The organism is Streptomyces sp. NPDC056503, assembly GCF_042794995.1.
Taxonomy (GTDB): Bacteria; Actinomycetota; Actinomycetes; order Streptomycetales; family Streptomycetaceae; genus Streptomyces.
In genome coordinates, this window is record NZ_JBHTST010000016.1 from 1 (window position 1) to 83886 (window position 83886).

Genomic DNA, 83886 nt, shown 5'->3' on the forward strand with positions numbered 1-83886 from the left:
CCATCAGGTCCACTCACGCCAACTAATCAACGTTCCACCCATGAGCTGACCGTGCAGGACGTCTGCCTGCAATCGGTGCTGTGCTCCTTAGAAAGGAGGTGATCCAGCCGCACCTTCCGGTACGGCTACCTTGTTACGACTTCACCCCAATCATCTGCCCCACCTTCGGCGGCGCCGTGCGTGGCGATGTGCAGGGCACCGCGCGGCTCCGCCTCGTTGAGCCCCATCTCGACGACCACGGTGTCCGGGCGGGAGGCCACCAGGCCGTCCAGCGCCGCGGTCATCCACGGGTGCCGGTGGAGGTCGCGGACGACCGCGACGATCCGCCGCTCCCCCGCCGCCGCGAGCACGGAGTCGACCGTGTCCTCGGCGCCGAAGGAGCCGGCCCCGGTGCCCGGCAGCAGCCGGTCCAGCTCGGCGGCGACGCCCCACGGGGTCTCGTCGCCGACCGCGAAGTTGGCGACCGGGGTGAAGGAGGCGACGAAGGGAGCGCTCGACACCGGGGTGTAGAGGCCGCCGCCCTTGGTGATCCGCAGGGCCCGGCGGGCCGCCACGAGTCCGATGTCGGCACCGGGCGCGGTCCCCTCCTGCACTGCCGCGCCCGGCACCGACCCAGCCCCCCTCGCCCGGTGCGCCTGGGTCCAGGCCGCCAGGGCGCGCACGCGCGCCGCGGCGTCGGCCAGCCGCTCCTCGGGCAGTTCACCGGTCCGCACCGCGGAGACCAGCGCGTCGCGCAGCCGCAGTACGGTGTCCTCGTCGCACAGCCCGCCGCCGACGCAGATGGCGTCGGCGCCCGCGGCGATGGCGAGGACGGATCCGCGCTCGATGCCGTACGTCGCCGCGACGGCCTGCATCTCCATGCCGTCGGTGACGATCAGACCGTCGAAGCCCAGCTCCTGGCGGAGCAGACCGGTGAGGATCTGCGGGCTCAGGGTGGCCGGACGTTCGGTGTCGAGCGCGGAGAGCAGGATATGCGCGCTCATGACTGCTTTGGTACCCGCGGCGATGGCCGCGCGGAAAGGCACCAGCTCACGGGCGTGCAGTGTGGCGAGGTCCACATCGATCCGGGGCAGCGCGTCGTGCGAGTCGACGTTGGTGTCGCCGTGTCCGGGGAAGTGCTTGGTGCAGGCCGCGACCCCGACGGCCTGGAGGCCGTCGACGTACGCCACGGTGTGCCGGGCGACCAGGTCCGGGTCCGGTCCGAAGGAGCGGACGCCGATGACCGGGTTCTCGGCGTTGGAGTTCACGTCGGCCGAGGGGGCCCAGTTGAGGTCGATGCCGCAGGCGATGAGCCGGCGGCCGAGCTCGCGGGCGACGGCCCGGGTCAGCTCGACGTCGTCGACCCGGCCCAGGGCGTAGTTGCCCGGGAAGGACGAGCCCTCGTTGACCTCCAGGCGGGTGACGTCGCCGCCCTCCTCGTCGATGGCGACGAGGACGTCCTCCCGCTCGGCACGGAGCTGGGCGGTGAGGCGGGCGAGCTGTTCGGGGCTCGCGACGTTCCGGCCGAAGAGGCCGACGGACGAGAGGCCCTCCCCGATCCGGCGGAGCAGCCAGTCGGGGGCGGTGGTGCCGACGAAGCCGGGCTGGAGCACCGTGAGCGCGTCACGGGTCAGGGTGTCCGAGCCGTGTACGAGTGTGGTCATGGGGCGCCGTTATCCCTTCACCGCGCCGGCGGTCATGCCGCCGACGGCCTTGCGCTGGAGGAAGAGGAACACGATGAGCACGGGCAGGGCGAAGAGCGTGGAGGCGGCCATGGTGGCGCCCCAGTCGTCGCCGAACGCGGTCTGGAACTGGGTGAGCCAGAGCGTCAGGGTCTGGTTCGTCTTGTCCTTGTTGAGCACGAGGACCATGGCGAACTCGTTCCAGGCCGTGATGAAGCCGAAGAGCGAGGTGGACATCAGGCCCGGGGCGAGCAGCGGGAAGATGACCTTGCGGAAGGCCTGGCCGCGGGTGCAGCCGTCGATCTGGGCGGCCTCCTCCAGCTCGACCGGGACGGCGGCGATGAAGCCGCGCAGGGTCCAGATGGTGAAGGGCAGGACCATCACGAAGTAGATCGCGGTGAGCAGCGGGATGCTGTTCAGCATGTCGTTGTCGCGGGCGATCATGTACATCGCGATGACCATGACCTCCCAGGGGGCCATCTGGGCCATCATCACGATGAGGACGATGCCCTTGCGGCCCTTGAACTTCATGCGGGCGATCGCGAAGCTCGCGGCGAGGGCCACGAGCAGGGCCAGGAGGACGGCACCCACCGTGACGATGAGGCTGTTGGTGACGTACGTCCAGAAGAGGTCGACGCCGGTGGCCGTCGAGTAGTTCTCGAAGGTCGGCGTGAAGAAGAAGACCGGGTCCTTGGAGAGGATCTCGCTCTGCGGCTTCAGCGAGGACGAGAACATCCAGTAGACCGGGAAGACGAAGATCACGGCCAGGACGACGGCGGCGGCGTTCTTCGCCACGGCGCCGACGGTCAGCGGCTTGCGGGTGCGCAGCTTCTGCGGAGCCGGCGCCTGGGGGGTCTGTGCGGTGGTGCTCACTGCTCGTCCTCCTGCTTCAGGATCAGGCGGAAGTAGAAGGACATGGCCACGAGGAGCATCACGATGGTGAGGATCGAGATGGCCGCCGCGACGCCGTAGTGCTGCTGGCTCATGCCTTCGATGTACGCGAAGACGGGGAGGGTCTCGGTGGCGCGGTCGGGGCCGCCCTGGTTCATGGCGTAGACCTGGGTGAACGCCTTGAAGACCCAGATGATCTCCAGGAAGGTGGTGATCATGAAGAAGGGCTTGAGGTTCGGGAAGACGACGGACCAGAAGGTCCGCCAGCCGTTCGCGCCGTCCATGCGGGCCGCCTCGTAGAGCTCGGTGCCCACGGTGGTGAGGCCGGCGTACATGTTGAGGGCGACGAAGGGGACGGAGCCCCAGACGACCAGGGCCGTGATGATCACGAAGGTGGAGAAGCCGGTCTCGAACCAGTTGTGCTGGTCGTAGCCGGAGAAGCCGAGCGTGCGCATCAGCCAGTTGGCGACGCCGAACTGCTCGTCGAAGAGCCACTGGAAGACCGTGACGGAGGCGACGATCGGCATGGCCCAGGCGAAGGCGAGCGCCAGGGAGAGCACGAGGCGCATCTTCTTGCCGAGGCGGTTGAGGAGCAGGCCGATGCCGGTGCCGATCGCCATGATCAGTGCCACGTTGGCGGCGGTGAAGGCGACCGAGCGGAGGACGACGGTCCAGAACTCCGAGTTGCCCAGCAGCTCCGTGTAGTTGTCGAAGCCGATCCAGGGCGTCTCGCGGCGGATGAGCTCACGCCGGTTGACCGACTGGAAGGAGAGGATCAGGTTGCTGATCAGGGGGTAGAGCAGCAACACCGCCATGGACAGCAGGGCGGGTGTGACGAGCAGGTACGGCAGTAGCCCACCAGGCAGCGAACGTCTGCCGCGCGAGGGCTGAGGGGCTTCCTTCGCACCGGAAGGGGGTGGCGGAGTCTGCGACTTCCCTGCCGCCCTCCCGGGCGCGTCCTGGGAACCGGCGGTCGCCGTCCCCTGGGAGTCCACGGTCATGGTCTTCTTCCTCGCGGTTCTGGGGCTCCCGCGCCCACCGGGGCGCGGCCCGGGGGAGCGGGCCGCAATCACTGCAACGCCCAGGTGGCGTGGCCGGGGGGGAAGCCGGCCACGCCACCGGGGTGGGATTACTGCTGGTTGATGCGCTCGGCGATGACCTTGTCGGCCTCTTCGCCGGCCTTCTGCGGGTCCTCGCCCTTCAGGACCTTGGTCATGTAGCCCTTGATCGGGTTGGGCTCGGTCTCGACGTTCGCCCAGCCACCGGTGATCGGGGTGATGCGACCGACCTCGGCGACCTTGACCATGGCCTCGGCGAAGGAGCCGGCCTCAGGGGTGACCTGCGCGGAGGTGTCGACGGGGATGATGCCGCCCTTGTTGGCGGTGCCGTACGACTGGAGCTGCTTCTTGTTGGTGACGAAGGCCAGCCACTCCTTCGCGAGCTCCTGGTTCTTGGAGCGCTCGGAGACGGCGAGGTTCGAGCCGCCGAAGAAGACGGAGCCCGGCTTGTCGGCCGTCTTGCCCGGGATCGGGAAGTAGCCGAAGTCGGCCTTCGCGCCGGCCTTCTCGATGGCCGCGATCGCGCCGCCGGCCTCCCAGCCGAGACCGATCCAGGAAGCGACGCCCCCCTTGGGGACGACGTCCACGGACTGCTGCGGGGTGGCCTCGTCCTTGTCCTTCGGAGCGGTCGAGAAGGACTGCAGCTCCTTGTAGAAGTTCATGGCGGCGGCGGCCTGCGGGGTGGCCAGGCCACCCTTCCACTTGTCGCCGTCCTTGACCGCGAGCTCGCCGCCCTCGTCCCACAGGAAGCCGGCGAGGACGTACCAGCTCTGGCCCGGGAGGTAGATGGGCTGCGACTTGGCGTCGGCGGCCTTGAGCTTCTTCAGGCCGTCGATCCACTCGTCGCGGGTCTTCGGCGGGGTGACGCCGGCCTTCTTGTAGGCGGCCTTGTCGTAGATCACGACGCGGCTGGCGGCCCACCACGGAGCGGCGTAGAGCTTGCCGTCCAGCTCGGCCGAGGGCAGCATGCCCTTGCTCCAGTTGTTGTAGCCGAGCTTCTCCTTGTCGCCGGAGAGGTCGGCGAGACCGCCGGTGACGGCGTAACCCGTGGTCTGGGTGTTGCCGAGCTCCAGAACGTCCGGCGGGGTGTCCTCGGAGAGCGCCGTGGTGACCTTGGTCTGGATGTCGGTCCACTGCTGGACCTCGACGTTGACCTTGACGCCGGGGTGAGCGGTCTCGAACTCCTTGTTGACGCCGTCGATCCACTCCTTGGGAGCGGAACCGTCCATGACCCAGACGGTGAGCGACTTGTTGCCGCCCTCGGCCTTGTCCTTCTTGTCACCGCTGTCGGAACCACCACACGCAGCGATAGAGACCATCATGCCCGCGACGCCGATCGCCGCGATGAGCTTGCGCTTCACGCCACCCTCCTCAGGGATGCCTGCAACCCCTGCCCACCGCGCGAAGACATACGTCAGGTAGTGCTCGTGGGGCTGGGACCTGGTCTTTAATGGTTTAGACCAGTACCCGGAGCTTGGCCTAGACCTTTGGGGGTGTCAAGGGTGTATAAGAAGGGCAGTCGCGTCCGTTATCGGACCGACACCTGAGGGAGGCCGACGACCCGTGACCGGTCCGTGCCACCATGTGAGCCGCGACAGACGGAGGAGCCGGTGACGGCAGCAGCACAGTCGGGAAGGCAGGCCATGGCCACGGAGGCGGGCAGCACGGAGACAGAGGGCGGGGCGGCGACCCGCACCGCGCGCGTGCCCAAGTACTACCGGCTGAAAAGGCACCTCCTCGACATGACGGAGACCCTTCCGCCCGGCACCCCGGTGCCGCCCGAGCGGACGCTCGCGGCCGAATTCGACACCTCGCGCACCACCGTGCGCCAGGCCCTCCAGGAGCTGGTGGTCGAGGGCCGGCTGGAGCGCATCCAGGGCAAGGGCACCTTCGTGGCGAAGCCGAAGGTCTCCCAGTCCCTGCAACTCACCTCGTACACCGAGGACATGCGCGCCCAGGGCCTCGAACCCACCTCGCAGCTCCTCGACATCGGATACGTCACGGCCGACGACACCCTCGCCGGGCTGCTCGACATCTCCGCCGGCGGCCGGGTGCTCCGGATCGAGCGCCTCCGCCTGGCGAACGGCGAGCCGATGGCGATCGAGACCACTCATCTTTCGGCCAAGCGCTTCCCCGCGCTGCGCCGTTCGCTCGTCAAGTACACCTCTCTCTACACCGCCCTGGCCGAGGTGTACGACGTGCACCTCGCCGAGGCCGAGGAGACCATCGAGACCTCGCTCGCGACCCCGCGCGAGGCGGGCCTGCTCGGCACCGACGTCGGCCTGCCGATGCTGATGCTCTCCCGTCACTCGCTGGACGCCCAGGGCGAGCCGGTCGAATGGGTGCGCTCGGTCTACCGCGGCGACCGCTACAAATTCGTCGCGAGGCTCCAGCGGCCCAACGGCTGAAAATCGATCTGAACCTTTACCCCGGCACATCCGTGTGATGTGTCGGGGTACCTCTTTTTCAGCCAGTTCCCGGCGGCCGTCGGGATCCACCCGATACAGGTCCGTTATTCGGACCAGGGTTCCCAAGGGCTGGACGGTCCCTTAGATTTCCACGGCACACGCCGGTGATCAGCGAGGGGACTTCTTCACCATGTCAGAATCCGGAACCGGGAAACAACCGGTCGTCACACCGGTCAGGATCGTCATCGCGATCTGCCTCATCGCCCCGTTCGTGGCGATGCTCTGGGTCGGGTCCTACGCGAAGGTCGATCCCCTTCTCGCCGGCATCCCGTTCTTCTACTGGTACCAGATGCTGTGGGTGCTGGTCTCGACCGCGCTCACCGTCATCGCGTACATGCTCTGGCAGCGCGACCAGCGCGCCCGCCGCGTCCGTGAGGGTGGTGAGGAGCGATGAAGGACGTCAACGTCGTCGCGCTCTGCGTGTTCGTGTTCTTCTTCCTGGCCGTCACGGTCATGGGCTTCCTCGCCGCGAACTGGCGGAAGGCCGAGAATGAGAACAGCCTCGACGAATGGGGCCTGGGCGGCCGCTCGTTCGGCACCTGGGTCACCTGGTTCCTGCTCGGCGGAGACCTCTACACCGCGTACACCTTCGTCGCCGTCCCGGCGGCCATCTACGCGGCGGGCGCGGCCGGCTTCTTCGCCGTCCCGTACACCATCCTGGTCTACCCGCTGATCTTCACCTTCCTGCCGCGCCTCTGGTCGGTCTCGCACAAGCACGGCTACGTCACCACCTCCGACTTCGTCCGCGGCCGCTTCGGCTCCAAGGGCCTGTCGCTCGCGGTGGCGGTCACCGGCATCCTCGCCACCATGCCGTACATCGCGCTCCAGCTCGTCGGCATCCAGGCCGTCCTGGACGTGCTGGGCGTCGGCGGCGGCGAGACCACCCACTGGTTCATCAAGGACCTGCCGCTCCTCATCGCCTTCGGTGTGCTCGCCGCGTACACCTACTCCTCGGGGCTGCGCGCGCCCGCGCTCATCGCCTTCGTCAAGGACACCCTGATCTACATCGTCATCGCGGTGGCGATCATCTACATCCCGATCAAGCTGGGCGGCTTCGGCGAGATCTTCGCCGCGGCCGACGAGAAGTTCACCGCCGCCAAGGCCGGCGGGCTCGTGCCGGGCGAGGCCGGGCAGTGGACGTACGCGACGCTCGCCCTCGGCTCGGCGCTCGCGCTCTTCATGTACCCGCACTCCATCACGGCGACCCTGTCGTCCAGGAGCCGTGAGGTCATCCGCCGCAACACCACGATCCTGCCGCTGTACTCGCTGATGCTGGGCCTGCTCGCGCTCCTCGGCTTCATGGCGATCGCCGCCGGAATCAAGGTCCAGAACGGCCAGCTCGCCATCCCGCAGCTCTTCGAGGACATGTTCCCCGCCTGGTTCGCGGGCGTGGCCTTCGCCGCCATCGGCATCGGCGCGCTCGTCCCGGCCGCGATCATGTCGATCGCCGCGGCCAACCTCTTCACCCGGAACATCTACAAGGACTTCATCAAGCCCACGGCGACCCCCGAGCAGGAGACCAAGGTCTCCAAGCTGGTCTCCCTCCTGGTGAAGGTCGGCGCCCTCGTCTTCGTCCTCACCATGGACAAGACGGTCGCCATCAACTTCCAGCTCCTCGGCGGCATCTGGATCCTCCAGACCTTCCCGGCCCTGGTCGGCGGTCTCTTCACCCGCTGGTTCCACCGCTGGGCGCTGCTCGCCGGCTGGGCCGTCGGCATGGTGTACGGCACGATCGCCGCGTACAACGTGTCGACGCCGAAGCAGAAGCACTTCGGCGGCTCGTCCGCCGAGATCCCCGGCATCGGCGAGATCGGCTACATCGGTCTCACCGCCTTCGTGCTCAACGTCGTGGTCACGGTGGTCCTCACCTTCGTCCTCAAGGCCCTCAAGGCCCCCGAGGGCGTCGACGAGACCTCGCCGTCGGACTACACCGCCGACGCCGGTGACAAGGGCGTCCGCACCGACCTCCCGAAGGTCGGCGCCGGCCACTGAGCCGTCCCGCACCAGCCCGCAGGCCGCCCGCCGCTCCAGGCCGGGCGGCCTGCCGCGTCCCCGCCACCGAAAGGCCCCCATGCGCCCCCGGACCGCTCCCCTGCCGCCGCTCCTGCTCGCCGCCGGCCTGTCCGTGCTCGCCGGCTGCGGCACCGTGACGGCGTCCGACCCGCCGGCGCCCGACCACGCCGCCCTGGAGGCCCGCGCCCGGCACGCCCAGACGCGCGTCGAGCACGTCTACGTCACCGAGGCCGAGGGGTACGAGCCGGCGCTCCAGTCCGCCGGCGTCATCGGCGAGGACGGCTTCCGGATCGTGTACGTGGGCAAGGACGGCGACAGCGTCACGCTCAGCGCCGAACGCCGGCCGTTCCGCGCCGAGGAGTGCGTCGCCGGGCCCGCCGGCGGCGACGGCTGCGAGGCCGAGGGCGACGGCTGGTACCGCCGCGAGGGCGACCGGCACGCGTACCTGCGCAACGAGGGCGGGCTGCGCGTCGAGGTCGCCGCCCCGCTCACCGTCCCCCGCGGCCTGCTGAAGGAGGCCGCCGCCGGGGCCCACCGCGCCGACGACGCCGAACTCGACGCCGTTCTGCCGGAGTCCACCGGCCCGGGCGGGGCCGTCGAGCGCGGCGACCTGCCGCCGGTCGGCGACGGGGCGCCCGACAACTCGGTGGGCGCGAGCGGCTGAGGACGGCAGACTGCCGGACATGGACTTCACGATCAGGGCCGTACGGCCGGAGGAGTACGAGGAGGTGGGCGAGCTCACCGCCCGCGCCTACCTCGACGACGGGCACCTCACCTTCGGGGAGGACGACGACTACCTGCCGGTGATGAAGGACGTCGCCCGGCGGGCCGTCGAGGCGGAGGTGCTGGTCGCCGTGGACGCCGGCGGGGCGCTGCTCGGCGCGGTCACCTTCACGGCCGGCGGCGGGGAGTGGGCGGACATCGCCGGCCCCGGCGAGGCCGAGTTCCGGCTCCTCGCGGTCGCGCACACGGCGCGCGGCCGGGGCGTCGGAGAGGCGCTCGTACGGGCCTGTGTCGACCGGGCGCGGGCCCTCGACGGCTGCGCGCGACTGGTGCTGTCCACCCAGGACCGGATGACGACCGCCCACCGGATCTACGAACGCCTCGGCTTCGTCCGGATCCCCGAGCGGGACTGGAGCCCGGTGCCGGGGCTGTCGCCGCTGCTGGCGTTCTCCCTGGCCACCTGAGCGACGGGACACAACATGTGGGGGGTGCCGTGATCGGCGCCCCCCACATGTATGCTCGTCCTCGCTGTCGCCGCAGGGGAATCCGGTGCGAATCCGGAACTGTCCCGCAACGGTGTACTTCGTGCGCTTTCGCACGAGGGGAGTCCGAGGACCTGCCGACGGTGCGCCCGGTCCGTCCGTTCCGGGTGCCGACGACGTCCGGGCCTCGCGGAATGGGCCGGTGGACGCGGGCGCCTCCGCGCGTACGGATGCCTCGCCCGCCCCTCCCCCCGCCGTGGCCCCGGGCCGAGCGAGGGAGAGCCCCCACGTGACCATCGCGCCTGCGGGTCCGTCAGCCACCGAGGCCGCCGCGATCGAGAGCGACGGCCCCGGGACCGTACTGCTGCGGACCCTGACCGACCTCACCGCCGACCTCACCGACACCGACCCCGGCCGGGTCGCCGCCGCCGCCCTGCGCGGCCGGCACGCCGGTTCGGACGAGGCGGAGCTGCGCGAACTGGCCACCGAGGCCGCGGCCGGACTCATCTCCGAGGACCCCGCCTACTCCCGGCTCGCCGCCCGGCTCCTCACCCGCACCATCGCCGACGAGGCGGTCTCGCAGGGCGCGGTCGCCTTCTCCGCCTCCGTCGCCACCGGCCACCGCGAGGGCCTGATCGCCGACCGCACCGCCGCCTTCGTGGCCCTGCACGCGGACCGCCTGGACGCGCTGGTCGACCCGGACGCCGACGACCGCTTCGGCTACTTCGGCCTGCGGACCCTCTACTCCCGCTACCTGCTGCGCCACCCGATCACCCGCAAGGTGATCGAGACCCCGCAGCACTTCATGCTCCGGGTCGCCGCCGGTCTCGCCGAGGACGACAGCACCCGCGCCCTGGACGAGGTGGCGGCGCTGTACGGGCTGATGAGCCGGCTCGACTACCTGCCCTCCTCCCCCACGCTCTTCAACTCCGGCACCCGCCACCCGCAGATGTCCTCCTGCTACCTCCTGGACTCCCCGCAGGACGAGCTGGACTCGATCTACGACCGCTACCACCAGGTCGCGCGCCTGTCGAAGCACGCGGGCGGCATCGGCCTGTCGTACTCCCGGATCCGCTCGCGCGGTTCGCTGATCCGCGGCACCAACGGCCACTCCAACGGCATCGTGCCCTTCCTGAAGACGCTGGACGCCTCGGTCGCCGCCGTGAACCAGGGCGGCCGCCGCAAGGGCGCCGCGGCCGTCTACCTGGAGACCTGGCACGCGGACATCGAGGAGTTCCTGGAGCTCCGCGACAACACCGGCGAGGACGCCCGCCGCACCCACAACCTGAACCTCGCCCACTGGATCCCGGACGAGTTCATGCGCCGGGTGAACGCGGACGCCGAGTGGTCCCTCTTCTCCCCCGCCGACGTGCCCGAGCTGGTCGACCTGTGGGGCGAGGAGTTCGACGCCGCCTACCGCGCCGCCGAGGCGAAGGGCCTGGCCCGCCGGACGATGCCGGCCCGCGACCTGTACGGCCGGATGATGCGGACCCTGGCGCAGACCGGCAACGGCTGGATGACCTTCAAGGACGCCTCGAACCGTACGGCCAACCAGACCGCCGAGCCCGGCGCGGTCGTCCACTCCTCCAACCTCTGCACCGAGATCATCGAGGTCACGAACGACGGCGAGACGGCCGTCTGCAACCTCGGCTCGGTGAACCTCGGCGCCTTCGTGGCCGACGGGGACATCGACTGGGAGCGGCTCGACGCGACCGTCCGCACCGCCGTCACCTTCCTCGACCGGGTCGTCGACATCAACTTCTACCCGACCGAGCAGGCCGGCCGCTCCAACGCCGAGTGGCGCCCGGTGGGCCTGGGCGCGATGGGCCTCCAGGACGTCTTCTTCAAGCTGCGGCTGCCCTTCGACTCCGCCGGGGCGCGCGCGCTGTCCACCCGGATCGCCGAGCGGATCATGCTCGCCGCGTACGAGGCCTCCGCCGACCTCGCCGAGCGGAACGGCCCGCTGCCGGCCTGGGAGCGGACCCGTACCGCCCGGGGCGTGCTCCACCCCGACCACTACGGCGTCGAGCCGAACTGGCCGGAGCGCTGGGCGGCGCTGCGCGAGCGGATCGCCACCACCGGCCTGCGCAACTCCCTCCTCCTCGCCATCGCGCCGACGGCGACGATCGCCTCGATCGCGGGCGTCTACGAGTGCATCGAGCCGCAGGTCTCCAACCTCTTCAAGCGCGAGACGCTCTCCGGCGAGTTCCTCCAGGTCAACTCGTACCTCGTCGACGAGCTGAAGCAGCTGGGCGTCTGGGACGCGCAGACCCGTGAGGCGCTGCGCGAGTCCAACGGCTCGGTGCAGGGCTTCTCCTGGGTGCCGGCCGAGGTCCGCGAGCTGTACCGGACGGCGTGGGAGATCCCGCAGCGCGGTCTCATCGACATGGCGGCGGACCGCACCCCCTTCCTCGACCAGTCGCAGTCCCTGAACCTGTTCCTGGAGACGCCGACCATCGGCAAGCTGTCGTCGATGTACGCGTACGCCTGGAAGCGGGGCCTGAAGACGACGTACTACCTGCGTTCGCGCCCGGCGACGCGGATCGCCCGCGCGGCCCAGGCGGCCGCCCCGATCCCCGTCCAGCAGGTCGCCGACCCCGACGCGGTCGCCTGCTCCCTCGAAAACCCCGAGTCCTGCGAGGCCTGCCAGTAATGACCGCCCAGAACAAGAACCTGCTCGACCCGGGCTTCGAACTGACCCTGCGTCCGATGCGCTACCCGGACTTCTACGAGCGCTACCGGGACGCCATCAAGAACACCTGGACGGTGGAGGAGGTCGACCTCCACTCGGACGTCGCCGACCTGGCCAAGCTCACCCCCGGCGAGCAGCACATGATCGGCCGGCTGGTCGCGTTCTTCGCGACGGGCGACTCGATCGTCGCGAACAACCTGGTCCTGACGCTCTACAAGCACATCAACTCCCCCGAGGCGCGGCTCTACCTGAGCCGGCAGCTCTTCGAGGAGGCGGTGCACGTCCAGTTCTACCTGACCCTCCTGGACACGTACCTGCCCGACCCGGACGACCGCGCCGCCGCCTTCGCGGCGGTCGAGAACATCCCCTCGATCCGCGAGAAGGCGCAGTTCTGCTTCCGCTGGATGGACTCGGTCGAGAAGATCGAGCGGCTGGAGACGGCGGCCGACCGCCGCCGCTTCCTGCTGAACCTGATCTGCTTCGCCGCCTGCATCGAGGGCCTGTTCTTCTACGGCGCCTTCGCCTACGTGTACTGGTTCCGCTCCCGCGGCCTGCTGCACGGCCTGGCGACCGGCACCAACTGGGTCTTCCGCGACGAGACCATGCACATGAACTTCGCCTTCGAGGTCGTGGACACGGTCCGCAAGGAGGAGCCGGAGCTCTTCGACGACGAGCTGCGGCAGCAGGTCACGGACATGCTGAAGGAGGCCGTCGAGGCGGAGCTCCAGTTCGGCCGCGACCTGTGCGGCGAGGGCCTGCCCGGCATGAACACCGAGTCGATGCGCGAGTACCTCCAGTGCGTCGCCGACCAGCGCCTGGGCCGCCTCGGCTTCCCCCCGGTCTTCGGCTCCGAGAACCCCTTCTCCTTCATGGAGCTCCAGGGCGTCCAGGAACTCACCAACTTCTTCGAGCGCCGCCCCTCCGCCTACCAGGTGGCGGTCGAGGGCACGGTCGACCTGGACGAGGACTTCTAGGCCGTACGGATACGCCGGAGGGCCCCGCACTCGGTGAGTGCGGGGCCCTCCGGCGTACCGGCGCGCGGTCAGTCGTTCGGGACGACCGGGTAGCGCGGGGTGCCCTCCTCCATCTGGCGCAGCGCGTCCTTGCGGTCGCGCTTGGAGAGCTTGTCGATGTAGAGGAAGCCGTAGAGGTGGTCCGTCTCGTGCTGGAGGCAGCGGGCGAAGTAGCCGGTGCCGCGGACCTTGACGGGGTTGCCCAGGAGGTCCTGGCCGTGGACCTCGGCGAAGTCGGGGCGGGCCAGCTCCGCGTAGGCGGTGGGGACCGAGAGGCAGCCCTCGTTGGAGTCGTCGAGGTGGCGGCGGTCGGCCGGCAGCTCCTGGAGCACCGGGTTGATCACGTGGCCGGTGTGGCGGACGCCCTCGTCGTCGGGGCAGTCGTAGACGAAGACCTTGAGGCCGACGCCGATCTGGTTGGCGGCGAGGCCGACGCCCTCGGCCGTCTTCTGGCTGGCGAACATGTCGTCGACCAGGGCGGCCAGTTCGGGACCGAACTCGGTGACGTCCTCGCACTCGTGGTGCAGCACCGGGTTGCCGACGACCGTGATGGGACGGGAGGTGCCCCGCTCGCGGTGGGCGAGCTCGCGCGCCTCGCACTCCTCCGTGTCCACGATGTAGCCGTCGTCGTCCAGGGCGTAGCCCGTGAAGATCTGCTCGCCCGACTCCTGCTGCGCCATGTGCCGCCGCGCCTTCCTGAAAACCCGATTCCGTCGGGGGACAGCCTACGGGGCCCGGACGGAAGCCTCAGCAGACCTCTTCGAGATCGCGCCACTCGCGGCTGTCCGGGCTGTCGGCGACCCAGCCGTCGAGGAGTCCGCGCACCAGGTCCGCCGGGGCGGCGATCCCGCACTCGCGCTCGGGCACCCACAGCTCGCCGGGCGAGCGGTGGCCGAGCGGTCCGGGGTGGCCGGGCTCGCTGTGGTCGTGCGGGTCGACGTGGTCGCCCTCGCCCTCGGCGCTGGGCATGGTCGACTCCGAGCAGGCGCGGCAGAGCAGCCGTACCGACGAGGACCAGTCCTCGGCGGCGAAGCCCGCCTCCGCGGCGAGCTGCTCCAGCGCGTCCCGGTCGGCCTCGGTGGCGGCCTCCAGGAGGACGACCCAGGTGGGGACGGGCGACGGGGCCCACAGCTCGATCTCGTCGAAGACGGGGTACGACGGTCCCGCCGTGGTGGTCCGCTCGCCGTTCGGGACGCCGTCGTGGAGGACCACCTCGCCCCAGCGCCGCCCGGAGGACGGCAGCGGGATGGAGAGGACCTCGATGCGGGCCGGGTCGAGCCTGCGGCCCCACACGACCTCGGCCTCGCCCTCCGGCGAGAGCCGCACGGCGGCGCTGCCGAGCTCCATCCCGGCGGGCTCGCCGGTGGCGGAGGAGGCGCCGGGGACCTTCAGTCCGTATGCCTGCCAGGCGCGACGGGCCAGCGGCCAGTCCTGGAGGGCGGTGGCGGCGATGCCGACGTTCCACCAGTCCGGGGCGCCGGTCTCCTTGTCGAGCAGGGCCACGGCCCGCAGTCCGGCGGCACGGGCCTGCTCCCAGTCGTGCCGGAACTTGTGGAGCAGCGCCAGGTTGAACCAGGACTCGGAGAGCCAGGGCTCCAGATCGGCCGCCCGGGTGAGCAGCGCGCCCGCGTCCTCGTACCGTCCGTCACCGATCAGCGTGAACGCGCGGTCGGTGGCCTGCCGCCACGAGGCGGAGGGCCGATGCCGTACCTTCCCGAAGATCCTCACGATTCCCGCCTGCCGGTCGCTTCACCCTCTTGTTCGCATCCAACCATGCCGGGTCGGACGCGCGCTCATTACCCATGGGTTACCCCGTCGGGACCGAGGTCACCCCAGGGGTTCCGCCCCGGGCGAGGACCCTGGCCAGGCAGGCCACGACCTCGGGATGGTGGTCCCGGGCGGTGCCGAGCCTGAGCGTCTCCAGGGCCTCCAGGGCGGCGCCCGCGTCCTGGCCGGCGAGGTCGTCGTAGGCGTTCACGGTGCGGACGATCCGGGCCGGCAGCGGCTGCTCGCGGTACGGGTCGGCCTGTCGCTCGACCACGTGGGCGACGGCCGCCGGGACGCCGGTCATCCGCACCACCTCGCCGCCGAGGAGGGCGATCCGGCGCTGCTGCTCCGCGGGCAGCGACGCGGTGGCACCGCCGGCGACGGGGTCGACGAGGGAGAGCTGTCCGATGTCGTGCATGAGGGCGGCGTACTCCAGGACGGTCAGCTCGGCGCCGCCGAGGCCCAGCTCGCGGCCGACGGCGGTGGCGAGGGCGGCGACCCGGCGGGCGTGGCCCGGCGGTGTGCACCCGGCGATCTCGGTCGCCCGGGCGAGGGAGGCGATGGTCTGCCGGTTGACGGTGCGGACGGCCGCGTACCGCCGGGAGGAGACCTGGGTGAGCAGCAGCGGCACGGCGAGGACGGGCAGCGCCCAGAGTCCGGCGGCGGCGACCCCGAGGGCCATGACGACGCCGGTGGCGCAGACGGCGGAGCCGATGCCGAGGAGGGCGCGCAGCTCGTCGCGGAGGAGGGGACCGTACGGGTACGCGGTGCGGGCGCGCAGCAGCAGGGCGGCGAGGACGGCGTCGCAGAGGCCGGTCAGGCCGAGGACGAGGAGGAGGAAGAGGACGTAGGGGGTGCCGGCGCCGAGGTGGCCGGTGAGGGCGCCCGCGTTGTAGAGCGGCTGGAAACAGAGGGCGGCGAAGCCGACGGTGAGGACCCTGCGGGCGAGGTGGTCGCGGCCCGGGCCCCGGTCGCGGCTCCCGGCCCGGCCCCGGGCGATGTGGGGCACGATCCCGGCGAGGCCGCCGGCGCAGACGACGGCGACGATCTGGAGGACGCCGTGGGTGGTGGCGGTGCCGGCGGCGTGGCCGAGCAGGGCGTAGGCGAGGGCGGCGGCCGCGCCGAGCGGGGCGGGCTCGCGCTCCCCCGGGTGGGCGCCCCAGCGGGCCAGTTCGCCGAGCGCGATGAGGGCGCCGAAGGCGAGGGCGTTGCCGGGTTCGGCGATCCCGTGCCAGAGGGTGGAGGCGAGACCGGCCGCGCCGAGGAGGAGGGCGGCGGCGTGGACGGCGCCGACGGTGACCGCGCCCGGTCTCACGCGGGCTCCTTCGGCTGGGGTGCGAGCGGCCCCGGGGCGCGGGGGACGGGGACCTGCGTACCGGGTTCGTCGGCGGTGACGGCGGTCTGCCATCCGCGTCGGGCGAGCGCGCGGGCGAGCGCGGCGACCATCCGGGGGTCGAAGTGGCTGCCGGCGCACCGCTCCAGTTCGGCGAGGGCGGCGGCGACGGGCCGGGCCCGGCTGTAGGAGCGGGTGGAGGTCATGGCGTCGAAGGCGTCGGCGACGGCGACAACCCGGGCGCATTCGGGGATCTCCTCGCCGCGCAGCCCGTAGGGGTAGCCGGTGCCGTCGATCCGCTCGTGGTGGTGGAGGACGGCGTCGCGGGCCTCGCCGAGGAAGCCGATGCCGCGGATCATCTCGTGGCCGTACTCGGGGTGGAGTTCGATGATCCGGCGCTCCTCGGGGGTGAGCGGGCCGTCCTTGCGCAGGACGCGGGTGGGGACGCCGAGCTTGCCGACGTCGTGGAGGATGCCGGCGAAGCGGACGGTGTCGAGCCGCTCGCCGTCCATGCCGAGCTCACGGGCGATCAGGACGGAGGCGCGGCCGACGCGTTCGCTGTGGCCCCGGGTGTAGCTGTCCTTGATGTCGACGGCCTGGACGAGGGCCCGGATGGTGGCCTGGTGGGCGGCGCGCTCGTGGTGGTACTGGGCGAAGACCCAGCAGGAGATGTACATGGGCAGCAGGACGAGGAGGGCGGCGGCGGGGCCGTGGGGGCTGCGCCAGAGGACGGCCATCATGAGTCCGGCCAGGCCGTGGACGAGGTGGGGGGCGAGGGCGCGGCCGAGGAGTCCGCGCCAGGCGGCGCGCGGCGGGAGGCCGTCGGCGGTGGCGCGGATGCCCCCGTCGAGGGCGGTGAGCGCGAGGCAGAAGGCGAGGGCGGCGCCGAGGGCGGGGAGCAGCGCGTGGGGGAACTCCGCGGTGGCGTGGGCGGCGGGTCCGTCGAGGGCGCCCGCGGCGTGGGCGGCGGCCCAGACGGCGAGGGCGGTGGCGGCGGCACGCCAGGTGCGGCGCCAGCGGGCGGGGGGTTCCCCGACGCGGGCCAGGAGGCCGCCGGGGAGGGCGGTGAGCACGGCGGCGGCCGGGGGCAGCAGCAGGGCGGCGGCGAGCAGCACCGGGGAGAAGGAGCCGGTGCCGATGGCGACGGAGCCGCCGAGGGAGCGGCCGAGGAGGCGGCAGCGGGCGGGCAGCTCGCAGAGCGCGTACAGGGCGGCGAGGAGGCCGGCGGTCGCCCAGGGGGTGGGCGACGGGGGGAGGAGCGCGGGCAGGGCGCACGCTCCGGCGCCGAGGGCGGCGCAGACGATGTACGCGCGGGCCGTTCGCGGGAGGGGCTTCACGACCGTCACGCGGTGCACGCTAGCGAGGACGGCGGCCGCTCAAGGCGGACCGCCGTCGATTCCTACCATCGGGTGATACAAGCTGACGGGCGCGCGGGGGAGGACCCGCACACGCGTCCGGTCATTCCTGGGTGGCGGGGGCCTGCGGCGCGGTAGCCTCGGGGGCGACGGCGTCCTGTTCGGGCACCAGGTGCCCGGCGCGGATCAGGTCGATCCGGCCCATGACCTTGGCGCGCAGGTCGGTGGGGACCTCGTCGCTGCCGCAGCAGCGCTTCACGAGCTTCTTCACCGCCTGCTCCAGGCCGTACTTCTCCAGGCACGGCGAGCACTCCTCGAAGTGCACCTCGAACTTGGTGCACTCACCGTCGGGCATCTCCCGGTCGAGGAACTCGTAGAGATGGTCCAGGACTTCCGAGCAGTCCGTCTCGTGCGGGTCTCCGCAGCTCATGAGTCCGCGCCTTTCAGATCCTTGGACGACTCTCCGGCGCCGGCGGGGACGAGGCCGCGCTCGCGGGCGTAGTCCTCGAGCATGCCGCGGAGCTGGCGGCGGCCCCGGTGCAGGCGGGACATCACCGTACCGATGGGGGTCCCCATGATGTCGGCGATCTCCTTGTAGGCAAAGCCCTCGACATCGGCGAGGTAGACCGCGATGCGGAACTCCTCGGGGATCGCCTGGAGCGCTTCCTTCACGTCCGAGTCGGGGAGGTGGTCGAGCGCCTGCGACTCGGCGGAGCGCAGACCGGTCGACATGTGCGACTCGGCGCGGGCGAGCTGCCAGTCCTCGATCTCCTCGGCGGCGCTGCGCTGGGGCTCACGCTGCTTCTTGCGGTACGAGTTGATGAAGGTGTTGGTGAGGATGCGGTACATCCACGCCTTCAGGTTGGTGCCCTCGCGGAACTGGTGGAAGGAGCCGTACGCCTTCGCGTAGGTCTCCTGCACCAGGTCCTCGGCGTCCGCGGGGTTGCGCGTCATCCGCAGCGCGGCCGAGTACATCTGGTCGAGGAAGCCGAGGGCGTCCCGCTCGAAGCGCGCGTTGCGCTCCTCGGTCGTCTCCTCGGGGCCGTCGTCGGTCCCTGTGTCGGTCCCAGTGACCGGACCCACCTCCTCCAGCGCGGTGACGGGGCCGGTGCCGGACCCGCTCGTTTCGGAGGATAGACGAGGAACGGCTCCGCCCGCCGCCCGAATCGGGGCGGCCTTGGGGGCGGGCAGCACGGTCCAGTCGAGCTCCGCGGACCTGGCCCGCTCCGGGCAGATGGTCGAACCCATGCGACGGACTCCCTCTCTCGCTTCTCACACCGACGCTCTCCACAACAGCAGGCCGGGCCCCGGCATTCCCGGGCCTCCGGTGGGGTTCAGCGCAGTGCGGCGAGCCAGTCGGCGACGGCTCCGACGATCCGTGCGACCGCCTCGTCCTGGTCGATCGGGGCACGTTTGGGGACGGCGAAGCCGTGGTCGCCGTGGTCGATCCCGACGAGCCGGTACGTGCCTCCGGACGGGAACTCGGCCGGCTTCCCGAAGGGGTCGCCGCCGCCCTGGACGACCAGGGTGGGGAGGCCGGTCCCGAGGATCTCGGCGGCCCGGGAGCTCTCCGGCCGGCCCGGCGGGTGGAGCGGGAAGCTCAGGGCGAGGACGGCGACGGCGCCGAGTTCCGCGCCGGTGCGGCAGGCGACCCGGGCGCCGGCGCTGCGGCCACCCGCGACCACCGGAAGGCCGGGCTTCGCGAGGGCGGGCCAGAGGCCGCGCCAGCCGGTGTCGAGGGTCTTCGGCGCGGGCGCGACCTTCTTGCCCGCCACCCGCCAGGGCTGCTCGACCAGGGCGACGGTGACGCCGCGGGCGGGCAGGGCGGCGGCGAGGGCGGCCAGGTCACGGGCCTCGATGCCGCCGCCGGCGCCGTGGCCGAGGGCGAGGACGCGGCGCGCCCCGGGGGCGGGGTGCCAGGTGATGCGCGCCTCACCGGCGTCGGTGGACACGGTCTCGATCTTCGTCACCTTCCCATCCTGCCGTCCCGGGGGCGCCCCCGGCGTCCGTCAGAACAGCGTGCCGAGCTCCGGTCCCGCCAGCTCGGCGAGCAGCTCGGGCCCGTTGTTGCGGACGTTGCTGACGGCGGTGGCGACCGGGAAGGCCCGCATCAGGCCCGGCGGCGGCGGGGCGAGCAGGGCGCGCAGCTCGTCGAGGCCGGTGGTGGCCGGGTCCAGCCAGGCGTCCCAGCGGTCCTCGGTGAGCATCAGCGGCATCCGGGGGTGGATCTCGGCGAGCGAGCCGGGGCCCTCGGCGGGCGCCACGCCGAGCGGGCCGGTCTCCGCCTCGGTGGTGACCACCGAGCAGGTGGCCCACCAGGCGTGCGGGTGCTCGGGCGGCAGCGCGGGGTCGCGCCAGAACTCGTACAGGCCCGCCATGGCCATGACCGAGCCGTCGGCGGGGGTCACGAAGTAGGGCTGCTTCCGGGGCCGCTTCCTCTTCCCCTCGACCTCCAGGTCGCGCTCGTCCGCGCCGGTCACCCACTCGTAGTAGCCGTCGGCGGGAAGGATGCAGCGGCGGGACCGGAAGGCCTGTTTGAAGGAGGGCTTCTCGTGCAGGGTCTCGGCCCTGGCGTTGATCATCCGGGCCGCGCCCTCGGACGACTTCGACCAGGACGGGACCAGTCCCCACCTCAGGGCGCGCAGCTGGCGAACCGGGCGCCGGCTCTCCGCGTCTTTCAGAGGGCGTTCGAGCACCACGTGGACCGCCTTGGTGGGGGCCACGTTCCAGTCCTGGTCCAGGGTCTCCGTCGGCTCCCACGTCTCGATCCCGAAGAGGTCGACGAGGTCCTCGGGCCGCCGCCCGGCCGCAAAACGTCCGCACATACGTGCCACACTGCCACGATCCCCGAGCCCGAGAGGAGCGGACCGAAGGATGGACCTCTTCAGCCCGCAGGCCGCCCCGGCCGAGTGGCTGGTGATCGCCACCGGCGTCGCCGCGCTCGCCGTCACCGTGCCCCGCCGTCTCTGGCTGCTCGCGCGGAACGCGATCACCATCGCCCACGAGGGCGGCCACGGCCTGGTGGCGCTCGCCGCCGGCCGCCGTCTGGAGGCCATCCGGCTCCACTCGGACACCAGCGGCCTCACCGTCACCCGGGGCCGGCCCACCGGCCTCGGCGTCGTCCTCACCCTGGCCGCCGGCTACACGGCGGCCCCCCTGCTGGGCCTCGGCGGGGCGGCGCTGCTCGGCGCGGGCCTGGTCGCCGTGCTGCTGTGGGTGGCGACCGGACTGCTCCTCGCGATGCTGGTGATGGTCCGCAACGCGTACGGCGTCCTCACCGTCGTCCTCACCGGCGCGCTCTTCGTCCTGGTGTCGTGGCTGGCCGCGCCGGAGGTCCAGGCCGTCTTCGCGTACGCGGTGGTGTGGTTCCTGCTCCTGGGCGGGGTGCGACCGGCCTTCGAGCTCCAGGCGAAGCGGCGGCACGGCGGCGCTCCCGACTCGGACGCCGACCAGCTCTCCCGGCTCACCCACGTGCCCGCCGGGGTGTGGCTGGCCTTCTTCCACACGGTGTCCCTCTGCTGCCTGATCGGCGGCGCCACCTGGCTTCTGGGCCTGTGACACCCCCGTACAGTGAGGGCATGACCGCAGCTTCCCCCGCGCACCCCGATCCGTCGCACTCCGCAGCCCCCGCCGGCCAGGACCTGTGGCCCGCCCCGTACGCGAGCGGCCCCGTCGACGCGACCGTGACCGTGCCGGGCTCGAAGTCGGTCACCAACCGCGCCCTGGTGCTCGCCGCGCTCGCCGCCGAGCCCGGCTGGGTGCGCCGTCCGCTCCGCTCCCGCGACACCCTCCTGATGGCCGAGGGCCTGCGCACCCTGGGCGTGCGGATCGAGGAGACGGTGTCGTCCAGCTCCTCCGCCGCGGGCGGCCCGGGCGGCGAGGCCTGGCGGGTCATCCCCGCCGCGCCGCGCGGCCCCGCGGCGGTCGACGTCGGCAACGCGGGCACGGTCATGCGCTTCCTGCCGCCGGTCGCCGCGCTCGCCGACGGCCCGGTCCGCTTCGACGGCGACCCCCGCTCCCACGAGCGCCCGCTGCACGGGGTGATCGACGCGCTGCGCGCGCTCGGCGCCCGGATCGACGACGAGGGCCGCGGCGCCCTTCCGATGACGGTGCACGGCGCCGGCGGCCTGGAGGGCGGGGTCGTGGAGATCGACGCCTCCTCCTCCTCCCAGTTCGTCAGCGCCCTGCTGCTCTCCGGCGCCCGCTTCAACCAGGGCGTCGAGGTCCGGCACGTCGGCGGCCGGCTGCCGTCGATGCCGCACATCCGGATGACCGTCGACATGCTCCGCGCGGTGGGCGCGAAGGTCGACGAGCCGGAGCACGGCGGCGAGCCGGACGTGTGGCGGGTGGCCCCCTCGGCGCTGCGCGGCCGCGACCTGGTCGTCGAGCCGGACCTGTCGAACGCGCAGCCGTTCCTGGCGGCGGCGCTGATCACCGGCGGCCGGGTGACCGTCCCCGACTGGCCGGCCCGCACCACGCAGCCCGGCGACGAGCTGCGCCGGATCTTCACCGAGATGGGCGGCGCCTGCGAGCTCACCGACGCCGGTCTCACCTTCACCGGCACCGGCCGGATCCACGGCATCGACGTCGACCTGGGCGAGGTCGGCGAGCTGACCCCCGGCATCGCGGCCGTCGCCGCCCTCGCCGACTCCCCCTCCACCCTGCGCGGGGTGGCGCACCTGCGGCTCCACGAGACCGACCGGCTGGCGGCGCTCACCCGGGAGATCAACGGCCTCGGCGGCGACGTCACCGAGACCGAGGACGGCCTCCACATCCGCCCGCGCCCGCTCCACGGCGGCGTCTTCCACACGTACCACGACCACCGGATGGCGACCGCGGGCGCGATCATCGGCCTCGCCGTGAAGGGCGTGGAGATCGAGGACGTGGCGACGACGGCCAAGACCTTGCCGGACTTCCCGGGGATGTGGACCGAAATGCTCGGAGTCTGAACCATGCGGCGCTACGGCAAGCACACCGACGAGGACGACATCCGCCAGCGGCCCAACCGCAAGGGCACCCGGCCGCGGACCTCCATCCGCCCCAAGCACGAGGACGCCGTCGAGGGCATGGTCCTCACCGTGGACCGCGGCCGGCTCACCTGCCTGGTCGAGGACCGGGCCGTGATCGCGATGAAGGCGCGCGAACTGGGTCGCAAGGCGGCCGTCGTCGGCGACCGGGTCTCCCTGGTGGGCGACCTGTCGGGCGAGAAGGACACCCTGGCGCGGATCGTGCGGATCAGCGAGCGGGACTCGGTGCTGCGCCGCACGGCCGACGACGACGACCCGTACGAGCGGGTGGTCGTCGCCAACGCCGACCAGCTCGCGATCGTCACCGCGCTCGCCGACCCGGAGCCGCGGCCCCGGCTGATCGACCGCTGCCTGGTGGCCGCGTACGACGGTGGCCTGGAGCCCTTCCTGGTGATGACGAAGTCGGACCTCGCGCCCCCGGAGCAGCTCCTGGACCTCTACGGCGCCCTCGACATCCCGCACGTGGTGGTGAACCGCGAGGAGCTGTACGACGGCGGGGCCGCGGACCGGGTGCGCGCGTACCTGGACGGGCGGGTCACCGCCTTCGTCGGTCACTCCGGCGTCGGGAAGACGACGCTGGTGAACGCGCTGGTGCCGATGGAGAAGCGACGGATCACCGGTCATGTGAACGCGGTGACCGGCCGCGGCCGGCACACCACCACCTCGGCGCTGGCGCTGCCGCTGGACGCGGCCGACGGCTGGGTCATCGACACCCCGGGCGTGCGCTCCTTCGGCCTGCACCACGTCGATCCGGCGCGGGTCATCCTCGCCTTCCCGGACCTGGAGCCGGGCACGGAGAAGTGTCCGCGCGCGTGCAGCCACGACGAGCCCGAGTGCGCCCTGGACGCCTGGGTGGCGGAGGGGCACGCGGATCCGGCGCGGCTCTTCTCGCTGCGCCGGCTGCTCGCCACCCGGGAGCGCCGCGAGGGCGACTGACCGCCTCCTCAGGGGTGTTTACGCCCGCTCCCAGGCCGGTATGGACATAACCGCACAAGTGCGAGGAATCCGACCGGTCGGGAGGCGGGAACGATGGCGTGGCTGCTGGTTGTGGTCGCGGGGATCCTGGAGACGGGCTTCGCGGTCTGCCTGAAGCTCTCCCACGGGTTCACCCGACTCTGGCCGACGATCGCCTTCGCCTGTTTCGCCCTGGGCAGCTTCGGGCTGCTGACGCTCGCCCTGCGGAAGCTCGACGTGGGCCCCGCGTACGCGGTGTGGACGGGGATCGGGGCGGCCGGCACCGCGATCTACGGCATGGTCTTCCTCGGGGACGTGGTCTCCACGCTCAAGATCGTCTCGATCAGCCTCGTCATCGCGGGGGTCATCGGCCTCCAGCTGTCCGGCTCCGCCCACTGACCCTCCGGCGGCAGCGCCGGGGCCACCACGTGGCTGACGGCCAGCCGCAGGGCCACCTCGCAGCCGGCCGCCCACCGCTCCCCCGCGCAGAGCGCCGTCGTGGCGAGCAGCTCCCCGGGCGCCGGCGGTCCGGCGTCCGCCCTCCGCTGTGCCGGTACGGGCGCGGGGCGGGCGCCCGGCCGGGGCGGGCGGGGCCGGGGCAGGCCCTCGGTCCAGGCGCCGGTGAGCAGCGAGCGCAGTATCGGCCGGTCGCCGGCCCGGGCGACGGTCCACTCGGCGACGGCCGCGAGGGCGCGCGCGGACGGTCCGGAGGCGGGCGGCTCGGGAACGTCCGGTCCGGAGGCGGGCGGTCCGGAGGCGGCGAGGAGTCGGCGGACCCCGTCGAGGTAGGCGTCGGCCTCGCGCCGGACGAGGGCGCGGGCCATCCCCTCCTTGCTGCCGAACTCGTTGTAGAGGGTCTGCCGGGAGACCCGGGCGGCGACGGCGAGGTCGGCCATCCGCACGGCGGACCAGGGGTGCCGCGCCAGGGCGGCGAGAGCGGCGTCGAGGAGGGCCTCGCGGGCGGTCGGCATGGGCGCCTCCGGGCCGGATGATGGTCCCCCAGCGTCGGCAGGCCGGCGGGCGCTGTCAAGGGAGCGGAGGGTTCACCGGGCCGGGCGAGACGGTTCACCGGGCGGCGTCCGGGCGGCGCTAGAGTGCCGGGCATGGCCGATTACCACGATGACCTGCGTCTTGCCCACACCCTCGCGGATGCCGCCGACGCGGCCACCATGGCCCGCTTCCGGGCCCTCGACCTCAAGGTCGAGACCAAGCCGGACATGACCCCGGTGAGCGAGGCGGACCGGGCCGCCGAGGAGCTGATCCGCGCGGGCCTCCAGACGGAGCGGCCCGGGGACGCGATCCTGGGCGAGGAGTACGGCGTCGAGGGCACCGGCCCGCGCCGCTGGGTGATCGACCCGATCGACGGCACCAAGAACTACGTGCGCGGGGTGCCGGTGTGGGCGACCCTGATCGCGCTGATGGAGGAGGGCGAGACCGGCTTCCAGCCCGTGGTCGGGGTGGTGTCGGCGCCCGCGCTCGGCCGCCGCTGGTGGGCGGCGAAGGGCCAGGGGGCCTTCACGGGCACCGGCCCGGAGGCGGGGACCCGGATCGGGGTGTCCCAGGTGGCCTCGCTGGCCGACGCCTCGTTCGCGTACTCCTCGCTGAGCGGCTGGGAGGAGCGGGGGAGACTCGACGCGTTCCTGGACCTCACGCGCGCGTGCTGGCGGACCCGGGCGTACGGCGACTTCTGGCCGTACATGATGGTCGCCGAGGGCACGGTCGACCTGTGCGCGGAGCCGGAGCTGTCGCTGTGGGACATGGCGGCGGTGGCGATCGTGGTGCAGGAGGCCGGCGGCTCGTACACCGGCCTGGACGGGCGGCCCGGCCCGCACAGCGGGAACGCGGCGGCCTCCAACGGCCTGCTGCACAAGGCGCTCCTGGGCCGCCTGGGGTCCGAGGGGACGCCCGGCGCCTGAACGCGCCCCCGCCCGCCCCCCGGGGGCGCCTCGCGCGCCCCCTTGTCGGCCCCCTCCCCCGGTGCAACTCTGAGAGCCCCACTTGTGCATTTGTGAACCGCCTCATGGGCGGTTCGCCGAGGAGGTGGCTCCATCCATGCTCGTCCGTGACGCCATGAGCACGGTGGTCCTCACCATCGGACCCGCCCACACCCTCCGACAGGCCGCCCGGCTGATGTCGGCACGCCGCGTCGGCGCCGCCGTCGTCCTCGACGGCGACGCCGGGCTCGGCATCATCACCGAGCGCGACGTCCTGAACTCACTCGGCCGGGGCGAGGACCCCGACCGCGAGACGGCCGGTTCCCACACCACCCACGAGGTGGTCTTCGCCGCCCCCGGCTGGACCCTGGAGGAGGCGGCCGAGGCGATGACCCGCGGCGGCTTCCGCCATCTCGTCGTCCTCGACGACCTGGGACCGGTCGGCATGGTCTCGGTCCGCGACATCATCCGCTGTTGGCTCCCGGCCCACAGCGTGGCCGATTGAATTCCCCCCGCTGTTACCCTGACCCTCATGAGCGACCTGTTGGAACGACTGCGCGGACGTGGCTGGCGGATGACCGCGCAGCGCCGTGTCGTCGCCGAGGTCCTCGACGGCGACCACGTGCATCTCACCGCCGACGAGGTGCACGCCCGCGCCGTCGAGCGCCTGCCCGAGATCTCCCGCGCGACCGTCTACAACACGCTGGGCGAGATGGTCACGCTCGGCGAGGTCATCGAGGTCGCCACCGACGGCCGCGCCAAGCGGTACGACCCCAACGCCCACCGGCCGCACCAGCACCTGGTCTGCGCCGGCTGCGGCGCGATCCGCGACGTCCACCCGGCGGGCGACCCGCTGCGGGACCTGCCGGACGCCGAGCGCTTCGGCTTCACGATCTCGAACGTCGAGGTCACCTACCGCGGCCTCTGCCCGAACTGCGCGGCGAAGGCGTAGCCGGGCCGGACCACGGGCGCCCCCTCGGGGGCGCCTTCTTCGTGCCCGCGCACCCGTGTCCGGGAACGCCGAAGGCCCGGATCGTACGGATACGATCCGGGCCTTCGTGCTACTGAGTAGCGGGGACAGGATTTGAACCTGCGACCTCTGGGTTATGAGCCCAGCGAGCTACCGAGCTGCTCCACCCCGCGTCGGTGAACCCAACCTTACGGGACCCCTGGGTCAGGAGCAAATCGGTTCTACGCGGTGAGCTCCTGGTGCAGCGCCTCGCTGAGCCGCGCCGCCCGCTCGGCGACCTCGGCCGGACCGAGCTCCACGGCATGGGCGCACCACTTGCGCCCCTCGGACAGCTCGCCCCGGCGGGCGGCGAGCAGCGCGAGCCGGAGCGCGGCGCGGCCGTGCCCGGCCCGGGCCGCCCGGGTCCACCAGAGGGCGGCCTCGCGCTCGCTGCCCTCGCGGGCGAGGAGCAGTCCCAGGTTGAAGGCGCCGTTGCGGCTGCCGGCCTCGGCGGCCTCCCGGTACCAGCGGGCGGCCCCGGCGAGGTCGCCCCGGCCGGCGGCGAGCATGCCGACCCGCACCTGGGCGCGGCGGTGGCCCTGCTGGGCGGCCCGCTCGTACCACTCCTCGCACTCGGTCTTCTGGTCCACGGGGGCGCCGAGGACCACCGGGCCGGGGTCGGGGCGACGCGCGTCGAGGAGCGTGGCGAGACGGAAGGCGGCCTCGGCGCTGCCGCCGCCCGCCGCGCAGCGCAGGTGCCGCTCGGCGGTCTGCTCGTCGCCGTCCCGCAGGGCGGCGATGCCGACCTGGAGGGCGGCCTCGGTGTGTCCGGCGGCGGCGGCCCGCTCGTACCAGGCGAGCGCGGAGCGGTCCTCGTCGCGGCCCGCGTGGATGATGCCCAGGTTGAAGGCGGCGTCCACGGAGCCGGCCTCGGCGGCCTTGGAGAACCACGGCTCGGCGCCGCCCGCGTCGCCGGCCTGGAGAAGCAGCACGGCGAGCGCGTTGGCGGCCTCGCGGTGGCCCGCGTAGGCGGCGCGGCGGTACCACTGCTCGGCCTGCGGGAGGCGGTCCTGGGCGGCGCAGAGCAGGCCGAGGTTGTAGGCGCCGTTGACGTCCCCTGCGTCCATGGCGGCGCGGTACCAGCGCTCGGCGGTCTGCTGCTCGCCGCGGGCCGCGTGCAGGGCGCCCAGCGCGTTGGCGGCGTTGCCGTCGCCGTCCTGGGCGGCGCGCAGCCACCAGACGGCGGCGCTCTCCTCGTCGCCGGCGTCGCGCAGCAGGAAGCCGAGGGCGCAGGCGGCCTTGGCCTCGCCCTCCTTGGCGGAGCTGAGGTACCAGCGCCCGGCCTCCTTCAGCTCGCCGCGCTGTTCCAGGAGGGCTCCGAGGTGCAGCGCGGCCCGCCGGTGTCCCCGGGCGGCCGCCTGCCGGAACCACTGCTCGGCCTCGCCGAGCGGCCCGGCGGCGGCGCCGTCCCCGGTCCGGGGCGGGGCGGCCTCGGGGCGCTCGGCCGCCCGCGGGGGCTCGACCGTCCGGAGGGGGTCGGCCGCGCGGAGGCGGCCGGCCGTGTCGTACGCGTGGCCGACGCGGCCCGCGGAGGCGGCGGGGCCGTAGGCGTGCGGACCGCGGAGGGTCTCGGTGGCGCGCCGCTCCAGGGCGAGGGCGAGGCGGTACGCGGCCTCGCGGTGGCCCTGCTCGGCGGCGGCGCGCAGCCAGCGCTCGGCGCCGACGTCGCTGCGGTGCTCCAGCAGGTCGGCGAGGGCGTAGGCGCCCAGGGCGTGGCCCTGCTCGGCGGCCTGGCGCAGCCAGTACTCGGCGGCGGGCTCGTCGCCGCGCTCGCGGTGGTGGCGGCCCAGGGCGTGCGCGGCCGGCGCGGAGCCGGCGACGGCGGCGACCCGCCACCAGCCGGCGGCCTCGTCGGGGTAGCCGCGCTGGTGCAGGAGGACGCCGAGGTTGTTGGCGGCGGCACGGTCGCCCTCGGCGGTGGCGGCGCGCAGGAAGGACTCGGCGGCGTCGAGGTCGCCGCGGCGCAGCAGGAGGGCGCCGAGGGCGCTCATGGCGTCGGTGTCACCGCGCTCGGCGGCCCTGCGGTGCCGGCCCTCGGCCTCGGCCTCGGCCTCGGTCTCGGCCTCGGTCTCCGGCCCGGCGTCCGGGACGGTCCCGCTCAGGGAGGTGGTGTCGACGACCGCATCGACGGCCGGCACGGCCTCGATGATCTCGTCCGCGGCATTTCTGGCGTGCCGCTGCACAAACCGCCCTGTCTCCAACAGAGTTGCCCTGTCCCCCATAAATACCATCGTCGCACCACCCGCAACCCGCGCACACCCGGTATACCGCAGCCCTTGAGGTCACCTCAGCGTTTTGTCGACATGCCCACAGAGAGACAAGTCAAACACGTAGCGCCTCAACTCGCCCCTTCCGTACCGCTCTTCGGTGCCCCCCGTCACCCCGACACGCGACGAGGGCCCGGATCCTTATGGATCCGAGCCCTCGTGTCAGTAGCGGGGACAGGATTTGAACCTGCGACCTCTGGGTTATGAGCCCAGCGAGCTACCGAGCTGCTCCACCCCGCGTCGATGAAGTAACACTATCACGACATGGGGTGAAGCCTCGCAGGTCAGCTGCCGGACGCCCCCTGCGGCTGGATCTTGGCGCCCGCCTCGGCCGCCCGCTCCAGGGCGGCCTGGAGGTCGTCCTGGGCCTTGCCGTAGGCCGTCCAGTCGCCCTTGGCGAGGGCCGCCTCGCCCTCGTCGTACGCCTTCTGGGCGTCGGCGATGGCCGCCTTCAGCGCCGCGTCCGCCGAGGCCGGCGGCTGCGGGGTGGTCGGCGGCTGCTCGGTGCCCGGCGGGGTCGTCGGCGGGGTCGTGCCCTCCACCCCGAAGACCGCGTTGAGGGCGTCCGTGAGGTTGTTCTCGAACACCGTGGTGTCCTTGGTGGTGTCCCCGTCCGGCTGGTCGGCGTCCACGTACGACACCGCCACCTTCTTCAGGAGCGGGTAGAGCGCGTTCCGTCCCTGGGCGTAGACCGGCTCGACGTAGAGGAAGCCGCCGTCGAGCGGCACGGTGAGCAGGTTGCCGTACTGGATGTCCGAGTCGGCGCCCTTCATGTCGCGGACGAAGGTGGCGACGTCGGGCAGACCGTTGAGCTTGCTCTGGACCTGGGCCGGTCCGGGCACGTCCTCGGTGACCCGCAGCAGTCTCAGCCGGCCGTACTCCTTGCTGGTGGCGTCGGCGTCGACCGCCATGAAGCCGCCCAGGTTGGGCCGCCCGTTGGGGGTGAAGGTCGTGGTCAGCGAGAAGCGCTGCTCCGAGTCCCCGGGCATCTTCATGCTCAGGTAGTACGGCGGCACGGCCACGTTGTCCTTGTTGGTCGGGTCGTCCGGCACCTGCCAGGCGTCCGAGCCGCTGTAGAACTGGGCCGGGTCGGTGACGTGGTAGCGGGTCAGCAGCTCGCGCTGGACCTTGAACATGTCCTGCGGGTAGCGCAGGTGCTCCAGGAGGTCGCCCTTGACCTCGGACTTGGGCTTCACCGTGTCGGGGAAGGCCTTCATCCAGGTCTTCAGGACCGGGTCCTCGGTGTCCCACTGGTAGAGGGTGACCGTGCCGTCGTAGGCGTCGACGGTGGCCTTCACCGAGTTGCGGATGTAGTTGACCTGGTTCTGCTGGGCGACGACCGCGCGCTGCTGGTTGCCGACGGTCAGCGAGTCGGCGGTGGTGTCGCCGAGCGTGGTCCGCGAGGCGTACGGGTAGCCGTTGGTGGTCGTGTAGGCGTCGACGATCCACTGGATCTTGCCGTCGACGACCGCCGGGTAGGCGTCGCCGTCGATGGTCAGCCAGGGGGCGACGGCCTCGACGCGCTGCTTGGGCGTGCGGTTGTACAGGATCCGCGAGCCGTCGCCGATGGCTCCGGAGTAGAGGATCTGCGGCTCGCTGAAGGCCACCGCGTAGGCCGCGCGGTTGAAGGCGTTCTCCAGGCTGACGCCGCTCTTGCCCTCGTAGCTGGTGGTCTTCTCGCCGTTCTCCTCGTAGTCCAGCTCCTTCTGGGGGCCGCCCACGATCGAGTACTGGTCGGTCTTCTCGCCGTAGTAGATCTTCTGCTGGTACTTCCCGAGGTCACCGGTGGTCGGCAGGCCCGACTCGGTGAAGACCGGGGAGCCGTTGGCGTCGGTCTGGGTGCCGCGGGCCATGATGGCGCCGTAGCCGTGGGTGTAGGTGAAGTGGTCGTTGATCCAGTTCCGCTTCGGGATGCCGCGGATGTTGAGCTCGCGCAGACCGATGACGACGTCCTGGCCCTGGTAGCGGTCCACGTCGAGCGTCGTCGGGAACTGGTAGTACTTCCGCTTCTGCTCCAGCTGCTGGAAGGTCGGCGAGACGATGTTCGGGTCGAGGACGCGGTAGGCGGCCGCCGTGTCGGCGTCCGAGCGCAGCTTGTCCTTGGCCTTGACCGTCGACTTGCCCGAGTAGTTCTCCAGCTTGGTGTCGTCGATCGCGTACGCCTTGCGGGTCGCGTCGATGTTGTTCTGGATGTACGGGGCTTCCTTGGCCTGCTCGTTCGGCTGGACCTGGAACTTCTGCACGATCGCCGGGTACAGGCCGCCGATGAGGACGGCGGAGAGCACCATCAGGCCGAAGCCGATGACCGGCAGCTGCCAGGTGCGGCGCCACAGCGTGGCGAAGAAGAGCACGGCGCAGATGACGGCGATGCAGAAGAGGATCGTCTTCGCCGGCAGATAGGCGTTGGCGTCGACGTACCGCAGGCCCGTCCAGTTGCCGGTGGCCTTGAAGTCGCTGGACTTCACCGCGAGGCCGTACCGGTCGAGCCAGTACGCCACGGCCTTCAGCGCCACGAAGACGCCGAGCAGCACCGAGAGGTGGCCGGTGGCGGCGGCGGTGGCGCGGGCACCGGGGCTGGTGATCCGCAGCCCGCCGTACAGGTAGTGGGTGATCGCCGCGGCGATCAGCGAGAGCACCACGGCGGCGAAGCCGAAGGCCAGCAGGAAGCGGTACCAGGGCAGGTCGAAGGCGTAGAAGGAGACGTCCTTGCCGAACTGGACGTCCTTCTCACCGAAGTCCACGCCGTTGACCCACATGAGCCAGGTGCGCCACTGGCCGGACGCGGAGGCGCCGGCGATCAGGCCCACCAGGGCGGTGATCGCGAGCAGCACCCACTTCTTGAAGGGGGCGACGCCCATCCGGTACCGGTCGAGGCTCTGCTGCTCCAGCGACATCGCGCTCAGCGGCGGCCGCAGCCGGTACGCCAGCCAGATGTTGAGGCCGACGGCGAGCCCCATCAGCAGCCCGAAGACGGCGAACAGGCCGATCTTGGTCCACAGGGTGGTGGTGAACACGGACGAGTAGTGGACCGAGCGGTACCAGAGCCAGTCCGTCCAGAACCCGGCGAACATCACGAACGCCATGGCCAGGACGGCCAGCACGCCCAGTGTCATCAGCAGGGTGCGGGCCCGCCGGGACGGCCGGCCGACTCTGATCCTTGGCCCGGACGGGCTTCCGCCACGGTCCGGCATCTGGAAAGCCAACGTGCGCCCCTCGGTGTTGATGCGTCGGAAAGCGGGCCCCGCGATCGTAGGGCCCACTGGTGCAACTTACTGACGCTTTACCTAGTTCCCGTCTCCGGGGGAAGAGGAGGCAGGATATTGGTCATGTCCAACCTTTCCCCCTCGGGCCCGCCGATGGCCTCCAGTCCCCTCACCCGCGCGGTGCTCGAGATCGACGAGTACGCCTCGGGTCTCGGCTGGGACCGGCCCGCCCGCCTCTTCGCCCTGGTCGACACCGCCCGGCTGCGCGCCCAGGCGCCCTCGCTGAAGCTCGGCGAGGACGCCACCGCCTACACCCCGATCGAGCAGGAGGAGATCCCCTCCGGCAAGCCGCTGGACGAGTTCCTCGGCACCATCGCCTGGCCGGACTCGGTCGCCGGCTGCGCCCTGACGGTGGAGCGGCTGATGCTGCCGCCGTCGGCCGAGGCCCAGGTCCCGAAGGACCTGAGCGGCGCCCGGCTGAACAAGTGGGTCGCCGCCCACCCGGACCGCCAGGAGGTCCGGATGACGGTGGCCGTGCTGCGGACCGGCGCCCGGGAGGCGGCGATCCGGCTGCGCGAGAAGGACTCGCCGAACGAGGTGCTGACCGGACCCGACCTGGTGCCGGGACTCGCCGACGCGCTCGCGGCGACCTTCGAGGGCTGAGCGGTACGGAGCGCTGAGCCGGTCGCGTCGCCGTACCGGCTCAGCCCTTCGAGCAGCTCGGGAGGCCCGCCGTGTCGCCCTTGCGGAGCTTCTCCAGCGACTTCGTGGCGTCGTCGATGGTGTCGACCCTGACGAGGGTGAGCCCGTCGGGCGTGTCCTCGGCCGCGCCGGCGCAGTTGTCGGCCGGGGTGAGGAAGTACTCGGCGCCCGCGTTCCGCGCGCCGACCAGCTTCATCTGGATGCCGCCGATCGGGCCGACCTTGCCGTCGTCGTCGATGGTGCCCGTGCCCGCGACGAACCTGCCGCCGGTGAGGCTCTCCGGGGTCAGCTTGTCGACGATGCCGAGCGCGAACATCAGACCGGCGCTGGGGCCGCCGACGTCGGCCAGCTTGATGTCGATGGTGAACGGGAAGACGTGGTCGGTGCCGGCCTGGATGCCGACGATCGCCCGGTCGCCCTCCTCGGACTTCACGGTGGTGATGGCCACCTTCCGGGTGACGGTGGCCTCCTTGTGCGCCTTCTCGGCGGCGGCCGCCTCCTTCGCCGGGACGATGGTGAACTCGACCTTCTCGCCCGGCTTCCGCCGGGTCACCTGCGCGGCGACGTCGGCGGGCTTGGTGACCTTCACGCCGTCGACGGCCTTGATGACGTCACCGGCGTGGAGGGTGCCCTCGGCCGGGGAGTCCTTGACCACGGAGGCGACGACGACCCGGGTGGTGAAGGGGATGCCCAGTTCGTCGAGGGCGGCGACCTTGGCGCTCTCCTGCGACTGGGAGAACTCCTCCGCGTTCTCCTGGCTCGACTCCTCCTCCGTCTTCCCGTCCGGGTAGAGGGTGTCGTGCGGCACCACCACGTTGTCGTGGGTCAGCCAGCCGTAGACCGCCTCGACGGCGTTCATCTTGTAGTCCGCGCTGGTGACCCTGACCGTGGTCATGTTGAGGTGGCCGTCGGTCGGGTAGGTCTTGCGACCGGTGATCTGGAGGACCGGCTCGCCGCGAGCCTCGCCGAGCGTGTTGACCGTGGGGCCGGGGCTCATCTCCGCGTAGGGCACCGGGATCAGGACGCCGGCGATCAGCAGGCAGATCAGGACCAGGGTGGAGGCGAGCATCGTCGCGGTGCGGCGTGGCATGGAACGACAGTACGGGACTCGCCTGTGCGCGCACCCCTGGGGCGGTCCGTACGGGACGCCGCCGAGGGCTTGTCAGGACTCCGCGGGAGCCGCCTCGGGCACCGGCCGGAACGGAGCGGAATCGGGTGCGGTGGGGTGGGCACGCTCCATGGCGTCCCTGAAGCGGGCGTAGCCGGCGAGCTCGGCCACGTCACCTATGGTCTTGTTCCTCTGGACCCAGCTTCCCCATATCGCCGCTCCGACGACTGCGAAAAGCGGAATCAGCAACCAGGCCAGCGCTGCCATCCCGACCTCCCATCCCCAGTGAGTTGATCAGCAGATTATTCATCTGTGCCACCAACGCTCGGGCCTGGGGGCCGGTTACGCAAATCGGGCGTTCGGCTACACCGTGTCGGCGCGCCGCCTTGCGCCCTCGGGACGGAGGCTCGGCAAGCCCCCGGCCTCGGGACGGAGGCTCAGGAAGCCCCCGCCCTCCCCCGGAATCCGTCCGGGGGACCCTCGGGCTCAGCAAGCCCCCACCCACTCCTCGGTGCCGTCCGAGAAGGTCTGGTGCTTCCAGATGGGGACCTCGTGCTTGAGGTCGTCGATCAGCTTGCGGCAGGCCTCGAAGGCCTCGCCGCGGTGGGGGCAGGAGACGGCGACGACGACCGCCAGGTCGCCCACCACGAGGTCGCCGACCCGGTGCACGGCCGCCAGGGCGCGGACCGGGTAGTTCGCCACGACCTTCTCGGCGACCCGGCGCAGCTCGGCCTCCGCGCTCGGGTGGCAGGAGTAGCCCAGCGCGTCCACGTCGGCGCCGCCGTCGTGGTTGCGCACGGTGCCGACGAAGAGGGTCGTGCCACCCGCCGCGTCCTCGCCGACGGCCCGGAAGACCTCGTCGACCGAGAGCGGGGTGTCGCGGATCGCGAGCAGCTTGATCGGGTCGTCCGCGGCCTGCTCACCGGGGTGGTCGTGCGTGGTCGTCATGCGGTCCATGGTGCCGCACGCCTCCGACATCCCGGAATAGCGTTTTCGACCGGTGGACCGGGACCCTCCGTAGGAGGGTCCTACAGGCCGCGCCGCTTCCTCATCTGCCGCACCAGGGCCGCGGTGCCCAGCAGGGCCACCGTGGCGCCCGCGGCGCCCGCCGCCGTGGCGTCCTTGCGGCCCAGCCGGCGGCCCGCGACCGTGTGCCGGCCCTGGACCTCCTCCAGGAGCGCCGCGAGGACCTCCTCGTTGGTCCACTTCGGCCGCCAGCCCGCGTCGTGGAGCCGGCCGACGCTCACCACCCAGGGGTGCATGGTGTAGGCGAGGTCCCCGGCCGGGGACGGGGTGAGGCCGATCCGGTGCAGCCGGGCCGCGGCGCCCAGGGCGACCGCGGAGGGCAGCTCCATGCGGCGGATCCCCGACAGCTCCTCGACCTCCTCCTGCTCCAGCCAGCCCTCGCAGCCGACCGCGAACTCGCCTTCGACCTTCTCCAGGGCCGCGTACTCCAGGGCGCTGACCAGGTCGTCCACGTGGCAGAACTGCCAGGTGGGGCGGGAGCCGGCCACGACGAGCAGCCGGGGCGACTCGAAGTAGCGGGTCAGCGCCGTGTCCGTACCGCCGACGAGGACGGCCGGGCGGACCACGGTCACGTTGAGGCCGGGGTGGGCGCGGGAGCCCCGGCGGCCGAGCCGTTCGATCTCCAGGAGGTCGCCGACGCCGGTGGCCTCGGCGGTGGCCCGCAGCTCGGCGTCCTCGGAGAGCGGGATGTCGTTGTCGGGCAGCGCGCCGTAGACCATCGTCGAGGTGCACAGGACGACCCGGTGGACGCCGGCCGCGGCGGCGGCCGTGAGGACGGTCTGCGTGCCGCGCACGTTGTAGGCCGTCCGGGCGGCGGGGTCGGTCTCCAGGTCGAGGTCGACGGCGAGGTGCACGACGACGTCGGCGCCGCGCAGCTTCTCCGCGATGGCCGGATCCCGCACGTCGAGGACATGCCAGGTCGCCTCCGTGACCTCGCCGCGCCGCTCGTCGATGCCGATCACCTGCCGGACCTCGTCCGAATCGGCGAGACGCCTGGTCAGCAGGGCGCCGACACCGGTGGCGGCGCCGGTGACCGCGACGACGGGACCGCGCGCGGCGGACCGGGTTGAGTGGTTTCGCGCTCCGCGAACCTGCGGATCTGGGGAACTCACCGACCGACTCCAGTGGTTGTCTTCAGTACGTACGGGGATGACGCGTACGTACCAGGTGGCGTCCATCCTGCCGCAGGGCACGGCCCGGCGGAGACTTGAGCCCATATCCGACCCGGATGTCTACGCTGGTGTTGTGCAGCGGGCAGTCGCCGCCGGCAGAAGCCGGCGGCCCTAGGAGCCGAGGAAACCTGTGAGTGACACCCCATTCGGATTCGGCCTTCCGCCGGAGGAGCCGGAGGACGGCGACGAAGGCAAGAAGAAGGACCCCGCCGGAGGTGGCCAGGGGTCCGGCGGTCAGGGCGGCGGCAATCCGTTCGGGGCCAACCCGTTCGGATTCGGCGGTCTCCCCGGCATGGGCGGCGGCCAGGGCGGCGCGGACAATCCGTTCGCCGCGATGTTCGGGTCGATGAACCCGACGGACCTGGGCGCGGCCTTCCAGCAGCTCGGACAGATGCTGAGCTACGAGGGCGGTCCCGTGAACTGGGACATGGCCAAGCAGATCGCCCGCCAGGTGGTCGCCCAGGGCACCTCCGACGGCGTCAAGGACGCCAGCGTGGGCCCGGCCGAGAAGTCCGCGGTCGAGGAGGCGGTCCGCCTCGCCGACCTCTGGCTCGACCAGGTCACCTCGCTGCCCTCCGGGGCGAACACGGCGGTGGCGTGGAGCCGCGCCGAGTGGGTCGAGGCGACCCTCCCGGCGTGGAAGGAGCTGGTGGACCCCGTCGCCGAGCGCGTCGGCACCGCCATGGGCGACGTGCTGCCGCAGGAGATGCAGGCCATGGCCGGCCCGCTGATCGGCATGATGCGGTCGATGGGCGGCGCCATGTTCGGCCAGCAGATCGGGCAGGCCATCGGCGCGCTCGCGGGCGAGGTCGTCGGCTCGACCGACGTCGGCCTGCCGCTCGGCCCGGCCGGCCGGGCCGCGCTGCTCCCGCTGAACGTGGAGGCCTTCGGCAAGGACCTGAGCGTCCCCTTCGACGAGGTGCGGCTCTACCTGGCCCTGCGCGAGGCCGCCCACCAGCGTCTCTTCGCCCACGTGCCGTGGCTGCGGGCGCACCTCTTCGGTGCCGTCGAGTCGTACGCGCGGGGGATCAAGGTCGACACCTCGAAGCTGGAGGAGGCCGTCTCCCAGCTCGACCCGACCCACCCGGAGCAGCTTCAGGAGGCGCTCCAGTCCGGCATGTTCCAGCCGCAGGACACGCCCGAGCAGAAGGCGGCCCTGGCCCGGCTGGAGACGGCGCTCGCGCTGGTCGAGGGCTGGGTGGACGCGGTGGTCCACGAGGCCGCCAGGACCCGGCTGACCTCGGCGGACGCGCTCCGCGAGACGCTGCGCCGGCGCCGGGCCACCGGTGGTCCCGCCGAGCAGACCTTCGCCACCCTGATCGGTCTGGAGCTGCGGCCGCGCCGACTGCGGGACGCCTCCCGGCTGTGGGCCTCGCTCACCGACGCGCGGGGAGTCGACGGCCGCGACGGGCTGTGGGAGCACCCCGACATGCTGCCGACGGCGACCGACCTCGACGACCCGGACGGCTTCGTCCACCGCGAGCACCTGGACTTCTCCGAGCTGGACAAGCTGCTCGGCGAGGCGGCCGAGGGCAGGAAGGACCAGGGCGAGGACGAGCCGGGCAAGGACGGTTCCGGGGAGTGAGCCTGCACGACGACGCGGTCCTCGTCCTGAAGGGGTACGAGGGCCAGCCGGAGCTCCGCGAGCTCTACCTGGAGCATCTGGCGGCGCATCCCGACGGGATGTACAAGCCGTGCGGGGCGGGTCACCTCACCGGCAGCGCGCTGGTGATCGACCCGTCGCGCGGGCGGGTGCTGCTCACCCTGCACAAGAAGCTCGGCATGTGGCTCCAGATGGGCGGCCACTGCGAGGAGGGCGATCCGACGCTCGGGGCGGCGGCGCTGCGCGAGGCCACCGAGGAGTCGGGGATCGAGGGGCTGACGCTGCTGCCCGGCGGTCCGGTGCGGCTCGACCGGCATCCGATCCCGGCGCCCTGCCACTGGCACCTCGACGTGCAGTACGCGGCGCTGGCCCCGGCGGACGGGGTGGCGCGGATCAGCGAGGAGTCGCTGGACCTGAGGTGGTTCGCGTACGACGAGGTGGCCGCCGTCGCGGACACCTCGGTGGCGCGGCTCGTGGAGGGCACGCTGGCCCGGCTGTGAGGTGACGGCGAAGGGCCCCCGGTCTCCCGGGGGCCCTTCGCCGTCCGCCCGCTCAGTTCCAGGCGTTGTTCTGGTTCTGGGCGTGGGCGCCGTGCTGGCCGACGCCGAACTGGGCGGCGGCGCCCTGCCCGATCACCGCGTTCTGCGGGGGCATGACCTCGCTGGGCTGGACGAGGGCGAAGCCCTGGCCGAGGAAGCTGAGCTCCCAGCCCTCGCCGGTGGAGCCGCGGCGGCTGCGGACGCTGCTGTTGTGCGTCTGGGCCTGCATCTGGACCCGCAGCGAGGTGGACCAGGCGACGATCGCGTCCGCGTCGGCGCTCACGTACTTGTCCGGGGTGACCTGGAGCATCAGCGGCTGGCCGGAGGTCATGAGGGCGACCTTGCCGCGGCCGGTGATGTTGAGCTGGTACTTCCCGGTGCCGGAGACCCCGTACTGGCTGTCGACGGCGATGACCTCGGTGTGGAGGGTCGTGTCGAGAGCGAGCACGTAGGAGCTGTCCACGGTGAGGCCCTCCTGCTCGACCTCGACGATGTGGACGTACTGGGCGAGGTTGGCGAAGTAGACCGTGCCCTGGCCGGAGCAGCGCATCAGGTCGAGGCCCTCGCCGGTGCGGGCGCGGGCCTGCCGCTGGCTGCTGCTCTGGTACTCGCCGTCGAAGTCGACGAGGCCCTGGTAGGCGACCATGGCGCCCTTGCGGGCCAGGACGTCGTCGTGGCCGGTGAGGCTGACCCGCAGGAGCTGCGGGTTCTGGACGACGTACCGCTCCTGGCTCTGCTGCTCGGCGTGGTTGAAAAGCGGGCTCTGCATGATGTGTTCTCGCTCCCCCTCAGCCCCGGACCCGAAGCCGGTCGCTGCTGTCCTCGCTGGGCTGTACGACGACGATGCCCTGGCCCGAGAAGGCCATCTGGTATGCCTCGCCGCTGCCCCGCCCGATGAGGGAGGACGCCTTGAAGCTGCGCTTGCCCTTGACCTTGAGCGCCGGCGACCAGGCGACGAGCGCGTCGGGGTCGACGTAGGTCTCGTCCTCGCCGCGTCCGCAGTCGACGACGATCGGGGTGCCGCGCGAGGTGAGCGCGACCCAGCCGGTGCCGGCGATCTCCACGTTGAACAAGCCCTGGCCGGCGAACTTGGCGAGGCCCTTGACCCGCTCGACGCCCCACGTCAGGTGGGTGTCGAAGGCGAGGAGGTTGCTGCCGTTGACCGAGATCGAGTCGTTCTGGAGGTTGATCACGACCACGTCGGCGCCGTAGTCGGCGAGGTAGAGCAGGCCGTCGCCGGCGCACTTCATGATCGGCGCGCCCTCGCCGGTGGCCCACTCCTTGGCGACCTGGCGGACGGCCGGCGGGTTGGGCTCGTAGCTGATGAAGCCCTCGTAGGCGACCATCGCGCCGGCCCGGGCGTAGAGGTCCTGGCCGGTGGCCATGGCGACCTTGAGCATGGTGCGGCCGTGGTTCTCCATGCGGGCCGCGATGGGGGTCGGGGCATAGCCCGCGAGCTGCTGGTTCATGGTGTCGGGCTCCCTCAGACCTCGTACGGCTGGACGACGATGAAGTTGCCGGGGGCGCCCCGGAACTGGAGGTTCACGGTCTCCCCGCTGTGGCCGGGGTAGGCGTTGCGCCGGAGCCGGACCTGGCTGGAGAGGATGACCTGCGAGGCGGCCGACCAGGCGACGACCGCGTTGCAGTCGGCGAAGGTCGTCGGCGTGACGGGCAGGACCACGGGGACGCCGTGGGTCTTGACGATCACGGTGCCGGTCCCCTGGAACTGCATGGTGAACAGGGCCCCGCCGGGGATGCCGTGGCCCTCGATGCGACGGACCTCGTACTGGAGGGACTCGTCGAAGGCCAGCACGTTCTCCGCGGAGACGCAGATGGCGTCGCCCTGGAGCTCGATCGGGTGCAGGTGCGCGCCGTTCTCGGCGAGGAAGACCTGGCCGCGGCCGGTGCAGCGCATCAGCTGCATCTCCTGACCGGTGGCGTTGCCCACGATCCGGCCGGCGAAGCCGGCGCCCTTGTAGGAGAAGTCGACCTTCCCCTGGTACATGACCATGGAGCCCTGGCGGGCGAGGACGGGAGTGCCGCCCATGCTGAGGTCGACCCGCATGAGCTGCTGGTTCTGCGGGGTCCAGCGGGCGCCGGTCGCGGTCTCCTTGAACGGGGCGAGCGCGGCGGCGAGCCCGGCGCCGGTCGCGGGCGCGCCCTGCGGGACGCCCTGGGGCGGCATCCCCGGGGGCATGCCGGGCTGCTGGCCGTAGGGGGCGGGCTGGCCGTAGCCGGGCTGCTGGCCGTACGGGGCCTGCGGCGGCTGCCCGTAGGGGGCGCCGTGCGGCGGGGTCTGGCCCGGGATCTGCCCGTAGGGGGCCTGCGGCGGCTGCCCGTACGGGCCGGGGGCCGGAGCCGGCGGCGGCACGGGAGCGGGGGCGAGCGGCGCGACCATGGTGGGCTGGGTGTGCACCGGCTGCGGGGCGGGGGGCGGGGTGGGCGGCTGCGCGCCGTATCCGGGCTGCGGGGTGCCGTAGCCGGGGGCAGGGGCGGCCGGGGCCGGGGCAGCGGGGGCGCCGAAGGCCGGCGGGGCCGCGGCCTGGGCGGGGGCGCCGAAGGCGGGGGCGGCCTGCTGGGGGGCGGCCGGCTGCTGGGCGGCCGGCTCCTCCTCCATGACCTCTCCGCCGAAGTTCCGCAGCAGCGCTTCCAGGCCGCCGTCGAAGCCCTGTCCGACGGCGGCGAAGCGCCACACGTCCTTCAGGTAGAAGTCGCCGAGCATGACCGCGCGCTCGGTGGAGAACTCCGCTCCGGTGAAGGCGTAGCGGGCGACCTCCTCGCCGCCGGCGACGATCCGGATCCAGCCGGGGCCGACCTGCGACATCTGGCCGTTGCCGTCGATGGTGGCGGTGAAGGCGAGCTTGTGGATCTGCGGGGGGATCCGGTCGAGGGTGACACGGAAGGACTCGGTGTCCCCGGCCTGCGCCCCGAGCTGCTGGATGGACTCCTCGGGCGACTTCGGCTGGTTGAAGAAGACGAAGTACCGGTCGTCCGACAGCCGCTCGTCGGCGTCGAGCCCGAAGCAGCTGATGTCGAAGGTGAGCCCGGGAGCCGAGATCTGCACGCCCACGTACAGATCGGTGCCCGCGGTCAGATCACTGATCTTGGCCTTGTGGCCGCGTTGGAATTCCCTGGCCATGCGTAACGACCGTCCCCCATCCCGATGGCGAATGACTCGCGCCAGGCTAACCGCTGGGGCCGACATTGAGACAGGGGAGGTCGGATCCGGTACCGAATCGGGAAAAAGGACGTCAGGGCCCGGGCTCCCCGCCCGGCGGGTGCGGGAGGCGGTCGGCGGCGACCACTCCTTCGAGGTATCCCCGGGCCCGCTCGGTGCGGGGGTACGCCTCCAGGAGCCGCCAGAAACCGGGGCCGTGGCCGGGGACGAGGAGGTGGGCGAGCTCGTGCAGGAGGACGTAGTCGACGACGTACTCGGGCATCCCCTGGAGGCGGTGGGAGAGCCGGATGGTTCCCTCGGCGGGGGTGCAGGAGCCCCAGCGGCTGTTCTGGTTGGTGACCCAGCGGACCGAGTCGGGCCGGGCCCCGCCGTCGAGGTAGCGCTCGGAGAGACGGGCGGCCCGCTCGGCGAGTTCGGCGTCGCCGCGGGTGGCGCGGCGCTCCTTGTCCCGGTCCTTGGCGTCGAGCTTCTCCAGCATCATCCCGACCCAGCGGCGCTCCTCGGCCTCCGACATCCGGGCCGGGATGAGGACGATCGTGCGGTCCCCCTCGCGGTAGGCGGAGACGGAACGGGTGCGGCGGGCGCTCCTGCGGATCTCGACTGGCACGTCCTCGACCGTACCCGGCGGGCCCGACGGAATCCCCTTCGTATGACCTATATGACTTTCAAGTGGGCCTGTGGACAACTCCGGGCACCGTTCCGGGCCGGTGGGCACTCTGGTCGTGGAGAGAACACGGAGCGCGACGGGGGTGGGGATGCATCCGATGGTGAAGCCGGCACTGCGCCGGGCGTGGCGGAGTCTGACCTGTGTGCAGTACGGGGTGGCACCGGCGCACGCGGTGGTGCTGGATCCGGTGGACGCGGCGACGGGCCGGCTGCTCGGACTGATGGACGGGACGCGCGGGACGGCGCTGCTGCGGGCGGAGGCGGCGGCGCTGGGGCTGCCGGAGGGGCGGCTCGACGCCCTGCTGGGACGGCTCGCGGCGGTGGGGCTGCTCGTGGAGGCCGCCGCCGGTCGGCCGGGGCGGGCGGGTCCCGCGGCCGGGGCGGTGGACACGGCGCTCGACCCGCTGCGGGCGGACCTGGCCGCGCTGTCGGTGGTGTGCCCGGAGCCGGAGCGGGCGCTGGCGGCGCTCGCGGCCCGGCGGGAGCGGCGGGTGCGGGTGCGGGGTGCCGGGCGGGTGGGAGCGATGGTGGCGGCGCTGCTCGCGGCGGCGGGCGTCGGCGGGGTGGAGGTGGTGGACGGGGGCCGGGTCGAAGCGTGGGAGACGGCGCCGGGCGGGCTGCCGGCCGAGGCGGTCGGCGAGCGGCGGGTGGCGGCGGCACGGCGGCTGGTGGGGCGCTGGTCGCGCGGTCCGGTGGCGGCGCGGCGGGCGGGCCGGCGGACGGCCACGGGTGACGGGGACGGCGGGGCCGCGGTGTCACTCGTGGTGGTGACGGATCGGGACGGGATCGGGGTGCGGGTGCCGGACCCGGTGGCGGCGGAGCCGTGGATGGCGGCCGGGGTGCCCCATCTGTACGCGGGGGTGCTGGAGGCGACGGGGGTGGTGGGGCCGCTGGTGCTCCCCGGCGGGACCGCGTGCGCCCGGTGCCTCCAGGAGACGGCGACGGACCGGGACCCGGCCTGGCCGCGGCTGCTCGCGCAGTGGCGTTCGGGGGCGCCGCATCCGCTGCCGGCCTGTGACGTGGCGCTGGCGACGGCGGTGGCGGGGCTGGCCGCCGCGCACGCGCTGGCCTTCCTGGACGGGGAGTTGCCGGCGAGCACCGGGACCCGGTGGGAGGCTGCCATGCCGTCGCTGGGGTGGCGGTCCGAGCGGCTGGTCCCGCACCCGGCCTGTCCCTGTGGGGCCGCTCGGGGCAGGGTGGGGGTGGGCGCCCCGGCCGCCGGGGAGGCTCGGTCCACAATGGCGGGGCGCAGCCCTGCGCGGCACGGCAGTCTGGGAATTGGAGGGGCGCATGTCTGATCTTCCCCGGAAGGCGGTCACCCGGACCGCCAAGTTGGCCGCGTTGCCGCTGGGCTTCGCGGGCCGGGCCACCTGGGGTCTGGGCAAACGGATCGGGGGCAAGTCGGCGGAGTTCGTCGCCCGCGAGCTCCAGGAGCGGACGGCCGAGCAGTTGTTCAAGGTGCTCGGCGAACTCAAGGGCGGGGCCATGAAGTTCGGCCAGGCGCTCTCGGTCTTCGAGTCGGCCCTGCCGGAGGAGATCGCCGGCCCCTACCGGGTGGCGCTGACGAAGCTTCAGGAGGCGGCGCCGCCGATGCCGGTGCGGACGGTGCACGGGGTCCTGGAGGAGCGGCTCGGGGCCCAGTGGCGGGAGCTGTTCCTGGAGTTCGAGGACAAGCCGGCGGCGGCCGCGTCGATCGGGCAGGTGCACCGGGCCGTCTGGCACGACGGGCGCGAGGTCGCGGTCAAGGTGCAGTACCCGGGCGCCGGGGAGGCGCTGTTGTCGGACCTGGCGCAGCTGGGCCGGTTCGCCCGGCTGCTCGGGCCGCTGGTGCCGGGCATCGAGGTGAAGCCGCTCATCGCGGAGCTGCGCGAGCGGGTGTCCGAGGAGCTGGACTACGCCCTGGAGGCGCGGGCCCAGCGGGAGCACGCCGAGGTCTTCGCGGACGATCCGGACGTGGTGGTGCCGGAGGTGGTGCACCAGGCGGAGCAGGTGCTGGTGACCGAGTGGATGGACGGGATCCCGCTCGCGGAGGTGATCGCGGAAGGCGGTCAGGAGCAGCGGGACCGGGCGGGGCAGCTGCTCGCCCGGTTCCTCTTCTCGGGTCCGGCGCGGACCGGACTGCTGCACGCCGATCCGCACCCGGGGAACTTCCGGCTGCTGCCGGCCGCCGACGGATCGGACGATCCGGCCGGGTGGCGGCTCGGGGTCCTCGACTTCGGCACGGTGGACCGTCTGCCGGGCGGGCTTCCGGAGACGATCGGGACCTGTCTGCGGATGACCCTGGCCGGCGAGGCCGAGCCGGTGTACGCGCTGCTGCGGTCGGAGGGCTTCGTGAAGGAGTCGGTGGCCCTCGACCCGGAGGAGGTGCTGGAGTACCTGCTGCCGATCATCGAACCGGCGGAGGCGGAGTCCTTCGTCTTCACCCGGGGCTGGATGCGGACGCAGGCGGCCCGGATCGCCGACCCCCGCTCCCCCGCGCACCAGCTGGGGCGGCAGCTGAACCTGCCGCCCTCGTACCTGCTGATCCACCGGGTGACGCTGTCGACGATCGGCGTGCTGTGCCAGCTGAACGCGACGGTGCGGCTGCGGGACGAGCTGACCGCCTGGCTGCCCGGCTTCGAGGCGGCGTCCTAGCGGGCGGCGGGCGCTCACCACCAGGAGGAGTCGAGGCGGCCCTCGATGGCCCGGATGTTGGCACGGGCGCAGTCCTCGCAGAAGTACTGGCGGCGGCCGTTCTCGACGGAGCAGGTCCAGGTGATCGGGAGGGTGTCGGCGGTCCTGCCGCAGCGTGCGCAGGCCACGGGCTCCTCCGCGGCGCGGGGCTCGTTCATTCTCGGACGATAGCCCGGCGGGACGGTCGCGGCCGGGCAACGCACCGCGGGGGCGCCTCGTGGGCGCTCAGTTCATGACGGCCATGGCGAGGGCGCGGCGGGCGCGCAGCGAGACGCGCTCGGCGCGGCGCTGCATGCGCCGGGCGGCGATCAGGCGCGCGGCCTGACGTTCCGCGTCGGCCTCACGCCGGCGCTCGTGCATATGGGCACGGGCCAGGGCTTCTGGGATGAGTTGCATGTCACGGGTCCTGTTCTGACGCGACGCGGGGGCGCCGGCGGTGGAGAAGTCGGGGGTAGCGGAGCGGATGGGCTCGGTGGCGGGCGTGGTCATCGGGGCCTGCTTCTGGGGATCGTGCGTGAGGGGATGGTCGATCGTTCCGGTGCGCCTGGGGGCCTTGTGGGGTGCCTCCCAGGTCAGGGCGGTCATGCCGCGACCGGGTTCTTGCGCGGACGGCCGCGGGGCCGCTTGCGGGCGACGACCACGCCCTGGACGAAGAGCTCGCCGCCCCAGACACCCCAGGGCTCACGGCGCTCCTTGGCGCCGGCGAGACAGGCCGCGACCAGCGGGCAGGTCTTGCAGAGGGACTTGGCGTACTCGACGTCGGCCGGGGACTCGGCGAAGAAGACCTCCGGGTCGTAGGCCCGGCAGGGGACCGGGACGCCGAGGTTCTCGATGGCGTCGTCGAGCGCGGTGAGCGATGTCAGGGGGGTCAAGGCGTGGTCCTCCGTGAGGCCGGACGGGGGGATCGTTTCGGAAGGCGGTACGGACGGGGCGTGCGCTTCGAGTTGCACGGGTGTCTTTCCTCGTCTGGTCGTTCCGGCCGGTCGGCCGGGTCTTCGGCTGGTACCGGGTTTCTTGTCCCGAGGCCCCTTCGCTCCGTCGTCCCCGTTCGGGGACAAACAGAAGGGCCGCGGATCCCGGGTGGGGTTCCGCGGCCCTGAAGGCGCCGGCCTGATCAGGTCAGGCTGGATCACTCCAGGGTTCGAGCCCACGGAAGGCCCACATCGTGTGGTGCTGCGTCGTCTGCTGCTTGCCGGCACCGGCTGCCGCAAAGCCATAGGCCGTGATTCCGGCCTTGGTCTCTTCAGCCACCCGTGCCTTGGTCGGTCGCTCATCGCGCTCGATGACGGACATGCCGCGGCCGGACAGACCGGTGACGGGCAGACCGCTGCCAAGAAGCGCAAAGGCGGAGAAGCCGAGCGAGCAGGCGGAGACGACCGAGCGATCGGTCATTTTGGCGGTGCTGACGACGGTGTTGCTCTTGATGTTGCTGATCACTGGAATCGCCTCCTCTCGGCGTCTCGGAGAGCTCGGGGGTGAGCCGGGCTCTCGATGTTCATTTGGACAAGTACAGCACGAGGCAGTGCTTCTTTTGAAGCCGCTGCTGCGTGGTTAAGAACCTATGGGGCTTGACGGGGCGGGCGCAAACTATTTTTCCCACGAGTTTCGATCAGTCGTCCCCGGCCTCCGCCGCACCTTCCTCACCCCTGTCCTCACCTGCGCAGATGGCCAGGACGTCGGCTCCGAAGCGGTCCAGCTTGCGGGCGCCGACCCCGGCGATCACGGCGAGCTCCCCGCCGGAGGCGGGGACCCGCTCGGCGATCGCCATGAGCGTCTTGTCGGTGAAGACGCAATAGGCGGGCTGGCCGAGCTCGCCGGCCCGGACGGCACGCCAGTCGCGCAGCCGCTCGTACAGGCCCTCGTCCATGTCGGAGGGGCAGTCCTCGCAGCGGAGCAGCTTCATCGCGCCGGCCTCGGTGAGGGTGGTGCCGCAGACCCGGCAGCGGACGGGGCCGCGCGGGCGGCGGCGGACGCCCTCGCCGAGCGGGCCGCCCGAGGCGCCCCGCTCGATGCCGCCGGCCGCGCCGTATCCGCCGGCCCGGCTGCCGGAGCCGGGGCGCAGTCCCTTGAGGAAGCGGCTCGGGACGCGGGAGGCGCGGCCGCCCGGGGAGCGGGAGAGCGCCCAGGAGAGCGTCAGGTGGACGCGGGCGCGGGTGACGCCGACGTACAGCAGCCGGCGCTCCTCCTCGATCTGCTCGTCCGTCTTGGCGTAGGTGATCGGCAGCATGCCGTCGGTGAGGCCGACCAGGAAGACGGCGTCCCACTCCAGGCCCTTGGCGGCGTGCAGCGAGGCGAGGGTGACGCCCTGGACGGTGGGGGCGTGCTGGGCCGCGGCCCGCTCGTCCAGCTCGGCGACGAGGTCGGAGAGGGTGGCGCCGGGGCGGGCGGCGGCGAAGTCGTCGGCGAGCCGGGCGAGCGCGGCGAGCGACTCCCACCGGTCGCGGACGGCGCCGGAGCCGGCCGGCGGCACACGGGACCAGCCTTGGCCGGAAAGCACCGCTCGCACCTGGGCGGGGAGGTCGTCGGCGCCGTCGAGGAGCGAGTCGTTGGCGCCGAAGCGGGCCGCGCCGCGCAGGGCCGCGCCCGCCTCCCTTACCTCCTGGCGCTCGAAGAAGCGCTCGGCGCCGCGCAGCTGGTAGGGGACGCCGGCGTCGGCGAGGGCCTGCTCGTAGACCTCCGACTGGGCGTTGATCCGGTAGAGGACGGCGATCTCGCCGGCCGGGACGCCGGCCGCGATCAGGTCGCGGACCCGGCGGGCGGTGCCCTCGGCCTCGGCGGGCTCGTCGCCGTACTCGGTGTAGACCGGCTCGGGGCCCGTCCCGCGCTGGGAGACCAGCTCCAGGCGGTGGTCGGCGGCCCGGCCGCTCGCCTGGTTGAGCAGGCCGTTGGCCAGGTGGACGACCTGGGGGGTGGAGCGGTAGTCGCGGATCAGCTTGACCACGGTCGCGCGCGGGTGGCGGACGCGGAAGTCCAGCAGGTGGTCGGGGGTGGCGCCGGTGAAGGAGTAGATGGTCTGGCTGGCGTCGCCGACCACGCAGAGGCTGTCCCGCTCCCCCAGCCACAGCTCCAGGAGACGCTGCTGGAGCGGGGAGACGTCCTGGTACTCGTCGACGACGAAGTGCTGGTACTGGCTTCGGATCTGCTCGGCGATGTCGTGGCGGTCCTGGAGGATGCCGACGGTGAGCAGCAGCACGTCCTCGAAGTCGATCACCGAGCGCTCGCCCTTGAGCTGCTCGTACATCGCGTAGAGCTGGCCGATCTCGGCCGGGTCCCGGGGGGCGTCCCGCCGGGAGCAGGCGACGGCCGCCGGGTAGTCGGCGGGCACGGTCTGGGTGACCTTGGCCCACTCGATCTCCGCGGTGACGTCCCTCAGCTCGTTCCGGTCGAGCCGGACCCGGCAGCGGGCGGCGGCCTCGGCGACCAGCTGGACCTTCCGCTCGACGAGCCGGGGCAGCGGACCACCGATCGCTTTCGGCCAGAAGAACTGGAGCTGCCGGAGGGCCGCCGAGTGGAAGGTGCGGGCCTGCACCCCGCCCGCGCCGAGCTGCCGGAGCCGGCCGCGCATCTCGCCCGCGGCGCGGTTGGTGAAGGTGACGGCGAGCACGCTCGCGGGCGCCAGCACGCCGGCCCGCACCCCGTAGGCGATCCGGTGGGTGATCGCCCGCGTCTTGCCCGTGCCGGCGCCCGCGAGGACGCACACCGGGCCGTGCAGGGCCAGGGCGACCTCGCGCTGCTCCGGGTCGAGCCCGTCGAGCACCGCGTCGGCGGTCTCCGGGACCCGCGGGAAGAGAGGGGAGTGCGTTGCTGCTGTCACTCCGCCATGCTGCCAGGTCGGGCGGGCCGGTGCGGCGCGTCGTCCACAGGCCGGGGGCCGTGGTCGTACGGTCGCATGATCGTCCCGGCCGGTCAGGACGGGACGGGGGCGGGACGGGGGCGGGACGGGGCGGACGGCGCCGGACCGGACCGGCCAGGACGGGACGGGGCGGGGAGCGCAGGGACGAGAACCGGACAGGGGGAGCCGGGGCGGGACGGGAAGCGGCGTAGCTCACCCGGCGTGCGGGAATGGCCGGCCCGGTGGCGTACGTTCTCCCTTCGGCACCGACCCCCGACCCAAGAGGAGCGCCTGGCCATGCAGGGCACCGTGACGATGTACAGCACCGAGTGGTGCGGCTACTGCCGCCGGCTGAAGGGCCAGATGGACCGCGAGGGCATCGCCTACACCGAGATCAACATCGAGCTGGACCCCGCGTCGGCCGCGTTCGTCGAGCAGGCCAACGGCGGCAACCAGACCGTCCCGACCGTCCTCTTCCCGGACGGTTCGACGCTGACGAACCCGTCGCTCGCCCAGGTCAAGCAGAAGCTCGACGCCTGACCCGCGCACAGCGAGGAGCCCCCGCCGGACCGGTCCGGCGGGGGCTCCTCGGCGTTCAGGCCACGTCGCCGGGCTTCGGCAGCGGCTTGCCGTACCAGAGCTCGATCAGACGGGAGGCGATCGAGATGCCGTACGGCGGCAGGATCTCGCCCGAGGCGAAGCCGGCCTCCAGGTCCTCTCGGGAGAACCAGCGGGCCTCGTGGATCTCCTCGCCGTCCACCTCGATCTCCGGGGAGGTGGCCCGGGCGAAGAAGCCCAGCATCAGGCTGGACGGGAAGGGCCACGGCTGGCTGGCCACGTACGAGACCTCGCCGATGGTGACGCCGGCCTCCTCGAAGACCTCCCTGACCACCGCCTGCTCGATCGCCTCGCCCGGCTCGACGAAGCCGGCGAGCGTGGAGAAGCGGCCCTCGGGCCAGTGCACCTGGCGGCCGAGCAGCGCCCGGTCCTGGTCGTCGGTGACCAGCATGATCACGGCCGGGTCGGTCCGCGGGTAGTGCTCGGCGCCACAGGTCGGGCAGCGGCGCACGTGGCCGGCGGCCGCGATCACCGTGCGGTCGCCGCAGCGGGAGCAGAAGCGGTGCAGGCGCTGCCAGTTCTCCAGGGCCACCGCGTGGGTCATCAGGCCCGCGTCGCGCGGCGAGAGGAGCAGACCGGCCTCGCGCAGGCCCGCCGGACGCGCCGACTGGTCCATGCGGCCCGGCAGCGAGTCCTTCTGGAGCGCGAAGTAGGAGACCCCTTCGGTGTCGGTGCCGAGGAAGTAGCGGTGGGTCTCGGTCATCGGCGCCTCGAACGCCGGGGTCATGACGAGCTCGGTGGTGCCGTCGGGCCGGTCGTCGATCAGCACCTGGCCGCCGGAGACCACGAAGACACGGGTGGTCGGGTGGCTCCAGGCGGCCGCCAGCCACGCCTCGTCGAGGCGGTGGTGGGCGGCGCGGTCGATCCCACTCGGGGCGGTGAGCGAGATCGGGTGGTCCGCGAACGCGTCGTTCAAGGTGCTCACAGGTGCTTCCAACTCCCCCGGATCGGTGTCATTCATTACGGCGTCCGGCCCCCGCGCCTCGGGGCTCGCCGGTCCGCAGGGCGGCCGGAAGGTCGCCCCACAGGTACGCGGTCGTCTCGACGCCCTTCATGAGGAGGTCCAGCTCGACCTTCTCGTTCGGCGCGTGCCAGCCGTCGGACGGGACCGAGATGCCCAGGAAGAGCACCGGCGCGTCCAGGACGTCCTGGAGGTCGGCGGCCGGTCCCGAACCGCCCTCGCGCGTGTAGCGGACGGCGGCCCCGTCGAAGGCCCGGCTCATCGCCCCGGCCACCGCCGTGAGGGCCGGGTGGCCGAGCGGGGTGAGGCAGGGGCGGGTCGGGGCGCCGAAGACGATCTCGTACCGGATCCCGGCGGGCACGCGCGCGGCCAGCCACTCCCGCACCAGCGACTCGATCCGGGCCGGGTCCTGGCCGGCGACGAGCCGGAAGGACAGCTTGAGGTGGGCGGAGGCGGGCACGATCGTCTTGCCGCCGGGGCCCTGGTAGCCGCCGCCGATGCCGTTGACCTCGGCGGTCGGGCGGGCCCAGACCCGCTCCAGGGTCGAGTGGCCGGCCTCCCCGAGGGTGCCGTGCGACCTGGCGGTGCGCAGCCAGGCGGCCTCGTCGAAGGGCAGCTCGGCGACGAGCCGCCGCTCGGCCTCGGTCAGTTCGGCCACCCCGTCGTAGAAGCCGGGGATCGCGACCCGCTCGTCGGCGTCGTGCAGGGCGGCGACGATCCGGCCCGCGACGGTGGCCGGGTTGGGCACGGCGCCGCCGAAGGAACCGGAGTGGATGTCCTGGTCGGGGCCGTACAGGTCGATCTCGCAGTCGGCGACCCCGCGCATGCCGGTGCAGACGGTCGGGGTCGTCTCAGACCACATGCCGGTGTCGGAGACGATCACGGCATCGGCGGCGAGCCGCTCGGCGTGCTCCTCGACGAGCGCCCGGAAGTGCGGCGAGCCGGACTCCTCCTCACCCTCCACCAGCAGCTTCAGATGGACGGCGGGCGTCGTGCGGCCGGTCGCGGCGAGGTGGGCGCGGACCCCGAGGGTGTGGAAGAACACCTGGCCCTTGTCGTCGGCGGCCCCCCGCGCGTACATCCGCCCGTCGACGACGGTCGGCTCGAAGGGGTCGGTGTGCCAGCCGTCCTCGCGGGCCGCCGGCTGCACGTCGTGGTGGCCGTAGACCAGGACCGTCGGGGCGTCCGGGTCGGCGGACGGCCACTCGGCGAAGACCGCCGGTGCCCCCGCGGTCTCCCAGACCTCGACCGTGGTGAACCCCGTCTCCTTCAGGGCCGCGGCGAGCCAGTCGGCGCTGCGCCGCACGTCCCCGGCACGCTCCGGCTGCGCCGACACCGACGGGATGCGCAGCCACTCGGCGAGGTCGCCGAGGAAGGCGGCACGGTGCTGTGCGATGTACGCGCGTACGGGGTGGACGACGCTGTCCGGGGTCTCGCTCATGGCCCCGAGCCTATCCGGCGCCGGGGGGTGCCCCGCCCAGCAGGATCGCCTCCAGCTCCGCCCGCCCGGGCAGCCGGGCCGGACGGGCCACCTCGCCCGTCCGTACGTAGACGAAGGCGGCGGCCACCTCCTCGGGCTCCAGGCCGTGCTGCTCGGCCCAGGCGAGCCGGTACAGCGCCAGCTGGAGGGGGTCGGCGGCGCGGTGCCGGCTGGTCTTCCAGTCGACGATCTCGTACGTGCCCGATTCCGGGTCCCGGTAGACGGCGTCGATCCTGCCCCGGACCACCCGGCCGCCCAGGGTGAGGTGGACGGGGACCTCCACCCGGTACGGGGCGCGGTGGGCGTACGGGGTGCGTGCGAAGGCCTCCTTGAGGGCCTCCAGGTCCCGCTCGTCGACGATCTCCGGTTCGCCGGCGAAGTCCTCGCCGCCGGGGAGCTCGTCCGGGCCGAGGAACGGCAGCGGCAGCTCCTCGAAGCGGGACTCCACCCACGCGTGGAAGCGGGTGCCCCGGCGGGCCGCGGGCTGCGGCCGCTGGGGCATGGGCCTGGCCAGCTCCTGCGCGAAGGCGTCCGGGTCCTCGGCGAGGCGGATCACCTGGGAGGCGGAGAGGTACGCGGGCAGGAGGACGTCCCTGGTGGTGGCGCGGGTGCGGTGGAGCTCCGCGGTGAGGGCGGTGAGGTCCCTGTCCCAGGAGGCGATGGTGCGGAGCTCCTCCGGGGTGAGGGGGGCCTCCCGGGGGTGCGGGATCGCCTCCCGCGGGTCCTGCCGCCGCGGGGCCTCCTCCGGGTCGTCCGGGAGCCAGAGGTCCTCGGGGTGCGGGTCCCGGGGGGCGGGGGCCGTGTCCGGGGAGTGGTGCTCGCCCTCCCCCGGAGGGGTCGCCCCCACGCCCTGCGGGGCGTGGTCCCACAGTCGGGCCAGGACGGCGTCGGCCGCGTGCCTGCGGCGCTTCAGCGCGTCCTCGTCCAGGGGCAGGGGCCAGGGGAGGTCCTGGCCGGCCTCCGCCAGGAGGGGGTTCCCGGTGTCCTTCTCCGGCTCGTCCGCCCATGCCTCGATGTCGCCGTGGCCCTGCTCGCAGTGGGCGTACAGCTCCGCCATGAAGGCCGAGGGGCCGCGGGGCTTCTTCTGGGAGGGGCCCCACCAGTGGGCGGAGGCCAGGAGGAGGGTGCGGGGACGGGTGAAGGTGACGTAGCCGAGGCGGAGTTCCTCGGTGTGCTGGTGTTCCGTCATCGCGGCCTTGAAGGACTTCATGGCGGCGGCGTCCCAGGCGTCCAGGTCCGGGAGGGTCGCCGCGTCGCCGCGCAGGGCGTGCGGGAGGACCTGGGGCTGGGAGGTCCAGGACTCGCGGGCGCGGGCGGACGGGAACTGGCCGGCGACCAGGCCGGGGACGGCGACGACGTCCCACTCCAGGCCCTTGGACTTGTGGGCGGTGAGGACCTTCACGGTGTTCTCGCCGCCCGGCAGGGCGTTGTCGAGGCCCTTCTCGAACTGGACGGCGGTGCGCAGGAAGCCGAGGAAGGCGAGGAGGCTCGCCTCGCCGTCGAGGGAGGCGAAGCCGGCGGCGACGTCCAGGAAGTTGCCGAGGGTCTCGCGGCGGCGGGCGGCGAGCGCGTGCGGGGAGGCCGACAACTCGACCTCCAGGCCGGTGACGGACAGGACCCGGTGGAGGACGTCCATGAGGGGGTCGGCGAGGGAGGCGCGCAGGGAGCGCAGTTCGGCGGCGAGGCGGGCGAAGCGGACCCGGGCCTCGGCGGAGAAGGGCAGGCCGTCGTCGGGGTGGCCGCCGGAGTCGAGGAAGGTGTCGAGGGCGTCGGCGAGGGACGTCACCTCGGCGGGGTCCACGCCCTCGACGGCGGCGGCGAGCCGCTGCCCGGGGTCGGGGTCGGCGCCGCCGTGGTGGACGAGGAGGCGGGCGCGGCGGCCGAGGAGGGCGAGGTCGCGGGGGCCGATGCGCCAGCGGGGGCCGGTGAGGAGGCGGACCAGGGAGGCGTTGGCCCCGGGGTCCTGGAGGACCTCGCAGACGGCGACGAGGTCGGCGACCTCGGGGAGGTGGAGCAGGCCGGAGAGGCCGACGACCTCGACGGGGACGTCGCGGGCGACGAGGGCCGCCTGGATCGCGGGGAAGTCGCCGGCGGTGCGGCACAGGACGGCCATGGAGCCGGGCTCGCGGCCGGTGCGGACGAGGTGGGCGAGGGAGTCGGCCAGCCAGTCGAGCTCCTCCGCGTGGGTGGGGAGGAGGGCGATGCGGACGGTGCCGTCGGCCTCGGCGCCCGGCGCGGGCCGCAGCGCCTCCACGCCCTCGTGCATCGCCCGCAGGGGGGTCGCGAGGCCGTTGGCGAGGTCGAGGAGGCGGCCGCCGCTGCGCCGGTTCTCGGAGAGGGAGCGGCGGCCCGCGGGGGTTCCGTCGGCGTGCGGGAAGTGGGTGGGGAAGTCGTCGAGGTTGGCGACGGAGGCGCCGCGCCAGCCGTAGATGGCCTGGCAGGGGTCGCCGACGGCGGTGACGGGGTGGCCGGTGCCCTGCCCGAAGAGGCCGGAGAGGAGGAGCCGCTGGGCGACGGAGGTGTCCTGGTACTCGTCGAGGAGGACGACCCGGAACTCGTCGCGGAGGATCGCGCCGACCTCGGGCCGGGTGGTGGCGAGCCGCGCGGAGAGGGCGATCTGGTCGCCGAAGTCGAGGAGGTCACGGGAGCTCTTGGCGGCCCGGTAGCGGCTGACCAGCCCGGTGAGCTCGCGGCGGGCGACGGCCGTCTCGGGGAGGCGGCGCAGGTCGTCGTTGGTGAGCCTGGCGCCGGCGAGGGCGGTGAGCAGCTCGGAGTCGTACGCGAGGAGTTCGGCGGGCTCGACGAGGTGCTCGGCCAGTTCGGCGTCGAGCGCGAGCAGGTTCTCGACGAGGGTCGGGAAGGACTTGGTGAGCGCGGGGTAGGGGCCGGGGGCCTCGCGGAGCACGCGCGCGGCGAGCTGGTAGCGGGTGGCGTCGGCGAGGAGCCGGGAGGTCGGTTCGAGGCCGATGCGCAGGCCGTGGTCGGTGAGGAGCTGCCCGGCGAAGGCGTGGTACGTGGAGATGCGGGGCTCGCCCGGGGGGTTCTCCGGGTCGACCGGGTCGGGGTCGGTGACGCCGGCGCGGACGAGGGCGGTGCGGACGCGCTCGGCGAGCTCGCCGGCGGCCTTGTTGGTGAAGGTGAGGCCGAGGACCTGCTCGGGGGCGACCTGTCCGGTGCCGACCAGCCACACGACCCGGGCCGCCATCACCGTCGTCTTGCCGGAGCCGGCTCCGGCCACGACGACCTGCGGGGCGGGCGGCGCGGTGATGCAGGCCGTCTGCTCCGGCGTGAAGGGGATGCCGAGGAGCTCCTTGAGCTGCTCGGGGTCGGTGATGCGTGCGGTCACCTTGGAGAGGCTAGCCGGGCGCTCGGACATTCCCGCCCCGCACCCGTCCCACCTGCGGTTTCCCCCCGCGCCTCACAGTGCGCGGGGGTGCGGTTCGCGGCGGGGGCGGCCGGGCGGGGTGGGGGCTCGGTCAGGCGGGGTGGGGCCGGGCGGGAGCGCCGTCAGGCGGGAGCTCCGTCAGGCGGGAACACCGTCAGACCGGAACGCCGTCAGACCGGAACGCCGTCAGGCGGGAACGCCGGGGTCGAGTCGGGAGAGGTCGACGGTCTCGTCGGCCGGCGGGGCGGTGACGTCCACCGGGCGGTCGTACTCGGAGAGGGTCATCGAGCCGGGCTCCTCGCCACCGGTCCTGACGACCTGGCGGATGTACGGCTTGCCCTCCTGGGCGACGGAGACGGTGGTGGTCTCGCCGGACTCCTTCTTCACGAGGGTCGCCACGGGCGTGTGGTCGACCTCGCGGTCCGGGCCCCGCCGGAGACCCGCGCGGTCGTCCTTGTCCTGGTCGAGGTCGTCGAGGAGCGAGTCGAGGTCGCAGATCTCGCCGAGGTCGGCGCTGCCGGCCTGGCCCGGGGCGATCTTGAGCCAGCGGCCCTTGACGAGTTCGATGACCGGGGCGATCTGGTTCTCCGGGATCCCCTGGGAGGTCATGGAGATCCGCCAGAAGGCCTCGTCACCCTTCATATAGGTGATGTCGTCGAGCCGGCGGAGCTCGGCTTCGCCGTCGTCGACGCCGATGCGGCCCTGGCAGGAGCCCTTGTCGTCGACGGAGAAGTCGACGTCGAGGTCCTGCCCCTCGGAGACGACCCGTCCGGTCATGCGCAGGGAGTCCGCGGAGCGGGTGGCGTCGACGGCCCGGTCGGCGATCTGGCCGGGGGTGAGCCCGTCGAAGGGATCCGGCGTCGGGGCCGTGACGGCCCGGGCGGGGGCGCGCGTCGCCGCCCAGGCCGCCGCCGGGGCGGGGACCGCGACGGCGGCGACGGCGCAGACGACGGCCGCGGCGCGGAGCTTCCGGTGGCTGGACTGGGACCGCATACGAGCCTCCTCGTCCCCCCGGACCCTGTCACCAGGGTCGCTCCACGCGCGCGTGGCCGCTACTCGGCCCCGAGGGGCCGGAGGGCGGGAGGTCAGCCCTTGAGGGCTTCCTTCATGAGCTGCTCCATGTCCATGACCTGGTCGGCCGGCGGGGCCTCGACGGTGACCGGCTTGTCGTAGTCCTTGAGCGTGACCGTGCCCGGGTCGTCGCCACCGGTGGTGACGACGCGGAGGATGTACGGCTTGGCGGAGTCACGGGCCACGTAGAGCGTGGTGGACTCGCCGTCCTTGTCGCCCTTGCCGGTGAGGACGACGGCCGAGGCGCCGTCCACGTCGGCGTCCTCGCCGCGGGTGAGACCGGTGGTCTTGGTCTCCTTCTCCATGTCGGCGAAGATCGTCTTCAGGTCGCAGAAGTCGTCCGAGTCCTTGGAGTCGCCGGCCTCGGCCGGGGACTTCATCCAGCGGCCCTGGAGCAGCTGGCCGAAGTCGGGACCCTCGGAGGAGGCGTCCTCGCCGCCGGTCGAGGCGGTCCAGAACGCGTCGTCGCCCTTGATGTAGAGGTCGCCACCGGTCCCGACCATCTCGGCCTTGCCCTCGCCGGCCGTGGACATGCTGCCCTTGCAGGAGCCCTTGCCGTCGACGGTGACGTCGACGGTCGTCTCCTTGCCGTCCTCCTTGCCGGAGCCCTGCATGTGGACGGAGGTGGCGCCCTTGGTCGTCTCGACGGCCTTCTTGGCGATGTCGTCGGCCGAGAGGCCCGCGAAGGGGTCGGCGGCCTTGTCGTCGCCCTTGCCGCAGCCGGTGACACCGACGACGACAGTCAGACAGATCGCCGCGGTGGCCCAGAGCTTCCGGTTGGCCCTCATGCGCGTACTCCCAGCGTGCTTGGTGGTGCTCTCGACGTGTTCGAAAGCGAAGATTCACAGCTTTTCTTGACGGCGACCTTATGCGGTACCGCCGACACATTGACGATCCGGGGGTGGCAAAGGATGCACGGATGGAAACGTGACTCCCGTCACTCGCCGCCCGGCCGCCGCCCGACCGGCGGTCAGTCGACGACCTGGCGGCCCTCGGGGCGGGCGCTGCACGCGGCGCGGAAGGAGCAGTTCGCGCAGTGCTGTCCGGCGGTCGGGGTGAAGCGCTCGTCCAGGACCCGGCCGGCGGCGGTGGCGAGCAGCTCGCCGATCCACTCCCCCTCCGGCGGCCGCTGGGCCTGCACCTTGGGCAGGGCGTCGCCGCCCTCCTTCTTGGGGGCGGCCTGGCGCAGCTGTACGAGTTCGGCGCCGCCGGGTTCGGGGCGGCGGCCGTCGAAGACCTCGTCCAGGGCGCCCTCGCGGACGGCGAGCTGGTAGACGGCGAGCTGCGGGTGGTGGGCGACCTCGTCCCGGGTCGGGGCGGACTTGCCGGTCTTGAAGTCGACGACGTACGCCCGTCCCTGCTCGTCGGTCTCGACGCGGTCCATGGAACCGCGGATGCGGACCTGGTACGCGCCCGCGTCGAGGGTGACGTCGAAGCCGTGCTCGGAGGCGGCGGGGGTGCGGCCGCCCCGGTCCATGACGTGCCAGCGCAGGAACCGTTCCAGCGCCACGCGCGCGTGCTCCTTCTCCTGCGCGGACTTCCAGGGGGCGTCGAAGGCGAGCCCGTCCCAGACGGTGTCCAGGCGGGCCATGAGGACGTCCAGGTCGGCGGGGGTGCGGCCGGAGGCGACCTCGTCGGCGAGGACGTGGACGACGTTGCCGAAGCCCTGGGCCGCGGAGGCGGGCTCGGCGGCCTTCACCTCCCGGCCCAGGAACCACTGGAGGGAGCAGGTGGCGGCGAGGTTCTCCAGGGCGCTCGGCGAGAGCGCGACGGGCCGGTCGCGGTCCCGGAGCGGCACCTCGCTCCGGGTGGTCTCGTGGAGGCCCCACCAGCGGTCCGGGTGGGCGGCCGGGACCATCGGCTGCCCGTCCTCGTCGGCGAGCGCGGCCAGGGCGGCGAGCCGGCGGGCGGCGGCGTCACGGAGCGCGGGCGAGGCGTCCGGGTCGACGGTGGTGGCGCGCAGCTCGGCGACGAGCGCGGAGACGGCGAGCGGGCGGCGGGGCCGGCCGGGCACCTCCTTCGGTTCGGTGCCCAGCTCGGCGAGGAAGCGGGAGGGCTGGTCGCCGTCCTCGGCGGGGGCCTTCACGGCGGTCACGACGAGCCGTTCGCGGGCGCGGGTGGCGGCCACGTAGAAGAGGCGGCGCTCCTCGGCGAGGAGGGCGCCGGCGGTGAGCGGTTCGGCGAGGCCGTCGCGGCCGATGCGGTCGGCTTCGAGGAGGGAGCCGCGGCGGCGCAGGTCGGGCCAGAGGCCCTCCTGGACGCCGGCGACGACGACGAGCCCCCACTCCAGGCCCTTGGAGCGGTGGGCGGTCATCAGCCGGACCGCGTCCGGGCGGGTGTGACGGCGGGTCAGGGTGTCGGCGGCGATGTCCTGGGCGTCGAGCTCCTCCAGGAAGTTGAGCACGCCACGGCCGCCGAGCCGTTCCTCGGCGCGGGCGGCGGTCTCGAAGAGGGCGCAGACGGCGTCGAGGTCCCGGTCGGCGTTGCGGCCGGCCGGGCCGCCGCGGAGGGCGGCGCGCTCCAGGCGGCCGGGCCAGGGCGTGCCGTTCCAGAGCTGCCAGAGGACCTCCTCGGCGGTGCCGCCGGTGGCGAGGAGGGTGCGGGCCTCCTGGAGGAGGCGGGCGAGGCGCTGGGCGCCGCGGGCGTAGGCGGGGTCGTGGGCGGCGAGCCGTTCGGGTTCGGCGAGGGCGCGGGCGAGGAGGACGTCGGAGGGGGGCGGCAGCTTGTCGCCCGCGGCGCGGTGCTCTTCGCGGAGGGCACGGCCGAGTCTCCGCAGGTCCGCGGGGTCGACACCGCCGAGGGGGGAGGCGAGGAGTTCGAGGGCGGTCTCGACCGGAAGCCAGCCGGCACCGGCCGCGGCACTCTCCGGCGCGGGCGCGGGCGCGGGTGTGGGCGCGACGAGTACGGACGCGTCCGGCACGTGCGGGGCGGCTGCGGGCGCGGCGGGTGCGACGTCCTTCGACGCGGACGCGGCCGGTGCGACGTCCTTCGACGCGGACGCGGGCGCGCCCTGCGCGGGGTCGGACGCCGGGGCGGCTGCGGGCGCGCCGGTGCCCGCGGGCTCGCCGGTGCCCGCGGGTGCGGCGGCGCCCGCCGGTGCGGCGGGCTGGGGCGGGGCCGCGCCCGCCACCGCTCTCAGCGCCAGCAGCAGGGGGGCCACGGCCGGTTCGTGGCGCAGGGGGGTGTCCGCCGTGTCCGTCTCCACCGGGACGCCCGCCGAGGTGAGGGCCCGGCGGAGGGACGGGAGGGGGGCGGCGGCCCGGGTGAGGACGGCCATGTCGTGCCAGGGGACGCCGTCCTCCAGGTGGGCGCGGCGCAGGAGGTCGGCGATGTTCTCCGCTTCGGCGGAGGCGGTGGGGTACGTGTACGCCTCGGCCCGGCCTCCGTCGCGTACCGGGGACAGCTCGCGGTGGGCGCGGACCGCGGCCGCGGGAAGGCGGGTCAGCGACATCCGCCGGGTCAGCTGGCGGGTGGCGGCGAGGAGTCCGGCGCCGGCGCGGCGGGAGGTGCCGAGGACGCGGACGGGGGCTCCGCCGAAGGCGGCGGGGAAGTCGAGGATGCCGTTCACGTCGGCGCCGCGGAAGGCGTAGATCGACTGGTCGGGGTCGCCGAGGGCGACGACCGTGTTCCGGCCGCCGCCGGTGAGCGCGGTGAGGAGCCGGACCTGCGCGGGGTCGGTGTCCTGGTACTCGTCGACGTAGACGGCGTCGTACCCGGGGAGGGCGGTCCGCTCGGCGAGCAGGACGGCCCGGTGGACCAGCTCGGTGTAGTCGAGGACGCCCTGGAGGTCGAGGACGTCGAGGTACTCGGCGAGGAAGCCGGCGGCGGCCTTCCAGTCGGGGCGGCCGACGCGTTCGGCGAAGCGGCGGAGCGCGTCGGGGCCGAGGCCGAGCTCGCGGGAGCGGGCGAGGACGGCGCGGACCTCGTCGGCGAAGCCCCGGGTGGTGAGGCAGGCGCGGAGTTCGTCCGGCCAGCGGACGCCGCCGATCCCGGCCCGTTCGAGGTCGATCTGGCCGGCGAGGAGTTCGCGGACGGCGAGGTCCTGTTCGGGTCCGGAGAGGAGCCGGAGGGGTTCGGCGAAGAGTTCGGCGTCCTGGTGGGCGCGGATGAGGGCGTAGCAGTACGAGTGGAAGGTGGTGGCCTGGGGCGGGCGGCGGCCGCCGAGCCGGGTGGCCATCCGGTCGCGGAGTTCGACGGCGGCCTTGCGGCTGAAGGTGAGGACGAGGATCCGCTCGGGGTCGGTGCCGCGTTCCATGCGGGCCGCGACGGCCTCCACCAGCGTCGTCGTCTTCCCGGTGCCGGGTCCGGCGAGGACGAGGAGCGGTCCCCGGTCGTGCTCAACCACCGCCCGCTGCGCTGCGTCCAGCTGAGGGGGATCCACCGGGGCCGGCGCCGTGCGCACCAGCCGGTACGCGCCGGGGGTCCGCTGCCTGCCCGCGCCCGGGTACGGCTGTCCCCGGTGCGGCGGCGTCGGCCGGGTGGTGGAGGAGGAGCTCACGTGGTTGGCCGGTCCTGGTCTGTGGTGATGTGGTGCGGGCGGTGCCGGTGACGACGGAGGTACGCGGAGGGCCGCGGGGAGCGGCGGCGAGCCGGGTCCGCGCACGCGCGCGTGCCGGGGCCCGTACCGCTGTCCGCACCTCTGCCGGATCCGTCGCCGGATCCGTCGCCGTCGGCGGCGTGCCCGTCGACGTTACGCGAAACCGGGCGGCCGCGGGCCCCGGTCTCCGGGACCGGACGGGCGGGGGCCCGGGCGCGACGTGGGCACCACGCGCGCGTGTGAGATCCCGCACGCGGGGATCGCGGCGCGCCCTCGGCCGGTCATTCCGCTTCGCCGCCGTCCCACCGGGCCCGGCGCATGTCGATCCTCGGCAGGTGCCCCTCCGCCGCAGGGCCGCGTTCGCGGAGCGGGGTGCCCTCCTCGCGGTAGTGGCCGAGGGCGCGCAGTTCGTGCCCGGGCAGCAGGGTGCCGTCGGCGCGGACCACCCGCCACCACGGGGCGCCGCCGCCGTAGAGGGCCATCACGCGGCCGACTTGGCGGGGGCCGCCCTCACCGAGCCATTCGGCGACGTCGCCGTAGGTCATCACCCGCCCGGGCGGGATGCGGTCGGCGGCGTCGAGCACCGCCTCGGCGTACGGGGGCAGCTCGCCCACCGGTCCGGAGTCTTCCGCTCCGCTCGCTCCGCTCTGTCCCACGGGTCCCTCCAGGCTCATCCGTCTCATCCTGCCTCACCCCACCGACATGGCCCTGATGCCTCCGCCGGGCGGCTCTTCGTGCCACCATCGTCCGGGCGGTGACTGGTGATACGAGATCAACAGCGGCAGACGCAGGCAGACGTAGCAGAAGTAGCGGAAGTACACGCAGAGACGGACATGGTGATGGGTCAGGACACACAGCCTCCCGGTGAGGCTCGGCCCGACATGCCCGAGCGGGTCTCCGGCGACGAGCCGCTGCTCGCCGCGCGTGTCCACCGGCCCTCCGACCTGATGCGCCTGCTGGCCGGGGCGCTCGCCATCGCCGTCGTCCTCGCCATCGCCGCCTTCGCCCACGGCACCACGTCCGGCCTGGAGCAGGACATCAACAAGGGGGCCGTCGGCGCCTCCGACGTCTTCGTCAGGATCGCCGGTCTGGTCTCGTCGATCGCGATCCTGGTGCTGCCGGTGGCGTTCGCCATCGAACGCCTCGTGAAACGGGACGGGCTGCGGATCGCGGACGGCGTCCTCGCGGCGGTGCTCGCGCACGGGGTCACGCTGGCGATCGACCTGTGGGTGGCGAAGGCCGCGCCGGACACGATCCAGGACGCGCTGACCCAGCCGGCGAGCGGCGGCGGGCTGACCGACCCGGTGCACAACTACCTCGCCCCGGTGATCGCCTACATGACGGCCGTCGGCATGGCCCGCAGACCGCGCTGGCGGTTCTCGCTCTGGGCGGTGCTGCTGCTCGACGCCTTCACCATGCTGGTGGCCGGCTACACCACCGCCTTCTCGATCATCCTCACCGTGCTCATCGGCTGGACGGTGGCGTACGGCACCCTGTACGCGGTCGGCTCGCCGAACGTCCGGCCGACCGGCCAGACCCTCCTCGCGGGGCTCCGCCGGGTCGGCTTCCGGCCGGTGACGGCGCTGCGCGCGGAGGAGGTGCCCGAGACCGCCGAGAGCGGGGACCGGGGCCGCCGCTACATCGTGACCCTGGAGGACGGGCCACCGCTGGACGTCACCGTCGTCGACCGGGAGCAACAGGCGCACGGCTTCTTCTACCGGCTCTGGCGGCGGATCACCCTGCGGACGGTGACGACCCGCCGTTCGATCGTCTCGCTCCGGCAGGCGCTCGAACAGGAGGCGCTGCTCGCGTACGCGGCGATCGCGGCCGGCGCGCACGCGCCGAAGCTCATCGCCACCTCCGAGCTGGGGCCCGACGCGGTGATGCTCGTGTACGAGCACATCGGCGGGCGGAGCCTGGACTCGCTGGACGACGACGAGATCACCGACGAGCTGGTGCGCAGCGCGTGGCGGCAGGTGAAGGCGCTCCAGTCGCGCCGGATCGCGCACCGCAGGCTGTCGGGGGACGCGATCCTGGTGGATCGTTCCGGCAGGGTGTTCCTGACGGATCTGCGCGGCGGCGAGATCGCGGCCGGCGATCTGGTGCTGCGGATGGACATCGCGCAGTTCCTGACGACCCTGGGTCTGCGGGTCGGCGCGGAGCGGACGGTGGCGGCGGCCGTGGAGGTGCTGGGCCCGGACGCGGTGGCGGACTGTCTGCCGCTGCTCCAGCCGATCGCGCTGAGCCGGTCGACCCGCGCGACCCTGCGCAGGCTGGCGCGGGAGCGCTCGCAGCGGGAGCGGGACGCGGTCCTCGCGGCCTCCGAGGAGGCGAAGAAGGAGCGGGAGCTGGCCAAGGCGGCCGCCCACGCGGGGCTCCCGGCGCCGGGCACCGACCCCAAGGCCGAGAAGGCCGAGAAGCGGGCGGACAAGAAGGCGGAGAAGCGGGCGCTCGACGAGGCCCTCGACGAGGCCCGCGAGGAGGACCTGCTCGCCCAGATCCGCCGGCAGGTGCTGCTGATCCGGCCGCAGGCGCCGGTGGAGCCGGTCCGGCTGGAGCGCATCAAGCCGCGCACGCTCATCTCGCTGATCGCGGGCGCGGTCGCCGCGTACTTCCTGCTGTCGCAGATCACCCGCACGCCGCTGTCCACGGTCAGCGAGGCGGACTGGCGGTGGGTGGCGGCGGCCGTGGTCTTCTCCGCGATCAGTTACGTGGCGGCGGCGATGAGCCTGCTCGGCTTCGTGCCGGAGCGGGTCGGGTTCTGGCGGACGGTGGTGGCGCAGGTCGCCGGTTCGTTCGTGAAGATCGTCGCCCCGGCGGCGGTCGGCGGTGTCGCCCTCAACACCCGCTTCCTCCAGCGCGCGGGCGTGCGTCCGGGGCTCGCGGTGGCGAGCGTCGGCGCCTCGCAGCTCTTCGGGCTCGGGGCGCACATCGTGCTGCTGCTCTCCTTCGGCTATCTGACGGGCACCGAGAAGTCGCAGTCGTTCACGCCGTCGAGGACGGTGATCGCGGGTCTGCTGACGGTCGCGGTGCTGGTCCTGGTGGTGACGGCGATCCCCTTCATGCGGAAGTTCGTCTCCACCCGGCTGCGCTCGCTCTTCGCGGGCGTGGTGCCGCGCATGCTGGACGTGCTCCAGCGGCCGATGAAGCTGGTCACGGGCATCGGCGGGATGCTGCTGCTCACCGGCGCGTTCGTCTTCTGCCTGGACGCCTCGATCCGCGCCTTCGGGCACGGGCACGCGTCGATCAGCTACGCGAGCGTGGCCGTGGTCTTCCTCGCGGGCAACGCGCTCGGCTCGGCCGCCCCGACGCCCGGCGGTGTCGGCGCGGTCGAGGGCGCGCTCATCGGCGGCCTCGTCGCCGTGGGCCTGCCGATCGAGGTCGCCACCCCGGCTGTCCTCCTCTACCGGCTGCTGACCCTGTGGCTGCCGGTCCTGCCGGGCTGGATCTGCTTCAACTGGCTGACGAGGCGGGAGTCGCTGTGACCGCCGTCAGCCGTGGACGCCGACGAGGAAGCCGAGGAGCAGCAGCGAGCAGCCGACCTCGACGGCGCCCACGACCGGCGCCCTGAGCCCGCGCCCGGGGAGCAGGGCGGCGCGGGCGAGGTAGAGGGCGAAGGGGACGGCGAGCCAGGGGCCGAGGAGGCCCGCCGCGAGCAGGGCCACGGCGTGGTAGGCGACCGAACCCCGCCGGTAGGCCTCCGAGTTCCGCTCGCGGATCATCGTCTTGACGTACGGGACGGTGCCGGCGAAGTACAGCAGACAGGCGAGCGCCGGGGCGAGGCCCTCGGCGACCGTGCCGCCGCCCGCGCGCAGCGCGACGATCAGCATCCCGCAGGCGGGCACGACCGCCACGAGCCCGTTGACCAGGGCCCGTTCCCTGTTGCGGCGGGCGTAGAGCACGTTCACCGCGAGGAAGGGCGCCATCAGCGCGGCGGCGGCCGCGAGCCACGGTTCGGCGAGCAGCAGGGGCAGGCCGAAGGCGGTCGTCGCGCAGGCGAAGAGCAGCGCGGGGCGCCGGTGGCGTGCGGCTGCCCGGGGGTTGCGGGAGGCGCGTCGGAGCCGTACCCACTGCTCGGCGTGGAAGACGGCGCAGTAGCCGAGCAACCACGCGAGGAAGAGCGGGAGTTGGAGCCAGGTCGGGGAGCCCGTCAGGACTCCCGCGAGGTAGGGCACGGCGAGCATGGCCCAGGCTCCGTGCTGGTTCGGTATCCACCGTCGGACAGTGCTCACCCGGCCAGCGTCACACACCGCCCCCCGGGACAAATGCGGGATTTGGTCACCCCCGTACGGGACCAATGGCCCCCCTTTCGCCTGCTTCGCCCGGCCTAGGCTCAGGCTGCTGAACGCATCGTCGTGAAGGAGCCTGACGTGCAGCAGGAGCAGCCGGACGCCGCCGAGATCCTCCTCCGAGCGGGAAGGTTCTTCTCCCGTTCCGAGGTCTCCGAGGACCTGCGGACGGTGCACCGCACCGGAGGTCGCGAGGGCGAGTCGTTCTACCGGGACCGCTGGAGCCACGACAAGGTCGTGTACTCCACCCACGGGGTCAACTGCACCGGCTCGTGCCGGTGGAAGGTGTACGTCAAGGACGGGATCATCACCTGGGAGACCCAGGCCACCGACTACCCCTCCGTCGGTCCCGACCGGCCCGAGTACGAGCCCCGCGGCTGCCCCCGCGGCGCCTCCTTCTCCTGGTACAGCTACTCCCCCACCCGGGTCCGCCACCCCATGGTCCGGGGCACCCTCCTCGCGATGTACCGGGAGGCGAAGAAGCGGCTGAAGGACCCGGTGCTCGCCTGGGCGGACATCCAGCGCGACCCGGTGCGCCGCCGCACCTACCAGCAGGCCCGGGGCAAGGGCGGTCTGGTGCGGGCGAGTTGGGAGGAGGCGGTGGAGATCGCCGCCGCCGCGCACGTCCACACCGTCAAGGAGCACGGCCCGGACCGGGTGGCCGGCTTCTCCCCGATCCCCGCGATGTCGATGGCCTCGCACGCGGCCGGCGCCCGCTTCCACGCGCTGATCGGCGCGCCGATGCTCTCCTTCTACGACTGGTACGCGGACCTTCCGGTGGCCTCGCCGCAGGTCTTCGGCGACCAGACGGACGTACCGGAGTCGGGGGACTGGTGGGACGCGGCCTATCTGCTGATGTGGGGGTCGAACGTGCCGGTGACGCGCACGCCGGACGCCCACTGGATGACGGAGGCCCGCTACCGGGGCCAGAAGGTCGTCACGGTCTCCCCCGACTTCGCCGACAACACCAAGTTCGCCGACGAGTGGATGCACCCGCACCCCGGGACGGACGGGGCGCTGGCCCTGGCGATGGGGCACGTGGTCCTGAAGGAGTTCTTCGTCGAGCGGGAGACCCCGTTCTTCGCGGAGTACGTGCGGACCTACACCGACCTGCCGTTCCTGATCACCCTTCAGGAGACCGAACGGGGTCTCGTCCCGGGGAAGTTCGTCACCGCCGCCGATCTCGGGCGGGACGTCGAGAACGCCGAGTGGAAGACCGTCCTCGTCGACGACGCCACCGGAGAGCCGGTCGTGCCCCACGGCACCCTCGGGCACCGCTGGGGCACCGGCGGCGAACCCGACTGGAACCTCGACCTCGACGGCGTGCGGCCCCGGCTCTCCCTCCTGGAGGAGGGCGAGTCCGCCGAGGTGGTGCTGCCGCGCTTCGACGAGGAGGGCGAGGTGCTGCGGCGGGGCGTCCCGGTCCGGCGGCTGGGCGACCGGCTCGTCACCACCGTGTACGACCTGCTGCTCGCCCAGTACGGGGTCGGGCGCGACGGCCTGCCGGGCGAGTGGCCGGAGTCGTACGAGGACGCCTCGCAGCCCGGCACCCCCGCCTGGCAGGAGACGCTCACGTCGGTGCCGGCCGCGCAGGCGGCGCGGGTGGCGCGGGAGTTCGCGGACACCGCCGAGCGTTCGCACGGCCGCTGCATGATCCTGATGGGCGCGGGCACCAACCACTGGTTCCACTCCGAGACGATCTACCGCGCCTTCCTCGCCCTGCTGACGCTGACCGGCTGCCAGGGCCGCAACGGCGGCGGCTGGGGCCACTACGTCGGCCAGGAGAAGTGCCGCCCGGTGACCGGCTGGGCCACCCTCGCGAGCGCCTCCGACTGGGGCCGGCCGCCCCGGCACATGATCGGCGCCGGCTGGTTCTACCTCCACACCGGCCAGTGGCGGTACGACACCCTGCCGGCCGACGCGCTGGCCTCGCCGCTCGGCTCCGGCCGCTTCGAGGGCATGACGGGCGCCGACTGCCTGGCCGCCTCGGCGCGGATGGGGTGGATGCCCTCGTACCCGACCTTCGACCGCAACCCGCTGGAGCTCGGCGCCCAGGACGACCCGGTCGCCGACACGGTGAAGGCGCTGGAGGACGGGACCCTCGGCTTCGCCGGGGAGGACCCGGACGCGCCGGAGAACTGGCCCCGGGTGCTCAACGTGTGGCGGGCCAACCTCCTCGGCTCCTCCTCCAAGGGCAACGAGTACTTCCTCAAGCACCTCCTCGGCACCCACTCCAACCTCCCCTCCGACGGCCCGCGTTGCACCCCGAGGGACGTGCGGTGGCGGGAGGAGGACGTCGAGGGCAAGCTCGACCTGCTGCTCGCCATGGACTTCCGGATGACGTCCACGACACTGCTGTCGGACGTCGTCCTGCCGGCCGCCACCTGGTACGAGAAGCACGACCTGTCCTCCACGGACATGCACCCCTTCCTGCACGCCTTCACCCCGGCCGTCGACCCGCCGTGGCAGGCCCGCTCCGACTACGACGCCTTCCTCGCCCTCGCCCGCCGCTTCGGGGAACTCGCGCGGGAGCACCTCGGCGTCCGGAAGGACCTGGTGGCGACGGCCCTCCAGCACGACACCCCGGGCGGCGAGATGGCCCAGCCCGGCGGGGTGGCGCTCGACTGGTCGAAAGGCGAGTGCGATCCGGTGCCGGGACGCACGATGTACAACCTGACGGTGGTCGAGCGGGACTACGGCGCGGTCGGCGAGAAGTTCGCCGCGCTCGGCCCGCTGGTCGACCGGCTCGGGGTCACGACGAAGGCGATCACCTTCGACGTCGACGAGGAGGTCGCCTCCCTGGGGGCGATGAACGGCCTGGTCAGGGGCGGGGTGGCCGACGGCCGGCCGCGCCTGGACACCGCGCGGCGGGCCTGCGAGGCGATCCTCTCCCTCTCCGGCACCTCGAACGGACGGCTCGCCACCCAGGGCTTCGAGAAGCTGGAGAAGCGCACCGGGCAGCGGATGGCCCACCTCGCCGCCGAGGCCGAGGGCAAGCGGATCACCTTCGCCGACACCCAGGCCAGGCCCGTCCCGGTCATCACCTCGCCCGAGTGGTCGGGCAGCGAGTCCGGCGGCCGCCGCTACACCGCCTTCACCGTCAACACCGAGCACCTCAAGCCCTGGCACACCCTCACCGGACGCCAGCACTTCTTCCTCGACCACGACTGGATGCACGAGGTCGGCGAGGCGCTGCCCGTCTACAAGCCGCCGCTGGACATGCACCGGCTGTACGGGGAGCCGGAGTTGGGGTCCGTCGAGCAGGTGCTGCCCGAAGGGCATCCTCAGAGGGGTGGTGGCGGGCGACGGGCGGGCGGGAAGCAGGTCGCGGTGCGGTATCTGACCCCGCACAACAAGTGGGCGATCCACTCCCAGTACCAGGACAACCTGTACATGATGACGCTCGGCCGGGGCGGGCAGACGATCTGGATGTCGCCGCAGGACGCCGAGGCCATCGGGGTCCGCGACAACGACTGGATCGAGGCGGTCAACCGCAACGGCGTCGTCACCGCACGCGCGATCGTCTCCCACAAGATGCCCGCCGGCACGGTCTACATGAACCACGCCCAGGAGCGCACGGTCGGCGTCCCGAAGACGGAGAAGACCGGCCGCCGGGGCGGGATCCACAACTCGCTCACCCGCGTGATGCTCAAGCCGACCCATCTCATCGGCGGCTACGCCCAGTTGACCTGGGCCTTCAACTACCTGGGCCCGACCGGGAACCAGCGCGACGAGGTGACGGTGATCCGCCGCCGCAGCCAGGAGGTTCAGTACTGATGCGCGTGATGGCACAGGTCGCGATGGTCATGAACCTCGACAAGTGCATCGGCTGCCACACCTGTTCGGTCACCTGCAAGCAGGCGTGGACCAACCGGCAGGGCACCGAGTACGTCTGGTTCAACAACGTCGAGACCCTCCCCGGACAGGGCTACCCGCGCCGCTGGGAGGACCAGGAGCGGTGGAAGGGCGGCTGGGAGCGGACGCGGTCCGGGCGGCTGCGGCTGCGGGCCGGCGGCCGGCTGAAGCGGCTCGGGCAGATCTTCGCCAACCCGGAGCTGCCGGAGCTCGACGACTACTACCAGCCGTGGACGTACGAGTACAAGAACCTCACCGAGGCCCCCGCCGGGGACGACCTGCCGACCGCCCGGCCCGTCTCCCAGGTCACCGGCGAACCCCTCGACAAGGTCGAGTGGGGCCCCAACTGGGACGACAACCTCGGCGGCGCCCCCGAACACGGACCGAAGGACCCGCTGGTCGAGAAGGTGCGACGGCAGGTCGGCGAGAGGATCCGCTTCGAGTTCGAGCAGAGCTTCATGTTCTACCTGCCCCGGATCTGCGAGCACTGCCTCAACCCGGCGTGCGTCTCCGCCTGCCCGTCCGGCGCCATGTACAAGCGCGAGGAGGACGGCATCGTCCTCGTCGACCAGGACCGGTGCCGGGGCTGGCGGATGTGCGTCACCGGCTGCCCGTACAAGAAGGTCTACTTCAACCACGCCACCGGCAAGGCCGAGAAGTGCACCTTCTGCTTCCCGCGCGTCGAGGTCGGCATGCCGACGGTCTGCTCCGAGACCTGCGTCGGCCGCATGCGGTACCTCGGCGTGATGCTGTACGACGCCGACAAGGTCGCCGAGGCGGCCGCCGTGGAGGACGAACACGACCTGTACCCGGCGCAGTTGGAGTGCTTCCTCGACCCGCACGACCCGGCGGTCGCCGCCGCCGCGAGGGCGGCCGGGATCACCGGGGAGTGGCTGGAAGCGGCCCGCCGCTCCCCCGTGTACGACCTCATCGCCACCTACCAGGTCGCGCTGCCGCTCCACCCGGAGTACCGCACGATGCCGATGGTCTGGTACGTGCCGCCGCTCTCCCCCGTGGTCGACGCGGTCGCCGCCACCGGCAGCGACGGCGAGGACGCGGGGAACCTCTTCGGCGCGATCGACGCCCTCCGCATCCCGGTCGAGTACCTCGCCGAGCTGCTCACCGCCGGCGACACCGTGCCCGTGGCGGCCGTGCTGCGCCGGATGGCGGCCATGCGCTCCTACATGCGGGCGGTCAACCTCGGCGAGGAGAGGGACGAGGCCGCCGCCGAGGCGGTCGGGCTGACCGGGCAGGAGATGGAGGACATGTTCCGGCTGCTCGCCATCGCCAAGTACGAGGACCGGTACGTGATCCCGACGGCGGCCCGCGCCGACGCGGACGCGCTCGCCGACTCCCACCCCCTGGAACCCGACGCGGGCTGCCCGGTCGCCGACCAGGCGGCCGACGGCAGCCGGGTCCTGCTCAACCTGGGCCGCACGAGGAGGAGTTCATGACCCCGGACACGGTGGTACGGCTGGTGGCGGCGCGCTGCCTGAGCTACCCGGACGAGCGGCTGTACGAGGAACTCCCGCTGCTGCGGCGGGCCTTGTCCGGTGCGCCGGGTGGCGGTGCGGGGCTCGCGGAGTTCCTGGACCAGGTGGAGCGGACCCCGCTCCTGGACCTCGCCGCGCACTACACGGACACCTTCGACACCCGCAACCGCCGCTGCCTCTACCTCACGTGGTGGACGGACGGCGACACCCGGCGGCGCGGGCTCTCCCTCGTCGCCGTCAAGCGGACCTACCGCGAGCACGGCATGGAGTTCGACAGCGACGAGCTGCCCGACTTCCTCCCCGCGGCCCTGGAGTTCGCCGCCCGCCACGAGGAGCCCGGCACGGCGCTCCTCCAGGAGCACCGGGCGGGGCTGGAGCTGCTGAGGCTCGCGCTGGCCGCCGTGGACACCCCGTACCTCCGGGTCCTGGAGGCGGTCTGCGGCACCCTGCCGGGCCCCTCGCCCCGGACGCGGGAGGAGGCGAAGGCGCTGGCCCGGTCCGGGCCGCCGCGCGAGCTCGTCGGACTCGACCCGCTCGGAATCGAACCCCGCGGCCCGGGCGTCGAACTGCCCTGGCCCACCGTGAACCGCGCCGAGAGGACCCCGGTCTGATGGATCTGCTGCTCTGGGGCGTTCTGCCCTACGTCTCGGTGGCCCTGCTCGTCGCGGGCACGCTCTGGCGCGGGCGCTACGACCGCTTCGGGATCACCACCCACTCCTCCCAGCTGCACGAGTCGCGGCTGCTGCGGATCGGCTCGCCGCTCTTCCACTTCGGGATGCTCTTCGTCGTCCTCGGGCACGTGGTCGGACTGCTGGTCCCCATGGAGTGGACGGACGCGATCGGGATCGACGACCACGCGTACCACCTGATGGCGGTCTCCACCGGCGCCCTCGCGGGGGTCGCCGCCGCCGTCGGCATCGGCATCCTCGTGTACCGGCGGACGCGGGTGCCCGCCGTGCGCGGGGCGACGCTGAAGAGCGACCACCTCATGTACACGGTGCTGCTCGGCGCGATGACGCTCGGCATCCTCGCGACCGTCCTCAACTCCACCGGCGCGACGGACGGTTACAACTACCGCGAGGGCGTCTCGGTGTGGTTCCGCTCGCTGTTCGCCCTCAGCCCCGACTGGGGCCTGATGGCGGGCGCGCCGCTCGTCTTCAAACTGCACGTCCTCTTCGGCTTCGCGCTCTTCGCGCTGATCCCCTACTCACGGCTGGTGCACATGTTCGCGGTGCCGGTGCGGTACCTCTTCCGCCCCTTCGTCGTCTACCGGCGCCGCCGCCCCGGCACGATCGCCAACCGGGCGCCGAAGCGCGGCTGGGAGCGCGTGTGACCGCCGCGCGCACCCTCGTACGGCGACCCAGGCAGCCCGTCGGCGAGCGGCCGTTCCTCGTCATCTGGGAGGCGACGCGGGCCTGCCCGCTGGCCTGTCTGCACTGCCGGGCCGAGGCCGTCCCCGACCGGCACCCCGACGAGCTGGACGGACCGGCCGCCCGCCGCCTGATGGACCAGGTCGCGTCCTTCGGGAAGCCCGCCCCGCTCTTCGTCGTCACCGGCGGCGACCCCTTCCAGCGGCCCGACCTCGCCGAACTCGTCGCGTACGGCACCGGGGCCGGACTGCGGGTCGCCGTCTCGCCGTCCGGGACGCCGACGCTCGACCGGGCGCGCCTCGCCCGGATCCGGGACGCCGGCGCGGTCGCCCTCTCGCTCTCCCTCGACGGCTCGACCGCCGCCCGGCACGACGCCTTCCGGGGCGTGCCCGGCGTCTTCGACCTCACCCTCGACGGCTGGCGGGCCGCCCGGGAGCTCGGTCTGAAGGTGCAGATCAACACCACCGTCTCCCGGCACAGCCTGCCCGACCTCGCCGACATCGCCGCGCTCGTGCGGCGCGAGGGCGCCATGCTCTGGTCCGGCTTCCTGCTCGTGCCCACCGGCCGCGCCGGGCAGCTCGGGGCGCTCTCCGCCGCCGAGTGCGAGGACGTGCTGCACTTCCTGTACGACCTCGGCGCGCGGATGCCGGTGAAGACGACCGAGGGCCACCACTTCCGGCGGGTCGCGCTCCAGCGGGCGGTGCTCGCCCGGCGCGGCGAGCACCCCCGGCTCGGCCGACTGCACGCCCGGCTCACCGAACGGGCCGCCGGACTCGGCCTGTTCGACGGCGAACGGCGCACCGCGCGCCGCCCGCCGATGGACGTCTCCTCCGGCCGCGGTTTCGTCTTCGTCTCCCACACCGGGGAGGTCCATCCGAGCGGCTTCCTGCCACTGTCGGCGGGAAACGTGAAGGACCGCGAACTGCCCCTGATCTACCGGGAGTCGGAGCTCTTCCGGTCGCTGCGGGACCCGGCGCGGCTGGGCGGCAGGTGCGGGGCCTGCGAGTTCGCGACGGTCTGCGGGGGCTCGCGCTCCCGGGCGTACGCGGTCACCGGCGACCCGCTCGCCGCCGACCCGTGGTGCGCCTACGAGCCCGGCTCCTTCCCCCACCAGGACGAACTCCGGGAGGTACTGGCATGCGCCGGGTGATCGTGGTCGGCGGCGGCATCAGCGGCCTCGCGGCGGCGTGGTCGCTGCGCGGGCGGGCCGAGGTGACCGTCCTGGAGGGCGACGGCCGGATCGGCGGCAAGCTGCGCACCGGGACGCTGGCCGGGGTGCCGGTCGACGAGGGCGCGGAGTCGCTGATGGCGCTGCGGCCGGAGGCCGTCGACCTCGCGGAGGCCGTCGGTCTCGGCGGGGCGCTGCGGGACCCCGCGCCGGGCCCGGTGACGCTGTGGAGCCGGGGCGCGCTGCGGGCGCTGCCGCCCGGCCATGTGATGGGCGTGCCCCCGGACCCGTCGCTCCTGGAGGGCACGGGCCTGCTGTCGGAGGCGGGGCTGGCGAGGCTGCGCCGGGAGGAGACCCTGCCGGCGCCGGCGCCCGTGGACGGGCGGGACGTGTCGGTGGCGGAGTACCTGGCCGGGCGGCTCGGCAGGGAAGCCGTCGACCGGCTCGTCGAACCGCTCCTCGGCGGGGTGTACGCGGGCGAGGTCGACCGCCTCTCGCTGCGCTCCGCCCTCGGTCCGCTGGCCGTGCTCGCCGGACGCGGCGGCTCGCTGCTCGCGGCGCTCCGCGACCGGCCCGCGCGCCCGCCGCGGGCGGTGGTACGCGGCGTGGCCGGCGGCACCGGGCTGCTCCCGGCGGCCGTGGCCCGGGCCTCCGGGGCGCGGATCCTGACGGGGACGCCGGTGACGGCCCTGGACCGGGGGCCGGGGGTGTGGCGGGTCACCACCGCCGACGGCGTCCTGGCCGCGGACGCGGTGGTGCTCGCCCTCCCGGCCCACGCCGCGGCGCCGCTCCTGGCCGGCCTCGCGCCGGACGCGTCGGCGGCGCTCGGCGGGATCCGGCACGCGGACACGGCGGTGGTGGCGCTGGCGTTCCCGCCGGGGACGGAGGCGGGGCTGCCCCCGGGGAACGGTTTCCTCGTCCCGTCGGCCGAGGGCCGGACGATCAAGGCCGCGACGCTGCTGTCCCGGAAGTGGTCCTTCCCGGGAGGGGGGCCGTGCGTCGTCCGCGCCTCGCTGGGCCGGGCCGGTACGACGGGCCTCGTCGAGCAGCCGGACGGTGTCCTGGTGGCCCGGGTGCTGGCGGACCTCCGCGCGGCCCTGGGCCCGCTCCCGGAGCCGCTCGCCGCGCGCGTCACCCGCTGGCCGGCGGGTCTCCCCCAGTACGACACGGGCCACGCGGCCCGGGTGGACCGGGCCCGGGCGGCCGTGGCGGAGCTGCCGTCGCTGGCCCTGTGCGGGGCGGCGTACGAGGGCGTGGGCGTGGCGGCCTGCGTGGCGACGGGCCTGCGGGCGGCGGAGTCGGTGACGGGATCGGGAGCGGGACCGGGACCGGGACCGACGGAGTCGATGACGGGACCAGGAGCGGCGGAGTCGGTGACGGGACCGGGAGCGGGCGGTTCCTGAGCCGCCCTGTACACCGTCGGGCCCGTGCGGTCGCGCCGCCCGCCCCGCGACCGCGCCACGCCGCGCCGGACGGCTACCGGGGCCACCCGCTTGGGGGTGCGTCACGGGCGCGGCCGGGCGCCGCACCGGAGCATGGGAGCATGCCGATCTCCGCCGCCCAGCGCGCCGCCGCCCTCCTCACCGTCTCCGCCGTCCTCTGTCTGACCGGCTGCTCGGACGACTCGGGCGACGGGACCCCCGCGGCCGCCGTCCCCACCGGCACCGGCGGCATCGCGGCGCTGACCGAGCAGCAGCTGGAGTGGGACACCTGCCCGCCGCCGTCCGCGGCGGAGGGCGGCGGCTCGGCCCCGACCCCGCTCCCCGGCGGCACCCCGTGGGAGTGCGCCTTCCTCCGCACCCCGCTGGACTGGTCCCGGCCGGAGGGCGAGACGATCGAGCTGGCCCTGATCCGCGCGCGGGCCGAGAACAACGCCCGCCGCATCGGCTCCCTCGTCTTCAACTTCGGCGGCCCCGGCGGCTCCGGCGTCACCGGCCTGCCCGGCTTCGCCGCCGACTACGAGTCCCTCCGCTCCCGCTACGACCTGGTCTCCTTCGACCCGCGCGGGGTCGGCCGCAGCGAGCCGGTGGAGTGCGCCACGGACAAGGAGCTGGACGCGTACTACGCCCTCGACTTCACCCCGGACGACCAGGCCGAGGAGCGGACCCTGTCCGACGCGCAGAAGAAGTACGCGGCGGGCTGCGAGGCCGACTCCGGCACGGTCCTCCCGCACGTCGGCACGGAGAGCGCGGCCCGGGACATGGACCTCCTGCGCCAGGTCCTCGGCGACGACAAGCTGCACTACTTCGGCATCTCGTACGGCACCGAGCTCGGCGGCGTCTACGCCCACCTCTTCCCCGAGCGGGTGGGCCGGGCCGTCTTCGACGCGGTCGTGGACCCGGACGCGGGCGTCGAGGAGGGCGCGCTCGGGCAGGCGAAGGGCTTCCAGCTGGCGCTGGACAACTTCGCGCAGGACTGCGTGGACCGGGGCGACGAGTGCGCCCTGCCGGGCGCGACGGTCGCCGAGGTCGAGGAGGGCGTGACCGATCTCCTCGCCGCCCTCGACGAGAAGCCCATCGACGGCATCGGCAGCCGGAAGCTGACGCAGACCCAGGCCACCAACGGCATCGCCCAGTCGCTGTACTCGAAGGAGTTCTGGCCTTACCTGGAGCAGGGCCTGGAGGCCGCGGACGGCGGGGACGGCGCCCTCCTCCTCGCCCTCTCCGACTCGATGAACGGCCGCGGCGAGAACGGCAGTTACAGCAACATCCAGGCCGCCAACGCCGCCATCAACTGCGTCGACTTCAAGGAGCGCTACACCCTCGGCCAGGCCAAGGAACGCCTCCCGCAGTTCCGCGAGGCCTCCCCCGTCTTCGGCGACTTCATGGGCTGGGCCCTCTCCAGCTGCTCGCAGTGGCCGGTGCCCGGCGCCTGGGACCACCCGGACGTGTCCGCGCCCGGCTCCGCGCCGATCCTGGTGGTCGGCAACACCGGCGACCCCGCGACCCCGTACGCGGGCGCCCGCGCGATGGTCCAGGCCCTCGGCAAGGGCGTCGGCGTGGAGCTGACGTACGAGGGCGAGGGCCACGGCGCGTACAACGGCGGCAGCGCCTGCGTGAAGAAGGCCGTCGACGGCTACCTCCTGGACGGCAAGGTCCCCGCCTCGGGCACCGTCTGCAAGTAGCCGCGACCGGGCCCCCTAGGATGACGGCCAGTCTCGGCCCGAACCCGGGGGGTCCCCCTTGTCCATACGCAGGCACCTGACGGCCCTCGCCGTCGGCGGACTGCTGGTCACCGGCTGTACGAGTACGGGCGCTCCCGCCGCCGACCCGCCACCCCCGGACTCCGCGGCCGCCTCGCCCACCTCCGCCGGCTCGCCCCCCTCCGCCGCCGGGTCCTCCCTCGCCTCCCAGCGTCTCGACTGGAAGCGCTGCGACGGAGCCGGATCCGAGTGGCGCTGCGCCACCGTGAAGGTCCCGGTGGACCACGCGAAGCCGGCCGGCGCCACCCTGGGCGTCGCCCTGATCCGCAAGGAGGCGACCGACCGGAAGCGGCGGATCGGTTCGCTGCTCTTCAACTTCGGCGGGCCCGGCGCCTCCGGGGTGGAGATGCTGCCGCAGCTGTCCGGGGAGTACGCGTCGCTGGGCGAGCGGTACGACCTCGTGGGCTTCGACCCGCGCGGGGTGGGCCGCAGCTCCGGTGTCGTCTGCCGCGACGACGCCGAACAGGCCGCCGCCGAGGCCCGGGTCGACTCCACCCCGGACACGCCCGCCGAGGAGGCCGCCTACCTGAAGGACGCGGCCGACTTCGGCGCCGGCTGCGCCCGCCGCTCCGGCACGGTGATCCCGTACACCACCACCTCGGCCACCGCCCGCGACCTGGACCTGGTCCGGCAGGTCCTCGGCGACGCGAAGCTGCACTACTTCGGGATCTCGTACGGCACCCAGCTGGGCGGCACCTACGCCCACCTCTTCCCCCGCCACGTGGGCCGGCTGGTCCTGGACGCGGTGGTCGACCCGACCGCCGACACCACCGGGCACGCCCGGCACCAGACGGTGGGCTTCCAGCGGGCCCTGGACAACTACCTGAAGAGCACCGGTCAGGAGCCGGAGGCCGGCACCGCGCGGATCACCCGGCTCCTCGCGCGGCTCGACGCGCGGCCCCTGGAGGTCGACGGCCGGCGGCTCACCGAGGCCCTGGCGACCACCGGCATCGCGGTCACCCTCTACTCGGAGTCCAGCTGGCCGCTGCTCACCCAGGCCCTGGAGGCGGCCGAGGCCGGTGACGGCAGCGGGCTGCTGCGGCTCGCGGACGCCTACAACGACCGGGACGAGCAGGGACGTTACGCCACCCAGTCGCACTCCCAGCGGGCGATCTCCTGCGCCGACTCCAGCGAGCGCCCGACCACCGCGCAGGCGAAGGCGCTGCTGCCGGAGTTCCGCCGGCTCTCCCCCGTCTTCGGCGCCTTCCTCGCCTGGGACACGGCCGGCTGGTGCGCCGGCTGGCCGGTGAAGGGCGAGGCGAGGACCCCGGCGGCCGCCGCGCCGGGCGCGGCCCCGGTGCTCGTCGTGGGCACGACGGGCGATCCGGCGACCCCGTACGAGGGCGCGGAGCGGATGGCGGAGGAGCTGGGCGAGGGGGTCGGGATCCTCGTCACCAACAAGGGCGAGGGCCACGGCGCGTACGGCACCTCGGGGTGCGTGACGCGGACGGTCGACGCGTACCTGCTGGACGGGAAGGTGCCCGCGTACGGCACGACCTGCGGGTAGCGCGGACGCGCGAAGGCCCCGGACCGTCACCCGGTCCGGGGCCTTCGCCGTCACCGCTAGTAGACCGGCTTCCCGGGCTCGATCTGGTGGACCCAGCCGATCACGCCGCCGCCGACGTGCACCGCGTCCGCGAAGCCCGCGGACTTGAGCACGGCGAGGACTTCCGCGCTGCGGACACCCGTCTTGCAGTGCAGGACGATCTTCTTGTCCTGCGGGAGGTCCTGGAGGGCGGTGCCCATCAGGAACTCGTTCTTCGGGATCAGACGGGCGCCGGGGATCGAGACGATCTCGTACTCGTTCGGCTCGCGGACGTCGATGATGTCGATGTTCTCGCCGTCGTCGATCCACTCCTTGAGCTGCTTCGGAGTGATCGTGGAGCCGAGCGCCGCCTCCTGGGCCTCCTCGGACACGACGCCGCAGAAGGCCTCGTAGTCGATGAGCTCGGTGACGGTCGGGTTCTCGCCGCAGACCGCGCAGTTCGGGTCCTTGCGGACCTTCACCTGGCGGTACTGCATCTCCAGGGCGTCGTAGATCATCAGCCGGCCGACGAGCGGCTCGCCGATGCCGGCGAGGAGCTTGATGGCCTCGTTGACCTGGATGGAGCCGATGGACGCGCAGAGCACGCCCAGGACGCCGCCCTCGGCGCAGGAGGGGACCATGCCCGGCGGCGGGGGCTCCGGGTAGAGGCAGCGGTAGCAGGGACCGTGCTCGGACCAGAAGACGGAGGCCTGGCCGTCGAAGCGGTAGATCGAACCCCAGACGTACGGCTTGTTCAGCAGCACGCAGGCGTCGTTCACCAGGTAGCGGGTGGCGAAGTTGTCCGTGCCGTCGACGATCAGGTCGTACTGGCTGAAGATGTCCATCACGTTGTCGGCCTCGAGCCGCTCCTCGTGCAGGACCACGTTCACGTACGGGTTGATGCCGAGCACGCTGTCGCGCGCCGACTCCGCCTTGGAGCGGCCGATGTCGGCCTGGCTGTGGATGATCTGGCGCTGGAGGTTCGACTCGTCGACCTCGTCGAACTCCACGATGCCGAGCGTGCCGACGCCGGCCGCGGCCAGGTACATGAGGGCCGGCGAGCCGAGGCCGCCGGCGCCCACGGCCAGCACCTTGGCGTTCTTCAGCCGCTTCTGCCCGTCCATCCCCACGTCGGGGATGATCAGGTGGCGGGAGTACCTGCGGACCTCGTCTACGGTGAGCTCGGCAGCCGGCTCGACCAGGGGTGGCAGCGTCACGGAGACCTCATCAATACAGCTGGTCGGTATGTCAGTACGGTTGTTCTCCCCGTAACACTGCCACGCCCCTTCTCATTCCGAGACACCCGGTCCGATACGCGAGACGATTTCGTCCCAGTAGCCGGGCAGCGAGTGAAATGGCGCGTTCTGTCCCGGCACCCCTTCGGCCCCTCCCACGCGGTCGGTGAAGAAGATCGTGCCCGCGCCCTGCCAGCGGGCGATCCGCAGCGCCTCGTCGAGGTGGGTGCGCGGCACCCCGTGGACGAAGTGGGCGAACTTCCCCTCCGGGTGGTCCGCGGTCCACTCGGCCACCTGCGACCAGCGGTAGTCCACCCAGGCCCCGGAGAAGGTGACCAGCTGGTCCGCCGCCTCCGCGTAGCCGGGGTACGGGTGACGGCCCTGGCCGAGGACGAGGTGGGCGTCGCCGCCGAGGAGGGCCGACAGCGTCGCGGTGACCCTCCTCACTCCGGGCAGATCGGTCCGGTCCGTGGGACAGCGATCCAGGTAGAAGCCGCCGACGCGGTACCAGTCGAGGTACCGCTGGGCCTGGGAGACCAGCTCCCCGAAGGGGCGCGAGCCGTGCGCCAGGTCCAGGTGCCCGAGGACCCGCACGCCCGCCTGCCGGAGCCGTCCGGCGGTCTCCAGGCAGTGCGGGTCGGGGCGGCTGCCGGGGCCGTCGGAGACGTTGAGCACCGCCCAGTGGACGGGGGTGCCGGGGCGGGTCAGTTCGGCCCACTCGACCGGGGCGAGCAGCGGGTGGGCGTAGCCCGGGGCGCCGACACCGAGCGCCCGGACGGTGCCGGTGGCGGTCAGATGCGACACGCCGCCTCCATCCAGATGTCGGCGAGCGACTCCTCCAGGTTGATCCGGGGGCGCCAGCCGAGCCGGTCGCGGGCGGTGCGGACGTCGGCCTGCTGCCAGGGCCCGCACCCGTCGGGGTACGGGAAGGGGGTGGCGGCCAGCTGTTCGGCGATGGTCGCCTCGCCGCGCGGGGCGCCGATGACGGGCCGCTGCGGGATGCCGTGCGGGACGTCGACCTCGTGGAGGTTGCCCGCGTAGCCGGCGACCCGGGCGAGGATCCCGGCGGCGTCCCGGAGCCGGACGGCCCGTCCCGTCCCGATGTTGACGACGCCCTGGGCGGCGGAGAGGGAGGCGGCGTGCACGGCGCGGGCCACGTCCCGGACGTCCACGAAGTCCCGCTGCACGCCGAGGCCGCTGAGCTTGAGCTCGCCGTCGCCGGCCTGCATGGCCCGTCGCATCGCCTCGGCGAGCCGGCCGAGCGGGGAGCCGGCGGGGGTGCCGGGCCCGACCGGGGAGAAGACCCGGAGGACGACCGCGTCGAGGCCGGAGCCGAGGACGAGTTCGGTGGCGGCGAGCTTGGAGACGCCGTACGGGCCTCCCGGGCGCGGCACGGCGTCCTCGGCGGTGGAGGAGCCGGGCTGGCTGGGCCCGTACTCGGAGGCGCAGCCGACCTGGACGAGCCGGGCGCCGCAGCCGCTGCGGCGCAGGGCCTCGCAGACGGTGGCGACGGCGACGGTGTTGTGCCGGGTGAGGTCGCGGGCGCCGCCCCGGGTGGCACCCGCGCAGTTGACGACCACGCCGGGGTGGACGGCGTCCAGGAAGCGGGTGAGCGCGCCGGGGCTGCCGGTGGCGAGGTCGAAGCGGACGTCGGCGTCGTCGCCGCGGCCCAGGGCGGTGAGGTGGACCGCCGGGTCGGCGAGCAGCCGGTCGGCGACGAAGCGGCCGATGAAGCCGTTGGCTCCGAGCAGTAGCACCCTCATCGTGCGGCCCCTTCGTGCCGACCGGCCGGTGCTGGGGAGTGAGGGGTCATGGTCTGGGTTCTCCTTGCGGGTGATGAGTCAGGGGCCGGGCGCCCGCGGCGTCGGCTCCGCGGGTGCGACGGGGTCAGGGGGTGGTGTGGGCCGAGGCCCGGGTGAGGGCGCCGGTCGCGTGGGCCAGCAGGCCGAGCGCGGCGGCGCCACAGACGAGCGCGGGGAGGGCGCCGGCGCCCCAGGCGTCGACGGCGGTCCGTACGGGGACGGCGAGCACGTCGAAGCCGGGGAGCGGGAGCCGGGCGGCCAGCACGCTCGCGAGGCCGAGGGCTTCGGCGGCGCAGGCGGCGGCCAGTGCGGCGGCGGCGGTCTCGGCGTGTCCGTGGACGGCGAGCAGCCGGGCGATCAGGAGCAGGGCGCCCAGCGCGAGCGCGCCGGCGGTGAGGCGGGTGAGCGCGAGCAGGACGGTGAGGGCGGCGAGCTGGAGGAGGACGGCGGCCAGGAGCCCCGCGCGCGTGGCGGCGGCGAATTCGGCGAGACCTCGGCTTTCGGCGATGCGCCGCCGGGCGCGGCCCGCGAAGAGGCGGGCGCACCAGGCGGCGGGCGCGACGGCGAGCGCGAGCCCGAGGAGCGGCGCGGGGTCGATGCGCCAGCCGCCGTCGGGTCCGCCCCGGAGCACCTCTTCCAGGAGCCCGTCGCCGGCGACGGCGTACGCGAGCAGCCAGAGCGTCCACACCCGGGCGGTGGGCGCGGCGACGGCGGCGCGCAGCGGCCCGCGCCGGACGGCGAGGACGAGCGCGCCGGCGAGGGCCAGCGCCCCGGCGGTCGCGGCGGCGAGCCGGACGGCCCCGTCGAGGTGGAGCAGCGCGGGCACCAGCAGCGCGGCGGCGGTCCCGGGCGCGAGCGCGGCGAGCGCCCAGGGGGCGGCGGGTTCGGCGGCGTCCTCGGCGGGCGGGGCCTCCCGGTGTGCGCGCGGCACGCGCGCGTACAGCTCCTCGGCGAGCGAGAAGACGTCCCGGTGCCGGTAGCGGGCGGCGGTCCGGTCGGTGAACCCCAGCGCTTCGAGTCCGGCGGCGACCTCCAGCGGGTCGACGGCCCGCGCGCACAGCTCCCGGTGCCGGTGCACGAGCACCTTGACGGGATCGCCGGTGCCACGCCGCTGCGGCCTGGCGGGGGATCCCGCGTCACCGGGCCCGGGCGCCTCGCCCCAGGCGGCGCCGGGCCCGGGGGCGACGGGACCGCCGACGGCGGGCGCGGGCGGGCGGGCGTCGTGGCCGTAGCCGCGGACGCCCCCGTCCGCTCCGTCCTCTCCGTCGGCGCCCTCGTCCTCGCCGTCTCCGTCGCCGTCCTCGCTCGGCGCGGCGGTGGCCGCGCCCGGGCGCGGGTCGGTCTCGGGTCCGGCGGTGCCGGCCTCCGTGCCGTGCGCGGGCGCGTCCACGGGCTCGCGCGCGGGGGCGTCGGCGCCGTCGTCGCCCGCCGGTCCGTCGACGGCCTCGTCGACACCGGTCCCGGGGTCGTCCGCGCGGGCGGGCGCGGGCTCGTCGGCGGCGGGCGGGGCCGCGGGGCCGCGGGGCGGCCCGAACGCGGAGAGCAGGTCGTCGAGGGCGGTCTCCCCGACCGGCGGGGGGCCGGGCTCCGCGTGGAGGTCGAGGGCGGGGAGCGGGCCGGCGGGCCCCGGGGCTATGGCGGGGGGTGTCGGTTCCGCATCCACCGCGGGGGCGCCGAGGAGGGCCTCGGAGCGGGCGTCCCAGGCTCCGGGGCTCGTCGGGGCGGCGGGGCCGCGCATGGGGGTGCCTCCTTCAGGCATCGGGGGCTCCTGTGCTCGCGGGGACGGCCTTCGGCGCCCAGCTGCCGGGGAGGTGCGCCTCGGCGGGGTGGGCGAACGGCACGTCGGAGCCGGCGCGGTGGCGTACCGGCGCGTGGGAGAGGAGTTCCAGGTAGATGCCGCGGAACGCGGCGAGGTTCTGGTCGACGGTGAAGAGTTCCAGCGCGCGGGCGCGGGCGGCCGCGCCGAGCCGGTGCCGGCGCTCGGGGTCGCGCAGCAGCGCGAGGCAGGCGTCGGCGAGCGCCCGGGGGTTGCGCGGGGGCACGACGAGCCCGGTGCCGCCGATGATCTCGACGACCGCGCCGACGTCGGTGGAGACGGTGGCGCGGGCGCAGAACATGGCCTCGACGAGGCTCGCGGGGAAGCCCTCGACGGTGCTGGAGAGGACGACGACGGCGGCGGAGCCGTAGACGTCCTCCAGGGTGGGCGCCTCGGGTCCGCCGAGCTCCTCGAAGGAGACGGGGTTCTCGCCGACGGCGTGGGCGCCGGCCGCCTCGTCGGGGAAGAGCTGCGCGGCGAGCGCGGCGCACTGCGCGAGGTAGGCGCAGTGGTCGGGGCCCGGTTCGGCCTCGCCCGCCTCGGCGGGGACGGAGACGATCCGCAGCCGGGTGTCGGGGCGGCGGGCGCGGAGTTCGGCGAAGGCGTGGAGGAGGGCGACGAGGTCCTTGGCGGGTTCCACCCGCCCGATCCACACGAGGGTGCCGGGCTCGCCGCTCCCCTCGTCCTCGCCGACCTCGGCGAAGCGCTCGGCGGGCATGCCGGGATGGACGGTGCGGACGCGGTCCCGGTCGGCGCCGAGCCGCTCCTGCCAGCGGCGCGCGTGCGCGTTGCCGGGGGTGAGGAGGGCGGCCTGGCGGTACGTCTCCCCGGCGAGACGGCCGTGGAGGGCGGCGAGCAGGGTGCGCAGGGCGGTGGAGTGGTCGCCGGTGCCCGCGTCGAGGTAGTGGGAGCGCAGGCCGACGCCGTACTCGGTGACGAGGAGCGGGGTGCCGAAGAAGCGTTTGGCCAGGAGGCCGGGAAGGGCCACCGGTCCGCCCGCGGTGGCGTGGCAGAGGTCGGCGGCGCCGAGGGCGGTCTCGTCGTACCAGCCGAGGGAGAGGGGGCGCAGGGCCCGCTCCAGGTGGTCGGCGAAGGCGAGGTGGTCGCGGAGCCCGGCCGCGGCGGCGGCCCGGCGGGCGCCGGGGGCGCGGCAGGCCGCCTCCAGGAGGCGGACGGCGTCGTCGGAGCGGAGCGCGCCCGGCAGCCCGCCGCTCTCCCGGGCGAGGTCGGCGAGGGCGCCGAGGCCGGCGGCGAAGGCCTGCGCCGGGGCGTCGCAGGCGGCCGGGTCGTCGGCGGGGGCGCCCTCGGCGGCGAGGCCGGTGGCGAGGGCGTGGAAGCCCTCGGCGAAGCGGCGGCGGTCCCGGCGGCCGTAGGCGCGGCGGCCCGCGCGCTCGGGGGGTCCGGCGGGGAGGGCGCCCTGGCCGGTGGCGGGGACGGGCCGGGTGTTGGGGGGCAGCGGGGCGGTGGGGAGGGGGCCGCCGACGGCGTAGAGGTCGAAGTCGTGGGGGGCGAGGCCGCGGACGAGCCGCTGCCACCAGGCCCCGGTGTCACCGGCGGCGCACGGGTGGCCACCCTCAGTGAGCAGTCCGATCCGCACGAGCACACACCCCCGGTCTCCGTTGACGGCGCCCACCGGTGCCGTCGGTGGCGCGCGCTGCCGTCCCTCGGCGGGAATCCCACAGCGGGAAGAACGTAAGCGCAGCGACCGGTGGTGCGACGGACGGTTGTCC

At 73.4% G+C, this 83886-nt stretch carries 70 protein-coding genes, 2 tRNA genes and 1 riboswitch; of the genes, 29 read left to right on the forward strand and 43 right to left on the reverse strand.

From position 1 onward, the window contains the following. Positions 1-125: 125 nt before the first annotated feature. The 4 genes from ACFQ8C_RS07005 to ACFQ8C_RS07020 form a co-directional block, all read right to left on the reverse strand. A complete protein-coding gene (locus tag ACFQ8C_RS07005) occupies positions 126-1643 on the reverse strand; it encodes a glycoside hydrolase family 3 protein (protein WP_383453069.1) in 1518 nt (505 codons plus the stop codon). A 9-nt stretch (positions 1644-1652) separates the two neighbouring features. Next, the gene (locus ACFQ8C_RS07010) at positions 1653-2489 is read right to left on the reverse strand and encodes a carbohydrate ABC transporter permease (protein ID WP_383453181.1); all 837 of its coding nucleotides are present in this window, start codon (positions 2487-2489) and stop codon (positions 1653-1655) included. 41 nt (positions 2490-2530) lie between these two features. Then, positions 2531-3553, reverse strand: coding sequence for a carbohydrate ABC transporter permease (locus tag ACFQ8C_RS07015; RefSeq protein ID WP_383453071.1), 1023 nt, complete (start codon positions 3551-3553; stop codon positions 2531-2533). Between the two features lie 128 nt (positions 3554-3681). Next, positions 3682-4971, reverse strand: a complete 1290-nt coding sequence (locus ACFQ8C_RS07020; protein WP_383453073.1) for an extracellular solute-binding protein — start codon at positions 4969-4971, stop codon at positions 3682-3684. Between the two features lie 282 nt (positions 4972-5253). On the opposite strand from ACFQ8C_RS07020, the gene ACFQ8C_RS07025 reads away from it, so the two are divergent. The 7 genes from ACFQ8C_RS07025 (at position 5254) to ACFQ8C_RS07055 (ending at position 12962) form a co-directional block, all read left to right on the forward strand. Further along, the gene (locus tag ACFQ8C_RS07025; RefSeq protein WP_189848221.1) at positions 5254-6018 is read left to right on the forward strand and encodes a GntR family transcriptional regulator; all 765 of its coding nucleotides are present in this window, start codon (positions 5254-5256) and stop codon (positions 6016-6018) included. A 190-nt stretch (positions 6019-6208) separates the two neighbouring features. Then, positions 6209-6472 (forward strand): DUF3311 domain-containing protein, encoded by a 264-nt coding sequence (locus ACFQ8C_RS07030; protein ID WP_383453075.1) that lies wholly within the window; start codon positions 6209-6211, stop codon positions 6470-6472. Continuing rightward, a complete protein-coding gene (mctP, locus tag ACFQ8C_RS07035) occupies positions 6469-8070 on the forward strand; it encodes a monocarboxylate uptake permease MctP (RefSeq protein WP_383453077.1) in 1602 nt (533 codons plus the stop codon). The genes ACFQ8C_RS07030 and mctP overlap by 4 nt, the downstream gene beginning before the upstream one ends. Positions 8071-8149: 79 nt before the next feature. After that, positions 8150-8755 carry a hypothetical protein gene (locus tag ACFQ8C_RS07040; RefSeq protein ID WP_383453079.1) on the forward strand — a complete coding sequence of 202 codons (606 nt, stop codon included), beginning with the start codon at positions 8150-8152 and terminating at the stop codon, positions 8753-8755. A 19-nt stretch (positions 8756-8774) separates the two neighbouring features. Then, a complete protein-coding gene (locus tag ACFQ8C_RS07045; protein WP_383453081.1) occupies positions 8775-9278 on the forward strand; it encodes a GNAT family N-acetyltransferase in 504 nt (167 codons plus the stop codon). Between the two features lie 76 nt (positions 9279-9354). Beyond that, a riboswitch (cobalamin riboswitch) is annotated at positions 9355-9431 on the forward strand. A 154-nt stretch (positions 9432-9585) separates the two neighbouring features. After that, the gene (locus tag ACFQ8C_RS07050; RefSeq protein ID WP_383453083.1) at positions 9586-11949 is read left to right on the forward strand and encodes a ribonucleoside-diphosphate reductase subunit alpha; all 2364 of its coding nucleotides are present in this window, start codon (positions 9586-9588) and stop codon (positions 11947-11949) included. Next, positions 11949-12962 carry a ribonucleotide-diphosphate reductase subunit beta gene (locus tag ACFQ8C_RS07055; RefSeq protein WP_383453085.1) on the forward strand — a complete coding sequence of 338 codons (1014 nt, stop codon included), beginning with the start codon at positions 11949-11951 and terminating at the stop codon, positions 12960-12962. Before ACFQ8C_RS07050 ends, ACFQ8C_RS07055 begins: the two co-directional genes overlap by 1 nt. A 68-nt stretch (positions 12963-13030) precedes the next feature. Here ACFQ8C_RS07055 and def read toward each other — a convergent pair whose 3' ends face one another. The 8 genes from def to ACFQ8C_RS07095 all read right to left on the reverse strand — a co-directional run bounded on the left by def (position 13031) and on the right by ACFQ8C_RS07095 (position 20281). Then, positions 13031-13681: a peptide deformylase gene (gene def, locus ACFQ8C_RS07060; protein ID WP_383453086.1), complete on the reverse strand. Its 651-nt coding sequence runs from the start codon at positions 13679-13681 to the stop codon at positions 13031-13033. Positions 13682-13748: 67 nt separating this feature from the next. After that, positions 13749-14729 (reverse strand): hypothetical protein, encoded by a 981-nt coding sequence (locus ACFQ8C_RS07065; protein ID WP_031013187.1) that lies wholly within the window; start codon positions 14727-14729, stop codon positions 13749-13751. A 79-nt stretch (positions 14730-14808) separates the two neighbouring features. Beyond that, on the reverse strand, positions 14809-16083 hold the full coding sequence (locus ACFQ8C_RS07070) for an HD-GYP domain-containing protein (RefSeq protein ID WP_383453088.1): 1275 nt from the start codon (positions 16081-16083) through the stop codon (positions 14809-14811). Continuing rightward, positions 16080-17438 (reverse strand): HD-GYP domain-containing protein, encoded by a 1359-nt coding sequence (locus ACFQ8C_RS07075; RefSeq protein WP_383453182.1) that lies wholly within the window; start codon positions 17436-17438, stop codon positions 16080-16082. The genes ACFQ8C_RS07070 and ACFQ8C_RS07075 overlap by 4 nt, the downstream gene beginning before the upstream one ends. Before the next feature lie 121 nt (positions 17439-17559). Beyond that, positions 17560-17886: a mycothiol system anti-sigma-R factor gene (rsrA, locus tag ACFQ8C_RS07080; RefSeq protein WP_383453090.1), complete on the reverse strand. Its 327-nt coding sequence runs from the start codon at positions 17884-17886 to the stop codon at positions 17560-17562. Further along, positions 17883-18539: a sigma-70 family RNA polymerase sigma factor gene (locus ACFQ8C_RS07085; RefSeq protein ID WP_383453184.1), complete on the reverse strand. Its 657-nt coding sequence runs from the start codon at positions 18537-18539 to the stop codon at positions 17883-17885. Before ACFQ8C_RS07085 ends, rsrA begins: the two co-directional genes overlap by 4 nt. Positions 18540-18790: 251 nt before the next feature. Continuing rightward, a complete protein-coding gene (locus ACFQ8C_RS07090) occupies positions 18791-19426 on the reverse strand; it encodes an alpha/beta family hydrolase (protein ID WP_383453092.1) in 636 nt (211 codons plus the stop codon). Between the two features lie 39 nt (positions 19427-19465). Then, the gene (locus ACFQ8C_RS07095; protein WP_383453094.1) at positions 19466-20281 is read right to left on the reverse strand and encodes an SOS response-associated peptidase; all 816 of its coding nucleotides are present in this window, start codon (positions 20279-20281) and stop codon (positions 19466-19468) included. Positions 20282-20330: 49 nt separating this feature from the next. Here ACFQ8C_RS07095 and ACFQ8C_RS07100 point away from each other — a divergent pair, with 49 nt between their 5' ends. The 4 genes from ACFQ8C_RS07100 to ACFQ8C_RS07115 all read left to right on the forward strand — a co-directional run bounded on the left by ACFQ8C_RS07100 (position 20331) and on the right by ACFQ8C_RS07115 (position 23836). Beyond that, complete coding sequence (locus ACFQ8C_RS07100; RefSeq protein ID WP_383453096.1) at positions 20331-21014, forward strand: M50 family metallopeptidase; 684 nt, start codon at positions 20331-20333, stop codon at positions 21012-21014. Positions 21015-21034: 20 nt separating this feature from the next. After that, a complete protein-coding gene (gene aroA / locus ACFQ8C_RS07105) occupies positions 21035-22405 on the forward strand; it encodes a 3-phosphoshikimate 1-carboxyvinyltransferase (protein ID WP_383453098.1) in 1371 nt (456 codons plus the stop codon). 3 nt (positions 22406-22408) lie between these two features. Next, the gene (gene rsgA, locus ACFQ8C_RS07110; RefSeq protein ID WP_383453100.1) at positions 22409-23419 is read left to right on the forward strand and encodes a ribosome small subunit-dependent GTPase A; all 1011 of its coding nucleotides are present in this window, start codon (positions 22409-22411) and stop codon (positions 23417-23419) included. A 93-nt stretch (positions 23420-23512) separates the two neighbouring features. Beyond that, positions 23513-23836 (forward strand): DMT family transporter, encoded by a 324-nt coding sequence (locus ACFQ8C_RS07115; RefSeq protein WP_383453102.1) that lies wholly within the window; start codon positions 23513-23515, stop codon positions 23834-23836. On the opposite strand, the gene ACFQ8C_RS07120 is transcribed toward ACFQ8C_RS07115, so the two are convergent. Continuing rightward, complete coding sequence (locus ACFQ8C_RS07120) at positions 23728-24408, reverse strand: TetR/AcrR family transcriptional regulator (RefSeq protein WP_383453104.1); 681 nt, start codon at positions 24406-24408, stop codon at positions 23728-23730. The two genes, ACFQ8C_RS07115 and ACFQ8C_RS07120, sit on opposite strands and share 109 nt — an antisense overlap. Positions 24409-24540: 132 nt before the next feature. Between ACFQ8C_RS07120 and hisN the strand changes: the two genes are divergently transcribed. The 3 genes from hisN to ACFQ8C_RS07135 all read left to right on the forward strand — a co-directional run bounded on the left by hisN (position 24541) and on the right by ACFQ8C_RS07135 (position 26323). Then, positions 24541-25353, forward strand: a complete 813-nt coding sequence (hisN, locus tag ACFQ8C_RS07125; protein WP_383453106.1) for a histidinol-phosphatase — start codon at positions 24541-24543, stop codon at positions 25351-25353. Positions 25354-25489: 136 nt separating this feature from the next. After that, complete coding sequence (locus tag ACFQ8C_RS07130; protein WP_383453108.1) at positions 25490-25876, forward strand: cyclic nucleotide-binding/CBS domain-containing protein; 387 nt, start codon at positions 25490-25492, stop codon at positions 25874-25876. A gap of 27 nt (positions 25877-25903) precedes the next feature. Next, on the forward strand, positions 25904-26323 hold the full coding sequence (locus tag ACFQ8C_RS07135) for a Fur family transcriptional regulator (protein ID WP_383453110.1): 420 nt from the start codon (positions 25904-25906) through the stop codon (positions 26321-26323). 117 nt (positions 26324-26440) lie between these two features. Here ACFQ8C_RS07135 and ACFQ8C_RS07140 read toward each other — a convergent pair. The 4 genes from ACFQ8C_RS07140 to ACFQ8C_RS07155 all read right to left on the reverse strand — a co-directional run bounded on the left by ACFQ8C_RS07140 (position 26441) and on the right by ACFQ8C_RS07155 (position 31838). Further along, positions 26441-26514 (reverse strand) — tRNA-Met (locus ACFQ8C_RS07140). A 48-nt stretch (positions 26515-26562) separates the two neighbouring features. Next, positions 26563-28611 carry a sel1 repeat family protein gene (locus tag ACFQ8C_RS07145; RefSeq protein WP_383453112.1) on the reverse strand — a complete coding sequence of 683 codons (2049 nt, stop codon included), beginning with the start codon at positions 28609-28611 and terminating at the stop codon, positions 26563-26565. Between the two features lie 202 nt (positions 28612-28813). Next, positions 28814-28887, reverse strand: a tRNA-Met gene (locus ACFQ8C_RS07150). A gap of 44 nt (positions 28888-28931) precedes the next feature. Then, the gene (locus ACFQ8C_RS07155; protein ID WP_383453114.1) at positions 28932-31838 is read right to left on the reverse strand and encodes a UPF0182 family protein; all 2907 of its coding nucleotides are present in this window, start codon (positions 31836-31838) and stop codon (positions 28932-28934) included. A 135-nt stretch (positions 31839-31973) separates the two neighbouring features. Between ACFQ8C_RS07155 and ACFQ8C_RS07160 the strand changes: the two genes are divergently transcribed. After that, complete coding sequence (locus tag ACFQ8C_RS07160; protein ID WP_383453116.1) at positions 31974-32513, forward strand: PPA1309 family protein; 540 nt, start codon at positions 31974-31976, stop codon at positions 32511-32513. A gap of 40 nt (positions 32514-32553) precedes the next feature. Here the strand turns inward: ACFQ8C_RS07160 and ACFQ8C_RS07165 are convergent, their stop codons facing one another. The 4 genes from ACFQ8C_RS07165 to ACFQ8C_RS07180 form a co-directional block, all read right to left on the reverse strand. Beyond that, positions 32554-33642: a PDZ domain-containing protein gene (locus ACFQ8C_RS07165; protein WP_383453117.1), complete on the reverse strand. Its 1089-nt coding sequence runs from the start codon at positions 33640-33642 to the stop codon at positions 32554-32556. 72 nt (positions 33643-33714) lie between these two features. After that, the gene (locus tag ACFQ8C_RS07170) at positions 33715-33927 is read right to left on the reverse strand and encodes a hypothetical protein (RefSeq protein WP_242484060.1); all 213 of its coding nucleotides are present in this window, start codon (positions 33925-33927) and stop codon (positions 33715-33717) included. Positions 33928-34146: 219 nt separating this feature from the next. Next, positions 34147-34608 (reverse strand): molybdenum cofactor biosynthesis protein MoaE, encoded by a 462-nt coding sequence (locus ACFQ8C_RS07175; RefSeq protein WP_383453119.1) that lies wholly within the window; start codon positions 34606-34608, stop codon positions 34147-34149. An 80-nt stretch (positions 34609-34688) separates the two neighbouring features. Continuing rightward, complete coding sequence (locus ACFQ8C_RS07180; protein WP_383453120.1) at positions 34689-35798, reverse strand: SDR family oxidoreductase; 1110 nt, start codon at positions 35796-35798, stop codon at positions 34689-34691. 190 nt (positions 35799-35988) lie between these two features. On the opposite strand from ACFQ8C_RS07180, the gene ACFQ8C_RS07185 reads away from it, so the two are divergent. Then, on the forward strand, positions 35989-37443 hold the full coding sequence (locus ACFQ8C_RS07185) for a zinc-dependent metalloprotease (RefSeq protein ID WP_383453121.1): 1455 nt from the start codon (positions 35989-35991) through the stop codon (positions 37441-37443). Then, positions 37440-37961, forward strand: a complete 522-nt coding sequence (locus tag ACFQ8C_RS07190) for an NUDIX hydrolase (RefSeq protein WP_383453123.1) — start codon at positions 37440-37442, stop codon at positions 37959-37961. The genes ACFQ8C_RS07185 and ACFQ8C_RS07190 overlap by 4 nt, the downstream gene beginning before the upstream one ends. Positions 37962-38013: 52 nt before the next feature. Here ACFQ8C_RS07190 and ACFQ8C_RS07195 read toward each other — a convergent pair whose 3' ends face one another. From ACFQ8C_RS07195 to ACFQ8C_RS07210, 4 genes are all read right to left on the reverse strand, one after another. Next, a complete protein-coding gene (locus ACFQ8C_RS07195) occupies positions 38014-38769 on the reverse strand; it encodes an AIM24 family protein (protein ID WP_383453125.1) in 756 nt (251 codons plus the stop codon). A gap of 19 nt (positions 38770-38788) precedes the next feature. After that, positions 38789-39469, reverse strand: a complete 681-nt coding sequence (locus ACFQ8C_RS07200; RefSeq protein WP_383453127.1) for an AIM24 family protein — start codon at positions 39467-39469, stop codon at positions 38789-38791. 14 nt (positions 39470-39483) lie between these two features. Further along, positions 39484-41139 (reverse strand): TerD family protein, encoded by a 1656-nt coding sequence (locus tag ACFQ8C_RS07205; RefSeq protein WP_383453129.1) that lies wholly within the window; start codon positions 41137-41139, stop codon positions 39484-39486. Between the two features lie 112 nt (positions 41140-41251). Beyond that, the gene (locus ACFQ8C_RS07210; RefSeq protein ID WP_383453186.1) at positions 41252-41836 is read right to left on the reverse strand and encodes a M48 family metallopeptidase; all 585 of its coding nucleotides are present in this window, start codon (positions 41834-41836) and stop codon (positions 41252-41254) included. A 97-nt stretch (positions 41837-41933) separates the two neighbouring features. Between ACFQ8C_RS07210 and ACFQ8C_RS07215 the strand changes: the two genes are divergently transcribed. Together ACFQ8C_RS07215 and ACFQ8C_RS07220 are read left to right on the forward strand one after the other, a co-directional pair. Further along, complete coding sequence (locus tag ACFQ8C_RS07215; protein WP_383453131.1) at positions 41934-43142, forward strand: TOMM precursor leader peptide-binding protein; 1209 nt, start codon at positions 41934-41936, stop codon at positions 43140-43142. Further along, positions 43135-44478, forward strand: a complete 1344-nt coding sequence (locus ACFQ8C_RS07220) for an ABC1 kinase family protein (protein ID WP_383453133.1) — start codon at positions 43135-43137, stop codon at positions 44476-44478. Before ACFQ8C_RS07215 ends, ACFQ8C_RS07220 begins: the two co-directional genes overlap by 8 nt. 14 nt (positions 44479-44492) lie before the next feature. Here ACFQ8C_RS07220 and ACFQ8C_RS07225 read toward each other — a convergent pair whose 3' ends face one another. From ACFQ8C_RS07225 to ACFQ8C_RS07245, 5 genes are all read right to left on the reverse strand, one after another. Then, complete coding sequence (locus ACFQ8C_RS07225; protein WP_383453135.1) at positions 44493-44675, reverse strand: hypothetical protein; 183 nt, start codon at positions 44673-44675, stop codon at positions 44493-44495. A 67-nt stretch (positions 44676-44742) separates the two neighbouring features. Beyond that, positions 44743-45102: a hypothetical protein gene (locus ACFQ8C_RS07230; protein WP_383453137.1), complete on the reverse strand. Its 360-nt coding sequence runs from the start codon at positions 45100-45102 to the stop codon at positions 44743-44745. Then, positions 45099-45467, reverse strand: a complete 369-nt coding sequence (locus ACFQ8C_RS07235; protein ID WP_031013886.1) for a WhiB family transcriptional regulator — start codon at positions 45465-45467, stop codon at positions 45099-45101. Before ACFQ8C_RS07235 ends, ACFQ8C_RS07230 begins: the two co-directional genes overlap by 4 nt. A 169-nt stretch (positions 45468-45636) precedes the next feature. Then, positions 45637-45951 (reverse strand): hypothetical protein, encoded by a 315-nt coding sequence (locus ACFQ8C_RS07240; RefSeq protein WP_383453188.1) that lies wholly within the window; start codon positions 45949-45951, stop codon positions 45637-45639. 175 nt (positions 45952-46126) lie between these two features. Beyond that, positions 46127-48331: an ATP-dependent DNA helicase UvrD2 gene (locus ACFQ8C_RS07245; RefSeq protein WP_383453139.1), complete on the reverse strand. Its 2205-nt coding sequence runs from the start codon at positions 48329-48331 to the stop codon at positions 46127-46129. 315 nt (positions 48332-48646) lie between these two features. On the opposite strand from ACFQ8C_RS07245, the gene ACFQ8C_RS07250 reads away from it, so the two are divergent. After that, positions 48647-48889 carry a mycoredoxin gene (locus tag ACFQ8C_RS07250; protein WP_383453141.1) on the forward strand — a complete coding sequence of 81 codons (243 nt, stop codon included), beginning with the start codon at positions 48647-48649 and terminating at the stop codon, positions 48887-48889. A gap of 55 nt (positions 48890-48944) precedes the next feature. Here ACFQ8C_RS07250 and nudC read toward each other — a convergent pair whose 3' ends face one another. From nudC to ACFQ8C_RS07285, 7 genes are all read right to left on the reverse strand, one after another. After that, positions 48945-49892 (reverse strand): NAD(+) diphosphatase, encoded by a 948-nt coding sequence (gene nudC / locus ACFQ8C_RS07255; protein WP_383453143.1) that lies wholly within the window; start codon positions 49890-49892, stop codon positions 48945-48947. Between the two features lie 28 nt (positions 49893-49920). Then, a complete protein-coding gene (locus ACFQ8C_RS07260; RefSeq protein WP_383453145.1) occupies positions 49921-51369 on the reverse strand; it encodes a dipeptidase in 1449 nt (482 codons plus the stop codon). Between the two features lie 10 nt (positions 51370-51379). Continuing rightward, on the reverse strand, positions 51380-54754 hold the full coding sequence (locus ACFQ8C_RS07265) for a UvrD-helicase domain-containing protein (protein ID WP_383453147.1): 3375 nt from the start codon (positions 54752-54754) through the stop codon (positions 51380-51382). Positions 54755-54979: 225 nt separating this feature from the next. Beyond that, positions 54980-55786 carry a hypothetical protein gene (locus ACFQ8C_RS07270; RefSeq protein ID WP_383453149.1) on the reverse strand — a complete coding sequence of 269 codons (807 nt, stop codon included), beginning with the start codon at positions 55784-55786 and terminating at the stop codon, positions 54980-54982. Positions 55787-55878: 92 nt separating this feature from the next. Continuing rightward, positions 55879-56652, reverse strand: coding sequence for a hypothetical protein (locus tag ACFQ8C_RS07275; protein WP_383453150.1), 774 nt, complete (start codon positions 56650-56652; stop codon positions 55879-55881). Positions 56653-56834: 182 nt separating this feature from the next. Further along, positions 56835-60362, reverse strand: coding sequence for an ATP-dependent helicase (locus ACFQ8C_RS07280; protein ID WP_383453151.1), 3528 nt, complete (start codon positions 60360-60362; stop codon positions 56835-56837). 320 nt (positions 60363-60682) lie between these two features. Then, positions 60683-61084, reverse strand: coding sequence for an MGMT family protein (locus tag ACFQ8C_RS07285; protein WP_383453153.1), 402 nt, complete (start codon positions 61082-61084; stop codon positions 60683-60685). Positions 61085-61234: 150 nt separating this feature from the next. Between ACFQ8C_RS07285 and ACFQ8C_RS07290 the strand changes: the two genes are divergently transcribed. Beyond that, complete coding sequence (locus ACFQ8C_RS07290; protein WP_383453154.1) at positions 61235-63886, forward strand: flippase-like domain-containing protein; 2652 nt, start codon at positions 61235-61237, stop codon at positions 63884-63886. Between the two features lie 6 nt (positions 63887-63892). Here the strand turns inward: ACFQ8C_RS07290 and ACFQ8C_RS07295 are convergent, their stop codons facing one another. Further along, positions 63893-64633: a YwiC-like family protein gene (locus ACFQ8C_RS07295; RefSeq protein WP_383453156.1), complete on the reverse strand. Its 741-nt coding sequence runs from the start codon at positions 64631-64633 to the stop codon at positions 63893-63895. A 138-nt stretch (positions 64634-64771) separates the two neighbouring features. Here ACFQ8C_RS07295 and ACFQ8C_RS07300 point away from each other — a divergent pair, with 138 nt between their 5' ends. From ACFQ8C_RS07300 to ACFQ8C_RS07335, 8 genes are all read left to right on the forward strand, one after another. Further along, the gene (locus ACFQ8C_RS07300; RefSeq protein ID WP_383453158.1) at positions 64772-68467 is read left to right on the forward strand and encodes a nitrate reductase subunit alpha; all 3696 of its coding nucleotides are present in this window, start codon (positions 64772-64774) and stop codon (positions 68465-68467) included. Further along, entirely contained in the window at positions 68467-69999 is a 1533-nt protein-coding gene (gene narH / locus ACFQ8C_RS07305) for a nitrate reductase subunit beta (protein WP_383453159.1), read from the forward strand. The genes ACFQ8C_RS07300 and narH overlap by 1 nt, the downstream gene beginning before the upstream one ends. Continuing rightward, positions 69996-70649, forward strand: coding sequence for a nitrate reductase molybdenum cofactor assembly chaperone (gene narJ / locus ACFQ8C_RS07310; protein WP_383453161.1), 654 nt, complete (start codon positions 69996-69998; stop codon positions 70647-70649). Before narH ends, narJ begins: the two co-directional genes overlap by 4 nt. Next, on the forward strand, positions 70649-71371 hold the full coding sequence (gene narI / locus ACFQ8C_RS07315; protein ID WP_383453163.1) for a respiratory nitrate reductase subunit gamma: 723 nt from the start codon (positions 70649-70651) through the stop codon (positions 71369-71371). Before narJ ends, narI begins: the two co-directional genes overlap by 1 nt. Beyond that, the gene (locus ACFQ8C_RS07320; RefSeq protein ID WP_383453165.1) at positions 71368-72558 is read left to right on the forward strand and encodes a TIGR04053 family radical SAM/SPASM domain-containing protein; all 1191 of its coding nucleotides are present in this window, start codon (positions 71368-71370) and stop codon (positions 72556-72558) included. Before narI ends, ACFQ8C_RS07320 begins: the two co-directional genes overlap by 4 nt. Beyond that, positions 72546-73979, forward strand: coding sequence for a protoporphyrinogen oxidase (gene hemG / locus ACFQ8C_RS07325; RefSeq protein WP_383453167.1), 1434 nt, complete (start codon positions 72546-72548; stop codon positions 73977-73979). The genes ACFQ8C_RS07320 and hemG overlap by 13 nt, the downstream gene beginning before the upstream one ends. 140 nt (positions 73980-74119) lie before the next feature. Next, entirely contained in the window at positions 74120-75700 is a 1581-nt protein-coding gene (locus ACFQ8C_RS07330) for an alpha/beta hydrolase (protein ID WP_383453169.1), read from the forward strand. Between the two features lie 58 nt (positions 75701-75758). After that, entirely contained in the window at positions 75759-77285 is a 1527-nt protein-coding gene (locus tag ACFQ8C_RS07335; RefSeq protein WP_383453171.1) for an alpha/beta hydrolase, read from the forward strand. 56 nt (positions 77286-77341) lie between these two features. Here ACFQ8C_RS07335 and moeZ read toward each other — a convergent pair whose 3' ends face one another. From moeZ to ACFQ8C_RS07360, 5 genes are all read right to left on the reverse strand, one after another. Next, the gene (gene moeZ / locus ACFQ8C_RS07340) at positions 77342-78520 is read right to left on the reverse strand and encodes an adenylyltransferase/sulfurtransferase MoeZ (protein ID WP_383453173.1); all 1179 of its coding nucleotides are present in this window, start codon (positions 78518-78520) and stop codon (positions 77342-77344) included. Positions 78521-78592: 72 nt separating this feature from the next. After that, complete coding sequence (locus tag ACFQ8C_RS07345) at positions 78593-79342, reverse strand: spherulation-specific family 4 protein (RefSeq protein ID WP_383453175.1); 750 nt, start codon at positions 79340-79342, stop codon at positions 78593-78595. Further along, positions 79330-80301, reverse strand: a complete 972-nt coding sequence (locus ACFQ8C_RS07350) for an NAD-dependent epimerase/dehydratase family protein (RefSeq protein WP_383453177.1) — start codon at positions 80299-80301, stop codon at positions 79330-79332. The genes ACFQ8C_RS07345 and ACFQ8C_RS07350 overlap by 13 nt, the downstream gene beginning before the upstream one ends. 124 nt (positions 80302-80425) lie before the next feature. Then, entirely contained in the window at positions 80426-82078 is a 1653-nt protein-coding gene (locus tag ACFQ8C_RS07355; protein WP_383453179.1) for a hypothetical protein, read from the reverse strand. Between the two features lie 13 nt (positions 82079-82091). Then, positions 82092-83753, reverse strand: a complete 1662-nt coding sequence (locus ACFQ8C_RS07360; protein ID WP_383453190.1) for a glycosyltransferase — start codon at positions 83751-83753, stop codon at positions 82092-82094. Positions 83754-83886 lie beyond the last annotated feature (133 nt).

Coding starts and splice junctions, on each gene's coding strand:
- ACFQ8C_RS07005 (WP_383453069.1), bottom strand. CDS start 1,643: ATGACCACACTCGTACACGGCTCGGACACCCTGACCCGTGACGCGCTC.
- ACFQ8C_RS07015 (WP_383453071.1), bottom strand. CDS start 3,553: ATGACCGTGGACTCCCAGGGGACGGCGACCGCCGGTTCCCAGGACGCG.
- ACFQ8C_RS07025 (WP_189848221.1), top strand. CDS start 5,254: ATGGCCACGGAGGCGGGCAGCACGGAGACAGAGGGCGGGGCGGCGACC.
- ACFQ8C_RS07030 (WP_383453075.1), top strand. CDS start 6,209: ATGTCAGAATCCGGAACCGGGAAACAACCGGTCGTCACACCGGTCAGG.
- mctP (WP_383453077.1), top strand. CDS start 6,469: ATGAAGGACGTCAACGTCGTCGCGCTCTGCGTGTTCGTGTTCTTCTTC.
- ACFQ8C_RS07040 (WP_383453079.1), top strand. CDS start 8,150: ATGCGCCCCCGGACCGCTCCCCTGCCGCCGCTCCTGCTCGCCGCCGGC.
- ACFQ8C_RS07045 (WP_383453081.1), top strand. CDS start 8,775: ATGGACTTCACGATCAGGGCCGTACGGCCGGAGGAGTACGAGGAGGTG.
- ACFQ8C_RS07055 (WP_383453085.1), top strand. CDS start 11,949: ATGACCGCCCAGAACAAGAACCTGCTCGACCCGGGCTTCGAACTGACC.
- def (WP_383453086.1), bottom strand. CDS start 13,681: ATGGCGCAGCAGGAGTCGGGCGAGCAGATCTTCACGGGCTACGCCCTG.
- rsrA (WP_383453090.1), bottom strand. CDS start 17,886: ATGAGCTGCGGAGACCCGCACGAGACGGACTGCTCGGAAGTCCTGGAC.
- ACFQ8C_RS07095 (WP_383453094.1), bottom strand. CDS start 20,281: ATGTGCGGACGTTTTGCGGCCGGGCGGCGGCCCGAGGACCTCGTCGAC.
- ACFQ8C_RS07100 (WP_383453096.1), top strand. CDS start 20,331: ATGGACCTCTTCAGCCCGCAGGCCGCCCCGGCCGAGTGGCTGGTGATC.
- aroA (WP_383453098.1), top strand. CDS start 21,035: ATGACCGCAGCTTCCCCCGCGCACCCCGATCCGTCGCACTCCGCAGCC.
- rsgA (WP_383453100.1), top strand. CDS start 22,409: ATGCGGCGCTACGGCAAGCACACCGACGAGGACGACATCCGCCAGCGG.
- ACFQ8C_RS07115 (WP_383453102.1), top strand. CDS start 23,513: ATGGCGTGGCTGCTGGTTGTGGTCGCGGGGATCCTGGAGACGGGCTTC.
- ACFQ8C_RS07120 (WP_383453104.1), bottom strand. CDS start 24,408: ATGCCGACCGCCCGCGAGGCCCTCCTCGACGCCGCTCTCGCCGCCCTG.
- hisN (WP_383453106.1), top strand. CDS start 24,541: ATGGCCGATTACCACGATGACCTGCGTCTTGCCCACACCCTCGCGGAT.
- ACFQ8C_RS07130 (WP_383453108.1), top strand. CDS start 25,490: ATGCTCGTCCGTGACGCCATGAGCACGGTGGTCCTCACCATCGGACCC.
- ACFQ8C_RS07135 (WP_383453110.1), top strand. CDS start 25,904: ATGAGCGACCTGTTGGAACGACTGCGCGGACGTGGCTGGCGGATGACC.
- ACFQ8C_RS07145 (WP_383453112.1), bottom strand. CDS start 28,611: ATGGTATTTATGGGGGACAGGGCAACTCTGTTGGAGACAGGGCGGTTT.
- ACFQ8C_RS07155 (WP_383453114.1), bottom strand. CDS start 31,838: ATGCCGGACCGTGGCGGAAGCCCGTCCGGGCCAAGGATCAGAGTCGGC.
- ACFQ8C_RS07160 (WP_383453116.1), top strand. CDS start 31,974: ATGTCCAACCTTTCCCCCTCGGGCCCGCCGATGGCCTCCAGTCCCCTC.
- ACFQ8C_RS07165 (WP_383453117.1), bottom strand. CDS start 33,642: ATGCCACGCCGCACCGCGACGATGCTCGCCTCCACCCTGGTCCTGATC.
- ACFQ8C_RS07170 (WP_242484060.1), bottom strand. CDS start 33,927: ATGGCAGCGCTGGCCTGGTTGCTGATTCCGCTTTTCGCAGTCGTCGGA.
- ACFQ8C_RS07175 (WP_383453119.1), bottom strand. CDS start 34,608: ATGACGACCACGCACGACCACCCCGGTGAGCAGGCCGCGGACGACCCG.
- ACFQ8C_RS07195 (WP_383453125.1), bottom strand. CDS start 38,769: ATGCAGAGCCCGCTTTTCAACCACGCCGAGCAGCAGAGCCAGGAGCGG.
- ACFQ8C_RS07200 (WP_383453127.1), bottom strand. CDS start 39,469: ATGAACCAGCAGCTCGCGGGCTATGCCCCGACCCCCATCGCGGCCCGC.
- ACFQ8C_RS07205 (WP_383453129.1), bottom strand. CDS start 41,139: ATGGCCAGGGAATTCCAACGCGGCCACAAGGCCAAGATCAGTGATCTG.
- ACFQ8C_RS07215 (WP_383453131.1), top strand. CDS start 41,934: ATGCATCCGATGGTGAAGCCGGCACTGCGCCGGGCGTGGCGGAGTCTG.
- ACFQ8C_RS07220 (WP_383453133.1), top strand. CDS start 43,135: ATGTCTGATCTTCCCCGGAAGGCGGTCACCCGGACCGCCAAGTTGGCC.
- ACFQ8C_RS07225 (WP_383453135.1), bottom strand. CDS start 44,675: ATGAACGAGCCCCGCGCCGCGGAGGAGCCCGTGGCCTGCGCACGCTGC.
- ACFQ8C_RS07230 (WP_383453137.1), bottom strand. CDS start 45,102: ATGACCGCCCTGACCTGGGAGGCACCCCACAAGGCCCCCAGGCGCACC.
- ACFQ8C_RS07250 (WP_383453141.1), top strand. CDS start 48,647: ATGCAGGGCACCGTGACGATGTACAGCACCGAGTGGTGCGGCTACTGC.
- ACFQ8C_RS07260 (WP_383453145.1), bottom strand. CDS start 51,369: ATGAGCGAGACCCCGGACAGCGTCGTCCACCCCGTACGCGCGTACATC.
- ACFQ8C_RS07270 (WP_383453149.1), bottom strand. CDS start 55,786: ATGCGGTCCCAGTCCAGCCACCGGAAGCTCCGCGCCGCGGCCGTCGTC.
- ACFQ8C_RS07275 (WP_383453150.1), bottom strand. CDS start 56,652: ATGAGGGCCAACCGGAAGCTCTGGGCCACCGCGGCGATCTGTCTGACT.
- ACFQ8C_RS07285 (WP_383453153.1), bottom strand. CDS start 61,084: ATGAGACGGATGAGCCTGGAGGGACCCGTGGGACAGAGCGGAGCGAGC.
- ACFQ8C_RS07290 (WP_383453154.1), top strand. CDS start 61,235: ATGGTGATGGGTCAGGACACACAGCCTCCCGGTGAGGCTCGGCCCGAC.
- narH (WP_383453159.1), top strand. CDS start 68,467: ATGCGCGTGATGGCACAGGTCGCGATGGTCATGAACCTCGACAAGTGC.
- narJ (WP_383453161.1), top strand. CDS start 69,996: ATGACCCCGGACACGGTGGTACGGCTGGTGGCGGCGCGCTGCCTGAGC.
- narI (WP_383453163.1), top strand. CDS start 70,649: ATGGATCTGCTGCTCTGGGGCGTTCTGCCCTACGTCTCGGTGGCCCTG.
- hemG (WP_383453167.1), top strand. CDS start 72,546: ATGCGCCGGGTGATCGTGGTCGGCGGCGGCATCAGCGGCCTCGCGGCG.
- ACFQ8C_RS07330 (WP_383453169.1), top strand. CDS start 74,120: ATGCCGATCTCCGCCGCCCAGCGCGCCGCCGCCCTCCTCACCGTCTCC.
- ACFQ8C_RS07350 (WP_383453177.1), bottom strand. CDS start 80,301: ATGAGGGTGCTACTGCTCGGAGCCAACGGCTTCATCGGCCGCTTCGTC.
- ACFQ8C_RS07355 (WP_383453179.1), bottom strand. CDS start 82,078: ATGCGCGGCCCCGCCGCCCCGACGAGCCCCGGAGCCTGGGACGCCCGC.